The following is a 115,343-nucleotide window of genomic DNA, read 5'->3' on the forward strand; positions in this document are numbered from 1 at the left end:
TACCGATCTGGAAATGGAGATGGTTGCGCGCGTGGCGCTGTCTCATCCCCATGAGCAGGGTGCGACCACTGTACCTGCCCGGAAGTTTTTTGATATCTGGCGTGGTTTGCCGGAAGGTGCAGAAATTACCGTCGCACTCGATGGTGACCGTCTGCTGGTGCGCTCTGGCCGCAGTCGCTTCTCGCTATCTACCTTGCCAGCGGCAGATTTCCCGAATTTGGATGATTGGCAAAGTGAAGTCGAATTCACCTTACCGCAAGCCACATTGAAGCGTCTGATTGAGTCCACACAGTTCTCGATGGCTCATCAGGATGTGCGCTATTACTTGAACGGTATGCTGTTTGAGACTGAAGGCGAAGAGCTGCGCACCGTCGCAACTGATGGTCACCGTCTGGCTGTTTGCGCTATGCCAATTGGCCAGACATTACCGTCACATTCGGTGATCGTGCCGCGTAAAGGCGTGATGGAGTTGGTCAGATTACTGGATGGTGGTGATACGCCGTTGCGCCTGCAAATTGGTAGCAACAATATCCGTGCGCATGTGGGTGATTTTATTTTCACCTCTAAGCTGGTTGATGGGCGCTTCCCAGACTATCGTCGCGTATTGCCAAAAAATCCGGATAAGACACTGAAAGCAAGCTGTGATTTGCTGAAACAAGCCTTTGCTCGTGCAGCTATTTTGTCCAACGAAAAGTTTCGTGGCGTTCGGCTCTATGTAAGCCAAAATCAGCTTAAGATCACCGCTAACAACCCGGAACAGGAAGAAGCGGAAGAGATCCTCGATGTTAGCTACGATGGGGCGGAAATGGAGATCGGTTTCAACGTCAGCTATGTGCTTGATGTGCTGAATGCGCTCAAGTGCGAAGATGTTAGCCTATTACTTACCGACTCGGTCTCCAGTGTGCAGATTGAAGATGGTGCCAGCCAGGCTGCGGCTTATGTTGTCATGCCAATGCGTTTGTAAAGCATGGCTCTGACGCGTTTATTAATTAAAGATTTTCGCAATATCGAATCGGCAGACTTGGCACTGGCGTCGGGGTTTAATTTTTTAGTTGGCCCCAACGGCAGCGGTAAAACCAGTGTGTTGGAGGCGATTTATACCCTGGGTCATGGCCGCGCTTTTCGTAGTTTGCAGGCAGGCCGCGTGATTCGTCACGAATGTGCCGAATTTGTGCTGCATGGTCGGGTTGATGCGAATGAGCGTGAATCATCCGTAGGGCTGAGTAAAAGCCGGCAAGGTGATACCAAAGTGCGTATTGATGGCACTGATGGTCATAAAGTGGCTGAATTGGCACAACTGCTACCGATGCAGCTGATTACTCCCGAAGGGTTTACCTTATTGAATGGTGGGCCAAAATTTCGGCGTGCCTTTTTAGACTGGGGTTGCTTTCATAATGAACCCGGTTTTTTTATGGCCTGGAGCAATCTGAAAAGATTACTTAAGCAGCGCAACGCCGCGCTGCGCCAGGTGAGTCGCTATGCGCAAATCCGGGCCTGGGATCAGGAAATTATCCCGCTGGCTGAGCGCATTAGTGAGTGGCGGGCGGCATACAGTGACGCAATTGCGGCAGATATCTCAGCCACATGCGCCCTGTTCCTGCCAGAGTTCGCCCTGAGTTTCTCTTTTCAGCGCGGTTGGGATAAAGAGAGTGACTATGGTGAGTTGTTGGAACGCCAGTTTGAGCGTGACAGAGCGCTAACTTATACCGCCGTCGGGCCACATAAAGCGGATTTTCGCATTCGGGCCGATGGTACGCCGGTAGAAGATTTGCTATCGCGTGGTCAGCTAAAATTGCTGATGTGCGCACTGCGGTTAGCGCAGGGTGAGTTTCTCACCCGACAGAGCGGGCGGCGTTGCCTGTATCTGCTTGACGATTTTGCTTCCGAATTAGACACCGGCCGTCGTCGTTTATTGGCCGAGCGTTTAAAAGCTACCCAGGCACAGGTTTTTGTCAGCGCAGTGAGTGCTGAACAAGTGGCTGACATGGTAGGCGAAAAGGGCAAGATGTTCCGCGTGGAACATGGCAAAATAGAGGTTCAACCACAGGATTAAAAATGAGCGAGAAACGTTGATGTCGAATACTTATGACTCCTCAAGTATCAAGGTATTAAAAGGGCTGGATGCGGTTCGTAAGCGTCCGGGCATGTATATCGGTGATACTGATGACGGTACCGGTCTGCACCACATGGTATTCGAGGTTGTGGACAACGCTATCGACGAAGCCCTCGCTGGCCACTGTAAAGAAATTATCGTCACCATCCACTCGGATAACTCTGTTTCTGTACAGGATGATGGCCGTGGTATCCCAACCGGTATGCATGACGAGGAAGGGGTATCAGCCGCAGAGGTCATCATGACCGTGTTGCATGCTGGCGGTAAGTTTGACGATAACTCGTACAAAGTTTCCGGTGGCTTGCATGGCGTAGGTGTATCCGTTGTTAACGCCCTGTCTGAAAAACTGGAGCTGGTGATTCGCCGTGAAGGTAAAGTTCACGAGCAAACTTACAAGATGGGTGTGCCGCAGGCACCATTGAAAGTGGTGGGCGAAACCGATCAGACCGGGACAACCGTGCGTTTCTGGCCAAGTTTCCAGACGTTCACCAATAACACCGAATTCCAATATGAAATCCTGGCAAAACGTCTGCGTGAGCTGTCGTTCCTGAACTCCGGGGTTTCCATCAAGCTGAGAGATAAACGTAACGACAAAGAAGACCACTTCCATTATGAAGGTGGTATCAAAGCGTTTGTTGAGTATCTGAACAAAAACAAAAACCCGATCCACCCGAAAGTGTTCTATTTCTCCACCATGAAAGATGATATCGGTGTGGAAGTGGCATTGCAGTGGAACGATGGTTTCCAGGAAAATATTTACTGTTTCACCAACAACATTCCACAGCGCGATGGGGGGACTCACTTAGTCGGGTTCCGTACGGCGATGACTCGTACCCTGAACAGCTACATGGATAAAGAAGGTTACAGTAAAAAAGCGAAAATCAGTGCGACCGGTGATGATGCCCGTGAAGGCTTGATTGCTGTGGTTTCCGTGAAAGTGCCAGACCCTAAATTCTCCTCACAGACCAAAGATAAACTGGTCTCTTCTGAGGTAAAAACTGCGGTCGAAACGCTGATGAACGAGAAGCTGGTTGAGTATTTGCTGGAAAACCCAACTGACGCCAAAATCGTGGTTGGCAAAATTATTGACGCGGCCCGTGCTCGTGAAGCTGCGCGTAAAGCCCGTGAAATGACGCGCCGTAAAGGTGCGCTGGATTTGGCTGGCTTACCAGGCAAACTGGCTGACTGTCAGGAACGTGACCCAGCATTGTCCGAACTCTACTTAGTGGAAGGGGACTCAGCAGGCGGCTCTGCGAAACAAGGCCGTAACCGTAAAAATCAGGCTATTTTGCCGCTGAAAGGTAAAATTCTGAACGTCGAGAAAGCGCGCTTTGACAAAATGCTTTCTTCGCAGGAAGTGGCAACACTGATCACCGCATTGGGTTGTGGTATTGGACGGGATGAATATAACCCGGATAAATTGCGTTATCACAATATCATTATCATGACCGATGCCGACGTGGATGGTTCTCACATCCGTACGTTATTGTTGACCTTCTTCTACCGTCAGATGCCGGAAATTATTGAGCGTGGTCATGTGTTTATCGCTCAGCCGCCACTGTATAAAGTGAAAAAAGGGAAACAAGAGCAATACATCAAAGATGATGACGCGATGGAGCAGTATCAGATGACTCTGGCACTGGATGGCGCGGCTCTGCATATCAATGCCGATGCACCACCGCTGGTGGGCGAACATCTGGAGAAACTGGTTGCCGAGCACTACAGCGTCCAGAAAACTATTGCTCGTATGGAACGTCGTTATCCGCGTGCTTTACTGAATAACCTGATTTATCAGCCAACCCTGAAAGAAGAGGATTTGAGCGATAAAGAGGCGGTAACGCAATGGATTGATTCGCTGGTGGTCATGCTAAATGAGAAAGAACAGCATGGCAGTAGCTACAGTTCAGTGGTGCGCGAAAACCGTGAACGCCAGTTGTTTGAGCCGGTATTGCGTATTCGTACCCACGGGGTTGATACCGATTATGATCTGGACTTCGATTTCATCCACGGTGGTGAATATCGCAAGATCTGTCTGTTGGGCGACAAGTTGCGCGGCTTAATCGAAGAAGGTGCTTTTGTTGAACGTGGTGAGCGCCGTGTGCCGGTTTCCAGCTTCGAAGATGCACTTGACTGGTTGGTTAAAGAGTCGCGTCGTGGCCTGGCAATCCAGCGCTATAAAGGTCTGGGTGAAATGAACCCAGAGCAACTGTGGGAAACCACTATGGATCCAACCAGCCGCCGTATGTTGCGGGTGATGGTGAAAGATGCGATTGCGGCAGACCAGTTGTTTACCACTTTGATGGGCGATGCGGTTGAACCTCGTCGTGCCTTTATCGAAGAGAATGCGTTGCGAGCAGCAAATATCGATATCTAATCAGGTATCTTATTGATTAGATAGAAAAGCCCAGAGCGGGAAACTGCTACTGGGCTTTTTTTTGTCTTATCATGGCTGATGGCACTTGTGCAGTACACGGACTTACTAGCATTTGAGCGCTGAATCGCGTTAGCATTAGCCATTCGCTATATAAATGTGAGGACCTATGGCTATTGAATTAATTGCTATCGATATGGACGGCACGTTGCTGAATGCGCAGCATGAAATTACCCCACGAGTAAAGCAGGCTATTGATGCTGCCCGGGCGAAAGGGGTCTGCGTGGTATTGGCCACGGGGCGGCCTTATATCGGGGTCCAGCGTTATTTACGTGAACTGAATATGGAAAACAGTGGCGATTATTGCATCAGTAATAACGGTGCATTAGTACAAAAAGCGGCCACGGGTGAGTGTATTTTGCAAGAAACCCTCAGTTTTGAGGATTATCTTTATTTCGAAGCCTTGTCGCGAGAAATGGGGGTCAGTTTTCAGGCTTTTGATTTTGATACTCTATATACCGCTAATAAAGACATCAGCAAGTATACGCTGCATGAAGTGATGCTGACCGGTATTCCATTGAAATACCGTGCGGTAGAAGAGATGGATCCCACCTTGCGCTTCCCGAAAGTGATGATGATTGATGAGCCAGAAAAACTGGATCACGCCTTAGCACTGATGCCAGCGGAAGCCTTTGAACGTTTCACTATCATGAAAAGTGCCCCTTTCTACCTGGAAATTTTGAGTAAACGGGTTGATAAGGGGACTGGGGTGAAAATGCTGGCTGACCATTTAGGTATCGCACAGGAAAATATCATGGCCCTGGGCGATCAGGGTAATGATATCGCGATGGTTAATTACGCCGGTGTTGGTGTTGCGATGGGCAATGCCATTCCTGAACTGAAAGAGATCGCGCAGTTTGTAACGGGCACCAATGGTGAAGACGGTGTGGCAATGGCTATTGAAAAGTATGTGCTCTGAGTTTTGACGGTAGTCAGTTTCGTTGTAACAGCCAATTTAAAGCCACATATTGTGGACCTTAAATTGGCTAGTCCGATCTGTAAACCAATATTCTTAATGGCGACTAGTCAATATTATGGGGCTTTGTGAGTTTGATGAAAATGATACACAGCGCCTAATATTCCTGAGTTATTCTTATGAGTTGTCGTATCAATAACAGTATCCTTGATATCAAACCAATTCAGCTGGCTATTTAATTCATCCAGGAATGTCTCTCTTTCGGTAATTCCGCCACCAATAAAAATGTGTGTTGGATCAAAAAGATAAACCAAGTTATATATGCCCGCACAAATATCATTATAAAAAGCATCTACCAGACGTCGGCAAATGGAGCAGCCATTATCATAGCCACTGAATATCTCTTCGCCAGTGACTGATTCAACCGGGCGATTTATTTTTTCGGCATAACGTTTACGTAATACCAGTAAGGTAGAGGTTTCGTTCATTGTATAGCTGCCAGGGCGTTCCGCTTCAGGCCGTGAGCTAAACATATAACCAAATTCACCAGCGCGGAAATGTCCGCCACGAACCAGGCTACCATTAGAGAAAATTCCACCGCCAATACCGGTGCCGATGGTCAAACAGAGAAAGTCATTTAACTGACGCGCTTTTCCCAACCATTTTTCTGCCAGTAATGCACAATTAGCATCATTTTCGATGCTTACAGGTAAGTTATACTGCTGTTCTAGCCAAACCTTCAGGTTAAAGTGATCAAATCTGCGAATTGACCCGCCATTGGTAATCAAACCAGTGAATGGATTGACGTACCCAGGGACGCTGATGGCAATGCCTTCGTAACCGTGTTGCAGGTCGAGCCAGCGTAGTATTTCGGCCAGTATTTGGTCACCATCACTATTCTGTATTGCCGCTTTATCCTGCACCAGAATTTTACCTTCGGATGAAACAATGCCCATTTTCAGCGAAGTTCCGCCAATATCGAATGCAGCTATTTTCATTATGCTTTCTCCTGATATTTTCGCGACCATGCATTCTCTGCGTTTTTCATCGGCTCTGACGTAATATCACCAGGCTATTCCAGAATCCCTTTCACTATTTGCACATCCTGAATCCCTAATCCGGTTAAATCCGCTAAGGTAATCTGCTGATCATTGTCTCTGAAAGATACGCCCTGAGCTAAAACTGTACCCATTTCGGTTAAGGTATGATGCGCTAATAGTCGTTGTTGAAATGCGGATGAAATTTCACCAAATTCAGTGCATTGCGCCCATGAATCTACCAAGATTTTATCAGCTTTTGCCACCAGCTCCGGTGTCAGTTCATGTTTACCTGCGCCATCAGCTCCGACGGCGGTAATGTGTGTTCCGGGCTGGATATCAGCAGCATGCAAAATAGCTTCCCGGCTAGGGGTGGTGGTGACAATAAACTGGCAGTGGTGGCCTAACTCCGCAGCATCCAAGGTGGTATTGACTTCAAAACCTTCCGTCTGGGCGTATTGGCGGTACTCTTCTAATGCAGTTTCACTGCGACCCCAAACCCATAGCTGACGACACGAAATCACGCTTTTCAGATACATAAGGTGCAACCGCGCTTGCATACCCGTACCGACGATACCGATAGCGCGGATATGCTGTGGTGCACACAGCTCGGCCACAATGCGCCCGGCCAATGCGGTGCGCAGCGCAGTTAACCAGCCCTCATCGAGTAATAATGCCTGTGGCTCACCGGTCTGGGCAGAAAATGCCATCATTAGCCCCTGATTACTGGCCAGTCCTTGAGCCGGGTTATGATAAAAACCACTTGAGACCTTCACTACAAATTGGCTATCGCCCTGCAAATAGCCACTTTTAATACAACAATCGCCCTCTGCTTGTTCAAATACTAAATGCTGCACCGGTGGCATCTGTACCTGTTTTTGACTAAACGCGATAAACCCTGCTTTAAGCAGTAACGTGACGGTATCAGCATCGAATTTGTCGAGAATCTGCTGCTTATTAAGAATAATCATGCACTAACTGCTCCCAGGTACTTTTCCAGCACAATATTCTTGCCGCATAGCACCACGGCTACCTTTTTGCCTTGCCAGCGCGGTGCCAGCTTTAGTGCTGCGGCCAGGGCTACACCGGCAGCACCTTCAATCATCCAGCGGTCGGTGCGGGCAATGAGCCGCATGGCATCTTTGATTTCCTGTTCACTCACCAGCACTTTCTGGTCAATTAATTGCTGGCAAAGTGCAAAGGTTATTGCTCCCGGTTCTACACCACCGGCAGTACCATCGGACAGAGTCTCTTGCTCTGCGACTTCTTGAATTTGGCCATTTTCCAGGCTGGTATACATACTGGTGGCGTTGGCTGGCCAACACCCAATAATCTGAGTTTTATCCGAGAGTTTCTTCAGCACAGTGGCGATACCGGAAATCAATCCACCGCCGCCGACCGCCACAAATACCGCATCCAGATCGGGCTGTTGTTCAACCATTTCCATGCCACAAGTCCCTTGTCCGGCAATAATCTGCCGGTCGTTATAAGGGGAGATATAGATTTTACCTTGTTGTTGCGCGGCACTATCCGCTGCCAGTTCTGCATTTAAGGCATCCCCCGGAATCAGAACCACATCTCCTCCCAGCGCGCGAATAGCTTCTAATTTGATGGCAGCTGCCTGCTCTGGCGCATAAATGGTGGCCTTCACTCCTGCCAATTTTCCCGCCAGCGCCATGGCCTGGCCGTGATTGCCGGTAGATGCGGTGATCACGCCGCGTTGGCGTTGCTCGTCAGTTAATAAACGCAGTTTGTTACTGGCTCCGCGAAATTTAAAGGAACCGGTGTGTTGTAGATGCTCACATTTGAGATAGATCTCGCAACCACTATGCTGGGACAGCAGTGGGCTATATTCCAGTGGTGTTACCCTCACCTGTGGGCGTAATGTCTGGTGGGCCTCTTTGATAGCATCGAATAAGGTGTTCATATCGGTTCCTTTATATTTTTATTTTTCAATAGATTACTTACAACAAACTGCGGGCAGCCCTCAGACAATCTGTATGCCATAATGACATACAGATTTAGCAAAAAAACGTTATTTGCAACCTAACATAAAAGAGTTGATAGCATGAACATGCAAAAATGCGATTCCACACCGGAACAGCAACTCACCTTTGATCCCAGAGGTCATCAGCTCACCAACATCAATGTTTGGACGCCCGATAGTCAATGGCTGGCATATGATGTGCGGCCTAATGGCAGTACGTTTAGTGGTTTAACCATTGAGCGGGTTAATTGCATCACCGGTGAGATTGAAGTTATTTATCGCGCTCAGCATGGTGCCTATGTCGGTGTGGTGACCGTGAGTCCTGATAATCCAGCACGCTATGTGTTTATTCATGGCCCGGAACACCCAGATAGTCACTGGCATTATGATTTCCATCACCGGCGAGGGGTGATTGTCACTGAGCCAGACAGAGAGCTGGCGGTCACATTGGATGCCATGGATATCACGCCGCCCTTTACTCCCGGCGCGTTGCGCGGAGGCAGCCATGTGCATGTTTTCAGTCCTGATGGCAGTCGCCTGAGTTTTACCTATAACGACCATGTGTTGCACGAACAAGACCCCGCACTGGATTGCCGCAACGTGGGCGTAGCCTTGCCTCTGCATGGTGTTAATCCGCCAAAGCAACATCCGCGTGAATATGATGGCAGTCATTTCTGTGTGTTAGTGACTCGAACGACCCCTACGCCCCTGGCGGGTAGTGACCAAATAAACCGTGCTTATGAAGAGGGTTGGATTGGCTCGCTGGGTTATCTGAAAACCGACGGTACTCGCCAGCGCTGGGCATTGGTATTTATTGGCGATACGCTTTCGGCGCAGGGCGAAAAAATTCCGGAAATCTTTATTGCTGATTTACCAGAGCATGACCGGGATTATGCTCGTGCTGGCGAAGATCCATTGGAGGGAACTCAAACCACCATGCCAGCCCCACCCGCAGGCGTCAGGCAACGGCGGTTAACCTTTACGGCTGAGCGGCGTTTCCCAGGGCTGGCGACCAGCCCGCGGCATTGGCTGCGAACCTCACCCGACGGCAGTGCCATTGCTTGTTTAATGAAAGATGATGAGGGTGTGGCGCAGTTGTGGCTGGTTTCACCCAATGGTGGTGAACCACGGCAACTGACATTCACGGAGGGGGGGATTCAGTCGGCATTCAGTTGGCACCCACAAGGGCACAGCCTGGCATTTGTGTGTGATAACAGTGTGATGCAGTGTGATAGTACAACCGGTCAATTGCGGCAATTGACCGCGCGGAGTGCTGTTGCACCCATGTCAGACGCGGTGGTATTTTCGCCCGATGGCACCAAAGTGGCCTTTATGCGGGAAATTGACGGATTAGCGCAAATCTTTACCGTCAATGTAGGCTAAATCATTGTACTGGTGTGTCTGTGGGGTGAGCTGCTGACTGATTCTGCGCTTCGGACTGGCGGATGCGCTCGCGTGGGGAGTTAGCCATTTTGTCTTCGTTGTCGGAACGCAAGTAATCATAGGGCAGGAGCAGAGTATCCATCACCGCTGAAAACGGTAAATCCACCGCGAGCAGTGGCCGCAGCGCCCAACCAGTATTATCGTCTTTGAGCATCGCCACATTGGCTTCAGTGCCGGAGTAATAGCCCTGACTGCTGCTAGTGTGCGTCATAATACTGGAGCAGCCGCCGGACAAAAGCAGCGAACAGCCGGTAACAAAAGGGATAACTGTATTTTTCATTGTTTTTTTCAGCTCTCATTATACCGGGGAGTTACAGGTTACAAGGTTCAACCCACTACCAATGCCAGAATTTGACATAAATTTTTACACCACCTTACAGACAGTTCCTATGGTGAAAGATTCAGTCTTGTGACGTGAATTTATCTAAGTGTAAGTTATAGCAGCGCATTTATCGAATAATGAGATTAATAAACTTCCGATTAAGATTTTTCTTGTGAAGTTTTTTTTGATTTTGCTCTTGAAAAGAAGATTACCGACCTCATTTTATTATCAGGTCAGAGAGAATACGCCGACAGGGTATTCAGACCAACAGCCTGTCCAGAGTGGAAGGCTTAATAAAAAATATGACAACATCCTTGCTAATATATTTAGGAGGCAGTTTTTATGCGTAATTCCGAGCTTGCACCACTGTATCGTTCAGCTATCGGTTTCGACCGGTTATTTAATCTATTAGAATCCGGCCAGAATCAAAGTAATGGCGGTTATCCTCCTTATAACGTCGAATTGGTCGATGAAAATAACTATCGCATCGCGATCGCGGTAGCAGGCTTTGCAGAACAGGAACTGGAAATTGTAACTCAGGATAACCTGTTGATTGTTCGTGGTTCTCATGCCAATGAGCCTGCGCAACGAACTTATTTATATCAAGGTATCGCTGAACGCAACTTTGAACGTAAATTCCAGTTGGCTGAGCACATTAAAATTAAAGGTGCCAATTTAGTCAATGGCTTGTTGTATATCGATCTGGAACGTTTAGTACCAGAAAGTTTAAAACCACGTCGTATTGAAATTAAGTGATAGGGTTATTAAATAGTTTTTCAATAATGTGACTAATTCACATTATTCATAACTGAGCCAAGTCTGCCGTAATCGGGGACTGATCGGCTTTCTATTATCTCGCTTCAAAGAAGGAGTTATATATATGCGTAATTATGATTTGTCACCTTTACTTCGTCAGTGGATTGGTTTTGATAAATTAGCCAGTTCAATGCAGGGCGGTCAGGATTCTCAGGGGTTCCCTCCATATAATATTGAGAAAACTGACGATAACCACTATCGCATCTCACTGGCATTGGCCGGTTTTAAACAGAGCGAACTGGATATTGAAGTAGAAGGCCCGCGTTTGACTGTGCGCGGTAAGCCAACACCGGCTGAAAAACAGGTTGAATACCTGCATCAAGGCCTGGTGCGTAAAGAGTTCTCATTGACCTTTACTTTGGCAGAGCATCTGAATGTTGATAATGCTCAATTTGAAAATGGTCTGCTGCACATTGATCTGTTGCGCCAAGTACCAGAAGCACTGCAACCACAGCGTATCAGCATTGGCAGTGCCGCTCCTCAAGAGCATCAGGTATTAGATAATCCGGTTGCAACTGAGCAATCAGAACAGCAGTAATTATGATGACCGGCACCTCCGCCCGAGGTGCCGGTGACGAATACCCCTCTCCTTGTTTTGTCCTTTTAGTATTAAACTTTTCCGTGTTTGTTTTTTCACCGGAGAGATTCCCCGCTCTCCGGTGCATTTTGTGGTGCATCCCACATTCACTAGTCCCCCCTTCTGACAGAATCCTTACTAACTATAAGAATTTAAGGCCATGTATGACCAAAGAACATTCCACGTGGCCGACCGGTTTTTAAACTTAGGCAAGGAAGTGATTTATGAGTGCTATCGCCCTTACCGTCAGTATGTTGGCGCTGGTCGCCGTATTGGGGTTATGGATCGGTAATTGGAAAGTCTATGGTGTGGGGTTAGGTATCGGTGGGGTGCTATTTGGCGGCATTATCGTGGGCCATTTTGCACAAACTTACGAACTGGTTCTAAATGGAGACATGCTGCATTTCATTCAGGAATTTGGCCTGATTCTGTTTGTTTATACCATCGGTATTCAGGTGGGGCCGGGGTTCTTCTCCTCACTGCGAGTCTCGGGGTTGCGGCTTAATTGCTTTGCCATCCTGATGGTTGTTGTCGGTGGGTTAGTGACCGCAATTATCCATAAATTGTTTGCGGTGCCACTGCCTATTATTCTGGGCGTATTTTCAGGTGCGGTGACTAACACCCCGGCTCTTGGGGCAGCACAACAAATCCTCACTGATTTAGGCTCGCCACCCCAATTGGTCAGCCAAATGGGGATGGGTTATGCCATGGCCTATCCATTCGGTATTTGCGGTATTTTGTTGGTGATGTGGCTGATCCGTTTATTCTTTAAAATCAACGTTGATCGTGAAGCTAAAGAGTTTGATAGCAGCCACGGGCAGAACCGTGAATTGCTGCAAACCATGAACGTGGCGGTACGAAACCCCAATCTGCATGGTCTATCAATGCAGGATGTGCCATTACTGAACAGCGATGAGGTGGTCTGTTCTCGCTTGAAGCGCGGTGATTTATTGATGGTTCCGTTGTCAGGCACCGTCATTGAGCTGGGTGACTATCTGCATTTGGTTGGGCAGCGCGAGGCTTTGGAAAAAGTGCGACTGGTGGTCGGGGAAGAGGTTGATGTCACCTTGTCTACGGCCAGCACGGTGTTGCAGACCGCTCGCGTGGTGGTGACCAATGAGGCTGTTTTGGGTAAAAAAATTCGCGACTTAAACCTGAAACAGAAATATGACGTGGCAATTACTCGATTAAACCGTGCCGGGATTGAGTTAGTTGCCAGTAACAATGCCAGCCTGCAATTTGGTGATATTCTTAATTTGGTAGGGCGTCCGGAATCTATTGAAGCTGTTTCTGCGGTTGTGGGGAACGCGCAACAGAAACTGCAACAAGTTCAAATGCTTCCTGTCTTTATTGGTGTCGGTCTTGGGGTGTTGTTAGGGTCAATCCCTCTGTTTATTCCGGGTTTTCCGGCAGCGCTACGTTTGGGATTGGCGGGTGGCCCGCTAGTGGTCGCACTTATCCTTGGGCGTATTGGTAGCATCGGCAAGCTATATTGGTTTATGCCGCCGAGTGCCAACCTGGCCTTGCGTGAACTGGGGATTGTGCTGTTCTTGTCGGTGGTTGGGCTGAAGTCTGGCGGTGATTTCATCAATACGCTGGTCAATGGTGATGGGCTGGCGTGGATTGGCTACGGGGCGATGATCACCGGGATACCGCTACTGACCGTGGGCATTCTGGCGCGCATGTTAGCCAAAATGAATTATCTGACACTGTGCGGCATGTTAGCCGGTTCAATGACTGATCCACCGGCACTGGCCTTTGCCAATGGTTTGCACCCCACCAGCGGCGCAGCGGCACTGTCTTATGCAACTGTTTATCCATTGGCGATGTTCTTACGAATCATGTCGCCGCAGATACTTGCCGTGCTGTTTTGGACACTATAGCTACCCTTCGTCCTTGAAGTTGCAGGGGTGTTAGCTGCACGCACCCACCCGAATCACTTACTTGTGTAAGCTCATCGGGATGTGTTTGCTGGCTGCCTACCTGCAACTCCAATGCCTTTGGGTATGGTTTTATTTCGTTAGAAAATTACTGCGCTTCCTGATACGCCAACTCAATTTCTTCGGCCAGAATCGCCACACCCTTTTCGATATCTTCCGGTGCCGGGACATAATTCATCCGCATGCACTGATGAGTATGCGGCCAGTCATATTCCAGACCGGGGAAGAAGTAGTGGCCCGGCACCATCAACACACCGCGTTTTTTCAGGCGTTGATACAATAACTCGGTGCTGATCGGCAAATCTTTGAACCACAGCCAGAGGAATATCGCCCCTTCCGGTTTATGGATCAGGCAGCGTTCCGGCGGTAAGTATTTGCGCAGGATAGCAATAGTTTGCTGCACCCGTTCGAAATAGAATGGCCGGATGACCTCGTTGGATAAACGCAACAGATCACCACGCTCAATCATTTCGGCGGCAATCGCTGGCCCTAAACTTCCCGGTGACAAACTGATAATGCCATTCATGTTAGCGATGGCTGAAATGACTTTCTCATCGGCAATCACTATCCCGCAGCGCGAACCGGGTAGGCCCAGTTTCGACAAGCTCATGCACAGAATGATATTCGGGTTCCACAGCGGTGTGGCATCAGTAAAGATAATGCCAGGGAAGGGCACGCCATAAGCATTATCAATCAATAACGGAATACCACGTTGCTGGGCAATAGCATCCAGGCGAATCAATTCTTCGTCAGTAATCACATTGCCAGTCGGGTTGGTGGGCCGTGAGACGCAAATCAGGCCTATATCATCGGTAATATTGAGGTGTTCAAAATCGACGTGATATTTGAATTGCCCTTCTGGCAATAGCTCAATATTGGGTTTGGCAGAGACAAACAAATCTTCGTCGAGGCCCGCATCGGCATAACCGAGATACTCCGGTGCCAGCGGGAATAATACCCGCCGACGGTTGCCATCGGCATAGCGGCCAGCGAATAAATTAAATAAGTAGAAAAACGCGCTTTGACTGCCATTTGTTAGTGCAATATTCTGTGGCTCAATTTGCCAACCCAACTCATCGCGCAGCATTTTTGCCAGTGCTTTTAGCAGCAGGTCTTTCCCTTGTGGCCCGTCATAATTGCACAACGCCTCGGTCAATTGCCCGCGTTCCAGCATTTCCTGACAAAGTTGTTGGAAATAAGCATCCATCTCGGGAATATGAGCCGGATTACCCCCGCCAAGCATGATAGAACCCGGAGTTCTCAGGCCGTCATTGAGGTCGTCCATCAGTCTGGTGATACCCGCGTAGCGGGTGAATTTGTCGCCGAAAAGTGAAAACTTCATAAATGAAAATTTATTGTTATCCGTAAGTGAACAACTACCATACTCGCAGATAAAAGCGGACGCAATGCGGAAAGAATTCTTCCTGCCGCGCGAAAATATCGACAGGAAGTGTTATTGCAAAATAATAAACTGGTTTACTCTTTTTTGTCTCCAACCCAAACCACCAATACTTTATCGCCCTGGTGTTGGCGACTAAAAGCATAGTAATCAGCGGCTTGTTGTGACTGCTGCACGCCTGCACCAATCGCTGGGTGACGGGCGCGGAACTGACTGACTTTTTGCCAGTGCGCCAACAGCGCGCCTTTTTCTCCGGCCAGTTCATTCCAGTTCATATCCGAGCGGGTCCCTTGCAATGGGTCTGACCCGGTAGGGCCGAACTCTCGCCCACTTTCATCGCCATAGAAGATTTGCACTGCCCCCGGAGCCAGCAGCAGCAGATCACCCGCACGTTGCTGTTTCACCAAGGATTGTTGTGCGTCATCTTTAAAAAACAGCCGGGTATCATGGGATGAAATGTAGCTTAACACATTGAAACCTTGCAGTTTATCCGCCATTTGTTGATAAGTGCTGTCAATGGATGAGAAACAGGCCAGTGCTTGTTTGGCTTGATCCTGAAAATCAAAATTAATCATGGCATCAAAGCCGTTTTGGTAATAATCGCTCTTCATCACGCCGTGACCCCAGGCTTCCCCGGTCATCCAGAAGGGTAAGTTATCCAGCGCCTGATCCGGGTGAGCTGCTTTCCACTCAGCCAGAGCCGCAGTGCTTTGCTGCTTAAGTTGTTGCCAGGCGGGTTTCTCGACATGCTTGGCGGTATCAACACGAAAACCGTCGATACCATAATCGCGAACCCATTGACTCAACCAATGCGTGAGGTAATCACGCGGAGTGGCTCCGGCTATTTCTCGTGCTGCGGTATCGGGTTTATGGCGATAAAACACCGGCAAACCGCTGGGTTGGGTAGATTCGGTTTTGATGTCCGGCAGGAAAGCCAGCGACATGGTCAGATCGTCATAGCCGGGGGAGTCATAATCACCAATATCGGTGCGGATCCATTTCTTACCCCACCAATTATCCCATGCGGCTTTATCACTAAAGTTGATGTAATCATTAAAACTATGCCAGGTTTGCCCTTTGCCAGGTGTCCAGTCTGTCCAGTTTTTACCCAATGTTTTTTCCAGCTGATCGCGTTGTAAATACAGCGCGCCGAACTGGTAGCTCTGCATATCTGCCAGAGTGGCATATCCCACATGATTCATAACTACATCAAATAGAATGCGGATACCGCGCTTATGGGCTTGCTCAACCAGTTTATGCAAATCCTGTTCGGTGCCCATGTTGGCATCCAGCCGAGACCAATCCAGGCCGTAATAGCCATGATAGGCGTAATGCGGGAAGTCACCTTTGGCGCCACCACCCACCCAGCCGTGAATTTGCTCAAGTGGAGAAGTTATCCACAACGCATTGACCCCAAGCTGTTGCAGATAATCAAGTTTTTCGGTTAGGCCAGCCAGGTCACCACCGTGGAAAGTACCGATTTCCTGCATGCCATCGCTGTGGCGGCCGTAGCTGTGATCATTGTCTGGGTTGCCGTTTTTAAAACGATCCGTCAGCGCAAAATAAACCGTGGCGTTTTGCCAGTTAAAAGGAGCTGCATGCTCGGTTTGTGCTGACTCTAGCAGCAATAATCCGCCACTCTCAGGGCTGGGTTGCAGTGTGATTTTACCGAGAGAAACTTTTGTTGTTTGACCAGAGTAGAAATCCCGCACCATCTCACCTTCAGTGAAGGTCTTGCTGACATCAATCGTCACCGGTTTTCCATCCCAGCGCTGACAACTGTGAGCCACGACTTTGACGGTTTCCGCCACCGGTTCTTTGATACTCAAGGTGAGTGTTGGCGTGCCGCTGCGGGTATCAATACGCACCTGATACTGGCCATCGCGGAACAGCTTCCACTGGATATCAGCCTGATTCTGGCAGGGTTGCAGCGAAAATGTCTGATTCAGCTTTACCGGCCCGGTTGGCTGCCAGCATTGCTTATCTTGATAAAATTTAAGGAGATACTCACCTTTGGTGAGCGCGCCACTGCTCAGGAAGACGCCGCTATCTTGTTCAGTAAACGCCGGGAAATGCTGAAGTGACCAGTTCGCCATGGCTGCTGGCGACAAAACCAGTAGCAAAGGGAGCGTGAGATGTTTCATAACGCGTCTTCCTTGGGTCTGAGAAACGTATAAAGTTTTATGAATATCAGAGTGCCAGACGGCGAAGAAATAGCCTCATCCCTAAGCAGTTTTTATAGGGAGGAGGGCAGCGGATGAGGGGGATTTGGCACTTTTTATTGTTTGTTTTGTAGTCTAGATTACAATGTATACATTGTAATTCTCTAGGTGGAGAGAAAAAATGAGTGTTATGTCAGTAAGAATATCGGATGAGCTTGCGAACCAACTGTCGTTACTGGCAGAGGCTACCGGGCGTACTAAGTCTTATTTGGCCGGACAGGCAATTCAGGATTTTCTGGATCGTGAGGCATGGCAAATTACAGAGATAAAACAAGCCATTATCGAAGCTGATCAGCAAGATTTCATCTCTGAACATGAGATGAATACACTTTTTCAAAAAATGGGTGTGGCCGTTCAGGATAAGGATAAATAATGAATGTGAAATGGCTAAGGACAGCGGCTGTAAACTTACAAAGCGAGTATCAGTGGTTATATGAGAGAAACCCTACCGCGGCGCAAAATTTTGCCAATGAAGTCCATCAATTAACTTCATTATTAGCTACCAATCCCTCAATGGGACGGGCAGGAAGAGTGATGGGCGCACGGGAGTTAGTACTGCAAAACTTCCCTTATTTACTGCCTTATCGAGTCAAAAGCGGGGAGATTCAAATTCTCCGTGTATTTCATACTTATCGAGAACCTCCCAAAGTTAGAAGGTAGAAGGTAGAAGTTAGTTGTCACTGGCCTGCTAACAGGCCAGTAGCATAAATTATGCTTGCTGCAATACCTGCGGGTTGACGCAGTTTTCTGTGACGGTGCCTGTCAGTGCCGCAATCAGGTTATCTACCGCGCAGGCCGCCATGTTGTAGCGGGTTTCATGAGTGGCGGAACCAATATGTGGCACAGCAACCACATTTGGTAATTTGAGCAATGGCGAATCCACTGGTAGTGGTTCTTGTTCAAATACATCCAACCCGGCGGCATGAATAGTGCCATCTTGCAGCGCAGCAATCAGTGCCTGCTCATCCACCACCGGCCCACGACCTGCATTGATCAAGATAGCGCTGGATTTCATTTTAGCCAGTTGCTCACGGCCAATCATATGGTAAGTCTGTTCGGTCATCGGCAAAGTGATGCAGAGGAAATCCACCTCAGCCAGCAAGGTATCGAGTGAACAGCGGCGAGCACCAAAGCGCTTTTCAGCTTCTTCATGTGGGCGGCGGCTGGTGTACAGCACCGGCATGCTAAAACCAAAGTGTGCTCGTTGAGCCAGCGCCATACCAATTCGGCCCATGCCGAGAATACCGATGGTTTTGTGGTGGACATCGACACCAAACCAGTCATCACCGATGCTGTCTTGCCACTCTCCGGCTTTCACGCGCTCTGCCAGTTCTACCACCCGCCGCGCACTGGATAGCACCAATGCCATCATAGTATCTGCCACGGTTTCGGTCAGAACGGTAGGGGTGTGCATTAAGGCTATTCCGCGCTGGCTCAGCGCATCGACATCAAAATTATCATAACCAACAGAAATGGTTGAAGCGGCTCGCAGTTTCGGTGCACGTTCCAGGAACGCCTGATCAATTTTACCGCCAGAACCGATAAGCCCTTCAGCTTGTTGCAGAGCAGATAATAGTTCGGGCTGATTATCCGAAGATAAACCATCAAAACTGTTCACAGTAAAATATTGCTCTAAACGCTGATGCAGATCGGCAGGAATACTTTTGTACAGCACGATAGATGGCTTCATCACAACCTCAATGACTTTGGGTAAATAGAATTAAGGATAAGATTTAAAGCCAGAATAACAGCAACTACCGGTGCGGGATCAAGTGCTAATCAGCCTCATAATGTTACGGCTAATGAAAAGGCCAACCCGAGTGAGCAGGTTGGCATATCTGATTTTATAAAACTTCGTGGCTGGCAACGCTGTTAACCGGCTGAGGCTGGGAGCGAATGGCCGCGCAACGTAGCGCAGTAATGATCGCCAGTGCCGGAGCAATGGTATACAGAGTAAATAGCCAGTGAGCGGTGTTTTCGGCACCCGCGACACCGCCGGGAGCATTAAGGCCGGAAAGATTCGCCACCATACCGGCTATCGCAGCCCCGACGGCGGTGGCAAACATCTGTACCGTGGTAATCGAGGCTCCGGCGATATCTTTATCTTCTTCCGCCGCTACTTGCAGAATGCGGGTCAGCAAGTGTGGCCAGCCAAAGCCGATACCGAAACCCACTAATGTTAGCGCAATGGCGATGGGGGCCATTTGCTGCCAACTGCCCAGTGAACTTACTGGCATCAGGATGGCGAGCGCAATGATTCCCACCAGCACAATAATTGGGCCGCTAATAATAGCCCAACGAATACCTGACTTTTTCCAGCCAGCACTCATTACCTCAGAGATTGTCCAACCCGCAGCCATAGTGGCGGCGATATAGCCAGAAATCAGCGGCGACTGCCCGTGTATGGTTTGTAGGAAGTAAGGGACAAAAATCTCACAAGTAATGCCGATCGCCAGTAAAGAGATGGTGATGTAGAGTGCGGCCAAGGGGGAGTTAAGGCGCAGCGCTCCTTTTGGCAGTAAACGCGAGGTGGCTCGGGATTCTATCCGCAATAGCAGCACCAACAGCAATACGGCTAACACGATACCCACCAGATTCGTCAGGCCACTGCTGGCAATACTGCTGGCGGAAATGGTCAAAACAATCGCGGTTAACAGCACCAGTTGGATGACCGGTAATGCCGAGGTGACTGCAGTGCTGGATCTTCCTTTCGGCAGGATGCGCCAGGTAAAAATGGCATAAATCAGTGTCACCGGCAGTAACGTCCAGAAAGCAAAACGCCAGGCGTTCATTTCTGCAAATATCCCGCCAATTGCCGGGCCAATCAGTGTTGCCACCCCCCACATTCCTGAAATGAGCGCCATTGCCCTTGGCCATAATGATTGCGAAAACACAAGATTAATCATGGCGTAAGAGAGTGCGAACAGAAAGCCGCCCCCCAAACCTTGCACGGTTCGACCAACCAGCATCAGCGGCATATTCGCTGCCATTGCGCATAAGGCACTGCCTAGCATAAAGGTCAGTGAGGCAAACAAATAGGCGCTGCGCGCACCATAACCACTGAGCAAACGGGCAGATAATGCGGAACCGAGGATCGACGCGGTGACAAACAGGGTGGTATTCCAGGCGTATAAATTCAGGCCATTAATCTCCAGCACCACCGACGGTAAAATAGTGGTGGCGATATAGATATTGATGGCATGTAACACCACCCCACCCGACAGCGCTATGGCAAAAGCCGCATTTTTGCCAGAGAACAAATCACTCCATCGGCTTGCATCATTCATTATCACGTTATTCATCCTGCCAGAAATCTGGTTATTGAGTTGGGCGAGTTGTTACGTTAAAGTTAAACAAGTAAACACTTGGAATAAGGTAGGCCAGTGGCCAACAATAAGTCAAGCATATGCTTGTAAAATGTTATGCTGATAATCATCAGAATTAAAAATGCATCAACAATACTGGGATAGATATGAATATCGACTATTCGACCAGTCAGCCGCAGTCTGTTGCTGAGCGCCTGCTGCTGTTGCTGAAGACGCGCGGCCCCTTGCAAGCGGCAGATGCGGGAAAAATACTCGGCACGACAGGGGAAGCCGCCCGCCAACAATTCGTAAAATTAGCCAAAGAGGGTTTGGTTGTGGCGGCGGCACAGACAAAAGGTGTCGGGCGGCCAATCCAGTTTTGGCAACTTACCGAGGCAGGAAATGCCCGTTTTCCTGATGCTCACAGCGAGCTAACGGTTCAATTATTACGAATGGTACGCACAAAATTAGGCGAAGAAGCCCTCAATTTACTGATTGAGGCTCGTGAACAAGAAACTCGTGAGCAATATTGTCAGGCAATGGAAGGCGCGCATAATATTGATGAACGGATAGAGCGGCTGGTGGCCATTCGCTCTCAGGAAGGGTACATGGCGGAATGCCAGACTCAAGCCGATGGCTCAATATTGCTGATTGAAAATCATTGCCCGATTTGTGCTGCAGCCACCAGTTGTCAGGGGTTTTGTCGGGCAGAATTGTCGGTATTTCAGCAAGCTCTGGGAGTGCCGGTTGAGCGGATTGAACATATTTTATCTGGCTCCCGGCGCTGTACTTATCGTATCAGGCTGGAATAATTATGATGACCGGATGACTCCGGCAGAGAAAGCGCGGATAAAGCGCCAGGCGTTATCCGCAGTAAAATTATAATAATTACAGTGGGCTTAAGGTAATTTCAACCCGACGGTTCTGCGCCTTACCTGCGGCGGTGCTGTTGCTTGCTACCGGATTATCCGGCCCTGCACCGCTGGTACGAATACGGTTCGCCGCTACGCCCTGCACGATCAGTGCGCTTCCCACACTGTCGGCACGTTGTTGTGAAAGCGTCATGTTATGTGCTCTGGCACCGGTGCTGTCGGTATAACCAGTCACATTGACGGCAGTTTTATCATACTCTTTCAATACCATAGCCACACCGGTCAAGGTATTGGCTCCAGCCGGTTTCAGGTTGCTACTATCCGTATCAAAAGTGACATTATTGGGCATATTCAACACGATATTGTCACCCTGACGGGTCACGCTAACACCCGTCCCATTCATTTTTTCGCGTAGTTTGGCTTCCTGCACATCCATGTAGTAGCCCGCACCGCCACCCAACGCGGCCCCTGCGGCGGCACCAATCAACGCCCCTTTACCACGGTCATGTTTGGATGATGACAACATACCGATCCCTGCACCTAATGCGGCACCAATACCTGCACCGTAACCGGATTTTCCGGCCTGTGATTCGCCGGTATAGGGATTGGTGGTACAGGCGGAAAGTGTCAGTGCGACAGAAACGGCGGCCACCGTGGCCAGAATGCGTTTTTTCATTGAATTTCCCTTAAATGGCATTCTATTTCGGCGAAAAATAGATAACGTCGCCCAATAGCTGATTTAACAAGTCATCTGCCAGCATTCAATCAAGTTGCTGGCATTTATCTGCCATCGTTATCCGGTAATTTATGGGGGAATACCATTGAGAAAACTCTCATAGTGTTATGTGGTTAGCGTGAATGCTGTGTTTATCGACGAAAAAAGCACAGAACAGCGCTATCAGCGCTATCTGCTGGCACTTAAAATTCATCATGATGAAAGCCGAGTTTTGTGCTGACTCGGGCGGCGGGCTGTGAAACAACACGAGCACGTATAACTTTCACCCCACGTTGTTGTAGGTAACTGGCCAGACCCAGAAGTGCTGCGCTACCAGCCCCACGAACACTCTCCTCATCCTCTGGAACCAACACATAATTCGGGTCAGTGACAAAAAATTCAACATAGTAGTTTTCATAGCTGTTCTCGAAGGACTCATCTCTTCTGGCTGCCAAAAGGCTGACAATATCCCCTCTTAGCCGTACCGCAACGTAGATATAGTCATTCTCAGGAGCGAGCATTTCACTATACAGTGAGTAACTGTGTGCCCGACCAGCTTCGATAGTGCGGTCATGTTCCGACCAATATTCGTTAGTGATGTGGTAGTTGACGGGCACCGCATTGTAAATATCGGACCAGGCGGCGAGTGCTGCTCGGGCATCGTCCATCAAAGAGTCATCAATTCTTGGCTGCTCCGGGATAGTGGTATCCAGGATATCGACATCAAAATATAAATCGGGGTGGGTCACCCACTCGCCATTTTCACGAACCCGTGCAACGGGCCGGTCAGTGGGGTAATGATAAGAAGCCAATGAGAGTGAATAGGTTCCTAATGGTAAACGTTGGGCAGCGGCGGGAGATGCTGTTGCGCTGGGATTGTGCGCCAGATAGCGGGCGTAATTTAAGCGTGTATAATCAAATGCCTGAGAAATTTGACTGATGGCCTCGTCCTGCCCCAGATTACGTATCACTTCCCTAACTTCATTCACCAAACGGCTTTCTGCCGCCGGATCGCTAGTTGCAAAGCCTGTCGTATCACTCTCATGGATTTGTATTAATACTCGGCGTAAAACATCCAGAGTCCAGTCGCGTATTGAATCACCGAATAGCAGAGTAAAGTCTGCCAATACACGGGATACCCACAGTGAACAGTGCATATTTGTATCACGGGGATAACGGGCTGCGAGGATGTTATTCATTGATGTTTTACAAAACTGAGCGGTGGCCGGCAGCGTGAGTGCCAGATTATGGAGCTGAGTTTCAATTTTAGTTAAGGCCAGTAGGGGATGACGGCTATTTTCAGTCGGTTGTGGATGCGGTTTGAGTAATGAATTTTGCGCGGTAATGAGCATCGATTGGTCTTTATTATCACTGGAAAACCAGTGCTGCATTTTGTCCCATAATTTATCTCCCTGATTACACCAACTGTGAGTGATGTAATTATAAATCGCCAGCGCGGGAATAAATGTGCAACCTAATGTTCCGGCAGTATCTCTTTCGTTTCTGTGGTGTACCGACTGAATATCTTCAGCACTGGCAGCCATCACTATTTGGTCGATAACCAGCGGATACTCGCTAGTGTTATTAATAATAATATTTGAGGTTTCTACCGGCCTATCAAAAGGAGCATGAGAAACCGTTATGGTAGGTGACAAGGCTATCTGCTCAGTATCACGGCTTTCCATATAATCTACAGCAATACTGTTGCTATTGAGGTGAAATAGCAGGGAGAACCTATTTGTCTCGGGTTGAATACCAAATACCAGCGGTTCATTACTATATGAATTAAAAATAAAGACATTTCTTTTAGAAAACCAAACTACGGAGCCTAATGTTAATTCCACCATAAAATCACTTTTTTCGTTAATATCAAAGCTCAGTAAAACCTGTTTATTGGGATAATTGGGATCAGCCCAGTTTTGAGCAAAAATATCAGATAAGAGTAGTTGCATCCGCTTTAGAATAACACAACGCTCATTGCAGCCGTTGATAGGAGAATAAGAAACTCTTACGCTACTAATTTGGTTATCCATGCCCAAATCAGCCAGGTCGTGCTGCCCAATAGATTCCATTAAATTTAAATAAGGAGAATTATAATTGTCATTTTTATATATAGTGGCAAACATTCCATCAGGAATAGAGATGGAAGAAATACTATCATTTTCTATTACTTCATCATCTCTATCGAGGAAATCAATATCTTCTCCCGGGATGAAACACATCGATCTACCAGATAGTTTATCATCATTATATAAGCATACTTCTTTATTGTTTATGGGTGTTAAATATTCTTTATTAGTCTGTGGGATAGTTTTATATTTAGTGCAATCCCTGTCAATTTCATTGGGAAAAACTATTTTAGATAACGTTGTTAATGAAAGAAATATGACAATATTAAATGTGGTTTTTGATTTCATAATGTACTCCTATTACTTTTCTTTAGAAAATAGAAAGGTTAAATATCAAAGTTCATCATGTTTGAATCCGAGTTTGTTTTTTACTCTGGCTGAGGGGTGAGAAATAACATTAGAGCGTAATTTTTTTACACCTTTTTGTTTCAAATAACGGGCTAACTCATGTACTGCCGCGGTGCCCGCTCCGCGTATATTTCCTTCCATATTTGGCGTCAGAACATTGCGTGGTTCGCTCACAGAAACATCAATATAGTACTCTTTTCTCTCCTGATTACCCTCTGATGCACCCAATACACTGACTATTTTTCCATTCAATCTAACCACTACAAACAGACAGCCGCTGCTACTGCTTTCTAATTCAAGTAATAACGACGTGCTGGTTGTTCGCGCGGCGCTAATGGTGCGATCAAGGTCAGTAAGAGGGTTACCGCGTTGGTCTATTTTTAAAGGAGCGAACAGGTAAGTATTAAACCAATGGCTCATGACGGTATGAGTCAGGGTGATAAGAGCCCGCTCTGTTGTACTGCTCTCAATGATTTCTACCTCAAAATATAAATCGGGTCTTATCACCCACTCATTATTTTCACGAATACGTACCGCATGCGGTTCGGTGGGGTATTGATAAGATTCTAAAGAGAGCGAGTATTCTCCTAGAGGCAGACTTTGTGCAGCTATAGGGGAGGCCGAGGCTCCAGGGTTATGCTCAAGATAATTAGCATAATTCAAGCGGGAATAAATTAATGCGTGGGTGATTTTTCGGATAGTTTCAGCTAATCCCAACTGCTGGATAATCGTGCGGACTCCATTAACCAGACGATCCTCAGTGGCAACATCGCTACCTGCATAACCAGTCACATGTTGCGCATCAATTCTGGTGATGACATCCTGGAATTGCTCGGGTGTCCAGTCACGTACTGAATGGCCGAATAACGTCGTAAAGTCGGCCAATATACGTGATACCCATTGGGGGCAGTTATCATCGGGGCTGCGTGGATAGCGGGCCGCGATGATATTATCTATTGAGGTTTTACAAAATCGTGCCGTGGCTGGTATGGTCAGCGCCTGATGATGTAATTGCATATTAATTTTACTTAATGTCAATGTGAGCGGGGTGGCCTGGTTATTTCTATGTTCAGGGAGTGCTGGCCGTGGTTTAAGTAATGGGGTGTTACCAACGAGTAATATCACCTTATCTTTATTATCATCTGAAAACCAATGTGATAGCTGTTGCCATAATATATCCGTCTGATCACACTGACTATGAGTAATATAATTATAAATTGCTAATGCAGGGATGAACGAACAACTTAATATTCTTGAAGCATCACTCCGTTCAATTCTTCCGTGATAGGTATGCTCAATATCGTAGGTTGCCTCTATTTCACTTTTATATTTATCTTCAGTACAGAAGGAAATACTTTTAATTTCATTAGAGAAACTAATCGGAGATAAAACAATGACTAAAATAAGTAGTGATTTTTTATTTATAAATATCCTTATCATAATGCCCCCTTACTTATACCAGTAGATAAATTGGTATTGGGATAGGGTAATACTATTGCTCGCTCGATACGGTTATTAAAATTTATCAGATGATGGGGGAATAAAATAAAGAGCTAGTGAAATGGGCGTTGCCAATGCAAAGTTAAAATAGTGTTATCGGTCTCGGCATTATACGCTTTCCCTATCTGGGTAAAACCTTGTTTACGGTAGAAGTGGCAGGCGCGTTGGTTTTGCTGATAGACCTCCAGCGTCAGGGCGCGGTAGTGTTGCTGAACATGTTCCATCAATGCCTTAGCGATACCCTGCCCGTGAAAAGGTTGGGCGACAAACAATGCTCCCACCAGTTGTTCTTCCAGAATACTGATAAATCCTGCAATCGGATTCCCACCGCCAATGGTTTTTGGGTGTAAATAGACCCAAGTGCGGGCTGCTGGCAGGTAAGTGTTTCGTACCAACGGGGCGCTCTCATGCCAATATTGTTCGGCAATAAAAGGATGCGCCGTAATCGTGCTGGCGAGCCACAATTGCATCACGGCATCGATATCGTCCGGTTGATACGCTCTAATCATTTTGCTGCGTTATCCGGATGGCAGAAGCAACTCGCCAGATGATCGTTCACCAGGCCACTGGCCTGCATAAAGGCATAGCAAATAGTGGAGCCGATAAACTTAAAACCACGTTTTTTGAGTGCCTTAGACATCGCATCTGAAATGGGGGTTGTTGCCGGGCATTCTGCCAAACACCACCAATGGTTAACTTTTGGCTCACCATCGACGAAACTCCAGATAAAACGCGAAAAATCTTCGCCGTTGGCTTCCATTGTCAGGTAGGCCTGCGCATTAGTAATAATCGCCTGAATTTTACCGCGATGGCGGATGATGCCGCTGTCCAATACCAGCTTTTCAACCTCTTCCGACCCCATTTTTGCCACACGCACCGGATCAAAATTATGGAAACATTTGCGATAATGTTCGCGTTTTTTCAGCACGGTTATCCATGAAAGCCCAGCTTGTTGACCTTCGAGACACAGCATTTCGAATAATGCCTGGCTGTCGGTACGTGGAATTCCCCATTCAGTATCGTGATAAGCGAGATACAGAGGATCAGTGGTCACCCAACCGCAGCGTTGTAGGCTCATAACTCGTCTTCCTGTTTGTTATCTGTCTCAGCCGTGGATGATCGCTGTTCATTGACTGATTAGCAACCTATCGACAGATTCTTTACCTTGGCGGGAATTACGCAGAATTAGCCGCTGGAATCCAATTAAAGGCTCATTTTATCGACAAATCTGCTTTGATTGTTGCATCTTACCGGATTCTGGCTGTATATCTTACGGTCAACGGGTATACTGACCCATTCCATTTTAATCCACTTGTATCGCGTGCGAATCCAACATGCAAAAGTTTGATACCAAGACCTTTCAGGGCCTGATCCTGACGTTACAGGACTATTGGGCGCGCCAAGGCTGCACCATTGTTCAACCACTGGACATGGAAGTCGGCGCGGGTACTTCCCACCCAATGACCTGTCTGCGCGCACTTGGCCCAGAGCCAATCGCTGCCGCTTATGTACAACCTTCACGCCGCCCGACCGATGGTCGTTACGGTGAGAACCCAAATCGCCTGCAACACTATTACCAGTTCCAGGTCATTATCAAACCTTCACCAGACAACATTCAGGAACTCTATTTAGGTTCATTGAAAGAGCTGGGTCTGGACCCGTTGATTCACGACATTCGCTTTGTCGAAGATAACTGGGAGAACCCAACGCTGGGTGCCTGGGGTCTGGGTTGGGAAGTGTGGCTAAACGGCATGGAAGTGACTCAGTTCACTTACTTCCAGCAAGTGGGCGGTTTGGAATGTAAACCGGTCACCGGCGAAATAACATATGGTCTGGAACGTTTGGCAATGTACATCCAGGGCGTAGATAGCGTTTATGACCTGATTTGGTGTGACGGCCCACTGGGTACAACCACCTACGGCGATATTTATCATCAAAATGAAGTGGAGCAATCCACCTATAACTTTGAATACGCCGATGTGGACTTCCTGTTCTCCTGCTTCGAGCAATATGAGAAAGAAGCCCAGTCACTGCTGGCGCTGGAAGTCCCGCTGCCACTGCCGGCTTATGAACGTATTCTCAAAGCTGGCCACACGTTTAACCTGCTCGACGCCCGTAAAGCCATCTCGGTAACTGAGCGTCAGCGCTATATTCTGCGCATTCGTACGCTGACCAAAGCTGTCGCCGAGGCTTATTATGCTTCCCGCGAGGCATTGGGCTTCCCTATGTGCAAAAAGAATCAGAACTAAGAGGCTGTCATGACTCAACAGACTTTCCTGGTGGAAATCGGCACGGAAGAGTTGCCGCCGAAGGCTCTTCGTTCTCTGGCCGAATCTTTTGCCGCCAATTTTACGGCTGAACTTGATAACGCCAATTTGCCTTACGGTGAGGTTATTTGGTATGCCGCACCGCGCCGTTTGGCGTTAAAAGTCATTAACTTAAGCGCTGCTCAGGCTGATCGTGAAGTCGAAAAACGTGGCCCGGCAATCGCGCAAGCATTTGATGCCGAAGGCAAACCAAGCAAAGCGGCTGAAGGTTGGGCGCGTGGCTGTGGTATTACTGTCGACCAAGCAGAGCGTCTGGTTACCGATAAAGGCGAATGGCTGCTGTATCGCGCGCATGTCAAAGGTCAATCTGCGCAGTTGTTGCTGGCGGGGATGGTCAATACCGCTCTGAGCAAACTGCCTATTCCTAAGCTGATGCGTTGGGGTGATAAAGATACCCAATTCGTTCGCCCGGTTCATACCGTGACCATGCTGTTAGGTTCCGAAGTTATTCCAGGTACGGTATTAGGCATTGATTCAGATCGTGTTATTCGTGGTCACCGCTTTATGGGTGAACCTGAGTTTACGCTCGATAATGCCGATCAATACCCGCAAGTCTTGCAGGAACGCGGTAAAGTTATCGCTGATTATGAATTACGCAAAGCTATCATTAAGCGTGATGCAGAATTAGCCGCACAGAAGATTGGCGGTGTTGCTGATCTGAGTGAAAGTTTGCTGGAAGAAGTGGCGTCGCTGGTTGAATGGCCGGTGGTGTTGACCGCCAAATTTGAAGAGAAATTCCTGGCAGTACCTGCGGAAGCACTGGTGTACACCATGAAAGGTGACCAGAAGTATTTCCCAGTTTACGACACTGCGGGTAACTTGCTGCCAAACTTCATTTTTGTTGCTAACATTGAATCGAAAGATCCTCAACAGATTATCTCGGGTAACGAGAAAGTGGTGCGTCCACGTCTTGCTGATGCCGAGTTCTTCTTTAATACTGACCGTAAAAAACGTCTGGAAGATAATCTACCGCGTCTGGAAACCGTGCTGTTCCAACAGCAATTGGGCACCCTGCGCGATAAGACTGATCGTATTCAGGCGCTGGCCGGTTGGGTTGCCGCACAGATTGGTGCTGATGTTAACCACGCTACTCGCGCCGGTTTGCTGTCCAAGTGCGATCTGATGACCAATATGGTATTCGAATTCACTGATACCCAAGGTGTGATGGGGATGCACTATGCTCGTCACGATGGTGAAGCTGAAGACGTTGCGGTCGCACTGAATGAGCAGTATCAGCCACGTTTTGCCGGTGATGATTTACCGTCAAATCCGGTGGCTTGCGCATTGGCTATTGCCGACAAAATGGACACGCTGGCGGGTATTTTCGGTATCGGTCAACATCCAAAAGGCGATAAAGACCCATTTGCTCTGCGCCGCGCTGCACTAGGTGTGTTGCGTATTATCGTTGAGAAGAATTTGCCGCTGGATCTGCAAACGCTGACCGAAGAAGCGGTGCGTCTGTATGGCAGCAAGCTGACCAACACCAAAGTGGTCGACGAAGTGATTGAATTCATGCTGGGCCGCTTCCGCGCCTGGTATCAGGATGAAGGTCATAGCGTTGATACCATTCAGGCGGTATTGGCTCGTCGCCCAACCCGTCCGGCTGATTTTGATGCTCGGGTAAAAGCGGTAACTTATTTCCGCACACTGGACGCGGCTGCGGCACTGGCTGCGGCGAACAAACGTGTGTCGAACATTCTGGCGAAATCTACTGATACCCTGAATGACCATGTGCGTGCTTCTGTGTTAAAAGAACCGGCAGAGTTGAAGCTGGCTACACATCTGGTGGTGTTGCGCGATAAGCTCGAACCAGTGTTTGCGGCAGGTCAATACCAGGAAGCACTGGTTGAACTGGCGGCGCTGCGGGAAACGGTTGATGAGTTCTTTGAAAGCGTAATGGTTATGGCCGAAGATGATGCCGTGCGGGTTAACCGACTGACATTGTTGAGTAAGCTGCGTGAGCTGTTCTTGCAGGTTGCTGATATTTCTCTGTTGCAGTAATCCTGTTCTTGCCTGGCAATAGGGGAGCGCATATCGCTCCCCTTATCTATTCTTAATACTGGAGTTGGGTGATAAGAATAGGATGTTGTGAAAATAAGTACTTATCATAGGAGTAGTTTCACATGACTTTTGCACTGAATACGGCCCGATATTCACGTTGGTTAGCGCCATTGTTGGCGTTATTGGTAGTGTTCCAATTAACTGCCTGCGGGGATAAAGAACCAGAACAACGTAAGGCTTTTATTGATTATCTGCAAAATACGGTGATGCGCAGTGGGATGAAACTGCCAACGCTGAGTGAAGATCAAAAGCAGAAGTTTGGCCCTTATGTCAGCGATTATGCGATTTTAGTCACTTTTTCCCAGCAACTCAGTAAGTCTGTGGATGCCAGCCTGACGCCCGCTATCGCACAAATCAATGAGATTCGTGTCGCGCAGGATTACCTCAATAAACGTGATGCATTACAGCAGTCAGCGGGTGCTTTAAATCTGTTAGTGCAGCAAATTCGCACAGCTAAAACACAGGCGGATAGCGCTGTGGCAGCATTGAAGCAGCCAGATGACCTGAAAGTGGTGTTTAATAAAGTCTTCGATAATGTGGTCACTCAGCCGACCAATGTGTTGATTCCGGCGGTTCCAGTGGTTTCTGCCTTTGTGCAGGACCTGGCACAGGTTGGGGATTTCCTGCAACAGCAGGGGGCTCAAGTCACTTTCAATAATGGTGGCGTTCAATTCCAAACTGCACAACAAGCGGCACAATATAACGCGATGATGGCTAATCTGGTCGCCAAGTATCCGGCGATGATGGCAGCACAGAAGAGTGTAATGAGTGTCATGCAGTGATTTGATGGGTTCGGTTGTTATGGCTTCATGCTTCACCTAACCTCCGTTGAACCAACCGCCAAAGGGGTTACAAGCGCGTAACCCCCTTGGATCCCCTGCGCTAGCGCACGTATCGCTAGCCTGCTTCGCAGGTACCCTCGATTCATCTTTTCGCTGGCGGGACGGCTTTACGCGGGTCCCTCCGCGTGACGCCTAAATCCGCCGTCCATGGCGGATTTCCCTTGCTCCACTCTTCACTCGGCTGCTCAAATGTGCTTTTAAACATCAAAACCTAAAAACCATGGTTTTGATTTTCTCTTTTGACGTTGAGCGCAATCAGGAATATTACCGACAAAGGCGATGGCCCGAGTGAGCCGCCATGGACGGCGGCGAAAAGCGCGCTGGAGCAGGAAGCGACTCGCGCTGGCTCGATAAGGCCAACGGCTGCCGGAGGGGACTGCGAATAGCAGTAATATTTCGCGCAAGCCGCAGGTGCAGGAGGGCCGGCCTGCCCTCCTGCTCGGTTGAGGCGGCAAAGCCAGCAATGAAAACAAATCGAATATCAACCGAAATCAGATCCGGCCGTGAGCAATGATGAACTCATATCAACCAAAACCTGATCCAATCGTGTGCCCCTTTCCCCCTGTTGTTTTATTACACATTTACCAGTCAGTGGTTCAATATCGATATATTGGGTGGACGAATGTCTCATCCTGCTTCCGCGAGCAAAAATAACTTGTGATTAACATCACATTTTCAAAACAAATGGTCACCATAAAAGTGTGACATAAGTCACTTTAATGATCGTTTTTAGCTTAAAAATTATCCCCCGTGGCTTTCTTACACCCTAATAGTGTGATCTTGATCACCAAATTAACCCCTGTAGTGGGTGCTTTCGTGTGATTTATGTCACATAAAATAGGTGAGCTACGCGTGAGTAAAAGAGCATGCTAGAGTTTGTTTTGCATACAGCGTGTTTGTATTCGATAACACCGGCGGGTTTTGCAGAACTGCCTCAACAAAACAATTATATCGCGCTCTTATTGTTAGCGCGTACCAATAGGGGTGTTTTATGTTTTCACCAGACGCAAAGGTCAGAATTCAAAATTTTGGCCGATTCCTCAGTAATATGGTTATGCCCAACATCGGCGCATTTATCGCCTGGGGTATTATCACCGCACTGTTTATTCCAACGGGTTGGTTGCCGAATGAGACGCTAGCCAAACTGGTTGGCCCGATGATCACCTACCTGCTGCCATTGCTGATCGGTTTTACCGGCGGCCGTTTGGTCGGGGGAGATCGTGGTGGTGTGGTCGGCGCTATCACTACTATGGGGGTTATCGTTGGTGCGGATATGCCAATGTTCCTCGGTGCAATGATTGTCGGCCCACTGGGTGGCTGGGCAATCAAACACTTTGACCGCTGGGTTGAAGGTAAAATCAAAAGCGGCTTTGAGATGCTGGTTAACAACTTCTCAGCCGGTATCATCGGTATGCTGTTGGCTATCTTGGCCTTTATGGCAATTGGCCCATTGGTAGAAGTGTTATCTCAAGTGTTGGCGAAAGGCGTGCATATCATGGTGCAGCTTAACCTGCTGCCACTAACGTCTATCTTCGTCGAACCGGCCAAAATCCTGTTCCTGAATAATGCGATTAACCACGGTATCTTCTCTCCTTTGGGTATCCAACAGGCGACTGAAACCGGTAAGTCTATCTTCTTCCTGATCGAAGCTAACCCAGGCCCAGGTATGGGTGTGTTGATGGCGTACATGTTCTTCGGCAGAGGTAACGCCAAGCAATCTGCTGGCGGTGCGGCTATCATCCACTTCTTCGGTGGTATTCACGAAATCTATTTCCCATACGTTCTGATGAACCCACGCTTATTGCTGGCGGTAATTCTGGGCGGTATGACAGGTGTGTTCACTCTGACTGTGTTGAACGGCGGTCTGGTATCACCTGCTTCTCCTGGTTCTATCCTGGCGGTATTGGCAATGACACCTAAAGGTGCTTACTTTGCCAACATTGCAGCGGTTGCTGCTGCATTTGCCGTGTCCTTCGTGGTCTCCGCCATCTTGCTGAAAACCTCTAAAGTCAAAGACGATGAAGAAGACAGCCTGGAAGATGCCACTCGTCGTATGCAAGACATGAAAGCACAATCTAAAGGCGCACAAGCAGCCAATGCAGCCGCAGCTGCGGGCGACTTGAGCACAGTGCGTAAAATCATCGTTGCTTGTGATGCCGGTATGGGTTCCAGTGCGATGGGTGCCGGTGTATTGCGTAAGAAAGTATTGGATGCTGGTTTGAAGCACATCTCTGTGACCAACTGTGCCATTAACAATTTGCCGGAAGATGTTGATTTGGTTATCACTCACCGTGATTTGACCGAGCGCGCCATGCGTCATGCGCCGCAGGCACAGCATATTTCGTTGACCAACTTCCTCGACAGTCAGTTGTATACCAACCTGACGGCTCGTCTGGTCGAGGCCAGCAGCAGTGCAGAAACTGTCCAGAAAGTGATTGAAAAACTGGATGATAGCTTTGAGCCATCAGAGGCCAATCTATTCAAACTGGGTGCGGAGAATATTTTCCTGAACCAACATGCGACAACCAAAGAACAGGCTATCCGCTTTGCCGGTGAGCAGTTGGTGAAAGGCGGTTATGTTGAGCCTGAATATGTTGAAGCGATGCTGGAACGTGAGAAACTGACTTCCACTTATCTGGGCGAATCTATCGCCGTGCCACATGGCACCATTGAAGCTAAAGATCGTGTACTGAAGACGGGTGTGGTGTTCTGTCAATATCCTGAAGGTGTACGCTTTGGCGATGAAGAAGATGAAGTGGCTCGCTTGGTGATTGGTATTGCTGCCCGTAACAATGAGCACATTCATGTCATTACCAGCCTGACCAACGCGCTGGACGATGACTCTGTCATTGAGCGCTTAAGCAAAACGACCAGCGTACAAGAAGTGTTGGATTTATTGGGCGGTAAAAAGTAACCGCAACTCAATGAAGTATGACGAGCATAGGGCCGTTGGGAGAAAACGGCCCTATACAGCAAAAGGTAAAAAACATGAAAGCATTACATTTTGGCGCAGGTAATATTGGCCGGGGCTTCATTGGTAAACTGCTTGCTGATGCCGGTGCACAACTCACTTTCGCAGATGTTAATCAGCCGCTATTGGATGAGCTGAATCAGCGTAAGAGTTATCAGGTTAATGTGGTGGGCGAGCAAGCGCGTGTTGAAGAAGTGAAAAATGTTAGCGCAGTGAACAGTGGTAGCCCGGAAGTGGTGGAACTGATAGCACAAGCGGATATTGTCACTACTGCGGTTGGCCCACAAATTTTGGCCCGCATCGCAGGCACCGTGGCGCAAGGGTTGGTCGCCCGTCATCAACAAGGTAATACCCGCCCACTGAATATTATTGCTTGTGAGAATATGGTGCGTGGCACCAGCCAGTTGAAACAGCATGTTTTTGCTGCCTTGCCAGAAAGTGAGCAGGCATGGGTTGAGCAACATGTTGGGTTTGTTGATTCTGCGGTAGACCGTATTGTGCCGCCATCAGAAGCAGGCAGTACCGATATTCTGGCCGTGACAGTAGAAACATTCAGCGAGTGGATTGTTGATGGCACCCAGTTTAAAGGGCAGCCACCGCAAATCGCGGGTATGGAATTGACTGACAATCTGATGGCCTTTGTGGAGCGTAAACTCTTCACTTTGAACACCGGGCACGCTATTACCGCTTATTTGGGCCAGCTTGCCGGTCACCAAACCATTCGTGATGCCATTCTTGATCCCGCAGTACGTCAGACAGTTAAAGGTGCGATGGAAGAGAGCGGTGCGGTGCTGATTAAGCGCTATGCGTTTGATCCACAGAAACACGCTGCTTATATCGAAAAAATTCTCTCCCGTTTTGAAAACCCTTATCTGCACGATGATGTTGAGCGTGTTGGCCGTCAGCCACTGCGTAAACTGAGTGCCGGTGACCGTTTGATCAAACCGCTGTTGGGGACTTTGGAATATCAGTTACCACATAATAATCTGGTGACCGGCATTGCTGCCGCGATGAGTTATCGCAGTGAACAAGACCCGCAAGCGCAGGAACTGGTTGAATTACTGGCTAAATTAGGGCCGAAAGCCACGCTTGCTCAAATTTCCGGACTGCCAGCTGATAGCGAGGTTGTGGAACAGGCGGTGAGTGTGTATAACGCCATGCAGGGTAAGCTGACACACTGATGCTCAGTGCTCAGATGAGCCGGTTGTTGTATTGGCCGGCTATCCAAACCCGTTGGACGGATACTCATTAACCACCCCAGTGACCAGCGATGATTGAAAAAACACAGGCATTTGAGAATCGGGTACTTGAACATCTGAACGCGGGGAAGACCGTTCGGAGTTTCTTGATGGCTGCTGTCGAATTATTGGCAGAAGCGTTAAATATTCTCGTGGTGCAGGTTTTTCGTAAAGATGACTATGCGGTGAAATATGCCGTGGAGCCATTGCTGGTCGGGGATGGGCCGTTGGGTGAGTTATCAGTACGATTGAAGTTGGTTTATGCTTTGGGCGTCATCACCCGGCATGAATATGAAGATGCTGAGCTGTTAATGGCGCTGCGTGAAGAGCTAAACCATGATGGCACCGAGTATCGCTTTACCGATGACGAAATCCTCGGGCCATTTGGTGAATTGCATTGTGTTGCTGAGCTGCCACCAGTACCAACATTCTTACGCCCAGATGAAGCTGATGCTTCGCTGATTGCCATGCAACGCCAGCGTTATCAGCAAATGGTGCGTTCCACTATGGTGCTATCAATTACTGAATTACTCTCCCGCATCAGTCAAAAACAAGTCTCCAAACTCTCACCGCTTGGTCATGTTTAATGATTCAAAACACTGAGCCATTCTTCGACCAACAGCCATAATGCTGTTATTGCCATCAAACCACCCATCACACCATTAAATAACCGCAGCTTCCAATTGACGCGCAGCGCATGGCGCAATTGATCCCCCATCACTGCCCAAACAGCGACGCAGGGCAGATTTAACAATGCAAAGCCGGTCATAATCAGCAGGGTATGGTTGAGCGTCGCCCCTTCGCGAGGGGTGAATAAGATGGCGACATTCATTGCCATCAACCAGGCTTTTGGATTTATGGCCTGAAATAATGCCCCCTGAATAAAGCCCATAGGTTGCTCACTATCCCTGGCATTGGGGGTGCCGGAATTAAAAATCTTCCACGAGAGCCACAGTAAATAGCCACCGCCTAATGTCACCAAAGGCAGACGGACAACCCCCACCCAACTAAGGATAAATGCCAATAGCGTGGTCATTAATGCGCATTGCAGCGCGCAACCAAAGGTAATCCCCAACATCATCGGGAAAGTTCGGCGTAAGCCAAAATTAACGCCAGAAGCGGCTAACAATAGGTTATTCGGGCCTGGAGTTATCGACATCACGGTGACGTAACTGATGAAAGCACTGTCCAACATGGGGGGAGATCCTATTAAGGTTATCAAGAGATTCAGCATAAAGATCAATCCGTGATGGCGTCAGACGCAGAAGTTATCTATTGTTATGGGTACAGTTTGAATGATACTAAACTGTACCCATTGATCCTGTGGAGAACTGTCACCATGTCCCTTGTTATGAACGAAATTCGCTACTTACAAGTGGCTGACAATCTGGCGCAAGCCATTAAAAATGGCAGTCTCCTGGCCGGTAGCCGACTGCCCTCGGTGCGGGGCTACGCGCAGAGCCATCAGGTCAGTATCAATACGGTAGTGGCTGCGTATCGCACGTTGGAAGACCGCGGCCTGATTGAAGCGCGCCCGCAGTCGGGTTTTTATGTCTGTAGCCCGTCAACCGCAGTGGTGCCAACGGCCACGGTCGGGAAACCGGTGGACGAAGTGCTGGATTTGATTGATACCGTCTTTGCCGCCCAGCAAAATCCGCGCTTTACCAATATCTCACTGGCCTGCCCGCAGACAGGTGATTTCTATCCCAGCGCCAGGTTGGGTCGCATCATGGCTTCTTTGTTACGCCGCGAGCCGCAATTAATCAGTCAATATTCTTTGCCACCCGGCAGCCAGCGCCTGCGACAGCAAATCGCTCGCCGCGCCATGACCTTGGGAATGTTGGCTGATCCGGCTGATATCACCATTACGCATGGGTGCATGGAGGCGCTGCAATTGGCGCTACGGGTGACCACCAAAACCGGGGATTGTGTCGGGCTGGAATCACCGACCTATTTCTATCTGATGCCATTGCTGGCAAGCCTCGGGTTGAAAGCGGTGGAGATTCCAACTGATCCGCAACAAGGTATCTCATTGGATGTACTCGAGTTATTGCTTGAAGAAGGGCGACTGAATGCATTAATTGCTATGCCGACGGTGCAGAACCCTTTGGGTTATACCATGCCACTCGCCGCCAAAAAACGATTGGCACAGCTGATGAACGATCACCAGGTGCCATTAATTGAAGATGGTTTGTATGCTGAAATTCAATTTGGCTCGACGTTATCTCCGGCAGTTAAAGCCTTTGATCGTGATGGCTGGGTGCTGTTTTGCTCCAGTTTTACCAAAACGCTGGCACCGGATTTCCGTATCGGTTGGATTGATGGCGGGCGCTTCGCCGAAGCATTGCACAAACTAAAAGCGGTATCGTCGATGGCGGAGCCGATGCTGTTGTCGGAGACTCTGGCATTGTTCCTTGAGTCTGGCGGCTATGACCACCATCTGCGTAGCTTGCGCCGCCGTTATGCGCAGCAAGTACAGCAAGCCCAACAACTGATAACCCGCAACTTCCCGCGTGGAACCACAGTGACACAACCCGCTGGCGGATTTGTTTTTTGGGTCGAATTCCCTGATAGCATCGATACCGTGGCGCTGTTCCATCAATTGCTGCAAGAGCAGATTTGCCTGACGCCGGGGACACTTTATTCACCCAGTGGCCGCTATCGTCATGCATTTCGCCTATCCTGCTGTTATCCATTTAATAGCCGTTATACCGGGGCGTTGGAGCGATTGGGGGCGGTCGCATGTGAAATGAGTGGTTTGCCGGCCGGAATGCAGTGGCAGCCGGTTCAGGAGGCTGCTGCCGAAAGAGATGCATCCTGATACACTATCCATCTTGATGCACAATCAGTGCTATCCTATCTCCAACTTTAGCGAAATATCGTGCCCATTAGCGGCATGTACGGGCCAATACTATGAAAGAACATGCAGAAATCAAACGTCTAAGCGATATGCTGGATGCGCTGAATCACAAAGATCCAACTGTTATTCAGCAGGGTAATGTGGATTTAATCGCACAGCATATGAAAGAAAAAGAGAAACTGGCGGCTGAAATTCAACGCTTGAAAGAAGTCAGGGTTAAAAACCTGAGTGCTGAAGCCCAGAAGCTGGCTAAACTGCCCTTCAGTCGTGCCATCACCAAAAAAGAACAGGCTGATATGGGCACTTTGAAGAAAGCAGTGCGCGGTATTGTGGTGGTTCACCCAATGACCGCATTAGGCCGCGAGATGGGCCTGAAAGAAGTGACTGGTTACGCCAAAAAAGCGTTCTGATTGCGACTTTCGAAATAACCGAGTGGGTGGCATGGCTGCCGCTCGGTTTGTTTCTAACTTTGATGTTACCCTTGACATATGCTTAGCATATGCTAGTGTTTTTAATGACACAAGCATCTGGAGCAAAAATATGAGAACTGTATCTATTTTCAAAAATGGGCAGAATCGAGCAATTCGTTTGCCAAAAGATATGGACTTTGAGGGTGCCACCGAGCTGGAAATACTTAAAGACGGTGATAGTATTATTTTACGCCCCATACGCCCGACATGGGTATCATTCATGGATGAAGATAAAGCAGATGATGATTTTCTTGTCGAAAGACAGGATGTTATCGAAGAAGGACGCTTCGAGTTATGATCAAAAAAGTATATATGCTTGATACGAATATCTGTTCTTTTATTATGCGGGAACGGCCAGCGGAATTAATTATAAAATTACAACAGTGTATTGAGCGTCAGAATAAAATAGTTGTTTCAGCAATTACATACTCAGAAATGCGTTTTGGTGCTATAGGTAAAAAAGCATCGCCAAAGCATAATTATTTAGTTGATGAATTTGTAAAAAGGTTAGATGCTATTTTGCCGTGGGATGCTGCAGCTGTTGATGCTACGACTAATATTAAAGTTGAGCTGGCAAAGCAAGGGACACCAATTGGCGGAAATGATGCCGCAATAGCCGGGCATGCAGTTTCTGCTGGAGCAATATTAGTAACTAATAATATTAGAGAGTTTGAACGAGTCAAAAAACTACGAATTGAAGATTGGACTCAATAGCCACTATTTCTAATACAAACAGTTTAATACTATGGAGTCATATATTCAGGGGGCTAATTTCAATAGCCAATTTAATTAATTCTTTTTAGTAAGGTCTTTCAGATAATTTGCCATCCTTGGCAATAGCATATTTTTATCGTTTGATAATTAATCGATCAAGAGCCGCGTAACCGCCGATTAAAGTCTTCTATCTTTCCCTGCGAAATACGGGTCAGCATGGTTTTGCTCCAACTGGCGGATAATCCAGATACTGACAACAAGCGGCGATACTGTTCTTCGTCAAACGGCATATGCCAGGCAATAGCAATGGCCTCCGATACACTGATATCACTGGTGCGCGCTAATAGCTCCAGTGGATGACCGTCGCTGACTTTTCCGGGTGAAATTACACGATACAACCAACCGCAGTAGCCGGTTTGCTGCATCAGCGCCGACATATCTTCGATAGAAAAATGGAAGTTGAGTTTGTAGCAAGGTGAGCGCGGTTGTGTCACCTGAATGAGTGTTTCACCCCAGCGGTAAATATCCCCCATATAGACATTTTGTTCAGTCATGCCGAGGGTCGATATGTTCTCGCCGTAAGCTGGAGCGGAAAAAAACTCAGCCTGTTCAGGGAATTGTTGTCTCCAGTGAGCGTAATGCTCGCGTGGGTAGTGGCATAACGCCCGATCCGGGCCGCCGTGAAAGCGAGTTTCGGCTTGTTCATCCCCTTCCAGACCCAGAGAGGTGAGCATAATGCTGCCCTGCACCTGACGTTTGCCAATGGCACTTGGGGAACTGCCGCTGTAAGGCTCGATTTTACCGATATAAACCTGTGGATATTTCATCTGCTCTCCTTGTCTGCGTTCAGAAGGGAGACTCAGAATACCCTGCCTGACGGCAGGGCTCCATGGTTTAACGCAGAATCAGAAGGTTTCCCAGTTATCCTGCTGCTGGCTGCGGTTTGTCTCTGGCGCTGGGCGTGGAGTGGTTGCCCGTGGCGTGGTGGTTTCGCTTTGAACAGATTCAGTTTCTGCTCCGGACAGGCGGAACACGGCAACAGCTTGTGCCAGCAAGATCGCTTGTTCTGCCAGTGAATCAGCGGCAGCGGCAGACTCCTCCACCAATGCGGCGTTCTGTTGAGTCGTGCTGTCCATTTCCGAGATAGCCTGACTGACCTGGGTGATGCCCCGGCTTTGTTCATCTGAGGCAGAGGCAATTTCTGCCATGATATCGCGCACATGGGTTACTGAGCGGACAATATCTTCCATAGTTTGACCCGCATTTTGTACTAACGATGTACCGGCATTGACTTGAGACACCGACTCTCCAATCAACCCTTCAATTTCTTTTGCTGCCTGTGCACTGCGTTGTGCCAGATTACGCACTTCGCTCGCGACCACAGCAAAACCACGACCTTGCTCACCGGCGCGCGCTGCTTCAACGGCGGCATTCAGCGCCAGAATATTGGTTTGGAAAGCAATACTGTTAATTACCGAGGTGATTTCAGAAATGCGTTTAGAACTGCCAGAAATATCGTTCATGGTGCGCACGACATCGTTAACCAGCTTGCCACCTTGTTGCGCGGTTTGCGATGCTTCCGTCGCTAGCTGATTAGCATGGTGGGCATTGTCAGCATTCTGTTTAACCGTGGCATTCAACTGCTCCATACTGGCGGCAGTTTCTTCTACCGCAGCGGCTTGTTGCTCTGTTCGGGATGATAAGTCAGTATTGCCAGCGGCAATCTCGCCTGAGGCATGAGACACCTGGCTGACGCCAATGCGAATTTCGTCAATCATGGCACGCAGGTTTTCATTCATTCGGGCGACGGCATTCATCAGCAGGCCCAGTTCATCAGTACGATTAGAGGTGGTCGCTGCGGTTAAATCACCGGTGGCAATGCGCTCGGCCATCGCCAACGTGGTGCGCAGTGGCACAGTAATCTGGCGAGTCATGCGCCATGAAATCAGTAAACCCAATATCAGGGCCGCAATAGCTGCTATAGCTAGCTGCAATTGCGCATTATTGATTTCATCATGAGTGCCTTGCAGTTCTTGAGTGAACAAATGCGTTGCCAACTTATTTAATTCATTGGCATTCTCTTCCATCACTTTACCCACTTCCAGCTCTTGCTGATATGCAGGTAAATAGGCTAATACGTTTTCTTTATAGGCACTGAGACTGGAAATGACCGGAGCTAATAGTTTTTGCTGATCGGCTGATAGCACTGGCATAAAAGCATTCGCCGCGCTGTTGGCAATATTGATTGAGGTAATCAATGAAGACTCTGCATCCTGGTTGCGATCCAGTAATAAACCTCGCGCGTTATAGCGCACGGTCATTAACTTTTGGTTCATTTCCGCCAGCAGAATCTGGGTGTTGGTATCAGCACCCTCATTAAGAAAACTTTGCTGTAACTCATTGAGGTTCTTCTGAGTTTCAGAGATATTCCAACTTTTGCGTACATCGTCCTTATGAGCCACCGCATTAACAAAATTGCTTTGTTGTTGCAGATATTCGTCTACCACATCGGCAATGCTACTGATTGTTTTGCGGTTATCTTCCGACCAGCTAAGACTTTCACTTTGAGTTAATAGGTTTTTTATATTATTGATATGTTGAGAGTTTTCTTTAATATATTTCAGATCATAGGTACGTTCATATAACGCACGGTTATATTTGGCCTGATTAGCCTCATCATTAATTTTGTAACTCAAATCGACTTTATAAGCATGTTCTTCAATGACGGAGAAATGATATGCGGTAGTACCAGCGATGATCCCAACCAACAACAACATCAGGAAAAAACTTAATCCCAGTTTTTTACCGACTTTCACGTTTTCAAAGTTACCAAAAACTTTGCTAAATGCTGCCATGTTCTTCTCCGTTATGCGGTGTTTTTGCTGCAAATCAATCAGCGTAGGTGAGTTTGGGGAGGTCTAATTATTAGAGGATTTCGGGGAACTGGCGGTATGTGGGGCAGCCTTGGCAAGAGTGCTTTCCCCAAACGTAATGACTTCTACATTCATAGATTTCTTCCATGAATACCAGTGACCTTCTTGTACATTCTATCGGCAGGAATTGGCTAAACTTTAACAATAAAAATGCCAGCAAATAGCAATAAAAAATGCCAGCAAGAGAACCTTGCTGGCATATATCTTTCGAACTTGAAGCTATGTGGTATAGCTGTTTTCGTTACTTAGCCTGAGCGAAACGTGCGGCTGCTTCGTCCCAGTTAACCACGTTCCAGAATGCTTTGATGTAGTCTGGGCGGCGGTTTTGGAATTTCAGGTAGTAAGCATGTTCCCACACATCCAGGCCCACAATCGGGAAACCTGATGCGCCAGAAACAGCTTCACCCATCAGCGGGCTGTCTTGGTTAGCAGTCGAAACAACAGCCAGTTTGCCGTCATCTTTCAATACCAGCCAGGCCCAGCCTGAACCGAAACGCGTTGCCGCAGCTTGTTCAAATTTTTCTTTGAAGCTGTCAACGCTGCCGAAGTCGCGTTCGATAGCGGCTTTCAGGTCACCGGTCAGAGTGGTGCCCAGTTTCAGGCCTTTCCAGAACAGGCTGTGGTTAGCGTGACCGCCGGCGTTATTACGCATAAAGGTGCGTTTTTCAGCAGGAACTTTGTCGAGATCTTTGATCAGATCTTCAACACTGAATTTAGCCAGCTCAGGGAAGCTCTCCAACACCGTGTTTGCATTGTTAACATAGGTTTGGTGGTGTTTGGTGTGATGGATTTCCATCGTCTGCTTATCGAAGTGTGGTTCCAGGGCGTCATAAGCATAAGGCAGGGATGGCAGTGAGTAACTCATAATCATCGTCTCCGTAGGTGTAGGGCGGCACAAAAAAAGTAAGCACCGCGTAAGCATTCGGATCATTATAGTTAATTAAATGATATTGAAAATGATTATCAATGCCGTACTTATTGTGTGGTCTTTCTATTCCTGAATCCGATTTGGGTGGGTATACACTGTTGCCCGGCCGGGTTTACTGAAGCCAACCAAGGTGAGATTACAACGCTCGGCGACTTCAACTGCTAAGGTTGTTGCAGCTGAAACAGCAAATAAAATCTCGGCTCCACACATAGCCGCTTTCTGCACCATCTCATAACTGGCGCGGCTGGAAACCAGCACCGCGCCTTGCTGCCATGGCTGTTTAGCTCGAATCCCAAGCAGCTTATCCAGCGCCACATGACGACCCACATCTTCACAGCCACCTAATAATTCGCCTTGAGGATTAATCCAGGCGGCAGCATGGGTACAACCGGTCAGTTGACCCACTGTTTGCACTTGTTTGAGCTGTGTGAGTGCGCGGTCTAAATGGTTAAGGTCAAAGGTTTGTGTGAATGGTAAGGCGGCGATTGGGCGGAAAATATCGTCCAGTTGTTCGATACCACAAACTCCACACCCAGTGCGGCCAGCCATCGCTCGGCGGCGTTCTTTTAAACCGGCAAAACGGCGGCTGGAGAGTTCAATATTCACCTCTATGCCATTACAGCTGGGCGTGACATCAATGGCATAGATTTCTTGTGGCGCGGTAATAATGCCTTCTGACAACGAAAACCCCAGCGCGAAAGCCTCTAAATCCTTAGGGGTCGCCATCATCACCACATGAGAAATGCCGTTGTATACCAGAGCTACCGGCACTTCTTCTGCCAGCCAATCCAATTGCGGTTCTGCCATTTGATGGCGCTGTAGCACGTTAAGTTGCCTGGCACCGCAAATTTCGGTGGCGAGGTCAATATCTGAAGGTTTGATCTGGCTCACTATGCGGCCCTGAAAGTTATAACCCATAATCACAATGTGGTAACATTCACATTAAGAATGGTATGGGTATAATTCCATTTATATAGGAATGTATCCCACACCGATAAAGGTGATATCGCGTCAGCGATTTTAGCGCTTCTGGTTTTGTTGAGGGAAGCGCGAACTGAATTTTAAATTCATACCCAAAATAATTCGAGTTACAGGAAGGCGGCAAGCGAATGAGTCCCGATGAGCTTACTCAAGTAAGTGATTCGGGTGGGTTAGGGCAGCCAACGCACATGTAGTTCGAAGTATAAAGGGTAAAAACATTGTGACAATCGTGAGATGAAGGAGAGACCCATGCAGGTCAGCAGAAGGCAGTTCTTTAAGATCTGCGCTGGCGGTATGGCAGGAACCACGGTCGCGGCACTCGGCTTTACGCCGTCGGTGGCGCTGGCGGAAACGCGCAATTATAAGTTGCTGCGCGCCCGTGAAACGCGGAATACCTGCACATACTGCTCCGTCGGTTGCGGGCTTTTGATGTATAGCCTCGGCGATGGTGCTAAAAACGCCAAAGAGAGTATTTTCCACATTGAAGGGGACCCGGATCATCCGGTCAACCGTGGTGCGCTGTGCCCTAAAGGTGCGGGGCTGGTGGATTTTATTCACAGCGAAAGCCGCTTGAAATACCCAGAATATCGCGCGCCAGGTTCAGACAAATGGCAGCGAATCACTTGGAATGATGCATTTGACCGCATTGCCAAGCTGATGAAAGAAGACCGGGACGCTAATTTCATTAAGACCAACGATGCGGGCGTGACCGTCAACCGTTGGCTGAGTACCGGTATGCTGTGTGCTTCTGCATCCAGTAATGAGACGGGTTATCTGACCCAGAAATTTAGTCGCGCTCTCGGCATGCTTGCCGTAGACAACCAAGCACGTGTCTGACACGGACCAACGGTAGCAAGTCTTGCTCCAACATTTGGTCGCGGTGCGATGACCAACCACTGGGTTGACATCAAGAACGCAGACTTAATTATCGTCATGGGCGGTAATGCGGCAGAAGCGCATCCGGTGGGGTTCCGCTGGGCGATGGAAGCCAAAATCCACAACAATGCCAAGTTGCTGGTGATAGACCCACGCTTTACCCGTACTGCTTCGGTGGCTGATTTCTACACGCCAATCCGTTCCGGTAGCGATATTGCGTTCCTGTCCGGCGTGTTGTTGTATCTGATGACCAACAACAAAATTAACCGCGAATACGTTGAGGCTTATACCAACGCCAGCTTGCTGGTGCGGGAAGACTATACCTTTGATGAGGGTTTATTCAGTGGTTATGACGCCGAAAACCGTAAATACGATAAGACCACCTGGAACTACCAGTTGGATGAAAACGGCTTTGCCAAACGCGATGTCACATTACAAGACCCGCGCTGTGTGTGGAACTTGCTGAAAGAACACGTCAGCCGTTACACGCCAGAGGTGGTTTCCAACATCTGCGGTACGCCAAAAGAAGATTTCTTGCAGGTTTGCGAATATCTCGCCGAAACCAGTGCGTCCAATAAAACTGCCACGTTCCTGTATGCGTTGGGCTGGACACAGCACTCGGTTGGTGCGCAGAACATCCGTACTATGGCGATGATCCAGTTGCTGCTGGGCAATATGGGGATGGCCGGGGGCGGTATTAACGCCTTGCGTGGTCACTCTAATATTCAGGGCTTAACTGACCTGGGCTTGCTGTCACAAAGTTTGCCTGGCTACCTGAACTTGCCGTCAGAAAAGCAACCGGATATTGATACGTACCTGAAGGCCAATACCCCGAAAACCCTGTTGCCGGGCCAGGTTAACTACTGGAGCAATTACCCGAAATTCTTCGTCAGCCTGATGAAAAGTTTCTACGGTGATAAAGCCCAGAAAGAGAACGGCTGGGGCTACGACTGGTTACCTAAGTGGGATAAAGGCTACGACGTCTTGCAGTATTTCGAGATGATGTCGCAGGGCAAAGTGAATGGCTATATTTGCCAGGGCTTTAACCCGGTCGCCTCGTTCCCGAACAAAAACAAAGTAGTGGCCTCACTGTCGAAACTGAAATTCCTGGTGACTATTGACCCGCTCAATACTGAAACCGCGAATTTCTGGCAAAACCACGGTGAATTTAACGATGTCGATCCATCGAAAATTCAAACCGAGGTATTCCGTTTGCCATCCAGTTGTTTCGCTGAAGAAAACGGTTCTATCGTTAACTCCAGCCGCTGGCTGCAATGGCACTGGAAAGGCGCTGATGCGCCGGGTGAAGCATTGAACGATGGCGCTATTTTGGCCGGTATCTTTAGTCGTCTGCGTGATATGTACCGCCGCGAAGGTGGTGCAGTGCCAGAACAGGTGCTCAATATGACTTGGGATTATCTGACGCCAGATAATCCAGAGCCAGAAGAAGTGGCACAAGAAAGCAATGGTAAAGCGCTGGCCGATATTACCGATGCCGATGGCAAAGTTCTGGTCAAAAAAGGCGAACAGCTCAGCACCTTTGCTCACCTGCGCGATGACGGCACCACCGCCAGTGGCTGTTGGATCTTTGCCGGTAGCTGGACACCAGCTGGTAACCAGATGGCACGGCGCGATAATGCTGATCCATCAGGTCTTGGCAATACGCTGGGCTGGGCATGGGCATGGCCGCTTAACCGCCGCATTCTGTACAACCGCGCATCCGCTGATCCACAGGGTAAACCTTGGGATCCGAAACGCCAGTTACTGGAGTGGGATGGTGCCAAATGGGGCGGTGTCGATATTCCAGATTACAGCGCTGCCGCGCCGGGTAGTGATGTCGGGCCGTTCATTATGCAGCCTGAAGGCATGGGGCGTCTGTTTGCTATCGACAAAATGGCAGAAGGGCCATTCCCGGAACACTATGAGCCATTCGAAACGCCGCTGGGCACCAACCCACTGCATCCGAATGTGATATCCAACCCAGCTGCGCGCGTCTTTAAAGATGACCTGGCTGCAATGGGTTCTCATGAGCAGTTCCCGTATGTCGGCACCACTTATCGTCTGACAGAACATTTCCACTACTGGACTAAGCATGCGCTGCTCAATGCTATCGCTCAGCCAGAACAGTTTGTGGAAATTGGCGAAAAACTGGCGGCGAAAAAGGGCATTAAGCAGGGCGATACCGTGAAAGTCAGCTCCAACCGCGGCTACATCAAAGCCAAGGCAGTGGTGACCAAACGTATTCGTACGCTGAATGTTCATGGGCAGGAAGTTGACACTATTGGTATCCCGATCCACTGGGGTTACGAAGGGGTAGCGAAAAAAGGCTTTATTGCCAATACCCTGACACCGTTTGTCGGTGATGCTAATACGCAAACGCCAGAGTTTAAGGCGTTCCTGGTCAACGTGGAAAAGGTGTAACGGAGAGAACCTATGTCACTGCAAACTCAAGACATTATCCGGCGCTCTGGCACCAATTCCCTTACGCCGCCGCCACAGGATCGTAACCACCAGCAAGAGGTGGCCAAACTTATCGACGTCACCACCTGTATCGGCTGCAAAGCCTGTCAGGTGGCCTGTTCGGAGTGGAACGACATTCGTGATGAAGTGGGCCATAACGTCGGGGTGTACGATAACCCCGCCGATTTGACTGCCAAGTCATGGACGGTAATGCGTTTTTCTGAAGTTGAAGACGAAGAGAGCGGCAAGCTGGAGTGGCTGATCCGTAAGGATGGCTGCATGCATTGTGCTGATCCGGGCTGTTTGAAAGCCTGTCCGTCAGAAGGCGCTATCATTCAGTATGCGAATGGTATTGTCGACTTCCAGTCAGAACACTGTATCGGTTGTGGTTACTGCATCGCTGGTTGCCCGTTTGATGTCCCGCGCATGAACAAAGACGACAATCGGGTATACAAATGTACTCTGTGCGTCGATCGCGTCGGTGTGGGTCAGGAACCTGCCTGTGTGAAAACCTGCCCGACCGGGGCGATTCACTTTGGTACTAAAGAAGCGATGAAAGAAGTGGCCGCAGGCCGGGTTAGCGAGCTGAAAACGCGCGGCTTTGATAACGCCGGGTTATATGACCCAGCGGGTGTTGGGGGCACCCATGTGATGTATGTGCTGCATCATGCGGATAAACCTCAGCTTTATCATGGTTTGCCGGAGAACCCGACCATCAGCCCGACGGTCACTTTCTGGAAAGGCATCTGGAAACCACTGGCCGCGATTGGCTTTGCCGCGACCTTTGCCGCCAGTATCTTCCACTACGTGGGTGTCGGCCCGAATCGGGTTGAAGAAGAAGAGGAGGAAGACGATAAACCGCATTCCGCGCCTTCCGATACCGCATCCAAGGCTCCTGAGCCTACCACCGCTGAACACTCAGACGACGGGGAGACGCGGAAATGAGAAAAGAAAAGCGTATCCAGCGCTACAGTGCGCCGGAACGAATCAACCACTGGATAGTGGCTTTTTGTTTTATATTAGCTGCTATCAGTGGTCTGGGATTCTTCTTCCCATCATTTAATTGGTTGATGAATATTTTTGGTACGCCGCAGTTGGCGCGCATCCTTCATCCCTTCGCCGGGGTGATTATGTTCGCTGCCTTCCTCATCATGTTTTTCCGTTACTGGAAACATAACTTGATCAACAAGGAAGACCTGGAGTGGGCTAAAAATATCCATAAAATTGCCATGAATGAGGAAGTGGGTGACACGGGGCGCTATAATTTTGGTCAGAAATGCGTATTCTGGGCTGCTATTATCAGCCTGGTGTTATTGCTGGCCAGTGGCGTGGTGATTTGGCGGCCTTACTTTGCGCCCTCTTTCCCGATCCCACTGATTCGTCTGGCGCTGTTGGTGCATTCGTTGGCCGCGGTAGGATTGATTATCGTGATTATGGTGCATATTTATGCCGCCCTGTGGGTGAAAGGCACCATTACCGCGATGGTAGAAGGTTGGGTACCCGCAGCATGGGCTAAAAAGCACCATCCGCGTTGGTATCGCGAGGTCAATGCCAAAAGGCAGCTTCAGAACAAACAGGAAGAGAAACCCTGATGAGTATTCGCATTGTCCCTAAAGATCAATTAGGTAAACAGAGCGAAAAAGGTACAACGGCGGGGAATATCCCGCCGTTACTTTTCGCGAATTTAAAAAGCCTGTATACCCGGCGCACCGAACGTTTACAGCAGTTAGCGTTGGATAATCCACTGGCTGACTATCTGGATTTTGCTGCCAAAATTACCCAAGCGCAGCAAAAAGCGCTGCATGATCACCCGCTGGTGTTGGATATGCAGGCTGAGTTGGCACAATCTGCGGCCAGTGGTAAACCGCCGCTAGATTTGAGTGTTTTTCCGCGCACAGATCACTGGCGCAAGCTGTTATCAGCCTTGATTGCCGAGTTACGCCATGATGCCCCCGACCATATCGTGGCGGTGCTGGATAATCTGGATAAGGCATCAGTACATGAGTTGGAATTGTACGCAGATGCACTGTTAAATCGCGAGTTTGCACAGATTGGCAGCGAAAAAGCGCCCTTTATCTGGGCTGCGCTATCCTTGTATTGGGCGCAGATGGCGAGTCAAATTCCTGGCAAAGCGCGGGCCGAATATGGTGAACATCGCCAATTCTGCCCGGTGTGCGGCAGTATTCCGGTTTCCAGTGTGGTACATATCGGTACGCAAAACGGTTTACGTTATTTGCACTGCAACTTGTGTGAAAGCGAGTGGCATGTGGTGCGGATTAAATGCAGTAATTGCGAGCAGACCCGTGATTTGAACTACTGGTCGCTAGACACCGAATTAGCCGCCGTGAAAGCGGAAAGTTGTGGTGATTGTGGCACTTACCTGAAAATCTTATATCAGGAAAAAGATCCGCTGGTAGAAGCGGTGGCAGATGATTTGGCTTCGCTGATTCTTGATGCCAAGATGGAAGGCGAAGGGTTTGCCCGTAGCAGTATTAATCCCTTTTTGTTTCCCGGGGAATAACTTTTCCTTATTACCCTGATTTGAGTGGCTATGAGCGCAGAACCCCATCATCTTTACAGTCAGTTACCCGCCATAGACAGCTTGCTGCGAGCGCCAGAAATGGCTCCTTTGCTGGATGAATATGGCGCAGCCTTGCTAACTGAAAACCTGCGTTTGATGCAGGCTGAAGCCCGTGAATATATCCGTCAGTTCCATACATTGGCTGATTGGTGTGCGGACTGGCCTGCGGCTTTACGTCATCGACTGAACCAACGTCAACCCGCATTAAAACCCGTTTTTAACCTCTCCGGCACCGTTTTACACACCAATCTAGGACGAGCACCTTTAGCGGAATCCGCTATTGCTGCGGTAACTGATGCCATGCGCGGCGCGGTTACTCTCGAATATTCCCTGAGTGGCGCAGGTCGCGGTCATCGTGATCGCGCGGTAGCCGATTTACTCTGCGAACTGACTGGAGCGGAAGATGCCTGCATCGTTAATAATAATGCTGCTGCGGTATTTTTGATGCTGACTGTCATGGCTGCCGGGAAACAGGTGGTAGTTTCTCGGGGTGAATTGGTGGAAATTGGCGGCGCTTTTCGTATCCCGGATGTGATGCGTCAGGCCGGTTGCGAGCTGGTTGAAGTCGGCACCACCAACCGCACTCATCTGAAAGATTACCGTCAGGCCATTAGCGAACATACTGGTTTGCTGATGAAAGTGCATACCAGCAATTACAGTATTGAGGGCTTTACGGCCTCGGTGGCGGAGCAGCAACTGGCTGCGTTGGGGCATGAATTTGCGATTCCGACCGCAACCGATCTGGGCAGTGGTTCGCTGGTGGATATGACCCGCTACGGCTTACCGGCGGAACCGATGCCGCAGCAGTTAATTGCAGCGGGCGTCGATTTGGTGACATTTTCAGGGGATAAGTTGCTCGGCGGCCCGCAGGCAGGGATCATTCTCGGCAAAAAACAGTGGATTGACCAATTGCAGCAACATCCGCTCAAACGGGCGCTTCGGGCCGATAAAATGACTCTGGCTGCACTGGATGCGACCTTGCGCCTCTATCAGCAACCCGATCGTTTGACCGAATTGTTACCGACAATGCGGCTGCTAACGCGTCCGGCGCAAGATATTGCCGAGAGTGCGCAGCGGGTGCTGGCCGCCTTAAATAGCTGCTATGGCGCTGAGTTTACGCTGGCGGTAGAGCCATGCTGGTCGCAGATTGGCAGTGGCTCATTACCGGTCGATCGGTTACCCAGTTGGGCGGTAACATTTACCCCTAAAGATGGCAGCGGAAGCGCGTTGGAAGCACTGACGGCGCGCTGGCGTGGATTGGTTAAACCCATCATTGGCCGTGTGGCTGATGGGCGTTTATGGTTGGATTTGCGCTGTTTGGAGGATGAGGCAGCGTTGCTCAGGGAGTTGGCACCATGATTATTGCAACCGCGGGTCATGTCGATCACGGTAAAACCACGCTGTTACAGGCGATTACCGGGGTTAATGCTGACCGCTTGCCGGAAGAAAAGCAGCGCGGGATGACTATTGATTTGGGTTATGCCTACTGGCCGCAATCAGATGGCAGCATTATTGGGTTTATTGATGTCCCCGGACATGAGAAATTTCTTGCCAATATGTTGGCTGGCGTCGGTGGTATCGACCATGCTTTGCTGGTGGTGGCCTGTGATGATGGCGTGATGGCACAAACCCGCGAGCATCTGGCCATCCTGCGGCTGACGGGCCGCCCAACATTGACGGTGGCGCTGACTAAATCCGATAGAGTGGATGATGAACGTATTGCGCAAGTACGCCAGCAAGTGATGGCTGAGTTGTTAGCGCAAGGCTGGGGAATCGAGCAAGTTACTCTGTTTGTCACTGCGGCTACGGCCGATCTGGGCATCAGTGAATTGCGCGAGCATCTGGCGCAATGCCAGCAGCAAGATGAAAATAGTCACCGGCTATCACGGCGGTTTCGTCTGGCTATCGACCGCGCATTCAGTGTGAAAGGCGCAGGTTTAGTGGTTACGGGAACGGCGTTAGCAGGCAAAGTGGCGGTGGGTGATACCTTATGGCTCACGGGCAGCGATTGCTCAGTACGGGTGCGAGGTATACACGCTCAAAACCAGGATACCCAGCATGCACAGGCTGGCCAGCGCATTGCCCTGAATATTTCCGGCGATATTAGTAAGCAACAGATCAATCGTGGTGACTGGCTATTAGCCCAACAGCCAGCGGAACCCGTTGATAGAGTGCTGGTCGTCGTCGATGCAGATGAACCCATACAGCACTGGCAACCGCTGCATTTGCATCATGCCGCCAGTCATATTACCGGGCGCTTTTCACTGCTTAACTCCCCTCAACCGGAGGGCGAACAATCCCAATTGATACTGGCCGAACTACTGTTGGATAACCCCCTGTGGTTGGCTGAGAATGATCGTCTGATTCTGCGAGATATTGCCGCGAAAAAGACATTGGGTGGGGCGCGTGTTATTCATCTGGCGGTGCCAAAACGGGGAAAACGGCAACCGGCATTTTTGGCGTGGTTAACCGCGTTAGCGCAAGCGAAGAGCGATCCTGAGGTGCTGGAGTTGCATTTGGCACAAGGGCCAATTTCTCTGCATAAATTCAGTTGGGCGCGTCAGCTTAGCAGCCATGATATGGCAGCATTGCTGGCAGGTACGGATTGTGTGGTAGCCGGTGATATTGCTCTGTCCAGCCCTCATGCTCAGCAAGCTCAACAAACCTTATTGCATGTTTTATGTCTCTACCATCAGCAGCATAGTGATCAGTTAGGATTAGGGCGGGCGCGCTTGCGCCGCATGGCACTGCCGACATTGGATGAAGCATTGGTGTTTCGTTTGATTGATAATCTGCTGACACAAGGTGCGCTAAAAAATACCCGTGGCTGGCTGCATCTGCCTGATCATGGATTGGGATTTACCGAGCAAGAACAAGCACGATGGCAACAGGTTGCCCCCTATTTCTCTGACGATCCGTGGTGGGTTCGTGATTTAGCAGCGGAATTGGCAATGGATGAAAGTGAAATGCGCAGCTTGCTACGTAAAGCGGCACAACTGGGCTACATCACGGCAATTGTTCCTGACCGCTACTATCTGAGCCAACGTATTGAGCAGTTTGCTGCTTTGATTCGTGAATTGGATGCCAGTCAAGGCAGCGCCAGCGCAGCAGATTTTCGTGACCGGTTAGGTATTGGCCGTAAGCTGGCAATTCAAATCCTTGAATTCTTTGACCGCAGCGGCTTCACTCGCCGTCGGGGTAATGACCATTTATTGCGCGACAGCGGGCTGTTTTCTTCTGCGAATTGAGCATCTGAGCGAGGTGTGTAATAAGTCTGTTTAATAGATATTAAAGTGACACGCCTCTTGCAAATTTACTCCGCAGCCAATGAATCCGGCTGGCGGCGAATAAAAATCATCACCAAGCCCAGCCACAGCAAGCCGCTGATGAGATTGAACAGATTGAAAATACCGCTGTTTCCCCACAGATAGGCTACTTTGGCAAATTCAATCCCCAAGGTGAAGACCATCATACTGATCATCCCCATGGCAGCTGACACTGTCCCTTTACTGATATCGCTGGAGAACAGCGTCAGTCGCACTAAACCGGCATTCGCCAGGCCAATACCAAAGGCATAGAGGCTTAACCCGGCCGTCATCCACAAATAAGCATGGGATGAATAGAGGGTCGAGCCAGCAGCAATCATTAGGCCAATAATCATCGGGCCGGCACCATAGCGGATAAGCTGTGGAACACTGGTTTTACCGCTCAATTTCGCTAATGTCAGGTTGCCGATGATCAGTGCACCGAAAATGGGCACCTGCAAAATGCCATATTCCACGGTTGAGAGTTGCTCACCGCTGATCAGAATCACTGGGGACTGGGCAATCCAGGTCAGTAGAGGCAAGCTGGCGAAGCCTAATGCCAATGAACCACACAGGAAACGGCGATTAGTCAGCACTTGTTTATAATCGTGCCACATCGCCCCTACTGACAGCTTTTCCCCTCGGCGCGAGGCGGTTTCTGGCATCGCGCGCCACAACCCCACAAATGAAATTGCGCCGAGTGCCGCAAATATCACAAACATGAACTGCCACGGGGCGACATGAATCAAGGCGGCACCCGCCAATGGGCCGAGCAACGGGGCAATTAATGCCACATTCGCCATCAGTGCGGTGATTTTGATACAGACCGCTTCTTCAAAGGATTCCTGAATCGTGGCGTAACCGACTGCGCCGATAAAGCACAAACCGATCCCTTGCAGGAAGCGCATGGCGATGAACTGTTCAATCGACGTGACCAATAATATGGCAAGACAGGTCACCACGAAGAATGCGACACCAACCAGCATCACCGGGCGACGGCCACGGCGATCTGATAACGGCCCAAGCAGCCATTGCAGGAACATCCCGCCAGCCAGATAGGCCGTCATTGATGTCGGAACCCACTCAATACTGGCATTAAAATCGGCGACTACCGCCAGCATACCGGGCTGAATCATATCGTTGGCGATATAGGCGGCAAATTCGAATAATACCAGGCACAAGGGAAATAAAAGCGCCCGTCGACCTAAACGCGTCGCGGGTGAGAATGAAGTTTGCATAGGTTAAGTTATTAATAGTAAACATAAAAAACTGGAAGCGCTCAGGCAGGATCTACAGTCAGAGCGCATTAGGACGGCTATTTTGCCGTCAATATAACTTTATGGCAACAATTACCCTTCGTCCTGATGGGGTTTCATTTACTTTGGGTATAAATCAAATTTACGTTATTGTTTGCAGCCTGATTATTGGTGACATAAATAGATAAGCATTTTTATAAATGACGGTGATAGAGAGTATGCATGACCAATAAGATTGGCTGGATTGATAATCTGCGGGCCGTTGCCTGCATTATGGTGGTCATGATCCATGCCACCACCTATTACGTCACCAGCGGGGCGCAAGTAGGGGAAGCGAACTGGGACATCGCCAATTTGCTGAATTCGGCTTCTCGGGCTTGTGTGCCCCTATTCTTTATGATCTCCGGTTATCTGTTTTTTGGTGAAAAAAGCGCACAGCAAAAGCATTTTACCCGCATCGGGCTATGCCTGTTGTTTTACAGCGTGATAGCACTTATCTATATTTCTACCCTGACCCCGATCAATGGTTGGGCGTCGCTGAAAAATATCCTGCAAAAACCGGTGTTTTATCATTTGTGGTTTTTCTACGCCATTATCGTAGTTTACCTGGTCTCACCGCTGATTAATGTCAAACCGGTATCAGGCCGCTATCTGGCGGTCGCTATTTTGTTGCTGGCGGTGGTGGCTAACCCACAGACCAGTAAATATTCAATAGATGGTTTTCAGTTACTGCCGATAAATCTCTATATCTACGGCGATACTTTCTATTACTTGTTGTATGCCCTGCTAGGGCGAGCGATTGGCATGCTTGAGACGCGAGGGCGAGCTATCAGTTGGGGCGCGGCATTATTGTTTATCATGAGCGTGATATTTATTGCCATCTCAACGGAGAAACAGACGCGAATTAATGGCAGCTTTGCTGATACCTTCTATATGTACTGCGGCCCCTTGGTCTTTGTTGCGGCGGTATCACTGCTGGTGTGGTTTAAAAACTGCCTGAATCAGCCCATTGCCTGGTTGAGTTGGCTGGCCGGACATTCGTTGGCTATTTATGGTTTCCATGCACTGATTATTCATTTCATCCGCACCCATCATTATGATTTTACTGACTATCCGGTGCTGGATATTTTCTATGTCTTTGTCTTAGCACTGGCGTTAAGCACTTTATTGTCGATGGGGCTGCAACGCCTTGATCGGCGGCGATTAGTCAGTTAGCTACTGCCTGCCCGCGCTGTTGTGCGCGCCGAAGCTGTCGGCCGGAGGAAAATCCGGCTGCCAGTGCAGCTTTCTCCAGATTAAATCCTTCTTGCAGGCGGACTTCAGCTACCGCGACCCGCAATTGTTCATGATATTCACGCACACTGATCCCGACATGTTCACGGAATAATCGGGTTAAATGGCGGCTGCTGACATGCGCTTTGTGCGCCACCTGAAGCAGTGACCACTCCGCTTGTGGCTCTGCTGACATCACGTCCTGTGCCCGATGTACTGCCGGGTGGAGATGGTTGCGGTAACGTAACCAGGGTGAAAGTTGCGGGTCATCACCTGAGCGGCGAAAATACACCACCATTTCGCGCGCCACCTCCAGTGCAGTTTGCGGGCTGCAATAACGGCTGATCAGATGCAAAGAGAGATCAATACCGGCGGTAATCCCGGCACTGGTATACACTCCGCGATCTTCGACAAAAATACGGTTTTCTTTGGTTTGGGCCGCCGGCGCTTGCTGGCGTAACCGTTCAAGCACATGGTGATGAGTTGTGCATTGATAGCCATCCAATAGCCCGGCTTGCGCTGCCAGCAATGCTCCAGAACAGACACAAACCAATATCGTTTTTTGCTGCGTAATGGCGGCTTTCTGTTGCTGTAACCATCGGCGGGCTATTGCGGCTGTTTCTGTCGCAAAATAGTGACGTGAATCGCTCACCCCTGGCACTACCAGTAAGCTGCCTTCCGGTAAGCTGTCAGGTAACGGCTGCAATTGGCCTAACATCATCTCGGTGGAGGACATCACTTCGGGTAATGGGCTGATATAACAAAGGTTAAATGACCCCGCCAGCCGTAATGTTTCGGCAGGGCCGGTTAAATCCAGCGACAGCACGCCGGGCAGCAAGAGAAAATAGACATTTCGTTGCATGGTTAATCCACAGTTATCGTCAGATAACGATTCATATAAGCCGGAATATCCGGAGTGTGCTGTAGCAAAGTATCAACAAAAGCATCGCGCTCAAAGGCCATTACCTGTAAATCCCAAACACAGAAGGATTCATCGCGCGCCGCGCGCCAAATTCCCTGTTCCTGCACCCAGACTTTCATCCGCAATTCATTTTCGTTATCCCACCAACCAACAATCAGGTAATTCAATGTTTTTCCCTGATGTTCAATCACAAAACCAACACCGGGGCGATCCACTGTTTCAGCATCATAGGGTAACCACTGGCTGACGAGTTGATAAGCAGGGACATAATCGGGCGCAGCACCTTGCGCCTGCGAATAACGAATCACATAGCGTTTCAATTGCCAGCGGTTAAGATTCTTGATTCCCGCAGGTGTGATAGCCCGAGGAAAATAAGGCTGTGGCTGCCAATTGACGGTTTTTTCGGTGGCGGCTACTGATGGTGGTGAATCCAGTGCTGCCAGTGCTTGCGCGACGGTATGGATAGTCGCAAACCGGTCGACGAGCACCGTTTCCGTGCGTAATTTTAATTCCTCACTGCTCAGAACAATGCCGTTGGACTGGGTCATTGGAAAGGTCAATGTGGCTTCCGTGACAAAAGTGACCTGATAGCCCAGATCCGATGCCACGCGTGCGGTGGTTTCACAGCATTGTTCGGTGCGCATACCGGCAATAATCAGGTGGCTTATTTGATGCTCCTTCAGCCATTGATCCAGCCCTGAATCAGTTAGTGCATTATGCACTCGCTTTTGCACTGTCACATCGGCGTGATGGGAAACCAATGACATGGGCTTCACATAACCAGAAGCCAGCGAAAACGGGCCTTCCGGCGCGACATGAAATACGTCTACCAGTGCTACTCCGCGTTGTTTACAGCCCGCAATGAGTTGGTTCAGTGCCGTAGAGAAGGCTGGGAGATCCTGTTGTTGCCAAAAAGATTTATGTTCGAATGATTGTTGGACATCAATTATCAGTAATGCGCTGTTAGTCATATCCGGCCCTCCGCCGTTTCGGTAGAGTTCCATCATCTGCGGGTTTCGAGCTAAGTGGAATGCCAAATCCGGCCATCATAGGGAGTAAAAGGGACCAGATTTTTACTCCCATATATTTATGGCTTGTGCTTTAGCTTACTCACATTCACACAATGGCAGTAATTGTTGATATAGCTTTTTAAAGATAACGCGACGGGCAGCGTAATCCTGATGGCGCTGTGCATGAGGTAAGTGGGTTTGTTCCAGTGGTAATGCAGGCAGTAATTCAGCTAACGGAATATCTGGGTTGAGGGCAATTTGGGCCAGCCTGGCCGCGCCGAGTGCGGGGCCGACATCACCGCCAGTCCGATACTCTAAAGTCTGGCCGCTGATATCTGCCAGCATTTGCCGCCAATAAGGGCTGCGCGCGCCACCACCAATTAGCGTGACTGATTTGGGCTGTAACCCACTGGCGTGCAGGGCATCCATTCCGTCAGCTAAAGCAAATCCTACTCCTTCCAATACCGCACGAGCTAAATCTGCCCGGCCGTGTTGGTGGGTAAATCCCCAAAAAGCCCCTTTAGCATTAGGGTTGTTATGGGGGGTTCGTTCGCCGGAAAGGTAAGGCAGGAACCACACGGGCGTGGCGGCTGGTGGTGTATTTTCCACTTCATTAATCAGCGCAGGGACACTCTCGACGCCGGTGAGTTGGCATGCCCAATCAAGGCAGGACGCGGCGCTCAGCATCACTGACATCAGGTGCCAGGTATTGGGTAAAGCATGGCAAAAACTGTGCACGGCGCTGGTCGGGTTACTCAGAAAGCCATCACTGACGGCAAAATAGACGCCGGATGTCCCCAGCGATAACATTGCCTGCCCAGTTTGATACAGGCCCACCCCGATGGCACCGGCGGCATTATCACCCCCGCCAGCCACGACCGGAACAGGGTTGATGCCCCAGCGACGCGCAATATTGGCACTGACATGGCCGGTAATCTGGCTGCCTTCGAAGAGAGCGGGCATATGCTGGCGATTTAGGCCGCAGGCCGCCAACATCTCATCACTCCAGTCGCGCTTTGACACATCAAGCCACATTGTTCCGGCAGCATCTGACATATCACTGGCAAAGTCACCACTGATCAGAAAACGTAGGTAATCTTTGGGTAACAATACCTTATCGATGCGATTGAAAATCTCTGGCTCATGTTCTGCCAGCCATTTCAGTTTCGGTGCGGTAAAACCCGGCATCATCAGGTTGCCGGTAATCTGGCGGGATTCTGGTACTGCTTTTTCCAGCATCTGACATTGGGCAAAGCTGCGGCCATCATTCCATAAAATGGCCGGTCGCAGCACCTGATGTTGTTTATCCAGCAAGGTTGCGCCGTGCATCTGGCCAGTCAATCCCAGCGCTTTTACCTGTGTTAAATCATGCCCTGCGGCCAAACCCTGCATAGCTTGATCAGTGGCTTGCCACCAGTCAGCAGGATTTTGCTCAGACCATAAAGGGTGTGGGCGGGAGACGGATAATGTTGCACCTTGGCTGGCAATGACTTGCCCGTTTTCGGCCAGGAGAATGGCTTTAACGCCGGAGGTGCCCAGATCGATGCCAAGGTACATACATACTCCTCATATTTATCGTCCAGAGAGTGAAGGGTTGACCGTGCCTAGGGGCACTTCGGTGGCTTACGCACTTGTATTTGAAACTAAGAGCGACCCCAACGGCACGTTTCCCCTTCATTTGGCTTTCGGGGTTTATCAGCCGAAGATATAGCGGTTAACCCTATTTTCCAGCAGTTCTTGATGCCCGCTTTGATGGTGTGGGTTCAGATTATGTTGCTCGGCATAGCGCGCTAAATCTTCCAGCGACATTTTACCTTTTAGGATTTGTTGCCCCAATTCGGTATTCCAACCGGCATAACGTTTAGCAACCAACTGATCCAACTGGCCATCTTCAATCATTTTTGCTGCAATCTTCAGTGCTAAAGCCATGGTGTCCATCGCCCCAATATGACCATAGAACAGGTCATATTTGTCTGTGCTTTGGCGACGAACTTTGGCATCAAAATTCAGTCCACCGGTAGTAAAACCACCCGCTTTGAGGATTTCAAACATCACCAACGCATTTTCTTCCACACTGTTCGGGAACTGGTCGGTATCCCACCCCAGTTGTGGGTCGCCACGGTTAGCATCCACCGAACCGAAAATACCTAATGCAATTGCACTGGCAATCTCATGATGGAAAGAGTGCCCAGCCAAAGTGGCATGGTTAGCTTCAATGTTAACTTTAATCTCTTTTTCCAGACCAAACTGTTTGAGGAAGCCATAAACTGTAGCCACATCATAATCATACTGATGCTTAGTCGGCTCTTGGGGTTTTGGCTCGATCAACAATGTGCCCTGGAAGCCAGTCTTGTGTTTATGTTCGACGACCATCTGCATAAAGCGGCCAATTTGCTCACGTTCTTGCCGTAAATCTGTATTTAACAGTGTTTCATAACCTTCGCGCCCGCCCCACAATACATAGTTTTCACCTCCGAGTTTTTGGGTGGCATTCATGGCGGTAAAAACTTGGGTTGCCGCCCAGCTAAAGACTTCTGGGTCTGGATTAGTTGCGGCACCAGCACCGTAGCGCGGATGGGTGAAGCAGTTGGCGGTGCCCCATAATAATTTTACGCCGCTATTTTCTTGCTTCTCAGCTAATACATCAGTCATGACGGCAAAATTATTTAAATATTCTTTTAATGACGCGCCTTCTGGAGAAACATCCACATCGTGGAAGCAGTAATAAGGCACATTCAGTTTATGAAAGAATTCAAAAGCCACATCAGCTTTACGTTTTGCCAAAGCCAATGCATCTCCCGATTGTTGCCATGGGCGCTCAAAAGCATTGCTGCCGAACATATCCGCTCCGCCCCAGCAGAAGGTATGCCAGTAACAGGCAGCGAACCTTAGGTGGTCGGCCATTCGCTTACCAAGGATAATTTCATCCGGATTGTAGTGATGAAATGCCAGTGGGTTAGAGCTCTGGCTGCCTTCGTAACGCACTTGTTCTAATTTATCAAAATAAGATGACATGCAATACTCCTTGGAAGCTGACCCGCATTATCGGGCTGGTGAGCTTTTATCTTCGGAGTTGTTTGTTATTCTCTCAATTACGTTATTTCACACTTAAATTCAGAGAATTATTAATTGTGGTGTAGATCTCATAAATACACGATTAATTATAGAGGATCTCTAATATTCATTGTCGGGATAACATCTCTTACTGGAATTATGCATTTTGTAGGAAAGAAAACATGATCGTTATCATAAAATTAACATTAAACCAAAAAACATAATTAGCGGATAAAAATCTGTAATTGCCGATGTGCAAATAAGCGACAACAATCCCTATTGTAGTTGATGTTTACCGTTTCTCTTACCCTGCTTGCACAATAAGAAAGGTACTGAAAGATGAAATTTAAGAACATTTTACTCTCCGCATGTGCCGCTCTGGTCATGTTTAGCCAGCCCGGATTCAGTAAAGAAATTAAAATTGGTATGGCAATAGACGATCTTCGCCTTGAACGTTGGCAGAAAGACCGCGATATTTTTGTTAACAAGGCTGAGTCTCTCGGCGCTAAAGTATTTGTTCAATCAGCGAATGGTAATGAAGAAACTCAAATGTCGCAGATTGAGAATATGATTAACCGTGGTGTCGATGTCTTGGTTATTATTCCTTATAACGGGCAAGTATTAAGTAATGTCATCGCCGAAGCAAAACGGGAAGGAATAAAAGTATTAGCTTATGACCGTATGATAAATAATGCTGATATTGACTTTTATATCTCTTTCGATAATGAAAAAGTAGGTGAATTACAAGCTAAAAGTCTGGTTGAACGCGTGCCACAAGGTAATTATTTCCTGATGGGCGGTTCGCCGGTAGACAATAATGCCAAGTTGTTCCGTCAGGGGCAGATGACAGTACTCAATCCATTGATAAAAGAAGGAAAAATAAAAATTGTCGGTGATCAGTGGGTTGATGCCTGGTTACCTGAAAATGCCTTAAAAATCATGGAGAATGCGCTAACAGCTAACAATAACAAGATTGATGCTGTCGTGGCGTCTAATGATGCCACCGCTGGTGGGGCTATTCAGGCGTTAGCAGCACAAGGTTTGGCGGGTAAAGTAGCTATTTCTGGACAGGATGCTGATTTAGCGGCGATAAAGCGTATTGTTGCTGGCACCCAAACTATGACGGTATATAAACCGATCAGTAAATTAGCCAACGATGCGGCGGAAATTGCGGTAAGTTTGGGTAAAGGCGAAGAACCAAAAGCAAACAGTAAATTAAATAATGGTATCAAAGATGTCCCCGCCTATTTGTTAACGCCGATTCAGGTAGATAAAAATAATATCGATAGCACAATTATCGCAGATGGCTTCCACAAGAAATCAGACATTTACTAATTATTTTTTCGTTGTTGAATATATCCGAAGTCATTGGGGTTGTAGCTAATCATGCTGCAACCCCTGGCATAAAAGATATATGGAGGGAATTATGCCCTACCTGCTAGAAATGAAAGAAATTACCAAGCAGTTCGGTGTCGTTAAGGCGGTAGATAATATCAGCCTGACATTGGAAGCCGGGCAAGTATTATCTTTATGTGGCGAAAATGGCTCTGGAAAGTCCACATTAATGAAAGTGTTATGTGGTATTTACCCCGTAGGTTCCTATCAGGGGGAAATCATTTTCTCAGGGGAAACACTTCAGGCCAAAAATATTCGTGAAACCGAACAAAAAGGCATCGCGATAATTCATCAGGAATTAGCATTGGTGAAGCAAATGTCTGTGCTGGAAAATATGTTTCTCGGCTCCGAATGGGGGCGTTTTGGCATTATGGATTACGACGCCATGTACCTGCGCTGCCAACGGATGTTGGCACAGGTCAAACTGGTGGTAGACCCTCATACCCCGGTAGGTGAATTGGGGCTTGGGCAGCAGCAATTGGTTGAAATTGCCAAAGCGCTGAACAAACAAGTTCGGTTGCTGGTACTGGATGAACCGACCGCTTCTTTAACCGAAAGTGAAACGGCTATTTTGCTGGATATTATCCGTGATCTACGCAATCACGGTATTGCCTGCATCTATATCTCGCACAAATTGAATGAAGTGAAAGCGATATCAGATCATATCTGTGTGATCCGCGATGGCCGCCATATAGGCACTCGCTCTGCGGCGACCATGAGTGAAGATGACATCATCGCCATGATGGTGGGCCGTGAACTGAAAGAACTCTATCCACACGAAGCCCACCACATTGGTGAGGAAATTCTGCGCGTAGAAAATATCTGTGCCTGGCACCCGGTAAACCGCCATATCCGGCGAGTGGATGATGTCTCTTTCTCTTTAAAACGCGGGGAGATATTAGGTGTCGCTGGGCTAGTGGGGTCTGGCCGAACAGAAACAGTACAATGCTTATTCGGTGTTTATCCTGGCCGCTGGCAAGGCGAGATATTTATTGATGGTAAAGCTGTGACCATCAGTAATTGCCAACAAGCCATGAAACTTGGAATTGCCATGGTGCCAGAAGATCGTAAGAAAGACGGCATCGTACCGGTTATGGGGGTGGGGGCTAATATCACACTGGCTGCGCTAGATGACTTCACCGGCTCTTTCAGTGTGTTGGATGATGCAAAAGAACAATCAACTATTGAGCAGTCCCTGGCTCGATTAAAGGTGAAAACCTCCTCTTCTGAGCTGGCCATTGCCCGACTCAGTGGGGGTAATCAGCAAAAAGCTATTCTTGCCAAATGCTTGCTACTGAACCCACGAATTTTGATTCTCGATGAACCGACGCGCGGTATCGATATTGGTGCAAAATATGAAATATATAAACTTATCAATCAATTAGTTCAGCAGGGGATTGCGGTCATTGTGATTTCCTCTGAACTACCGGAGGTCTTGGGATTAAGTGATCGGGTGCTGGTCATGCATCAAGGGCGCATCAAAGCCGATCTCATTAACCATAATCTGACGCAAGAGAAGGTCATGGAAGCCGCACTCAGGAGTGAAACCCATGTCGCAAGCTAATCAAACTGAAGTGAACACACCCGAAAATGGCGATAAAAAGCCATTATTCCGACTAAAATCGGTTAATTTACAAGTTTTTGTCATGTTGGCGGCTATTGCCGTGATTATGCTGTTTTTCACTTTTACCACCGAAGGGGCCTATCTCAGCGCCAGGAATATCTCGAATTTACTGCGACAAACGGCGATCACCGGCATTTTGGCGGTGGGGATGGTATTTGTCATTATTTCGGCCGAAATTGATTTGTCTGTAGGCTCGATGATGGGGTTATTGGGCGGTGCGGCAGCCATTTTTGATGTGTGGCTCGGTTGGCCGCTCCCTCTGACCATTGTGGTTACTCTGGGATTGGGGCTGGTGCTTGGCGCATGGAATGGTTGGTGGGTTGCTTATCGCAAAGTGCCTTCGTTTATTGTCACATTGGCGGGAATGCTGGCTTTCCGTGGCATTTTAATCGGCATCACCAACGGCACGACCGTTTCACCTACCAGTAATGCCATGTCGCAGATTGGGCAAAGTTATCTGCCAAACGGCCTTGGTTTTGGCATTGGCGCAATTGGCCTGATGTTATTTGTTGCCTGGCAGTGGCGTCGACGTAGCCATCGTATCCGGCTGGGCTTGCCTGTTGCCGCGCCACAAGGTGATGTTACTCGCCAAACTATTACCGCAGTTATCGTTCTTGGTGCCATATATTTACTGAATGATTATCGGGGCGTTCCTACGCCGGTATTGATCCTCACGGCATTGATGTTGGCGGGTATTTTTCTGGCCACCCGCACCGCATTTGGCCGCCGGATCTATGCTATTGGCGGCAATATCGATGCCGCGCGCTTGTCTGGGGTGAATGTGGAACGCACCAAACTGGCGGTATTTGCTATCAACGGGTTGATGGTTGCCATGGCAGGTTTGATTCTCAGTTCACGCCTTGGGGCTGGCTCACCTTCAGCCGGTAATATTGCTGAACTGGATGCGATTGCCGCTTGTGTCATTGGTGGCACCAGCCTGGCGGGTGGGATTGGGAGTGTGGCGGGTGCAGTTATGGGGGCATTTATCATGGCTTCTCTCGACAATGGGATGAGCATGCTAGATGTACCGACATTCTGGCAGTACATTGTCAAAGGTGCAATTTTGCTGTTGGCAGTGTGGATGGATTCTGCCACCAAACGCCGAGTGTGATCCCATCTTCAAAAAGAGATCAATGCCATACTGCATTGATCTCTGAGGTTAATGACAAAGTGTCTGTAGTGGTGAAAACAGGCAGATCGTAAAGACGCCGTAAACCCATCCCTGGGGCTCGAGCCGCGCCTTCCCTGGCGCGAACCCTGCTTTCACCTTGCAAGTCCTTAGGGTTTGTCTGTTACCCCTCCCCCTATTTCAGGAGCTATTCCCATGTTTGAGAAACGCTACCGGATAACCTTGTTATTTAATGCTAACAAAGTATACGACCGGCAAGTGGTGGAAGGTGTCGGTGAGTATTTGCAGGCCTCACAGTGCGACTGGGATATCTTTATAGAAGAGGATTTTCGCTGCCGCATTGAGAATATCAGGGATTGGTTAGGCGATGGTGTTATTGCCGATTTTGATGATCGGCAGATAGAGCAACTGCTGGTGAATGTTGATGTTCCGATTATCGGCGTAGGGGGATCTTATCATCAGCCAGAGGATTATCCGGCAGTAGATTATATTGCAACGGATAACTCTGCTCTGGTTGAGGCGGCATTTATGCATCTGAAAGAGAAGGGTTTAAACCGTTTTGCTTTTTATGGTTTGCCAGCCAGTAGTGATAAACGTTGGGCGCAGGAGCGAGAGTATGCCTTCCGGCAATTAGTCGCAGCAGAACAATATCAAGGAGTGGTCTATCAGGGGATGGCCACTGCGCCCGCCAACTGGCAATACACGCAAAATCGGTTGGCGGACTGGGTGCAAACTCTGCCACATCAGACAGGAATTATTGCTGTCACTGACGCGCGGGCGCGCCATTTATTGCAAGTGTGCGAGCATCTGGATATTGCAGTGCCAGAGAAATTGAGTGTGATTGGTATTGATAATGAAGAACTAACCCGCTATTTATCGCGAGTGGCACTTTCGTCGGTGGTGCAGGGGACGCGGCAGATGGGCTATCGTGCGGCTAAGTTATTGCATCAGCGTCTTAATCAGCGCCAGAAACAACAAGAAGCTGCGCCGTTGCAGCGTATTCTGGTGCCACCGGTGAAAGTGATGGCGCGGCGTTCGACAGATTTTCGCTCATTACGCGATCCGGCCGTGATTCAGGCGATGCACTATATCCGCCATCATGCCTGCAAGGGGATTAAGGTTGAACAGGTGCTGGATGCAGTAGGGATGTCGCGCTCAAACCTGGAAAAGCGCTTCAAAGATGATATTGGGCAGACTATTCATGGTGTTATTCATGAAGAAAAGCTCGATCGGGCGCGCAATTTGTTGTCTGCAACTTCATTACCCATCAATGAAATCTCTCAAATGTGCGGTTATCCATCGCTGCAATACTTCTATTCGGTCTTCAAAAAAGGCTATTCAATCACGCCAAAAGAGCATCGTGATAAGTATGGCGAGGTCAGTTATTAGTCGTTTTTAAACCACAGATGATGACGTTAGATTCCGCATGACGAGGGAATTTATTCATCATGCCTATTGAATGAATAGCACCATATAATAAACACGCTATAATCACCGCCTTACACTCGTATCTTCTCTGGAAGATCATCGTCCCCGGTGGGGCGGCTGGACTTCAAATCCAGATGGGGCCGCCAGCGGTCCCTGGCAGGTTCGACTCCTGTGATCTTCCGCCAAAACTCTTCCGTATTACTCCCCAAAAGTCCTAAAAACCCCAGTAAAACCAATAGATATAGCATTTTATTGTCCGTAGGTGTCCGAGCTTATCTCTCTAAATCCGTAACAATTGTGTATAGTAAAGGGTATAGAATTACCCTATACTTTTTTGAGCTATACACATGCCACTTTCCGATATCCAGATTCGCCGTGCTAAACCACAAGAAAAAGCCTATACCCTGAGTGACGGGCAAGGGCTATCACTCTTAATTGAACCTAACGGCAGCAAAGGGTGGCGCTTTCGCTATCGTTTTGCCGGTAAAGCCCGATTAATGTCATTAGGGACTTATGACTTGATATCCCTTGCTGAGGCTCGCTCTAAGCGAGATATGGCACGTAAACTGGTTGCAGATGGAACAGATCCCGCAGAGGTGAAAAAGGCTGAGAAGTTAGCGCAGCGGCTTTCATCGGAAAACTCTTTTGAGGCCATTAGCCGTGAGTGGCATAAAGCTAAAGCGGATCGTTGGTCTTTGGGATATAGGGAAGAAATCATGAGTACCTTTGAGGCGGATATATTTCCGTATATTGGTAAACGGCCAATTGCAGAAATCACACCGCTGGAGTTACTTGATGTGCTTCAACGTATCGAAAAGCGTGGAGCGTTAGAAAAAACGCGCAAAGTACGTCAGCGCTGCGGGGAAGTATTTCGTTATGCCATTATTACCGGTCGGGCTGCATATAATCCCGCCCCTGACCTTGCCAGCGCATTAAGTACGCCAAAGAAACAGCATTACCCGTTCTTGTCTGCCGAAGAGATGCCATATTTTATTCGTGATCTAGAGGGTTATACCGGCAGCATTATAACCAAGAACGCCGCGAAGATACTTATGTTAACGGGTGTACGAACTAAGGAAATGCGTTTTGCTACTTGGCAGGAAATCGATCTTGAGAGCGGCTTGTGGGAGATTCCAGCAGAACGAATGAAGATGCGTCGCCCTCATATCGTGCCGTTGTCTACGCAGGTTATAGCGCTATTTAAACAGCTCTTACCTATCACCGGACATTATCCTTATATTTTTATTGGACGAAATGACCGTAAAAAGCCTATAAGTAAAGAAACCGTAAATCAGGTCATTGAATTACTGGGTTATAAAGGCCGTGCGACGGGTCACGGATTTAGACATACCATGTCAACGATTTTGCATGAGCAAGGCTATGATAGTGCATGGATAGAGCTACAATTGGCTCACGTTGATAAGAATAGTATTCGCGGTACTTATAATCATGCGCAGTATCTTGAAAAACGTAGGGATATGTTGCAGTGGTATGCTGATATGTTAAATAACGTATAAAATTTTAAAAGCCCCTTGGTGGGGCTTTATTCGTTATTTTTTTTGATTTGTAGATGGTTGAAGTTTTGCTATATTTATAGGGTTCAATGTTTTTACTGAAAAGTCCGCTTCTTCAAGTAAATTTCGTTTCCACTTAGGCCATTGAGAAACGATTTTTCTAGTCTCAACTATATGTTTAATAAAGCTATTTTCCTCAATCATTTTAAACTCCTATAATATTTCCGAATAAGTTAACAGAAATTTCTTCTCTTTCCAAGTAAGATACAGGTAAAAGAGAAATTCTTAGTGATGTATTCTTTTCATCCCATTCTACGACAGTACCATCTTTATTCTTTCTTTTTATTCTATTACCATTCCCATTAACTAAAGAAAACAAATTAAAGAAAACTCTAGGACCAATTCCAATAAAAGGCTCAAATATTACTTTTTCAGTTGAAATATTATCAGTAGATATTGATTCAGCATGAAATTCATAAGCTTTACTTTTAGGATATGGCTCAATATAAATAACTCTTTTTATTCCAGATGCAATAATATGTTTAGCACAATTATGGCATGGGAAAGTTGTACAATAGATAGATGAATCATAAGTGCTTATATTTGATCTGGCACATGCTAGTATTGCTTCCATTTCAGCATGTACAACTCGACCATACTCAGTAATATCTTGAATTAAACTGTTATTAAGTATTTTTTTTATTTTTTCTTTGGAGCTTTTAGGAATGTTTTTTAAAATATCCTCTACAATTTGTTTTTTCTGCATAGCATTTGAATCAAACCCTCTGACATAATCTCTTCCGTCTGGGAAATCTTCAAATTTTTCTTTTTCTTGATCAAAGTTAGGCCAATATAATCCTCCCCCAAACCTTGGAACATCATTCGCACCTGTTGATATTATAGTATGGTTTTTCGCAAGAACCGCACCTACCTGTCTTGATAAATCAGCAGATCTTAGAGCGGAAGAAAATGCCATATACATAGCAAATTCGTCAAAGGTGGGCGTGATGAATGGGTTACCAAATAATAAATCAAATATTCTTTTTATATCATTATTTAACTTGTCATCTCGCCCATCTTGATTTAAGAAAAAATCAGCCAAATGGAATGTGTCACGAGTATGCTGTCCATGTCCTGAATCTTCCTCCTCATCTCTCTCAATTAATTTTTCAGCATCCTCTTGTTCGATTCCTTTATTTAAAGTTAGATTGTCTAATCTTCTTTTTTTATCAGAGAAAACACCAAATAGTAGAAATCCGGAACCGTAGACTTTTCGTAGTTCATGAACTTCCTCTGGGTGTTTAATAGAGTTAATCACATAAGCAATCCCTTTTTTACTGTAGGGTAAAGTCGTCTTTTTTCTTATTTCATTTATTTTAGATATAGCACCTAAAGCCAATATATAATTACATTCACTTTCCTGTCTTAATTTGTTTCCTTTCGACATCAACTTATCTATTCTTTGATAGTTATTCTTATAATCATCAGCGCCAGTTATATTATCAATTATGTCAGTAGATATGCGAATTTCAGAAAAGTCGAAATCATATAAGGATAATCGTTCTTTAATTTTTGAAGTGATGTTTTCTAAATTTGTCCCAACTGAGCAAACCAGCCCAATTATAAGTTCAGTTGGAGGTGGGGTGTTATTTTCATATAAAGATTGGTGTGTTACTCCCTTTATTAATATGGAATTATTATTCTTGATTATTTCTGTTATTTTATTTATTTTCATTATTACCCCACATACATGCAACCATATGAAATTTTTGTTCGCTTCTCAGTTATAAGTACTTTTCCATTTTTTTTCCACTTAGTTAGTTAGATTTTGTTATGTATCATTAATTTTAAATATATTTAAACGCGCGCAATGCTACCCCCGCCTCGCCTGCCCGCTTTATAGGTCGTTTTTCATGCAGGTGCATTATGGCTCTCAGGGCGCGCCAGAACTGGGAATGCGCATGAATACTTCGCTCTATTTTTGCATGCAAAATCATGCACCCTAAGCATGCATGCCCAGATTGTGCGTTTGAACAGCCGCATTAGGGTGTTTGCTAGCCAGAAAAGGAATATGTATCAGTGATGGGGTAAACCCCGCAGGCAGGCGGGGATGTTGGTGTGAGTAAAGGGAGATTTTGAGCAGAGAATCAGGTTTCAGTTTAAGCCGAGTTTTTTGCGCTTTTCCTTAACGGAAAGCGCTAACCGTGTCCGTTTTATTGGGCTGTTATATAATTCGTCATCAACACCCTCTAAAGCAGGTTGATGTAATTTTAGTTCTGATAATACGGGTTCTTTTTCCATATCTAATTCAAATTTAGAGGCTATGTCTATCAGGTGATCTTTTACTCCATTTAATATCTCTGTTGCTGGACGTGAACCATACATTTTGTAGGCAGTTATTTTTATCTTAGCGGCACGGATGATTTCTTGTGACAGATTTTCAAGTGCGGTTTTCATTTCCATATCAGCATAAGCAAGGATCGCCTCTTTATGGGCTTGTTGATATTCTTTAGCGGAGGAACAGCAATATAATTTTGCTAATGACTCATCCAGTTTTATTTCTTCAATCAACCCGGCAAATTCTTTTGCTAGCTCTCGTTTTGCAATACGTGCCGCATGTTGAGATTGTAATTCTTCAGTCATTTCTCCACGCAGTTTACGGAATAGTTTTCGCCAGCTATTTTCAGCTTGTTGGCTGTCATTTTCCGCCTCTTGCTGCTGCTGTTGGCATCGAGTAATTGAGGCCTGTAATTCATTTAATTTCTTAACATTTTCCAAATGGGTGGCTTTAGCCGCTATAAAAGTATTAAGAAGTGGGTTAATTGGATGCGATTCGTTCAGTTTCATGACTTGATCCCATTTTGGCTAATACCCAAGCATTGTGCTGGCTGGCGATCACGGTCTCAAGCAAAGCACTCTCTACAGTAGGAGAAACAACATGAATTTTTGTCGCGATGGTTGGTTAGTAAGCAGGGTAGCAATTGGTATTTTTAATAAAACTATTCACCACTCTTCACTGTTAAGAAAATTATGTCATCTCAATAAATTATGAGGTGTATAGTTTAAAATAACTCATCACTGAGTGTTCATCAGTATCCACCTTATTAAACGCCACCTTTTTCTTTGGCTAGCCAGAGTTAAATGTTTATTCCTATTTTTATCAGAGGATCGATTTGCGTTATCAATCAATATTTCTCTGTGAAACAGATATTCAATAACAATCGTTTTCTATCGTACCAATAAAGATAAATTGGTGATTATTTGTCCGACAATAGACTTATTTATAACAAGTTCAGCTTGTTGTCATCAGTAAAAAAATTCTCATAATGACTTGCTACCAACAGAAATCAGCCGGAAACGGTAAGAGCTAAATGAACAAAGAAAGAGGTAGCAACATGCTTTCTATTGCACAAAATACGCCTTCTGCATCACAGCCTTATCCTAATGATCGCTTTATGCGTTTACCCGAAGTTATCCATACTACCGGCCTGCCTCGTTCAACGATTTACGAGCTTATTGGTCGTAAACAGTTTCCCGCTCAGTTCTCGATTGGGGGAAAAAATGTCGCGTGGTTAGCTTCCGAAATAACGGCATGGATGAATGAGCGTATCGCTGCCCGAAATGAAGGCGTGTCATCTTAACCGGACTTTTTGGCAGCTGATTTTAAGCTGCCAAATATATCGCAATGAGTTTAAACAACTCCGCTTCTCTCCGATCATATCCTGAGCAGTTAAGTTAAATGCGACAAAAAATACTTTTCTCACCCAGTTTACTGATTTATAGTTTTTGGGCTGTCGCAAAATCGACAGCCGGGCGTGGAAACCCGAGTGACTTATTGGCGACACAACACGCGCCAGGCGTGTTTTTTTATGTCGTAGCCTTGGTGCACCTATTTTTAGTGCGATGGTTTATCAATCGTCTCGCATACCTAGCAATGGTGGCTCAGGCGGGGCTGACTTCGGTCAGGCCGGTTTCCAATAAGGCCGGTATTTCCACCCCCGTCTGGGCTACCACCCATAAGCGTGGAAACTTCGGTGGTAGCAATGACCAATACTTATTGGAGGCTGCCATTATGGCTACAACCCTCATCACATCACGTCAAAAAATTGTCTTTCTGTTTGCGGCTATTCGCCGAAATGATCCTCATGCCCAAATCCACATGTTACGTACGCTTGCCTGCAATGAATATGCGGCACGTCGTCAGTTAGCTCACGAATATATCCTCTCCTTTGCTGGCCGCTTGCCTGCCACCGGAGGCTGTTATGAAAAATAAGTCTGTTTATCAAATTACCCTCAAAGAATTCGAACAATTGCAGCATGTGAGAAATGTCGGCCAGCTTTTCCTTTCTCTGTTGGAGTCTCAGCGCTGCCTTGATATGCAGTTAACGGCGATACAGTGTGAATCCATCATGTCGATGGTGGCTGTGCTGACTGACAATATGAGCCAAGTGATCGCGGCTTGTGAAGATCGCGTATTTATCCTCGAAGAGCAGGAGGCCGGTGTCCTATGAATACACCCAATCAATCCTCTTATCCTGTGGACGTACGTATTGCGGTTTATTGCCGAGCAGTGGCACAGACCTATCTTGCGGCTTGCGCGGCTGATGGTATGGAAAACCTGTGCACCCTTGATTCTTTGCAACATGAGATTACTCAGCAAATAGAGACCTTCTTTGTCCATGAGTTTGGTCCGGAGGTCGGGACGGAAATCGCCTGTTCTGCCTTACGCGATATGGTGAGCTCTGATGTACTTACCCACATTCCCCGGCTCACTCTGTTGGGTGAAGTTATTATGGACAGTATTTGCTGTACTCAAAATACAGCAACGCAATCGCTGACAACTTACTATTGAGGAGCCACACGGTGACGATTTACTCCGTTTCTAAGGCTGTGCAGGCCGCTCAAGGTCAGTGGAAAAGTTTACTGCCGCGTTTAGGCATTCCGGTTGCTGTCAGTGGGCAACATACTGCCTGTCCGATATGCGGCGGCAAGGATCGGTTCCGATTTGATGATCTCAATGGGCGTGGTACATGGATTTGTAATCGGTGCGGTGCAGGAGATGGGTTGTCTCTGGTTGAAAAAGCATTGGCTATCACGGCAAAACAGGCTGCCGGGCAGGTAACAGCCCTAATCGGCCATCAGGAGCCTTTAGCAACTCACATCACCGATCATGATGATAAGCACCAGCAACGGCAGCGCGCGACCCAACTGGCGTGCTCACTGGTTAACCAAGCCTGTCGGAGTGCCAATAATTCTTATCTCGCTAATAAGGGGTGGCCTGAATATCAATGCCTGACCTTGCAAGAGAATGAACGCCAGATTGCAGGGGTGACTTATTGTCGTGGCGACCTGATCGTGCCCTTGAGCACGTTATCAGGGGAACTGGTGAATATTCAGCTGATTAATGCCAACGGTGATAAGCGAACCTTGCCCGGAGGACAGGTAAAAGGGGCATTTCACTTATTTTCCGCCGCCACATCAGTATCTGGGATGATTTGGTTAGCTGAGGGTTATGCAACCGGACTCACGGTACATCAACTTACCGGTGATGATGTCTATGTGGCACTGAGCGCGAATAATCTCCCTTTACTGGCGGCGCAGTTGCGTGAACAGTATCCGGCGAAGCCGCTATTAATCGCTGCGGATCGGGATGATAACGGAACTGGACAAATTAAAGCCGAAGAAGCGGCTAAAGTTAGTAATGGTGTTGCTGCTTTACCTCCCATCAATGGTGACTGGAATGACATTTATCAGGCCCGGGGTGCCGTGGAAACGGCAAATTTGTTGCACGCATTTTGTCAACGGGGAGAAACCAGCCCTTTTGATAGCCTGAGTGAAGCCGATTTTAAGGCGATGAGTGCCAGCGAAAAAGCGGCGTTAATTGCTGAGCATTATAATGATCGACTGGCCATCGATGCTTTTGGGGAAACCTTTTATCAGTATGAAAACGGTGCATGGAAGATATTACCTTTTAGGATCTTAAGTCGTGAAGTGGCCGCGCTCTTCCAGAAAATACGCGCGCCATTCTCGGCAGCGGGTATTAGTGGCGTTCTGGATACACTTAAGCTGATTATTCCCGTTCAGAAAGAACCCGCTCGCCACCTGATAGGTTTTCGTAATGGGGTTTTTAATACGGTCACAGGGCAATTCTCTCCACATAGAAAAGAATACTGGTTACGCACGGTCAATAATGTGGATTATACGACGTATAAAGAAGGTGAGAATTTACCGGAGCATGCGCCGTATTTCTGGCAGTGGTTGGATCGCGCAGCCAGTGGTCGTGAAGAGAAACGTCAGCGAATATTAGCGGCTTTCTTTATGGTCTTGGCCAACCGCTATGACTGGCAACTTTTTCTTGAAGTCACTGGCCCCGGAGGTAGCGGTAAAAGTGTGATGGCGGAAATTGCGACTTTGCTCGCAGGGAAAGACAACACCACTGCTGCCACTATTAGCACCATTGAATCCTCACGCGAACGCTCCGCTATTGTGGGTTACTCTCTGATTATCTTACCAGATCAGGAGAAATGGAGTGGTGATGGGGCGGGGATAAAAGCCATTACTGGCGGGGACGCTGTGATGGTTGACCCGAAATATAAAGATGCCTACTCCACCAGTATCCCTGCGGTAATTTTGGCGGTAAACAATAACCCCATACGTTTTAGCGATCGCAGCGGAGGTGTATCTCGCCGTCGGGTGATCCTTTCTTTTCCTGAGGTTATTCCGGTAAATGAGCGAGATCCTCAGATGAAAAGCAAAATCGAGAGCGAACTGTCAGTGATAGTCCGGTATCTGATGCAGCGATTTGCTAACCCTGGAGATGCCAGAAAGCTACTACAGGAACAGCAAAACTCAGATGAAGCATTGGAGGTTAAGCGCAACTCTGACCCATTAGTCGATTTTTGCGGGTATTTGCTGGCCAGTGCGGAAGCTAATGGTCTCTATATGGGGAATGGCAACATTATCCCGCGTAACCCACGTAAATACCTGTATCACGCATACCTGTCGTTTATGGAGGCACGTGGGCACTTAAAACCGATGACTCTCACTGCCTTTGGATTGGCGTTGCCACAGATACTACGGGAATATGGATTAGCGCTGTTAAAAAGAAAAACCAAACAAGGGATGCAAACTAACCTCGAACTCAGTGAGGACTGCGAGACAGACTGGTTACCGAAGTGTGATTCTGTCCACTAACCATAGAAACCGGCTCTGGCCGGTTTTGTTTGTTATGATAAAGTCAGATATATCGTGGTATGAATATTTCAAATTTTTGAGTGACTATGCATTAAAGTTATTTTGATGGGGACGGTAAATATGAAATTATTAACTTCAAGCGATTTATTGGAGTCAGCTATTTCTGAAGTAGAGAGAAATTTGAGAAATCCCAAGAAAACACACACCTCAGTACAGGATATTTTGAATTAGATGAAAAAACAGGTGGATTTGGTACTGGTCTCCATATTATTGCCCGTCGTCCTGCTATGGGGAAGTCTACTTTACTACGAAATATAGCAGAGAATATATCATTACTTAATGATGGAATAGTTTTGTATATCGATTTATCTCAAACTGAATCTGAGTTCATAAGTAAAATGCTTGCTTCTGTAAGTTGCGTTAATTTTGATAGACTTGAGTCAGGTCAATTAGATGAACAAGGCTGGATAAATCTTAGCTCTAGTATTGAATAATAGGAATAATATCTTATGGGTCAGCATTTAAACTCAACGTTGAAGGATATTGAGGGGTTAATATCGAATAGCTTTACATCGGAGCATAAAATATCTTCTATTTTATTGATTATATTCAACTAATTCGCGTTATTAAATATGATGAAACAGATGCAATGAGATGACTGAGGTCTCTCGATCATTAAATATATTGTCAAGAATTTATAATGTTTCTATTTTCTCATGTTCACTATTAAATAGAAATCTTGAAGGGTGAGCAGATAAGAGACCTGTTCTAACAGATCTAGGATACTCATGTAAAATATAAGATGACGCGGACTCTGTTGTTTTTTATATATAAATGATTATTACTATGAGTATAGTCATATGAAAGGGATACCTTCCGTTTTTATTGGAAAGCATAGAAGTAAATCATTGTCTTTTGTTAGATTAACTCATCATGTTCAAGATTCGATTCATATATAGAGAGTGATGATGAGTAAATATCTGATTTGCATTGTTGCACTATTGAGTTAGTTTCTATAAAAATATATCTTTGGCTGCTTGCCCTATACTTACCACAAGTTGGTGCACCATATTTAACTATTATTTATGGAAGTAAGTGAGCGTTAGTGTTCACTCAGACTAATACTCTTCATTTAGGCTAACCATGCGTCAGACGTTCAACTAACATGTGGGAGCGCAGCTTAAAATCAGGTACGTTATGGTACATAGCGAGAAGTTAGATGACGGTTTATCTATATGTAGAGACTAATTCGCAAGCTGATTAATTTTAGAAATTAGCAAGATAATAATCCTTCAGAGTGACTATGATTTCTGCATTCTATTTCGAAAGTAAATGATAACTTTATGAGCTTAAATATTTCATGTGTTTCTTATTATAGGTAATCATTAGGAAAGTTTTCCTTTCTACTTAGATTCGTAAATGTTAACTTATATTTGTCCTTAGTTAGAAAGTGCCTATGCATTTTCTTGTGGTTGGTGTATAGCCGACCCGGTATTGTTGTGTGGTTTCTCGCCACAAGATCGCGAGGCGTCACGAGGCGCCCTCGCCTCGAGCCACCTCGCGAGCCTGTGTCTCGTAACCTGTGTAAGGGCATATCTCGATGTGGTCAAAGCATCCCAAGTATCTAAATGCAAAAAAAGATTTTGTTAAAAACTTTTCGGCAAGTGAACTAAATCAGCTTAGCTACTCACTACCTAAGATATTGTTCATATGTGGTGGTGAAGAAAACGCATGCAAAAATAGAGGTCTACTTGAAAAGTATATTCAAAAATACCATAAAGAGTACCTGACATTTAGGGCGGAATTCGCCTGGGAAGTTATTAGCCATTCAGACAGTGCAAAAAGTGTGAATGCACTTGCACTTGAAGAGTGGTTGGCAGACTTTTCTGACATTGTGATCATTTTAGTTGAAAGTTTTGGCACAGTGGCAGAGTTAGGAGCTTTCTCATTGAGCCCTAGTTTGCGAAAAAAGTTGCTTCCTATCCTTGATAAAAAGTTCGAGAAACATAATTCATTCATAAATACTGGCCCAGTAATGTGGGTTAATAATGATTCAAAATATAAACCTGCAATATATACTGATTTTTCAACTATCTTAACCTGTATCCCAGAAATAAATGATAGACTTGGTAGAAAGTTACGCTCATCTGTAGCCCATGGTAATTTATATGGATTATATAAATATTCACCAAAAGTGTTACTTTTTTTTCTATTGTATGTTATCGCATCCTTGGGTCCGATAAGGTCTGATGATATCTTTGGGTTGGCTCATGAAATTATAAATTATAAGGATAGGAAAAGTAAAAGTACTATCAATTTTATGTTGTCTTTAGGAATTGCTTTGGGACTTTTTAAGAAAAATCAGCGTAATAATAATGTTTACTATTCGTGTGTTGATTTCGATAAATTTTTTAACCACGACTCAACAAAAAAAATGTTAGTAAATATACTTAAGAGCCGCGCACGAGCACTTTCCGATCTTATTCGAATTCCAGAATTTAAGGAAGAATTGAGTCAGGTAATGAAAAATGTTAATTAAATATCTTTCAGATAACTTAGTTTTGACTACTGATTTCATTCAAGAACTTGCCAATACGGCAGATGATAGATATAATAAATTTAGTGTTCCTAAAAAAAATGGTGGAACCCGAGTTATTTATCAGCCACAAAAAGAGCTTAAATTAATACAGCGTGTATTACATGATGATTTTTTAAAAAAAATCATTGCGCATCCAGCTTGCTCAGCTTACTGCGATGGTTCTTCTGTGAAGAAGAATGCAGAAAGGCACAAAAGTAATAAATATCTTTTACGGCTGGACTTTGTTGATTTTTTTAAATCTATAACATCTAATGATGTATTACATTTCTTGGCTGATAATAAGCTACACAATGATTGGACTACACATGATACCGAGTTATTTTTAAAACTTGTTTGTTTTAAGGGGAGATTAACTATGGGAGGAGTTACATCACCTATTCTTTCTAATTTGGTTTGTAATAATTTAGATGTTGCTATTAATGATATTTCTATTTCTTTAGGTATTACCTATAGTCGATATGCGGATGATATATATCTTTCAACTAACAACCCAAACATACTTTTTTGTATGCCGGGTAAGGTTATTAGTTTATTGCGTAGTATTGAATATCCTAATTATTTAATCCTAAATACAAAGAAAACAAATCACTCATCTAAAAAAAATAAAATGATGATTACTGGATTAATACTTACCAATGATGGTGAAGTTTCACTTGGGCGAAAAAAGAAAAGAGAGATTAAAACATTAGTATATATATGGGAGACTCTTTCGATAGAAAGACGAAAATATTTACAAGGATATCTATCATATTGTGCTAGTGTAGAGCCATTATTTATAAATTCTTTGTGTGAAAAATTTAGTGCAAAAAAAATAAAGGATATACAATCCTACAAATTTCAGAGCTCTAATAGTTCGGTTCCTTCTAAGATTTTAACAAAATGATATTTTGATAAGAAGTCAATATTTTTAAAAAATAAACCAATAGGATGTTATCTTAATTATTATCTTGAAAAGATAACTGTATATTCTTTATGAGTGTCAAAAAATGATTGTCTAGTTGTATACAACATCTGGTGAACCTGAAAGATAAATTAGTTTAAATCGATTATTTTTATACCTGATAACAACCAAATGTGATCACTATGAATGGTTAGTTCAGGTGAGCTCATCACTGACTTAACACTAGCTAATTTATTGTTTTTAAATCACTAAATTGAAAGATGAACAGGGTGACTACTTTTCTATAAAATCTTTTTCTTCTACAGTAACGCAGCTATATGAGCATCCCAATACTCTCTCTCGAGATATGTTCATCACTATGCTCATTTTTTAGTCATTCAACTTTATATGTATAGAAAAGTGTATAGAAATGCACTTTCAATTTTAATTTATCTTTATTTTTCAAATGATAAGTTCATGTTTTGTATTCCTGTGATCTCCGCCAAAGCCTATCTCCCGCTTTCTCTCTTCTTCTATAAATCCTTTTATAATCCAATGGTTACAATGAAAACAGTCTGTCTGAATCTACCGTGGTTTACTGGTTTCTACCCTGTGCTGGGGGCATAATTGGGGGCATAAAAATACTGCCATGTACTTTGGTTTGGATCACTTCAGCCAGTTAGCTTGTTGGAAGAGATAATCACCTCAGATATATTCATCTTCTTACCGGGTTAAGCTGATATGCATTAAGGCTGGCGAAGGGCAGTAGTCAGATCAATAATTATATTTTTAGGAAAAATAAATGAGTAGCAATAAGTCCTTAATATTTATATTTATGGTTATATTTCTAGTTTGGTTGTCGGCATATCCTCTTTCGAGATATATTTCTAGTTCTGCCTTTATGGAGCCGACCACCTCTATATACAATGCCATCAATGTGCTCTTTACTGCTCTGGCTTTTACGGGCGTCATTATTACTTTTCATTTTCAATCATTAGAAAGTGAACGAGCCAGTAAAGAATTGGTTGAGCGTTCGATTTTTGAGCTATTTTTGGCTTTTACCTCAGAGTCGTTCCAGAAAGTGAAAGATGATGCTTTTTTAAGCCTACTGGTAGCGGTAAAAGATAAGGAATATGCGGTTTATATTGCCAGCAGGCTTTTCCCTATAGAACGTAAGAGTTTTCCAGAGTCTGCTCTCTTAATTTATCAAACGTTGCGTCCCGAGCTTAACGATAAAAGCCCTCATGATATGATGGATATAGAACGTAGTGCCCGCCTTCATCTCGACAATATCCTTAATTTTTTCTCCATGCTTTCACATCGGCAAACCGCAGCATCAGTGATAAAACATGTGGATTTTGCATATGACTGGTGGCGCCCAACATTATGGATCATTGCACAGCTACAAAAAGAGATGAAAGACGATTCAAAACAAATCTCTAACTATTGTCGTAATCCGATGTTGCACATAACTCTTGAAAAACTTGATAAAATTTATGGATATCCACCGATAGAACCTGGAGAGAGTGTTTATCAGTATTTGCAGGAGCATCCGTGGTTGCAAGAACAGCATATTGATGCTGCTTTTTTTAAGGCAGCTTAGTTCACGAATTTACATTTAATCAAAAAAATTCTGAGCTGACTTTAGGTAATTACTGATGACATGAGTTTCTGATTATGAGCGATTTTTACTAATCTAAATCAATAAATCGCCATAAAAATTTCAATAGTACTGATAATAAAAGCATGTGCTTAAAAACAGTATTGACATCTGATATAGAACACGTAGATTGGAATTCAACACCGGTGCAATTAGTAACGAACTTTTTATTTAGCCGGTGTCCATGTAGCAGATTTAAAATAATGCGATAAAGGTCACGAAATATTTTTTTATGTGAGATTCGTTATGGGTTTACTTATAATTTACTCATGCGATGATGCTTTAAGGTCACGCAGTAAATCTTCATAATCGCATTTTGTGGACGATACGCGATGAGTTAAGGCTTTGTTGTTAATAGTAATGTTCGCGATTTGTGTACTTCAGTATGAGATCGAGAATATCGCGACGAAAGTAAAGCCACGTAACAAAGAGTATATCGCGAGGGTGATGTACTAATTTAGTCAGACTTATCAAAAGCATGGCTAAATTTAATAAGTTGGGAATGTTACCATTCAGTTAATATATTGGAGGGCAGAGTTAGTTCTAAACGAAAATATTCCTGTAAAACATGTACATCTTTATAAACAGTACCAAGATAAGTATTACGTTATTAAGTTGATTAATGTTTAATTCTAAATGTGTAGTACCTTAAAAGCCCTGGCTATTTGTAGTCGGGGCTTTTATCATTTTGAAGTCGGGCCACTGTTATATCGAATAAAAACAGGAGGATGCATGGAGGTCAGGTTAGCGTTACTTGAGGAAGCAGAACAGTTATGGCTAGTAAGGAATAACGCCATAAGGCATGGCTGTCGAAATGTGTATGATAAAAAAACATTGATAGCGTGGACTCCGGATCAGATGCCAGAGGGATATCCTCAGGCTATAACACATAATCCATTTTTTGTTATCGATGACCCAGTTAGCCAGCTCGCTGTTGCCACTGGATTTTTAGATATCTCATCAGGTAGCGTCGAAGCTATTTTCACCTTACCTGAATTTGAAGGCCAGGGTATGGCGTCTTTGATTCTGGCCGCCATCAAGCATGAAGCAAAGCGACGGGGTTTTGCAAAGTTAACACTGGCCTCGACACCTAATGCATCGGAATTTTATGAAAGAAATGGATTTACACTCATTGGCGAGAGCTTATATCCATCTCAGTTGGCACAGGCCAATCTGAGATGTGTGGATATGGTTTGTTATTTATAGAGTTGTGAATCTGCTTTGACTTAATAAGCAATCTCAAGAAATATCAGCAACAGAGGCTCTGGCAATTAACCTACCGGTTACGGCATGCCCTTCAGGAACATAAATGGGGTGCTGTTCAATTAGGCTGCGTATGCGTTGCAGGCAATTTTCCAATAACTGTTCTGTAGGATAAGAAATACAGGTTAGCGGTGGATAAAGCAGTGAGGCCAGTGGAGAGTCTTCCAGACTTAGTAACGAAACCTCCTGTGGCACGACAATGTTAAATTCACGCATCAGGCGCATAGCTTCAGCAGCATAACTATCGCGTTTTACAATAATGACTGAATAACGGGTAAAGCTGTTAATCAGAGTCAGTAAGGCTTGCTCTACGTTATTTTTTGCAGCTAACAATAACTGCCGGTTAAAAGGCAGTGAGAAGTTTTGCAGTACGTTACGATAACCCTCGACCATCTGGCGACTGGCATCATCATCTTCATTATCAATGAGTAACGCGATATTGCGATGACCTTTACCAATTACGTATCGGCAGGCACTTTCTGTCGCAAACGCATAATCATAGCCGCGACTTTCTGCTCCGGTAACAGCAAACTGATCGAATGCAATGACGTTCTGCGGCGCGTTAGCGCTGAGTTTCCCCAATACGACGACAGCCACGCATTGATGTTGGAGTTCCTCGATAAAAATTTGCTGTTCAGTTTCGTCATTAACATACTGAACAATAAGTGTTTTATTGAGATTTTTCATCGCACGAGACAACTGTGGTAACAGGATGGCAGAAAGCTCTGCTTCACAAGTCGGTAGTACAATGCCAACGTAGCTGGAAGTCTGGCTGGCCAGACTTTGGGCGGCAAAGCTCGGACGATAATTGAGTTGCTCGACAGCACGTAATACTGCTTCCCGACTTTCGTCGCGCACGCCACGTGTTCCGGTAAGAACGCGCGATACCGTGGCTCTGGAAACATTGGCTAACTTGGAAACATCATCGATTGTTGGCATTGCGTCTTCTGCGTAACGATTTTCCCATTATAGTAGCATAAATAACCGAGATAATTGTTCACAGTGTTGCCACTCAGGGCCCTGCTATATCTGTTTATTTATCGGCAAGATAGGCAGCCACGCAGCCCCGCGTACACCGCTGGCGTCGCCAAATTTGGCTTTCAGAATGCTTGTACGACAATCACTTGAGAAGATATATTTTTTAATGACACAGGGCAAATCATCATAAAGGCTCGCCACGTTAGATAAACCACCGCCGATGACAATGGCATGAGGGTCTAGCGTATTAATAACAGTCGCAAGACTGCGAGCAAAGGCGTCAATAAAATGGTGGTAGTGTGCCAGTGCACGGGGTTCTTTCTCTCGGGCGGCGACGATAATATCTTCGGCGCTGAGTTGCATGTGCCATTGTTGATTAAAACGCTGTGCAAAACCTGTCCCTGAAATAAAACTTTCAACACAGTTTTTCTGACCACAATAACACTGTTGCGCTATCCCATCCTGCTCTGTCATAAATCCGGGGAGCGGGTTGTGACCCCATTCTCCGGTAATGGAGTTTGGCCCAGAAAGCAGCGTTTTATTCACTACGATACCGCCGCCACAGCCGGTCCCCACTATTACACCAAATACTGTGTTATAACCGGCACCAGAACCATCTACAGCTTCAGAAAGAGTAAAACAATCAGCATCATTTGCGAGAAAAACGGGTTGCTTTAAATGCTGAGTTAAATCCCCGGTTAAATCCTGGCCATTCAGTACCAGGCAATTACAGTTTTTAATTAAGCCACTTACTGGATCGATTGTGCCTGGCAGCCCAATACCGAGTGTAAATTCACTACTAGTTTTATTCTTTATTTCATTAATAAAAAAGAGCAGGTCATCTATAAAACTTTGGTAACTCTCTTTGCGAGTTGGGCGGCGTTCACGTAGTTGTATTTCTCCATGAGAATCTAATAACACCGCTTCAATTTTAGTGCCGCCAATATCCAGTCCGAGATGAAACATATTAACCTCATAGAGAACTTCAAAAAATGGTCAGAGAGGGTATGCCTCTCTGACTTATAACATGAAATTTGAACTATTATTGTCTGGTGCGATAAAGGTCGATCAGTTCAGTCACTAATTCTTTTGCCAGGATTGAAGTCATTAAATGATCCTGAGCATGAACCATTACCAGTGTCATTTTGGTTTTTCCTTCACCTTCATCAGCTTCAATGAGTTTGGTTTGTACCAAATGGGCCTGTTTAGCGTAATATTCAGCTTCTTTCATTTTTTCATCGGCATCCGCGAAGTTATTTTCTTTAGCGCTACGTAACGCTTCATAACATAGACTTCGTGACTGACCGGCATTAATAATAATGCCCATAACTTGTTCTTCTAATTCCATTAATGACCTCGGTGGTATCGTAATTGTAATTTATGCCGCGTCTGTTTGTGCGGTTGTATTATGTTCTGTGGTTTTGTCTGTTTCCTGTTCCAATAACTGCTTTTCATAAGCCTTGAGGAAAGGGAAATACATAGCAGCAGAGGTTGCCATGCATATCAGGCACAAAATGACCGGGCTAAATGTCCAGTTGGCAGCCCATGAAGCACCGATTGGTGCTGGGGTAGTCCAAGGTGTCATTTGGACTACCCGGGAGACCAAATCAAAATCCAGTGCGAAGTAGGCGAGAGTGGCATTGACCATAGGCACCAGTACAAATGGAATAAAGAACAATGGATTCATAATGATAGGAGCACCGAACAAAATAGGCTCATTGATATTGAACATGCCAGGCACAATACCCATTCGGCCAATAGTGCGTAGATGAACCGCTTTGCTGCGCATGAGTAGCAATGCTAGTGGTAGTGTGGAACCCACGCCGCCAATAAGCAGATAGTGATCCCAGAATCCCTGCACATAGATGTGTGGAATTGCTTGACCAGCCGCCATTGCTGCCTGGTTTACAGACAGATTTGCCATCCAGAATGGGTTCATAATACCCGTGACAATCAGCGCGCCGTGAATACCGGCAAACCATAATACCTGGCAAACCAATACCGAGATTAAAATAGCAGGTAGGGTATCAGAGGCTGCAACCAATGGTTTTACCAGCGACATAATAGCTTCAGGAATAATCATTCCCAATTGCGCTTCAATAAATAAATTAAGTGGATGCAGAGTCAGGATGACCGCCAGAACAGGAATTAAAATCTCAAATGAGCGAGCAACACCAGTTGGAACTTCGGGTGGCAAGCGGATAGTAATATTATGACGCTTGAGAAAGGCATAAAGTTCAGTGGAATAGATAGCGACCAGAATAGCAGTAAAGATCCCCTGACCAGAAAAATAAGCTGTGGATATTTGTCCGTCTTTTAAGGGGGCTGCAACCAATAAGAATGCCATCAGCGATAACATGCCCGAAGTTAAAGGATCGAGATTATGGTGGCGAGCTAAACTCGCGGCGATCCCCACCGAAATAAATAGGGTCATGATCCCCATGCTGAAATTAAAGGGCAGCATTAGGCTGGCACGATGTTCTAATGAGAATTGCAACCAAGCGCGAGCAAACACCCAAGTTGTATCAGGTGAGAAAGGGGGAAATATGAAAACTAACATGAATGAACCGACAATCATAAAAGGGAGTGCGGCAATAAATCCATCACGAATGGATGTAACATATTTCTGTTGACCAATTGCGCCCGCCATTGGCGTGATTTTCTGTTCAATCACGTCGATTAATTTACTGTACAGAGAACCCATGGCTTATCCCTTATTTTTTATTATCAATTAGTGAAAGGGCAAAATCTAAAACCGCAGCACCTTTTTGCATGCCGTAATCCATCATATTGATGGGTTCGACTTTAATGCCGTATGCATTGGCTTTATTCTGTAGATCGCGTTGCATATATTTCACCTGTGGCCCTAATAAAACGACCTGATAATCTCCAACGTTCTGTTCAAACTCCACGACACCGAAAGCCTTAATATCAACTTCAAGATTTCTTTTCTCCGCTTCCTCAACCATTTTCTTCACCAGCATGCTGGTAGACATTCCCGCAGAACAACAAAGCATGATTTTTTTCATGGGTAGCTCCGAAATAAATAACGACAGTGATAACGAGCGGACTATAGCCATGATGGAAATAAACGGAAAGCGCTTTCCGTTTATGGATCATTTAAATGTGAGCCTGATCACCAGATGGAGGCTTTCGCTTTGCTGTGATGTACGCCATCATCCTTCCATAAAACAGCCCCAGAAAGGTTCCACCATGAATATCCAGATCATGAATGTTGCCGTCGCTCTGATTGAGCAGCGCCTGACTCCCTTTGCCAATATGCTTACCCGCAACCATCACATCACGGCTATGCGCGACAGCTTTGCTCTGGCAATGCCCTTTGTGATCGTAGGTAGCTTGATGGTTCCACTGATTTTTCCGCCATTTTCTATCAATATTGATGGTCGCTTCGGGACGTGGTATTTGCTTTTTCGGCCAATACTGATGCCTATCTTTGAACTGACATTAGGTCTGATTTCGTTGATTATTGCCTTTGGTGCCAGTGCCAGCCTGGCTAAGCAATATCGACTACCTGAACGGCTTGCGGGACTCACCGGCTGCCTGGCCTTTCTGATGTTTATTGGGTTCAAAGAGGGCACGGCACCCAATATATTTTTAAGTGGGATGGGGATGTTTACTGCCTTATTCTCAAGTTTTTATTCCATTGAAATAATAAGATTTTTCTATAAAAAAGGCTGGTGCATACGCTTACCTCAAGAAGTCCCTCTGATGACGCGTAATAGCTTTCAGTTATTGGTTCCGCTATTGGTCATTATGTTGTCCATTAGCGTGATGAATACGTTATTGCAGCTTTCGACAGGAATGATGTTACCGAATTTGATCAGTGAAGCACTCCGCCCGTTAATCATTGCCTCTGATACCCTGACAGCTATTTTGATTTCCTTACTTATTTGCCAGTTATTGTGGTTTGTTGGTATTCACGGCGCACTGATTGTCACGGGTATTATGAACCCATTCTGGATGACATATTTAGTTGAAAATCAAGAAGCTCTGGCTAATGGTGTGACCCAGCTACCCCATATTTATCTGCAAGGGTTCTGGGATTTTTACTTATTAATTGGCGGCATTGGCTCAACATTGCCGCTGGTTTTTATGGCGATGCGCAGCCGCTCCAGCCAGCTCAAAAGTGTTGGAAAAATTGGTTTGATCCCCTCGCTGTTTAATATCAATGAACCCATTTTATTTGGTTTTCCAATCATTCTTAACCCTGTGTTTTTATTGCCATTTATTGGAGTTCCGATGATTAATGCCTGCATTGCCTGGTATCTTACTCATCTGGGGGTATTGGATAGAGCGGTTGCTATGTTGCCCTGGTCGATGCCCTCACCCTTGGGTGCGGCATGGGCTGCGAACGGTAGTTGGAAAAACATGTGCATGTGCTTGTTTGCCATCTTCAACTCCTGGATGTTATATCGTCCTTTCTTTTGTGTGTATGAAAAGCAACTTGCTGATTTAGAACGTAAATAACAGATACTATTTTCTCGCCATCAATGTGCTTACCCGCCGTCAGGGGCGGCACTCCCCGCTCTCTATAACTAAAAATGCGACTCCAATCACAATTCTAAGGGGATTACTGGCGAATTTGTGACTTGATCCGGCAAATACGGAAAGCGCTTTCCGTTATTGGATGTACATTTCCGTTTCTATTCCGTAAATTTCCCGACGCGTTATTCAGATGCTATTTCAATCAAAAAAAACACAAGGGAAATTATGAAAAGTCTGAACCAATTAATGCCTCTGTCTTTGCTCATCCTGACGGCCATGAGTCATCAGGCCAGTGCAGAAAAATATGATTTCGCGCTACATGGTTATATTCGCTCTGGCATTTTGGCCAATAGCGATGGTAACCGTGTCGATTCTGTTGGCTTGATGCCTGATGGGAAATGGCGTCTTGGTAACGAAGATGATACGAAAATTGAATTAGTTCCGCGGGTTACGCTGACATCAGACTCTGGTGCCGTGGCCAAAATTCAGGCCAATATCACCCATCAAAGTAAATGTACCTCTGACTGGAACTGTCTGGATGAAGACGGCAAGGCGGTACAATTCCGTGAAGGTTATGTCGAAATGACTAACCTCGACTTTGCTCCTGAAGTGGCTTTTTGGGGCGGAAAACGCTACAGCAGCTCCAATACCTCAAGTCATCAGTTTGACTGGGAATATATTCAATACAACGGGACAGGGGGCGGGTTCGATAACCTGGACTTAGGCTTCGCACGTTTTGATGCCGGTATCTACGCTTTTACCCCAACCGATGAAAGCAAAGCATTCCCGGTGGATAAAAGTGATCAGGGTTACCCCGATGATTATTCCCTGAACCTATGGCTGAAGAAGATTGGCGGGTCACCCATTGACCTGGAAGTGGTCGGTCATCACATGAATAACAGCGAAAAACATGTTGATGCGGCGGAAAAAGGTTATGGCTTCACTGGCATTTATAATTTCGACGGATTTTATGGCATCGCTGGCGGCTATTCAAAATTCGTTGTGCAGTATGGCCGAGGGCTGGCCGCGGGGGATTCTTTGGGTAAGAACGGCTGGGGTTGGGCCAACCTGGAGGATACTCAATCCTGGCGAGTGGTGCTGGATGGGGTGGCCTCACTGGGTGAATGGGATATCGCCACCTTTGCCTACTACCAAAAAGATAAGAACTACCGTTGGTGGAGCAGTGATGAGAAAGGTTGGGGGCGGACAAGCTGGGTTGCCGGAGTTCGTCCTTATCAGCAAATTACCAAACATTTCGCAATGCAATATGAAGTGGGTTACGAGTATCTGGATGATGACAACTACAAAGGTGTTGATGGCAAAGGAAAAGGTGGTTTAACCAAAGTCACTATTGCCCCAACACTGACTTTCGATTCCGGCTTCTGGAGCCGCCCACAACTGCGCGTTTTTGCCACTTATGCCAAATGGGATAAGGGCGTATCTGATGCCCTTGATGGCAATTACAACTGGGACACCAATAGCATCAGCGCTGGAGGTTATAGCCGCAGTGGGAAAACCGACACGCTGAACTTTGGTATTCAAGCTGAAGTGTGGTTCTAAGGGGGAAATGATGAAAATTATCCGAAGAAAAACGCTGCTGCTATCCCTGTTGTCAGCATTGGTGAGCGCCGGTGCAATGGCGGCAGAACAGGCTCATTTTGAGCACTTTATTACCCGTCAGGGCGCGCAGTTAATGGAGGGAGACAAGACCTTCCGTTTTGCCGGGATTCATGCGCCTGAATTACATCGCATTGAAGATGATGCTCGTGGCACCTGTAAAGCAGATCCGCGAGGTTGGGGGCAATATTTTAAATGGCCGACTGCTCAAGAGCAGGAAAATTGGATCAAAGCGATGGTGGCAACTGGTGCGAAAGCCCAGCGCGTCTACGTACTATCAGTTCAGCAGGAGAATGATAAAGACTGCGAACGTGAAACTCATATTCTGGCACCTTCCACACCGGATGGCATGCCACGGCTGAATGAAAAAGCGATGACGGTTTATGACAACATGATAGCCGAAGCTGACAAGCAAGGGCTGCGGCTTATCTTGCCGTTTATTGACCATTGGTGGTGGTGGGGCGGTCGTGAACAATTAGCCGCGTTTTATCACGAAAAACCCGAGGCATTTTACGATACCTCCAGCAAAACCTATCAGGCCTATAAAGACATTATTCGTCAGGTTATTACCCGAACCAATACGGTTACTGGTCGCCCCTATTATGATGAAAAAGCCATTATGGCTTGGGAAACCGGTAATGAGCTGGAGGATACCAACGCGGCCTTTTTGCACGAAACGGCCGCGTGGATTAAAAAGTTGGCTCCGCATCAATTAGTGGTCGACGGCACTTATAAGAAAATTAATGATTTCTCAGTTAATGATCCGAATGTCGATATTGTCAGCAATCACTATTACACCAACGCTGGCAACAATCACCCGGATCAGGTGGCGAAAGACTTAACGGCTATCGGCGGCAAAAAAGTTTATCTGGTGGGCGAATTTGGTCTGTTGGACAGCAGTGAACTGAATAGCATTATGCAGTCTATTGTTCACACCGATGTTAATGGTGCCAGGGCCGCAGGTGGCTTTATTTGGGGCTTCCGTGGGCATCGTCAGGATGGAGGATTTTACTGGCACAAAGAGTACACCGGCCACTACAGCTATCACTTACCAGGCTTCCCTGAAGGAAAGGCCAATCAGGAAATGGATGTGGTGAATCTGGTGCGCACCGCTTCTGCACAGATGTCAGGGCTTGATAAAGCCCCGCCATTGCCAGTACCCGATGCACCAAAGTTACGTGATAGCCAATCACCATTCGCAATTAATTGGATGGGGGCCGCCGTTGGTCGTAGTTATGACGTAGAGCGTGCAGACAGTGAAAATGGCCCATGGAAAGTGGTAGGTCATGACATTTCTGACGGCATTCAGGCGTGGGATCCTGCCAAAATGGATTTGTTCCGCGATGATTATTCTGCTCTGAAATTAGGTAAAACCTACTATTACCGCGTGGTAGCCAAGAACGAATCCGGCAAATCTGCGCCGTCCAACGTTATCAGTATTACCCATCACCAGAAAAATCAGGCTCCGGTTATTGAGCTGAATGATAAGGCGACGACCACACAGGATAAGGGAATCGGCCTTGATGCTCGCTGGCAGGACGATAACTTGCCCGGCCATGGTGTGAGTGTGAAATGGACAAGTAGCGGCAAGCATCAGGCTCATTTTTGTCACGATGATCAGGCCTCCACTCGTGTTTGGTTCCCAGCAGCAGGCAATTATTCACTGACCTTTACGGCGGATGATGGGTTACTGAAAAGCAGCAAAGTGGTTGAGGTTGCGGTGAGTAAAGCAACCGGTAAAGCGCCAGCGGATTATTGCAATTTTGCTGGCCCGAAACTCGGTGTTAAAGATGGCAAAGTGAATGTGGTGAAGAGTGATGAAAACCAGCTTGCCACCGGAGACGATGGGTTCCTTGGCCCGTTTGTCAACGAAGGCGATAAAGTCACCTGGCATATAAATGCGCCATGGGACGGTGCTTACAAACTGCATATTTTCTTTAATGGTAAATGGGGCGGTAAGAAAAACTCGATTCAGGTAAACAGTGATAATCCACTACAAATTGAATTCCCGGAAACCGATGAAAAAGGTCAGGAAATGGTGGTGCCGGTGCAACTAAAACAGGGGGAGAACACCCTTGGTTTTGGTAAGTTTTCCGGTGACTGGGGCTATATGTTCATTAAGTCCATGCAGGTGACAGCAGAGTAGTTTTTTCGCTGCGCCTTCACTGGCGCAGCCTTTTTCAGGTGCCAGGCACCGGAATCCTTAGGAGGTTGTATGACAACATATCAGTTCCCCGCTGGTTTTTTCTGGGGGGCAGCGGCGTCTGGCCCACAGACTGAAGGCACTGACAATAAACCGCACCGATCCATTTGGGACAGTTGGTTTGCCAGTCATCCAGAGCGTTTCTTTCAACAAATCGGCCCGACCAAAGTATGCGAAACACTGCACAAATATAAAGAAGACGTCGCGCTGATGAAAAGCATTGGCTTTAACTCATTTCGCACGTCAATTCAGTGGTCGCGTTTGATTGAGGATTTTGAAACGGGCAAACCGAACGATGACGCGGTGCGCTTTTACCATGACTATTTTGACGAGATGATCCGTAATGGCATTGAACCAATAATTAATCTTTATCATTTTGATATGCCAGAAGAATTACAGAATCGTCATGGTGGGTTTGAATCTCGCCATGTGGCTGAGCTGTTCGCCCGTTTTGCCAAAACAGCTTTTGAGCTGTTTGGTCATAAAATCAAATACTGGACCACTTTCAATGAGCCGATCGTCCCGGTGGAAGGCGGATATCTGTATGACTTCCATTACCCGTGTAAAAAAGATGGCAAACTGGCCGCTCAGGTAGCATTCAATATCATGTTGGCACACGCCAAAGCGGTAAAATGTTATCGCGAACAGCAGCTTACCGGAGAAATTGGTGTGGTGCTCAACCTTACACCTTCCTATACCCGTAGTGATTCACCGGAAGACCAAAAAGCGGCCTGGTATGCCGATTTACTGTTTAACCGCAGCTTCCTCGACCCTTTAGTGAAACATCAGTTCCCCAAAGAACTGTGTGAAATACTGGCTACCCATGATTGCCTACCCGCAGTCAGCAAAGAAGATGTCTGCTTAATTACCGACTCTCGCATAGATTTTTTGGGGGTAAATTACTATGTTCCTCGTCGGGTAAAAGCGCGCGAAAGTGAATATACCCTTGATTATTTTACTCCGGAATATTACTTCGAAAACTACGTTGACCCTGATGGCCGTTTTAACCCCTACCGTGATAATAACGAAATTCTACCGCAGGCTATTTATGATATTGCGGCCAATATTCGTGACAATTACAGCAATATAAAATGGTATCTGGCTGAAATTGGTATCGCCATGGATTTGGAGTCAGAAGGGCCAGTGCAGGCAGATGGCGTGATTGATGACAGCTTTCGTATTGCCCTAATGGAAGAACATTTGGTGCAGTTGCATCGCGCAATCAATGAGGGAGCGAATTGTTTTGGCGTACATCAGTGGACGTTTATTGATAACTGGTCATGGATTAACTCTTTTAAACGGCGTTACGGCTTCTATCGGCTGGATTTGGCTACGGGCGAACGGCAAATAAAGCGCAATGGATTGTGGTTTAAATCTCTTGCTGAAACTAACCAATTTAGCCGACAGGATTAAGCCATTAAAGGAGTAAAGGTTATGAGCAGCAAGCTATCGCGCTGTTTTTATCAGCTTGATAATAGAGTTAAAAATTATGCCTGGGGAAGCCACACTGCGCTAAACCAATTGTTTAATATCCCTAATCCTGATGGGCAACCGCAGGCCGAATTGTGGATGGGCATCCACCCAGCGGGTGTTTCAACTATAAATGAGCAGGGTCAGATTAAAGCATTATCGGATGTGATCGCTGAGGATAAATGCCGAATTCTGGGGGCATCAACGGCGGAGCGTTTCGATGATCTGCCTTTTTTGCTGAAAATACTGTCCGCTGAAAGTGCCCTGTCTATTCAGGTTCATCCCCAAAAAGCGCAGGCTGAAACCGGATTCTGGCAGCAGCAACGGCAACCACATCGCGCCGCATCACCTGATTATAATGATGCTAACCATAAACCGGAGCTGGTTTATGCCATAACGCCTTTTCAGGCCATGAATGGTTTTCGGGAAGTTGACCAGATAATTGCGCATTTTAAAACACTCGATATACCCGCCATTACTACGGCACTTGATGCCTTGATAACTCAGCCGAATGCTGACGGTTTGAAGCTGTTTTTTGTCACGTTGATGCAGTTAACACCGGGGTTGTACCAACAGGCAGTACGACAATTGGTGAGTCAGGCGCAGGTTTGTTTCTCACCAGAACTGGCAACATTGATTTATAATCTCAATCAATCCTATCCAGATGATATCGGCGTTTTTGCTCCCTTATTATTAAATTGCATTACTTTGGCACCAGGGGAGGCGATGTTTCTACAACCGGGCACACTTCATGCCTACGTAAAAGGTACGGCTATTGAAGTCATGGCCAGCTCTGATAACGTGTTGCGTGCAGGGCTTACCAGCAAAAAAGTCAATCTTTCTGAGTTGGTGTTGTGCACGACGTTTACCTCTATAAAGCACAATGATTTGATCCTGAGACCCAGCCAAACTCAAGAATGCTTTGATTACAGCGTTCCGGTAGATGATTTCCGCTTTTGTATTTTTTCCAATGTGGAGAGCCGAGCTATAACGACTAACAGCGCCGAAATTATTCTTGTCATCAGTGGCGTTGCCACACTCCGTCATACCAGTGGTGAAACATTAATATTAAACGCTGGGCAGTCTGTATTTATTCCGGCATTCATCGAGAAATTTACCCTCACTTGTTCTGGCAAAGTTTGCAGAGTGTATTGCTGATAGGATAGTTATTTCTGGTTTATATTTATCTTAATATAAACCAGTCTTTTATTTGTTTTTTTATAAAAACCAAGTCGGTGCTATTTTTATATTTATCTTGAAATTTACAAGTTTCATTCTGTTTAATATTTTTTATCTTGTATTAAGATGCTTATCTTCGATTAATTAATAGTCATGTTTAACCAGAGGTAATTTGTGGTTATTATTCGCTGCTCATCTCTTCTTAATCCGCTATACTGCAATTAAGATATAAAATGAGACACTGAAATTGGATTAAAATCATTTTATGTTCGATGACTGCATATAAAGATAAATGTGCACTATAAAACTTGTTAACCGAAAGAGGATATATGTCAAATCGCAAACATTTGACACCGGCTGAAGTAGACCGGCTATTAGCTGCAACTCATCACGGCACCCATTCTGTTCGAGATTACTGTTTGATTTGGATGTGTTTTATCCATGGCTGTCGCGTCAGTGAAATCAATAGTTGGCGCCTGTGTGATATCGATCTTGATGAAGGTCATATACATATACATCGCTTGAAAAATGGCTTCTCAACCATTCACCCATTATTTAAAAAAGAGCGTAAAGCATTACACGCCTGGTTAAATATACGTGATAAGTATAAAGGCTCAGATAGTGAGTGGTTATTCTTGTCAGAAAAAGGAAATCGCTTATCCCGACAACGTATTTACTGGCTAATTCGTCATTATAGTGAGTTGGCTGATCTTACTATTACCGCGCACCCTCATATGCTAAGACATGGCTGTGGTTTCGCATTGGCAGACCGGGGAATTGATACTCGTTTGATTCAAGATTATCTTGGTCACCGCAATATTCAGAACACGGTAATATATACCGCAAGTAACGCTGGGAGGTTTAAAGAAGTATGGTAATTAGAGTGTAATGATTTATTTCACTCGGTACACTCTGAACTAAACTGGCACCTACTCTAGAGACTTTCGAAAATCATGTCAATATTGTCAGTGTGGGTTTGAATCTGGAGAGGGTTAATTATTTAAATATCAATATAATATAGTTATTTTACCACCTATTTCTACACAACATTTCTGTGATAAACACCTCTTTTGACTCGTCTGATAAATCCAAGCCTCAATAGCACCCCTAAAATTCTTAGGTTTTAATCCTAATGCAGGCTGATTAATTTATAAAATTAAGCCTAATAATCTAAAAATATATAAATATATAGATGAAAAAACCACTCGATACACTTTAGTTCAAAATGAATCGTTTGGCTGTATATGCAATTTTTATATACAGGTTATTTAGCAGGAAAACCTCCGGCTGAATCCATTGAGTATAAATATGTGACAAATAGCTAAATCAGTATTTGTTAACGCAGGTTCTACAGTACCTTCTGCGTATTTAATTCGTGATGACATTACTGTTCGCCATCCCACTTCGTATTGATTGAGCCTGATACCCAGTTGGATATTGCCAGCCCGCACCAAAAAAAGATTACTGGAGTCGTCATCATGAAATTTATGTCAATCACGTTGGTAGCTGTGTTGCTCTTGCTGGTGGGGGCAGCATTGACGGAGGTCGTAGTAGGAAAAAAAGCTCCTGATACCACTTATGTGGATCCGATGAGCACTGAGCATTTCCCTGTAGCTGGTGTTGGTGGTGGTAGTGTGGTTTGGAAAATTATCATTGATTTTGGTGCCATCGGGCTGCCTCATTCCAGTCCATTTTAACCTGGGATATAAGTAAGGGCTGCAAACCAGCATCAACCTTAGCTGTGATTAGCTAAGCAGATTTCTACAGGCCAGCGCCGAGTTTCGTTTTAGTGACCAGCACCATTATAAAGCTGGGGGAACATACTCAAGCGCAGTACAAATAAGTTTGACCTACCAATAATAGTGGGTATAGGAAATGCCAATTACCAATAATAATGTTCTAAAACTGGCTATTATGGATCCCTATCCGCTTAACCGGCTAGGGCTGAAGCATATTACTCTGGCACTGGAGCCTGGTATTTGTATTGAAGCAGAAGGAAGTTGCTTTAAAGAAATAGCCCAAATATTGCAATCTACTCATATTGATATATTGGTGACGGAACTTTACGGAGAACAAGAAGATTTAGCGCAAGGGGTGACAATGCTACAGGCGTTGTGCCTGATCCCTGACTTACGGATTATTATCTATACACAAAGTAAGAATGGTCAGGTGTTGAATATGCTCAATGGGTTCAAGCAAATTAGTTTGATTTCGCATTTTGAGGCACTTGAGCCGACATTGGCAGATCTGGCGCGAGCTCTGGCAAATGAAAAGATATGTAGTTCCCTAATCCAGGGCTATATTGAGGTGTTTAAGCGTCAAGATGCTGCTTGCCTGCGACAGTTGACTCGGTGTGAGAGAAATATACTGATGCTTTTATTTAATGGTTATAGTTTGGTTCAGATCTCTCATCAGATAAACCGTAGCATTAAAACGGTGAGTTGTCATAAATGTAACGCCATGCGTAAACTTGGTGCTAAAAGTGATGCCGACCTTTATTTAGTTATGAGGGATCTATTCAATAGATAATTGATGTTTTTAGCTCAAAGGATTATTCACCGATCAATAAAAGACCCCGGCGCACTGGATAGCACCGAGGTGAGGGACGGTTTTTAATTGGGATATAATAAATCAACCTGGGAGGTTTGCTATTAAATATGAATATTACGAAAACGCTCAACATTACTGGCGGTATAAATAACGGTATTTTGAATATTCTTGTGGCCCAAATAGTCCTGAATTAAACGGGTATCAATCCCTTTATCTGCGAGAGCATAACCACAGGCATGACGCAGCATATGAGGATGCACCGGCACACCTAACCCAGCTAACTGGCCATAATCACGCATCAAACGGTGTAGCTGTTGGCGTGAAAGCTGGCCACCATGCCGTGACAGAAACAGAAAGTCGCTATCAGCCTCCAGATATTGGGCACGCAGTGCCAGCCAGGCGAGTATGGCTGCTCTTTCACGAGGTTGAATGGGATGTTGCACTGAAAAACCGTTCTTTAAGCGTGAGACATTCAGGCGATTCCCAGCTAAATCCACATCCTGCAACCGCAAGCTACGAAGCTCAGTGACGCGTAAACCATGGATAAAACACATCAACAGCATGCATTTGTCGCGGGCTGTATTTTTATTAGCAGGAATTGCGTCAAGCAGACGTTCGACTTCGTTTCTACTTAAGAATTTGCGATTAGCCATGATAAGAATTGCCTCGGTAATATTTTAGATTTATTGCAAGCGGCAGGTCGCTTGCTGAATGACGCTATTTAAAACCAAGGCTGTTTTTTGAGCAATCGACAGGATGGAATTGCTGTTTTCTGAAATTCAGAATATCAGCCCTAGGCTATAATTAAGATGGGAAACGCTAGGATAGTCTGCGCTATGCATAAACAATTTGATTATAATTTGATTAAGTTTCTGGTCGCTGTGGTTGATGCACGGAGTATGTCTGGTGCATCGGAAAAATTGGATCTAGCCCCCTCTGGTATTAGTCATGCGATTGGAAAATTGAGAGAATATTACAATGACCCTATCTTTATTAAGGTCAAAAATGGTGTTCAGCCAACATCGCTTGCCCGTCATTTATATGAACTCTATAAACCAATAATCGAAGAGATGGAGACTGCAATAAATGTCAAAAGTGCTCACGCTAATAACAGTATAAAAAAACGAGCCTACCAGGTTCGGGCTAACAGCATTGTTGAGTATTGGCTGTGCTATTTTATCTTGCAGCAGGGAGATATTTTTAATCACTGTACACTCAATTTTGTTCGCCATTATGCTGATCAAGAAGAGCGGATTACAAAATTAAGAAGTCGGGAGATTGACCTGGATATAGGTGCAGCCATCAGTCACGATACCAATATTTATAGCAAGTATTTGTTTGATATTGATTTTTCTATTATTTGCCGTCAATCGCATCCACGAGTAGGGAGCTATATCAGTCGCGATGATTTTATGAAAGAAAAACACATGGCGTGGTCATCACAAAATTACAGTATTGGACAAACCGAATCTTTAGAGGAAATTCTGGCAGAACGTAATCAGAATGTACTGCTTAGCAGTGAGTCATATTTACCACTTATTTGTTTGGTGGAGCACAGTGATTTATTAATGGTGGTGCCCACTTTCTTCTTACCTTTATTACTGCAAAATTTCCCTTTAAAAGAAGTGCAGTGTGATTTTTTCACCAAAAGAAGCAGCCATATTTATGCTTATATGCATAAAGCACAAAAGCACGATGCAAACTTACTACAACTTATCGCCATCATGCAGAAGAAATTCTGAGTCAATAAGATACCTCCCCCCAAACTTGAAAGAGCGATTTACTGCTTACGAGAGAAGCCGCATTTTGCATGTCGAAATGTAAAATCCGTGTGAAATATATGTGACTCCGTGCGCAAAAACAGACCAATTTTATGCTGGTTTCATAGGTAAAATTACGTCGAAAATCCTCCCATTTTGTCTTAATGTGACGTAGGAATGTATCTAACAAATTAATTTTAAACGTTTTTAATAAAATTCATTTTTAGATATATGGTGACCTATTGCTGTTTTTCTGGTGCTTGATTGTACTTGTCTATACGAGTATATGTTAATAAATACTCAAACTAAGTAATGTCGTCGATACCTGAAAAACTGGTTGAAGGAAATTGCCGTGACTACCAAAAACAGATTCCGTGATACTGAAATTCGTGCTTCGCGTGGCACAAAACTGACCGCTAAAAGTTGGATGACCGAAGCCCCTCTGCGCATGTTGATGAATAATCTCGACCCCGAAGTGGCTGAGAATCCCAAAGAATTAGTAGTTTACGGTGGTATTGGCCGAGCGGCTCGTAACTGGGAATGCTACGACAAGATTGTTGAAAGTCTTACTCAACTGAACGATGACGAGACCTTGCTGGTTCAATCCGGCAAACCAGTGGGTGTCTTCAAAACTCACAGTAATGCGCCTCGGGTATTGATTGCTAACTCAAATCTGGTTCCGCATTGGGCTAATTGGGAACATTTTAATGAGTTGGACGCCAGAGGACTGGCGATGTACGGCCAGATGACCGCGGGCAGTTGGATCTACATTGGTAGTCAGGGCATTGTACAGGGCACTTATGAAACCTTCGTCGAAGCAGGCCGTCAGCACTTTGGCGGGAGCTTGAAAGGGCGTTGGGTGTTAACTGCTGGGCTCGGTGGCATGGGTGGCGCGCAGCCGCTGGCGGCAACGTTGGCTGGGGCTTGCTCTTTGAATATTGAGTGCCAGCAAAGCCGTATCGATTTTCGTCTTAAAACCCGCTATGTCGATGAGCAAGCGACTGATTTGGATGATGCGCTGGCCCGTATTAAAAAATACACTTCTTCTGGAGAAGCGGTTTCAATCGCATTATGCGGTAATGCAGCTGAGATCTTACCTGAGTTGGTACGCCGTGGGGTTCGCCCGGATATGGTGACCGACCAAACCAGTGCCCATGATCCGCTGAATGGCTATTTGCCAAAAGGCTGGAGCTGGGAAGAATATCGCCGCCGCGCCCAAAGTGAGCCGGTACTGGTGGTGAATGCAGCCAAAACTTCAATGGCAGAACATGTTGAAGCTATGCTGGCTTTCCACAATATGGGTATCCCGACCTTTGATTACGGCAACAATATTCGTCAGATGGCACAAGATATGGGTGTCACCCATGCGTTTGATTTCCCAGGATTTGTCCCGGCTTATATTCGCCCATTATTCTGCCGAGGTATTGGCCCATTCCGCTGGGCGGCGCTTTCCGGTGATGCCGAAGATATTTATAAGACGGATGCGAAGGTTAAAGAACTTATCCCGGATGATGAGCATTTACATCACTGGCTGGATATGGCCCGTGAACGTATCAGCTTCCAGGGACTGCCTGCTCGTATCTGCTGGGTTGGTTTGGGCCAGCGCGCTAAATTAGGCTTAGCTTTTAATGAGATGGTACGAATAGGTGAGCTGTCAGCGCCGATTGTGATTGGCCGCGATCATCTTGATTCTGGCTCCGTCGCCAGCCCTAACCGAGAAACTGAAGCGATGCAGGATGGTTCTGATGCTGTCTCTGACTGGCCGCTACTCAATGCATTGCTGAATACCGCCAGTGGCGCGACTTGGGTATCACTGCATCATGGTGGTGGTGTTGGAATGGGCTTCTCGCAACATTCAGGCATGGTAGTGGTATGTGATGGCAGCGACGATGCGGCCGAACGAATCGCCCGAGTATTACATAATGATCCAGCTACTGGCGTAATGCGCCATGCCGATGCCGGTTATGACATCGCGATTAATTGTGCACAAGAGCAGGGGCTTAACCTGCCAATGATTGCCGCAACTCAAGGGAAAAAAGCATGAAAACAACAATGACACTGCGCCCCGGCCAGATGACGCTGGCTGATTTGCGACATATTTATCAACACCCGGTAAAAATAACTTTGGATGAAAGTGCTTATGCACCTATTCAGCAAAGTGTGGATTGCGTACAGAAAATATTGGCAGAGAAGCGTACTGCGTACGGCATCAACACGGGGTTTGGTCTGTTGGCCTCCACGCGTATTGCGACAGAAGATTTGGAAAACCTACAGCGCTCGATTGTCCTTTCCCATGCAGCAGGTGTTGGGGAACCCAATGATGACGCGATTGTGCGCTTGATTATGGTATTGAAAATCAATAGCCTGGCGCGTGGTTTTTCGGGTATCAGGCTTGAGGTTATTCAGGCGTTGATAACATTAGTTAACGCACAAGTTTATCCGCATATTCCCCTAAAAGGCTCTGTGGGTGCTTCTGGTGATCTGGCTCCGTTGGCACACATGAGTTTGCTGCTGCTCGGTGAAGGTAAAGCCCGCTATCAAGGGGAATGGTTGGATGCTCGCGCAGCGCTGGCTAAAGCCGGTTTGCAACCGCTGACATTGGCGGCAAAAGAAGGGTTGGCACTCCTTAATGGTACTCAGGTTTCCACGGCTTATGCTTTGCGCGGTTTGTTTGAAGCGGAAGACCTTTATGCCGCAGCCTCTGTCTTTGGCAGCCTGACGGTTGAAGCGGCATTAGGTTCTCGTAGCCCGTTTGATGCTCGTATTCATGCGGTTAGGGGCCAGCGTGGGCAAATTGATGCCGCCAGCACTTATCGTCATTTGCTTGGCGAACGTAGCGAAGTATCTGAATCCCATCGTAATTGTGACAAAGTTCAAGACCCGTATTCTCTGCGTTGTCAGCCACAGGTCATGGGGGCTTGTCTGACCCAAATGCGCCAGGCTGCTGAAGTTCTGGCGATTGAATCTAATGCGGTGTCAGATAACCCATTGGTATTTGCTGACCAGGGAGATGTATTGTCTGGCGGTAACTTCCATGCCGAACCAGTTGCAATGGCGGCAGATAATCTGGCGCTGGCGCTGGCAGAAATCGGCTCGTTAGCAGAACGCCGTATTTCGCTGTTAATGGATAAACATATGTCGCAACTACCACCATTTCTGGTGGAGAACGGCGGCGTAAACTCAGGTTTTATGATTGCGCAGGTTACGGCGGCGGCACTAACCAGTGAGAATAAAGGGCTGGCATTCCCCTCCAGTGTCGACAGCATCCCAACTTCAGCGAATCAGGAAGACCATGTTTCTATGGCACCCCGTGCAGGTAAGCGCTTATGGGAGATGGTTGAAAACGTGCGCGGCATTCTGGCTGTTGAGTGGTTGGCAGCATGTCAGGGGCTGGATTTACGCAAAGGCCTGAAAACATCAGCTGCTCTGGAACCAGCACGCCAGCTACTGCGTAAGCATGTGGCCTACTACGAAAAAGATCGTTTCTTTGCCCCCGATATTGAAGCTGCCAGCCAGCTCATTGCTCTGCGTCATATGAATGAACTGATGCCTGCGCATCTACTACCAAGTCTTTAATAACGAATAATAAGCATTTAAAAACATTAACCTATAGGTGATCCCGGCTACCGGGCTCACCCTCTCTGAACCCCTGCCTGTAAGGGCACAAATCTTGCGAGAATGTACCATGAAGAATGATTCATCCACGCTCAAACGCGGCCTTAGCGCCCGGCATATCCGGTTCATGGCGTTAGGTTCTGCCATTGGTACCGGCTTGTTTTATGGTTCTGCCGAGGCAATCCGTCTGGCCGGGCCAGCGGTATTACTCGCTTATCTGGTTGGTGGTGCTGCCGTATTCATGGTGATGCGCGCACTTGGCGAAATGGCGGTGCATGATCCAGTTGCGGGTTCATTCGGCCACTACGCCAGCCGTTACCTTGGCCCACTGGCGGGCTTTCTCACCGGTTGGACCTATACCTTTGAGATGATCATTGTGGCGCTGGCCGATGTCACGGCGTTCGGTATTTATATGGGACTATGGTTCCCGGATGCGCCGCAGTGGGTGTGGGTGCTGAGTATTATTTTCTTTATTGGTGCGTTAAATCTGTGTTCGGTCAAAGTGTTTGGTGAAATGGAGTTTTGGCTATCACTGCTAAAAGTAACTGCGATTATTGCAATGATTGCGGCAGGGCTAGGCATTATGATGTTTGGCTTCGGTGCCGGTCATGAGAGTACTGGGGTGAGTAATTTATGGTCTCATCAAGGGTTTATGCCAAACGGTATTACAGGTGTGATTGCTTCATTTGCTGTGGTGATGTTTGCTTTTGGTGGTATTGAAATCATTGGGGTAACGGCCAGTGAAGCAAAAAACCCGGAAAAGGTATTACCACGCGCCATCAATACTGTTCCAGTTCGTATTCTACTGTTCTATGTACTGACCTTATTTGTTTTGATGGCTATTTATCCGTGGAATAGCATTGGGCAAAATGGCAGTCCTTTTGTGGAAATCTTCAGCAGCTTAGGGATCAGTTCTGCTGCAAATATTCTGAATCTGGTGGTGATCACCGCAGCGATTTCGGCGATCAATAGTGATATTTACGGTGCTGGCCGCATGATGTATGGCCTGGCACAAGAGGGGCTGGCACCTAAGTGCTTTAGCCGTTTGACCCGTAATGGCGTGCCGTGGATGACTATTTTAGTGATGGCAATCGCACTGTTATGTGGCGTGGTGTTGAATTACCTGATTCCGAAAAACGTGTTCCTGGTCATTGCCTCGATTGCAACATTTGCCACCGTCTGGGTGTGGCTAATGATCCTTATCTCACAGGTGGCGATGCGTCGCTCAATGAGCAAAGAAAATGTTGCCCACCTCGCCTTCCCAGTGCCTTTCTGGCCGGTAGCCCCTATTCTGACCATTATCTTTATGGCCTTCATTATTGCGGTATTGGGATATTTCCCTGATACCCGCATTGCCATGTATGTTGGTCTGGCTTGGGTAGGTTTAATGACACTGGCTTGGTGGGTTTGGGTTCGTAAAGCACCTGCACCTGTTATTTCAGAGCAGGTGGAAAGCAGCGAAGCATAGCAACCATAATTCTGAATTTGGCCGTAATTAATAACATCTGCGGCCCGATTTACTTTGAGGCGGGGTAGAGTGGCAAAAGATGAAAGCCAAATTCAGAAGAACAAATGGACAAACGTCGAGGTTGACTATACCTATCATATTTAACCCAATCCATACTACGACAATCAAGGTTTGTGCCGCAGGAAAAACCGAAACATGAGAGATCGTGCGAAGACTCTGCTGTTAGCGCGTGAACCAATCATTATCGCGAGGGTTAGGCAATGCATATGAGAGGAGAGTAATCCATTTTTTGCAAGGGTGAGCAGGATGTTTTCGCGTGCCTACACAGTGGTTTTCATCGAGTACTTGCTGATCGGTGGGGGATTTACCATCAGAATAGGATTATTCATATTATTACTTGTAATATTAGTCAATACTTCAATCATAAGGTTTTAGTTACATCCACGTGTAATCACTAAGTAACTATGTTGCCTCTGATGTCATCAACCTCAGCTTTTTTAATCCTAATTTTACTGGATTTTTAAGAATGCTCCTGTCTATTATCAGTGATTATTTTTTCTGACCTCAATAATACAATAGATATGCAAAGATGAAAATCTAGTAAAAGAATGTGCTTACATTATTTTTGTGAATTATAATGCCACAATTATCGACATCGTACGACTAGTACTGATGTACTCAGGCAACTATAAAAGTGGGTATCTTGTGCAGATTATCATCCCAATGTCAGGTTTTGGAGAGCGGTTTCGGCGGGCAGGCTACAACGTTCCAAAGCCACTGATTGAAATAGATGGAAAACCAATAATCGGCCATGTCATAGACATGTTCCCCGGTGAGCAAGACTTTATCTTTATTTGTAATCAAGATCACTTAGATCATCCTGATTATAATATGAGATCGATACTACAGAAATATTGCCCAACAGGTAAAATAGTTGGCATTCCTGCACATAAACTCGGGCCGATCCATGCAGTTCGCCAAATAGAGCATATGCTTGATGCACAAAAACCTGTTGTAGTAAATTATTGCGATTTTACTTGTTATTGGGATTGGCATCACTTTAAACAATTTGTGGGTGTAACTGGCTGTGTTGGTGCTATTCCTGCGTATAAAGGTTTTCATCCTCATACACTAGGTAGTACTAATTATGCCTATATGAAAGAGCATAATGGTTGGGTTAGCGATATTCAAGAAAAGCAGCCTTATACCGATAATCGTATGGAAGAATATGCCTCTAGTGGTACTTACTATTTTTCTTCGGCTCAGATAATGAGCGAAGCATTTCGCCGCACAGTGGACCTGCAACTGAATATTGGTGGTGAGTATTACGTTAGTTTGGCTTATAAACCTTTGCTAGCTGATAAAAAAGCTGTTGCGGTGTACCCAATTCAGCACTTTATGCAATGGGGCACTCCTGCTGATGTTGCTGAATATAATGGCTGGTCTTCGACTTTCAGGAAATTAATCGCATCTGATCAACCAAGTTTAGAACCTGTAGGTTCACTTGTCATTCCTATGGCGGGGTTAGGGCAACGTTTTGTAAACGAAGGCTATAAAACTACCAAACCATTAATTCCAGTATCTGGGAAACCTATGGTTACCCAAGCTATTAATGATTTACCTCCAGGGCTTGAATATGCGTTTGTGCTTCGCTCAGATATGGATGCATGCGATGAATTGGTAAAGAAACTGGGGCAGCTTTATCCTCAGTCTGTGATTGAAACAATCCCTGGCCTTACCGAAGGGCAGGCATGTACCGCTTTAATTGGTTTGGATGCTCTCGAAAAAGTGAGTAGCACTGATTTGGGGCCAATTACATTCGGAGCTTGCGACAACGGCGCCTTGTATGATGTTAATGCATTTAAGGCTTTAGTGGATAACCCAGACATTGATGTCATCGTATGGGGGGCCAGAGGGCACGCTAATGCGGTACGCCACCCAAACATGTTTGGGTGGATCCATGCTGATGAGCAAGGAAAGATAACGAATATCTCTGTAAAAGAGCCACTTGAATCACCTGAAAGCGATCCTATTGTTACTGGGACATTTACTTTTCGCAGGGCAAAGGATTTTCGCAAAGTTGTATCACATTTGATGGATCGAAATGGTCGGGTTAATGGCGAATTCTATATTGACTCTTGTATTAATGATGCGATTGCCCTCGGTTTGCATTGTCAGTTATTTGAATTAGATCACTATATTTCTTGGGGCACTCCCAATGACCTGCGAACCTTTGAATACTGGCAATCATGCTTCCATAAATGGGATTCTCATCCATACCGGCTTCAATTGGATCCTCGGGTATCACAGGAAGCATTGCCTAGCTTAGAGTTTGGAATGAGGGCGATAGTGCCAGAAATTCCTGAGAATGGAATATGATCAAACGCCAGTTAATGATATTTCTGATCGTTGGCTCTTTGACTGTGGTCATTGATTTTTTTTCTTACCGAGGATTGGTTTTATTAAATTTACTTGGCACAGATATGGCAAAGGGTGCTGGTTTTATCCTCGGTACAATTTTCGCCTATCTTGCCAATCGTATGTGGACATTCGGTAGACAAGAGCACGTATCAGGAAGTCTCTGGCGTTTTTTGGTTCTATATTCTGTTACGCTAGGGATCAATATATGGGTGAATTCAATGACGTTAGTTTTGCTTCACACTTCAGGTCTGGCAGTTAAAATTGCTTTTCTGATTGCAACTGGTGTTTCGGCGTTATTGAATTTCATCGGTATGAAGTGGTTCGTTTTCAAGGGCCTACGAACACCGGAGCAGTCATGAAGTATTCTCTCATCATTCCTTGTTATAACGAGGCAGCTAACCTACCTCTTCTTCTTGAACGTTGCAAAGCTATTACATTTAACCCTGATATCGAAGTGATACTAGTTGACAATGGTTCAACTGATACTAGTCCTGAGATTTTACAACAGTTATTACCTCAATATCCTGGATGTCGAAGTGTCCGTGTTGAGAATAATCAAGGCTATGGTTTTGGAATTCTTGCGGGTTTGAAAGCTGCTAAAGGCGATGTTTTAGGTTGGACTCATGCTGATATGCAAACTGATCCACAAGACTTCCTTCGTGGTTTAGCTTTATTTGAGCAAAATGGCATGGATATATTCGTGAAAGGGCAACGCTATGGACGCCCTTTGAGCGATGTTATATTCACTGTGGGAATGAGTGTCTTTGAAACACTACTTCTGGGGAAAGCTATGTGGGATATAAATGCTCAGCCAACACTTTTTTCTCGGTCTTTTTTTGAAACTTGGCAAGACCCTCCTCATGACTTTTCACTTGATCTTTATGTTTATTATCGAGCGAAAATCTCTACTTTAATTACTCATCGTTTTCCTGTGAAATTTGGTGAAAGAGCAAATGGGGTATCTCACTGGAATGTTAATTGGGCTGCGAAGCGAAAGTTCATCCGCAGAACTATAGAGTTTAGTTTGCAATTAAAGAAGACACTTAAAAAATGAAAATTATATTTCATCGCCGTAATACATCGGAACAACTTAGAGCAACACCTGAAGAATATGGTATCGAAGTTGATATTCGCAGTAAAGGTGAACAATTAATTATTCATCATGATCCTTTTATGTCTGGAGAGCCTTTTGAAGATTGGCTTACTCATTACCGGCATGGAACATTAATCCTTAATGTAAAAGAAGAAGGTCTTGAAGCTCGTTTGATTGCTTTAATGCAGGCTAAAGGAATAGATGATTATTTCTTTTTGGATCAATCATTTCCATTTTTAATTAAGTGGTCAAATGCAGGTGTACATCGCTGTGCCGTACGTGTATCGGAGTTTGAGTCTCTTGAAACAGCGCTAACACTGTCTGGAAAAGTAGATTGGGTCTGGGTTGATTGTTTTACAAGATTCCCTCTAAGTCGGGAAGGCGCATTAACTCTTATAAATGCAGGTTTTAAACTTTGTTTGGTCTCTCCCGAGTTACAGGGGCGTGATGCTGACATTGAAATTCCTGCTCTGATAAAGCAGCTTTCAGATTTGAACATTGTTGCAGATGCTGTCTGTACTAAACGACCTGATTTATGGATGAAAAGGGCCAACAATATATGAGAAAACTTCTTCTTAATCCATTATTTATATTTGGGCTAGTGATCAGACTAGGGTTGATCCTCTTGATTCAACCTCAACCGGTTGTTGAATGGTATGTTCCTTTTCTAAATATTAGCACTACAACTTTTAGTCTAGACCCATGGGCTACGTGGTTGGCACAAGGAGGCAATCCAGTCGCGTTTCCTTATGGTTATGTCATGTGGTTAGTATTCTTACCATTAACATTATTATGTAACTTACTGAGTTTACCTCTAATATATGGATATGGTCTTACCCTGGTTCTTGCCGATTTTTCGCTTCTTCAACTATTGCGTAAAATGATTCCGGGTAGAGATAGATTATTGTTGGCTGTTTATTGGTTATCGCCAATTGTAATTGGTGCTAGCTATTTAATGGGCTTTAATGATCTCATTCCTGTGCTATTTTTATCGTTATCACTATATTTTGTTAAAAATAATAAATTATTGATATGTGGAGTCGCATGTATTGCTGCTATATCAGCAAAATTGAGTATGATATTAGCTCTTCCTTTTTTCTTTATTTATCTTATTCATAATAGAAGGTTGCGCCAATTTCTTCCTGAGTTCATTAAAGGTATATCAATAGGTGTTATTTTTTCTCTAGTGCCTTTCCTGTTTTCAAGTTCAGGGCTAAGTATGATTATAAGTAACCCTGAGCTTTTTAAAATTTATAGACTGGCCTTTGACTTGGGTAGTGGGATATATATATATCTTGTACCACTATCCTATTTTATAATGTTATATATAGCGTGGCGGATAAAGCGTTTAAATTTTGAGTTGTTTCATGCGCTGATGGGGCTTGTTTTTTTATTAGTTGTACTAATGACTCCAGCTTCTCCAGGGTGGTTTATATGGGCAATCCCACTATTGGTTAGTTATCAGGCCATAAGTGATCGTATTTCAATTTTACTGACGTCTTTATTTTCTGTCTTATATGTATTAAGTAGTCTTTTAATTTCCCCTAGTAATATCATATTTGCTAACTCAGACAGTTGGAATATATCTAGTTTTTTACATCTTTTCAGTAATAAATTTTCATCGTTAATTTTCACTATAATGGTGGCCACTGGTATTATTCTTGCTGTTCGTATTTATCGTGAAACAGTTGTCAGAAATGATTATTTCCGTCTAAGCCGAAAACCATTTGTTATTGGTATTGCTGGGGATTCAGGCGCAGGAAAAGATACATTTTCTGATTCAATTATGGGCCTTTTTGGCCGTCACTCAGTGACTACATTATCTGGTGACGATTATCATCTGTGGGATCGGCAAAAGCCGATGTGGCAGGTCATGACGCATTTGAATCCTATGGCTAATGACTTAGAGGGTTTTGCAAATGATTTAGTCGCTTTGAGTGACGGAAAAAACATTCAAGCTCGTCATTATGATCACACTTCTGGGCGAATGAGTAAGCCGTTTACAATCAAAAGTAATGACATTGTTATTGCTAGTGGTTTACATGCGTTATATTTACAAATTTTGCGTAAATGTTACAACTTGAGTGTTTATCTTGATATAGATGAAGGTCTGCGACGTCATTTTAAATTACAAAGAGATGTCCATAAAAGAGGACATACAGTTGAACGTGTATTAGCCTCATTCGAAAAACGTGAGCCAGATTCTGAACGATTTATTAGGCCACAAGCAGCTCATGCTGATTTAGTTTTGTCTTTACAGCCGATTAGAGCCGACATGTTAGAAGATAAAAATCATAATATTCCACTTCGTTTTAAACTTGTGGCACGTTCCAGACATGGCCTTAATGAGCTTTCCTTAACGAGAGTTCTTGTAGGCATTTGTGGATTACATGTTGACATAATTAGCAGTAATGATGCTTCAGAGGTTGAATTAACTATTGAAGGTGAGACCTCTGCTCTGGATATTGAGCTAGCTGCGCAGATGATTTGCCCACAAATTTTCGAGTTTCTTGATATAAAACCTCAATGGCAAGATGGGGTTGTTGGGTTGATGCAATTAATTACTTTATCACACATTAATCAGGCGCTTACAAAGCGATTCATATGGTAAAAATCTTTTCTAAAGAGCGTTTTGACAAGCTCCCAGATGCAATTTTATTTGATACAGATAACACTCTCTATCCTTATGATCCAGCACATAAAGCCGCTCAGGCGGCTGTTCGTGATAAGGTTGTAAGTACTTTTTCAATTAAACCTGAAGAGTTTGATAAAGCCTTCAAGGAGGCTCGAGATCAAGTAAAAACACGGCTTAAACACACAGCTTCTTCACATAGCCGGCTTTTATATTTACAGCGAATGCTGGAGATTATGGGCCTTGGTTCTCAAGTATTACTAGCTCTTGATTTCGAGCAGACTTATTGGCGGACTTTCTTAAGTAATGCCATTTTATTCGATGAAGTCAAAGAGTTATTAGACGATTTACGTTTGCTGGGTATCCCAACAGCGATAGTGACTGACCTTACTGCCCAGATTCAGTTCCGTAAAGTGGTTTATTTTGGTTTGGATCATTATTTTGATTTTATAGTCACAAGTGAAGAGGCTGGTTTTGACAAGCCACACGCAGCTCCTTTTGAAATTGCTTTAGAAAAAATGCGGCCTAAAGGAAATTGTATTTGGATGATTGGTGATAATCCAATTAACGATATTCGTGGAGGACGTGAAAAAATTAATGCTGTGACACTGCAAAAAATTCATCCTGGTACTCCAATGGGTCAAGGGGAAAATGCTCCAGATGCAGCATTTAATGAGTTTGGTCACCTGCGGGTACTGCTTGAGCAACTTGGGAAATAATAATGAGCGAAATAGATAACTTAAGAAATTCAGTTACTGCATATTGTGGGAAAATTGGAACAGATCCGTTACTTATTCAAGGTGCTGGCGGAAATGTGTCTTGGAAAGATAATGATACTCTGTGGATAAAAGCCTCAGGAACTTGGTTAGCAGAAGCTCCTGAAAAAGATATCTTTGTACCAGTTGATTTATTACATATGCAAGCAGCACTCAATCAGGGAGATTTTTCCGCATCCCCAATAGTATGTGGAAAAAGTAAACTTAGGCCATCTATTGAAACTCAGTTGCATGCTTTAATGCCCCATAAAGTGGTCGTTCATGTCCATTCTGTCATTGTGCTAGCTCATTTGGTTTGTAATGGTTGGTACGAGGATTTCCAAGCATTACTAGGTGATGCTATTCCATGGGCAGCCGTTGGTTATAAAAAACCTGGTGCGGAGTTAGCTGAGGCTGTTTCTTCTGCATTGGAAATGACAAAGGATGCCAAAGTTGTGTTTCTTCAAAATCATGGTGTAGTTATTGGCGGCTATGATATTGCAGATATTGAACTTACATTAAATATAATAATTCAGTCATTACTTTCATCATTAAAACCTCAGCCTGAACACCTTGTTGAAATTAAATCAATACCAGCAGTTAATGATTCGTCATATACTCCAATATATGATGCCAATATACATGAATTAGTTATAAATCCTGATCTTTTCTCTCATCTTAACCCTTGTTGGGCCTTATATCCAGATCATGTTGTTTTCTTGGGGGCTGGCCCAAGTACATTTGAGAGTACTGAGGAGTTTCATGAGTATTTGTCAGTAAACAAAGTACAACCAGAGCTTGTTTTTATAAAGAATACAGGCGTATACGTTAAAGATAGTTTTAATAAGGCTAAATTAGCCCAATTGCGTTGCTATTACGATGTTATTAGTAGAGTTAATGAATTGAGCAAGGTCAATGTATTAACTCGGTTGCAAATTGGCGAGTTATTAAACTGGGATGCGGAAAAATACCGTATGCACATTGCAAATTAAATGGTGTTAGAATTATCATGGAATTTATCAAAAAAAACAAGATTAAAATATTTATTATTTTTGTTTTTCTAGTATATACCTTATTTTCATTTGGTATTTACCAAGCTCGTACTTTAAATGGCAATATAAATAATCATATATTAGCTGGAGAAATGTTTGGCGTTCCGACCGCTCTTAAAGATAAAGGGTTATCCGCCTTATATACTGGCCCCAAAGGAACCGGATGGGATGGTCAATTTTATTATTATATGTCAAATGATGTGTTGGCATTAAAAGATACACCTAATCATATTGATTCTCCCTCTTATCGATATCAACGTGTTGGTTTATCGTTATATGCAGCAGTTGTCGCTAAAGCTCTAGGTATGGATTGGGTTTCGCCAAGCGTTTATTTTTTGAGTTATTTATTTCTACTTTCAGCTGCGACCTGGGCAGGAGCTAATCTTTTTTCTAAGTTAGGAATTTCTCCTTTATTTATATTACTTTGGTCCCTTAGCGTTGGCACACAGGTTACACTCTTTAATGCTTTACCTGATGCAGCTGCGGATGCTTTTTTAATCCTGGCATTATCGGCAGTTTTATCTAAAAAATATATTCTTTCAGTTATTCCTTTCGCTTTTTCGGCCCTTTCTCGGGAGGTGTACGTTTTATTTCCTTCCTTCATTCTTTTATTTATTTTAATCGAATCTGTGTTATTTAAACATGGAAATTTATATGTAAACTTAAAAAACATACGTAGTAAAATATTTAAATACAATTCTTATTATTTTCTTTTGGTTCCTGGCGTTGTGGCTGTTTGTTGGCATTTTTATGTTGTGCAGCATTTTGGTATCGCTCCATCTCAGCAAGCTATAAATATACTTGGTTATCCATTCGTTGCATGGGAAAAATATTTTTCATCAGGGCTTAATGGTAACCATATATTGGTTGGAGCTAACTGGACCGCTTATGCTGAAGCAATGACATTGTTTTTATTTTTGGTTACATTGATTCTCGCAACTTGCATATCTCTTTCTATTCTTTTTAAGAAGAACTCATTAATCACACCTGAAGTTAGAGGGATTGCGTTAACCTTAATATCTTTCTCAGTTTTATATGCATGCTTTGGCTCAACCGTTATCGCTCACTACACTGGGTATTTCAAAGCTGTTGCATTATTTTTCTTCTTAATTCCACTATTGCTTTCTTTTGTTAATTTCAAAAAGATGGTTAATAATTTCATTTATACTTTATTATTACTATCTGTCTTATTAACTACAATTTATCATTTGAAAGTTAGAATTCTTGCATATCCTGTTAATTTTGATAAATACACTAAAATGTCAACGGTAACTAATGTTGAAACAATTGGTTGCTTTAATGATTTTAATGCAAAAATTAAAGTTAATAATGTGAGCCTTTTCCATGAGGATATAATGAGCCGAATATTTGGCATGGATGATATAATCATTGTTGATGTTGAATTAATTAATAATAGCCCTAATCCCTTTGTTAGTACTAAGGGGAGAGGGAGCGTGTTTATGAGTTATCACTGGGTTAATCAAGAAGGTAAGGTTGTAGCCGATGGCATTAGAACAGCATTATCTAAACCTATTTTACCAGGTGCTTCTGAAAAGATGAGTATTGTATCCCGACTTCCAAAGCACACTGAGAATCTGTCTCTTCGACTGAGTCCTGTTCAAGAAGGATGTGCTTGGTTTTACATGCGAAACCCTGATGTTAGCCAAAACATAAGTATTAATGTTAAAGAAAAACTTTAACTCATATAAAAGAGTATTTTAAATTTGCAGCACGGAAGTATTATTTCGATCAAATAAGCAATATTATCATAACCAGATGGTGATAAAGTGACCTTAATGATGAAAATTATATATCTACGGAGTAACTGCCCATGCCAGCTCTAGCTATTAAGCGGTGGATTAAACGGATTGTACTGGTCTTGGTGGTTATATCTGTAACCATTCTGGCGATAAGAATTTATGACACACAACGTGGCCCGAAACTGGAACTTTGGCATACGTTTGTCCCTCATGATATGCGTGCTGCTGAAATTGATAAAGCCAGTTGGGCGGATTACATAAAAGCAGAGAACAATGTTTTCGATGAAGTTCGCACCAATGTTACCGAGAAACTGGAGCCACGGACTCAGGTTCCTTTAAATCGCTATTATTCTGGTAGTTCGATTTATCCCCCTCATTTTAAAAATGACTGGAACCGCTCTTATGTTTTACAACCCGATGGCAAGCCGAAAGGTGCCGTCGTATTACTGCATGGCCTGACGGATACCCCTTATAGTTTGCGTCATATTGCAGAGAATTATCGCCAGCGTGGCTATGTTGCCATTGGCATTCGTTTACCTGCTCATGGCACTGTACCGGGTGCCTTGACCGATGTTGAATGGCAGGACTGGCTAGCAGCAACTCGCCTGGCTGTACGTGAAGCCAAGGCTCTGAGTGGCCCTGATTTACCGTTGCATGTCGTTGGTTTCTCTAACGGCGGGGCATTGGCAATGAAATATACGTTGGATTCTCTGGATGATCCGAAACTGGCAAAACCTGAGCGCGTTATTCTGATATCGCCAATGATCGGAGTAACTAGTTTTGCCCGTTTTGCCGGCATAGCTGGTTGGCCTGCTATCTTCCCTGCTTTTGCCAAAGCCGCCTGGCTGGGGATCGTGCCAGAGTTTAACCCATTCAAATACAACTCATTCCCGGTTAATGCTGCTCGCCAGTCTTATTTACTGACGTCAGTGCTGCAGCAGCAAATCGCGCGTGATGCCAGAAATAATAAGATGGCGGAATTACCGCCAATTTTGACCTTCCAGTCATTAATGGATTCGACTGTTAGCACCCGTGCAGTCGTTACCGCACTCTATAATCACTTACCGAAGAATGGCAGTGAAGTGGTTCTGTTCGACTTAAACCGAGCGGCCAGTTTTGGCCCGTTACTCAGAACATCTTCTTATACTGCTTTGGCTCGCTTATTACCGCCACCACCGCGTAATTATAGTGTTACGATCATCAGCAACGTTTCGCCGCAAAGTAATGAAACTGTGGCGTTGACGACACTGGCGGGCCAAACCAACGAGACTTCTGTCCCAACCGGGCTGACTTATCCGCCGGATATTTTCTCGTTGTCCCATGTGGCATTGCCATTCCCAATGAGTGACTCACTGTATGGCCGCTACCCAGAGCCGCGTGACCAATACGGTATCAGCCTGGGGACGTTCGCCGCACGTGGTGAGCGAGCTGTTCTGGTGGTTGGGCTGGATTCATTGATGCGAATCTCATCGAACCCGTTCTATCCGTATATGTTGCAGCGTATTGACGACAAAATCGACGCTCCGGCTAAATGATCTTGTTTTTCTAAATGATAGAACTACTAAAGCCCCCGATTGGGGGCTTTTTCATAATGGGTGCCATACTTTCAAATCGTACATGCTCCTCATATTTATTGACCCTGAAAGGAAAGCACTATGTCTATCGAAAAAGTGGTATATCGTGCCAAAGCTAAAGCAACGGGTGGCCGTGACGGTCGGGCAACCTCCTCGGATGGCGTATTGGATGTAAAATTGGGTGTCCCTAAAGAGATGGGCGGCGCAGGTGGGGCCGTGACAAACCCAGAGCAATTGTTTGCAGCGGGTTATTCTGCCTGTTTCCTCGGGGCACTGAAATTTGTGGCATCAAAAGAAAAGGTGAAAATACCTGATGACGCCAGTATCGAAGGTACAGTCGGGATTGGTGCTATTCCAACGGGATTTGGCATTGAGGTTCAACTGGATATTAGTTTGCCGGGTATTGAGCGCAGTGTGGCAGAGGATTTAGTGAAAAAGGCTCATGTTGTCTGTCCATACTCTAATGCGACTCGCGGCAATATTGATGTCACTTTGAATATCAAATAATTTAATACCCGCACACAAAGCCCATAAAAATTATTTTGTGGGCATATACTCCCCACCAGAATATTTGCCTAATAAATAAACTTACATATCCTTGCCGGACTATGCGTTAACTCGCGGACTGAATAGCCATATCTGGTTAAGATAATTCTTGTAATTGAAATCAATAGCGTGCTTATTGGCTATACACTGAACCTGAGGAGGGGTTCACTGTCTGATTGATTCAAGCCGCAAATAGTGTCTTTGGAGACCTTGCGTTATATGGACAGAGTTAGATCTTTATCGCAGCAAAGTATTTCTTTGTTATTGGCTGTTTATATTGGTATTTTCCTGAATATCTCTGTCTTTTATCGTCGTTTTGACACCTTTAGCCAAGGCATTCAAGGT

General features: G+C 45.9%; 98 protein-coding genes, 1 tRNA gene and 2 pseudogenes (2 of these 101 cut by a window edge). 68 read left to right on the top strand and 33 right to left on the bottom strand.

The window, feature by feature from the left end; all coding sequences use genetic code 11:
- From dnaN to yidA, 4 genes are all read left to right on the top strand, one after another.
- Positions 1 to 964: the 3' portion of a DNA polymerase III subunit beta gene (gene dnaN, locus FTB31_RS12040; RefSeq protein ID WP_005161099.1), read on the top strand. The gene continues 137 nt to the left of window position 1, outside the view; 964 of the gene's 1,101 nt are visible here — the last part of the coding sequence; its start codon lies off the left edge, out of view; the stop codon is at positions 962 to 964.
- Between the two features lie 3 nt (positions 965 to 967).
- The gene (gene recF / locus FTB31_RS12045; RefSeq protein WP_019081463.1) at positions 968 to 2,053 is read left to right on the top strand and encodes a DNA replication/repair protein RecF; all 1,086 of its coding nucleotides are present in this window, start codon (positions 968 to 970) and stop codon (positions 2,051 to 2,053) included.
- Positions 2,054 to 2,072: 19 nt separating this feature from the next.
- Positions 2,073 to 4,487, top strand: a complete 2,415-nt coding sequence (gyrB, locus tag FTB31_RS12050; protein ID WP_050078747.1) for a DNA topoisomerase (ATP-hydrolyzing) subunit B — start codon at positions 2,073 to 2,075, stop codon at positions 4,485 to 4,487.
- A 166-nt stretch (positions 4,488 to 4,653) separates the two neighbouring features.
- Positions 4,654 to 5,463 (top strand): sugar-phosphatase, encoded by an 810-nt coding sequence (yidA, locus tag FTB31_RS12055; RefSeq protein ID WP_227720105.1) that lies wholly within the window; start codon positions 4,654 to 4,656, stop codon positions 5,461 to 5,463.
- 113 nt (positions 5,464 to 5,576) lie between these two features.
- On the opposite strand, the gene FTB31_RS12060 is transcribed toward yidA, so the two are convergent.
- The 3 genes from FTB31_RS12060 to FTB31_RS12070 form a co-directional block, all read right to left on the bottom strand.
- On the bottom strand, positions 5,577 to 6,458 hold the full coding sequence (locus FTB31_RS12060) for an ROK family protein (protein ID WP_050078749.1): 882 nt from the start codon (positions 6,456 to 6,458) through the stop codon (positions 5,577 to 5,579).
- Positions 6,459 to 6,532: 74 nt separating this feature from the next.
- Positions 6,533 to 7,468: an ornithine cyclodeaminase family protein gene (locus FTB31_RS12065; RefSeq protein WP_227720106.1), complete on the bottom strand. Its 936-nt coding sequence runs from the start codon at positions 7,466 to 7,468 to the stop codon at positions 6,533 to 6,535.
- Positions 7,465 to 8,424, bottom strand: coding sequence for a threonine/serine dehydratase (locus tag FTB31_RS12070; protein WP_227720107.1), 960 nt, complete (start codon positions 8,422 to 8,424; stop codon positions 7,465 to 7,467). The genes FTB31_RS12065 and FTB31_RS12070 overlap by 4 nt, the downstream gene beginning before the upstream one ends.
- A 141-nt stretch (positions 8,425 to 8,565) precedes the next feature.
- Between FTB31_RS12070 and FTB31_RS12075 the strand changes: the two genes are divergently transcribed.
- Positions 8,566 to 9,867 carry a DUF3748 domain-containing protein gene (locus FTB31_RS12075; protein ID WP_050078752.1) on the top strand — a complete coding sequence of 434 codons (1,302 nt, stop codon included), beginning with the start codon at positions 8,566 to 8,568 and terminating at the stop codon, positions 9,865 to 9,867.
- Position 9,868: 1 nt separating this feature from the next.
- On the opposite strand, the gene FTB31_RS12080 is transcribed toward FTB31_RS12075, so the two are convergent.
- Positions 9,869 to 10,207 (bottom strand): YceK/YidQ family lipoprotein, encoded by a 339-nt coding sequence (locus FTB31_RS12080; RefSeq protein WP_050078753.1) that lies wholly within the window; start codon positions 10,205 to 10,207, stop codon positions 9,869 to 9,871.
- A 384-nt stretch (positions 10,208 to 10,591) separates the two neighbouring features.
- Here FTB31_RS12080 and ibpA point away from each other — a divergent pair, with 384 nt between their 5' ends.
- The 3 genes from ibpA to FTB31_RS12095 all read left to right on the top strand — a co-directional run bounded on the left by ibpA (position 10,592) and on the right by FTB31_RS12095 (position 13,525).
- Positions 10,592 to 11,005: a small heat shock chaperone IbpA gene (ibpA, locus tag FTB31_RS12085; RefSeq protein ID WP_046694351.1), complete on the top strand. Its 414-nt coding sequence runs from the start codon at positions 10,592 to 10,594 to the stop codon at positions 11,003 to 11,005.
- A 124-nt stretch (positions 11,006 to 11,129) separates the two neighbouring features.
- Positions 11,130 to 11,603 (top strand): small heat shock chaperone IbpB, encoded by a 474-nt coding sequence (ibpB, locus tag FTB31_RS12090; RefSeq protein WP_005161076.1) that lies wholly within the window; start codon positions 11,130 to 11,132, stop codon positions 11,601 to 11,603.
- 263 nt (positions 11,604 to 11,866) lie between these two features.
- Positions 11,867 to 13,525: a putative transporter gene (locus FTB31_RS12095; protein WP_019081455.1), complete on the top strand. Its 1,659-nt coding sequence runs from the start codon at positions 11,867 to 11,869 to the stop codon at positions 13,523 to 13,525.
- 145 nt (positions 13,526 to 13,670) lie between these two features.
- Here the strand turns inward: FTB31_RS12095 and FTB31_RS12100 are convergent, their stop codons facing one another.
- Both FTB31_RS12100 and FTB31_RS12105 read right to left on the bottom strand, forming a co-directional pair.
- Positions 13,671 to 14,924: a valine--pyruvate transaminase gene (locus tag FTB31_RS12100; RefSeq protein ID WP_050078754.1), complete on the bottom strand. Its 1,254-nt coding sequence runs from the start codon at positions 14,922 to 14,924 to the stop codon at positions 13,671 to 13,673.
- A gap of 134 nt (positions 14,925 to 15,058) precedes the next feature.
- Entirely contained in the window at positions 15,059 to 17,125 is a 2,067-nt protein-coding gene (locus FTB31_RS12105; protein ID WP_227731408.1) for an alpha-amylase, read from the bottom strand.
- Between the two features lie 199 nt (positions 17,126 to 17,324).
- On the opposite strand from FTB31_RS12105, the gene FTB31_RS12110 reads away from it, so the two are divergent.
- Positions 17,325 to 17,576 (top strand): CopG family ribbon-helix-helix protein, encoded by a 252-nt coding sequence (locus tag FTB31_RS12110; RefSeq protein WP_227731409.1) that lies wholly within the window; start codon positions 17,325 to 17,327, stop codon positions 17,574 to 17,576.
- Positions 17,576 to 17,863, top strand: coding sequence for a type II toxin-antitoxin system RelE/ParE family toxin (locus tag FTB31_RS12115; protein ID WP_050078757.1), 288 nt, complete (start codon positions 17,576 to 17,578; stop codon positions 17,861 to 17,863). Before FTB31_RS12110 ends, FTB31_RS12115 begins: the two co-directional genes overlap by 1 nt.
- Before the next feature lie 49 nt (positions 17,864 to 17,912).
- Here FTB31_RS12115 and ghrB read toward each other — a convergent pair whose 3' ends face one another.
- Both ghrB and FTB31_RS12125 read right to left on the bottom strand, forming a co-directional pair.
- Positions 17,913 to 18,893 carry a glyoxylate/hydroxypyruvate reductase GhrB gene (ghrB, locus tag FTB31_RS12120; RefSeq protein ID WP_077295004.1) on the bottom strand — a complete coding sequence of 327 codons (981 nt, stop codon included), beginning with the start codon at positions 18,891 to 18,893 and terminating at the stop codon, positions 17,913 to 17,915.
- A gap of 154 nt (positions 18,894 to 19,047) precedes the next feature.
- The gene (locus tag FTB31_RS12125) at positions 19,048 to 20,490 is read right to left on the bottom strand and encodes an MFS transporter (protein ID WP_227731410.1); all 1,443 of its coding nucleotides are present in this window, start codon (positions 20,488 to 20,490) and stop codon (positions 19,048 to 19,050) included.
- A 185-nt stretch (positions 20,491 to 20,675) separates the two neighbouring features.
- On the opposite strand from FTB31_RS12125, the gene FTB31_RS12130 reads away from it, so the two are divergent.
- A complete protein-coding gene (locus FTB31_RS12130) occupies positions 20,676 to 21,320 on the top strand; it encodes a helix-turn-helix transcriptional regulator (RefSeq protein WP_227731411.1) in 645 nt (214 codons plus the stop codon).
- Between the two features lie 76 nt (positions 21,321 to 21,396).
- Here the strand turns inward: FTB31_RS12130 and FTB31_RS12135 are convergent, their stop codons facing one another.
- From FTB31_RS12135 to FTB31_RS12155, 5 genes are all read right to left on the bottom strand, one after another.
- Entirely contained in the window at positions 21,397 to 22,056 is a 660-nt protein-coding gene (locus FTB31_RS12135) for an OmpA family lipoprotein (protein WP_050078761.1), read from the bottom strand.
- A gap of 242 nt (positions 22,057 to 22,298) precedes the next feature.
- Positions 22,299 to 24,512, bottom strand: a complete 2,214-nt coding sequence (locus tag FTB31_RS12140; RefSeq protein WP_227731412.1) for a GNAT family N-acetyltransferase — start codon at positions 24,510 to 24,512, stop codon at positions 22,299 to 22,301.
- A 45-nt stretch (positions 24,513 to 24,557) separates the two neighbouring features.
- Entirely contained in the window at positions 24,558 to 26,012 is a 1,455-nt protein-coding gene (locus FTB31_RS12145; protein WP_227731413.1) for a GNAT family N-acetyltransferase, read from the bottom strand.
- 113 nt (positions 26,013 to 26,125) lie between these two features.
- A complete protein-coding gene (locus tag FTB31_RS12150) occupies positions 26,126 to 26,581 on the bottom strand; it encodes an N-acetyltransferase (protein ID WP_227720113.1) in 456 nt (151 codons plus the stop codon).
- Complete coding sequence (locus tag FTB31_RS12155; protein WP_050078763.1) at positions 26,578 to 27,150, bottom strand: DNA-3-methyladenine glycosylase I; 573 nt, start codon at positions 27,148 to 27,150, stop codon at positions 26,578 to 26,580. The genes FTB31_RS12150 and FTB31_RS12155 overlap by 4 nt, the downstream gene beginning before the upstream one ends.
- Before the next feature lie 256 nt (positions 27,151 to 27,406).
- Between FTB31_RS12155 and glyQ the strand changes: the two genes are divergently transcribed.
- From glyQ to FTB31_RS12170, 3 genes are all read left to right on the top strand, one after another.
- Positions 27,407 to 28,321, top strand: a complete 915-nt coding sequence (gene glyQ / locus FTB31_RS12160; protein ID WP_005175094.1) for a glycine--tRNA ligase subunit alpha — start codon at positions 27,407 to 27,409, stop codon at positions 28,319 to 28,321.
- Between the two features lie 9 nt (positions 28,322 to 28,330).
- Positions 28,331 to 30,400 carry a glycine--tRNA ligase subunit beta gene (glyS, locus tag FTB31_RS12165; RefSeq protein WP_050078764.1) on the top strand — a complete coding sequence of 690 codons (2,070 nt, stop codon included), beginning with the start codon at positions 28,331 to 28,333 and terminating at the stop codon, positions 30,398 to 30,400.
- Between the two features lie 122 nt (positions 30,401 to 30,522).
- Positions 30,523 to 31,242 carry a DUF3053 domain-containing protein gene (locus FTB31_RS12170; protein ID WP_050078765.1) on the top strand — a complete coding sequence of 240 codons (720 nt, stop codon included), beginning with the start codon at positions 30,523 to 30,525 and terminating at the stop codon, positions 31,240 to 31,242.
- A gap of 257 nt (positions 31,243 to 31,499) precedes the next feature.
- Here the strand turns inward: FTB31_RS12170 and FTB31_RS12175 are convergent, their stop codons facing one another.
- Positions 31,500 to 31,706, bottom strand: coding sequence for a hypothetical protein (locus FTB31_RS12175; RefSeq protein ID WP_227731414.1), 207 nt, complete (start codon positions 31,704 to 31,706; stop codon positions 31,500 to 31,502).
- 587 nt (positions 31,707 to 32,293) lie between these two features.
- Between FTB31_RS12175 and FTB31_RS12180 the strand changes: the two genes are divergently transcribed.
- From FTB31_RS12180 to FTB31_RS12190, 3 genes are all read left to right on the top strand, one after another.
- Complete coding sequence (locus FTB31_RS12180; RefSeq protein ID WP_050076555.1) at positions 32,294 to 34,216, top strand: PTS mannitol transporter subunit IICBA; 1,923 nt, start codon at positions 32,294 to 32,296, stop codon at positions 34,214 to 34,216.
- Positions 34,217 to 34,290: 74 nt separating this feature from the next.
- Positions 34,291 to 35,454, top strand: coding sequence for a mannitol-1-phosphate 5-dehydrogenase (locus tag FTB31_RS12185; RefSeq protein WP_050076556.1), 1,164 nt, complete (start codon positions 34,291 to 34,293; stop codon positions 35,452 to 35,454).
- A gap of 89 nt (positions 35,455 to 35,543) precedes the next feature.
- The gene (locus FTB31_RS12190) at positions 35,544 to 36,098 is read left to right on the top strand and encodes an MltR family transcriptional regulator (RefSeq protein ID WP_005161972.1); all 555 of its coding nucleotides are present in this window, start codon (positions 35,544 to 35,546) and stop codon (positions 36,096 to 36,098) included.
- Here FTB31_RS12190 and FTB31_RS12195 read toward each other — a convergent pair.
- The gene (locus FTB31_RS12195; RefSeq protein WP_050076557.1) at positions 36,095 to 36,706 is read right to left on the bottom strand and encodes a LysE family translocator; all 612 of its coding nucleotides are present in this window, start codon (positions 36,704 to 36,706) and stop codon (positions 36,095 to 36,097) included. The genes FTB31_RS12190 and FTB31_RS12195 overlap by 4 nt on opposite strands.
- A 144-nt stretch (positions 36,707 to 36,850) precedes the next feature.
- Here FTB31_RS12195 and FTB31_RS12200 point away from each other — a divergent pair, with 144 nt between their 5' ends.
- The 4 genes from FTB31_RS12200 to FTB31_RS12215 all read left to right on the top strand — a co-directional run bounded on the left by FTB31_RS12200 (position 36,851) and on the right by FTB31_RS12215 (position 39,555).
- The gene (locus FTB31_RS12200; protein ID WP_227731415.1) at positions 36,851 to 38,332 is read left to right on the top strand and encodes an aminotransferase-like domain-containing protein; all 1,482 of its coding nucleotides are present in this window, start codon (positions 36,851 to 36,853) and stop codon (positions 38,330 to 38,332) included.
- 92 nt (positions 38,333 to 38,424) lie between these two features.
- Positions 38,425 to 38,781, top strand: coding sequence for a YibL family ribosome-associated protein (locus tag FTB31_RS12205; protein WP_005161962.1), 357 nt, complete (start codon positions 38,425 to 38,427; stop codon positions 38,779 to 38,781).
- 130 nt (positions 38,782 to 38,911) lie between these two features.
- Positions 38,912 to 39,139, top strand: coding sequence for a type II toxin-antitoxin system VapB family antitoxin (gene vapB, locus FTB31_RS12210; RefSeq protein WP_077295000.1), 228 nt, complete (start codon positions 38,912 to 38,914; stop codon positions 39,137 to 39,139).
- The gene (locus FTB31_RS12215; RefSeq protein ID WP_227728958.1) at positions 39,136 to 39,555 is read left to right on the top strand and encodes a type II toxin-antitoxin system VapC family toxin; all 420 of its coding nucleotides are present in this window, start codon (positions 39,136 to 39,138) and stop codon (positions 39,553 to 39,555) included. Before vapB ends, FTB31_RS12215 begins: the two co-directional genes overlap by 4 nt.
- A gap of 155 nt (positions 39,556 to 39,710) precedes the next feature.
- On the opposite strand, the gene yiiM is transcribed toward FTB31_RS12215, so the two are convergent.
- The 4 genes from yiiM to fdhD all read right to left on the bottom strand — a co-directional run bounded on the left by yiiM (position 39,711) and on the right by fdhD (position 44,334).
- Positions 39,711 to 40,382 (bottom strand): 6-hydroxyaminopurine reductase, encoded by a 672-nt coding sequence (gene yiiM, locus FTB31_RS12220; protein ID WP_227728959.1) that lies wholly within the window; start codon positions 40,380 to 40,382, stop codon positions 39,711 to 39,713.
- A gap of 78 nt (positions 40,383 to 40,460) precedes the next feature.
- Positions 40,461 to 42,410: a methyl-accepting chemotaxis protein gene (locus tag FTB31_RS12225; protein WP_227720115.1), complete on the bottom strand. Its 1,950-nt coding sequence runs from the start codon at positions 42,408 to 42,410 to the stop codon at positions 40,461 to 40,463.
- Between the two features lie 319 nt (positions 42,411 to 42,729).
- On the bottom strand, positions 42,730 to 43,353 hold the full coding sequence (gene sodA / locus FTB31_RS12230) for a superoxide dismutase [Mn] (protein WP_013650637.1): 624 nt from the start codon (positions 43,351 to 43,353) through the stop codon (positions 42,730 to 42,732).
- Between the two features lie 126 nt (positions 43,354 to 43,479).
- Positions 43,480 to 44,334, bottom strand: coding sequence for a formate dehydrogenase accessory sulfurtransferase FdhD (gene fdhD, locus FTB31_RS12235; protein ID WP_175631721.1), 855 nt, complete (start codon positions 44,332 to 44,334; stop codon positions 43,480 to 43,482).
- Between the two features lie 312 nt (positions 44,335 to 44,646).
- Between fdhD and fdnG the strand changes: the two genes are divergently transcribed.
- The 6 genes from fdnG to selB are packed head-to-tail and all read left to right on the top strand — an operon-like array spanning position 44,647 to position 53,562.
- Complete coding sequence (gene fdnG / locus FTB31_RS12240; protein ID WP_139343706.1) at positions 44,647 to 47,694, top strand: formate dehydrogenase-N subunit alpha; 3,048 nt, start codon at positions 44,647 to 44,649, stop codon at positions 47,692 to 47,694.
- A 12-nt stretch (positions 47,695 to 47,706) separates the two neighbouring features.
- Positions 47,707 to 48,678 carry a formate dehydrogenase subunit beta gene (gene fdxH / locus FTB31_RS12245; protein WP_050076567.1) on the top strand — a complete coding sequence of 324 codons (972 nt, stop codon included), beginning with the start codon at positions 47,707 to 47,709 and terminating at the stop codon, positions 48,676 to 48,678.
- On the top strand, positions 48,675 to 49,325 hold the full coding sequence (gene fdoI / locus FTB31_RS12250) for a formate dehydrogenase cytochrome b556 subunit (RefSeq protein WP_005161937.1): 651 nt from the start codon (positions 48,675 to 48,677) through the stop codon (positions 49,323 to 49,325). The genes fdxH and fdoI overlap by 4 nt, the downstream gene beginning before the upstream one ends.
- On the top strand, positions 49,325 to 50,254 hold the full coding sequence (gene fdhE, locus FTB31_RS12255) for a formate dehydrogenase accessory protein FdhE (RefSeq protein WP_050137816.1): 930 nt from the start codon (positions 49,325 to 49,327) through the stop codon (positions 50,252 to 50,254). The genes fdoI and fdhE overlap by 1 nt, the downstream gene beginning before the upstream one ends.
- Positions 50,255 to 50,284: 30 nt before the next feature.
- Positions 50,285 to 51,673: an L-seryl-tRNA(Sec) selenium transferase gene (gene selA / locus FTB31_RS12260; RefSeq protein ID WP_227726531.1), complete on the top strand. Its 1,389-nt coding sequence runs from the start codon at positions 50,285 to 50,287 to the stop codon at positions 51,671 to 51,673.
- Positions 51,670 to 53,562: a selenocysteine-specific translation elongation factor gene (gene selB, locus FTB31_RS12265; RefSeq protein WP_227731416.1), complete on the top strand. Its 1,893-nt coding sequence runs from the start codon at positions 51,670 to 51,672 to the stop codon at positions 53,560 to 53,562. The genes selA and selB overlap by 4 nt, the downstream gene beginning before the upstream one ends.
- A gap of 65 nt (positions 53,563 to 53,627) precedes the next feature.
- Here the strand turns inward: selB and FTB31_RS12270 are convergent, their stop codons facing one another.
- Entirely contained in the window at positions 53,628 to 54,857 is a 1,230-nt protein-coding gene (locus tag FTB31_RS12270; RefSeq protein WP_050076570.1) for an MFS transporter, read from the bottom strand.
- A gap of 240 nt (positions 54,858 to 55,097) precedes the next feature.
- Between FTB31_RS12270 and FTB31_RS12275 the strand changes: the two genes are divergently transcribed.
- Positions 55,098 to 56,090 carry an acyltransferase gene (locus FTB31_RS12275; RefSeq protein WP_077294989.1) on the top strand — a complete coding sequence of 331 codons (993 nt, stop codon included), beginning with the start codon at positions 55,098 to 55,100 and terminating at the stop codon, positions 56,088 to 56,090.
- On the opposite strand, the gene FTB31_RS12280 is transcribed toward FTB31_RS12275, so the two are convergent.
- The 4 genes from FTB31_RS12280 to xylA form a co-directional block, all read right to left on the bottom strand.
- Positions 56,083 to 57,009, bottom strand: a complete 927-nt coding sequence (locus FTB31_RS12280) for a GlxA family transcriptional regulator (RefSeq protein WP_077294987.1) — start codon at positions 57,007 to 57,009, stop codon at positions 56,083 to 56,085. The genes FTB31_RS12275 and FTB31_RS12280 overlap by 8 nt on opposite strands.
- Before the next feature lie 2 nt (positions 57,010 to 57,011).
- Positions 57,012 to 58,040 (bottom strand): isochorismatase family protein, encoded by a 1,029-nt coding sequence (locus FTB31_RS12285; RefSeq protein WP_227720120.1) that lies wholly within the window; start codon positions 58,038 to 58,040, stop codon positions 57,012 to 57,014.
- Between the two features lie 135 nt (positions 58,041 to 58,175).
- Positions 58,176 to 59,636, bottom strand: a complete 1,461-nt coding sequence (gene xylB, locus FTB31_RS12290; RefSeq protein WP_227726526.1) for a xylulokinase — start codon at positions 59,634 to 59,636, stop codon at positions 58,176 to 58,178.
- A gap of 138 nt (positions 59,637 to 59,774) precedes the next feature.
- Entirely contained in the window at positions 59,775 to 61,094 is a 1,320-nt protein-coding gene (gene xylA, locus FTB31_RS12295) for a xylose isomerase (protein ID WP_077294984.1), read from the bottom strand.
- A 378-nt stretch (positions 61,095 to 61,472) separates the two neighbouring features.
- On the opposite strand from xylA, the gene xylF reads away from it, so the two are divergent.
- The 6 genes from xylF (at position 61,473) to FTB31_RS12325 (ending at position 68,226) form a co-directional block, all read left to right on the top strand.
- A complete protein-coding gene (gene xylF / locus FTB31_RS12300) occupies positions 61,473 to 62,468 on the top strand; it encodes a D-xylose ABC transporter substrate-binding protein (protein WP_005175009.1) in 996 nt (331 codons plus the stop codon).
- 91 nt (positions 62,469 to 62,559) lie between these two features.
- Entirely contained in the window at positions 62,560 to 64,092 is a 1,533-nt protein-coding gene (locus tag FTB31_RS12305) for a xylose ABC transporter ATP-binding protein (RefSeq protein WP_227720122.1), read from the top strand.
- Positions 64,079 to 65,263 (top strand): xylose ABC transporter permease XylH, encoded by a 1,185-nt coding sequence (xylH, locus tag FTB31_RS12310; protein WP_077175046.1) that lies wholly within the window; start codon positions 64,079 to 64,081, stop codon positions 65,261 to 65,263. Before FTB31_RS12305 ends, xylH begins: the two co-directional genes overlap by 14 nt.
- A 213-nt stretch (positions 65,264 to 65,476) precedes the next feature.
- Positions 65,477 to 66,670: a D-xylose utilization transcriptional activator XylR gene (gene xylR / locus FTB31_RS12315; RefSeq protein ID WP_077175045.1), complete on the top strand. Its 1,194-nt coding sequence runs from the start codon at positions 65,477 to 65,479 to the stop codon at positions 66,668 to 66,670.
- A gap of 129 nt (positions 66,671 to 66,799) precedes the next feature.
- Positions 66,800 to 66,894, top strand: a tRNA-Sec gene (locus FTB31_RS12320).
- Between the two features lie 162 nt (positions 66,895 to 67,056).
- Positions 67,057 to 68,226, top strand: coding sequence for a tyrosine-type recombinase/integrase (locus FTB31_RS12325; protein WP_227731417.1), 1,170 nt, complete (start codon positions 67,057 to 67,059; stop codon positions 68,224 to 68,226).
- Positions 68,227 to 68,259: 33 nt separating this feature from the next.
- Here the strand turns inward: FTB31_RS12325 and FTB31_RS12330 are convergent, their stop codons facing one another.
- The 3 genes from FTB31_RS12330 to FTB31_RS12340 all read right to left on the bottom strand — a co-directional run bounded on the left by FTB31_RS12330 (position 68,260) and on the right by FTB31_RS12340 (position 71,070).
- Positions 68,260 to 68,427 (bottom strand): hypothetical protein, encoded by a 168-nt coding sequence (locus FTB31_RS12330; protein ID WP_227731418.1) that lies wholly within the window; start codon positions 68,425 to 68,427, stop codon positions 68,260 to 68,262.
- Between the two features lies 1 nt (position 68,428).
- Positions 68,429 to 69,958: an anti-phage dCTP deaminase gene (locus FTB31_RS12335; RefSeq protein WP_227731419.1), complete on the bottom strand. Its 1,530-nt coding sequence runs from the start codon at positions 69,956 to 69,958 to the stop codon at positions 68,429 to 68,431.
- A gap of 419 nt (positions 69,959 to 70,377) precedes the next feature.
- Positions 70,378 to 71,070 (bottom strand): aldehyde dehydrogenase, encoded by a 693-nt coding sequence (locus FTB31_RS12340; protein ID WP_227731420.1) that lies wholly within the window; start codon positions 71,068 to 71,070, stop codon positions 70,378 to 70,380.
- 548 nt (positions 71,071 to 71,618) lie between these two features.
- On the opposite strand from FTB31_RS12340, the gene FTB31_RS12345 reads away from it, so the two are divergent.
- From FTB31_RS12345 to FTB31_RS12390, 11 genes and pseudogenes are all read left to right on the top strand, one after another.
- On the top strand, positions 71,619 to 71,864 hold the full coding sequence (locus FTB31_RS12345) for a helix-turn-helix transcriptional regulator (RefSeq protein ID WP_098057410.1): 246 nt from the start codon (positions 71,619 to 71,621) through the stop codon (positions 71,862 to 71,864).
- Positions 71,865 to 71,962: 98 nt separating this feature from the next.
- Positions 71,963 to 72,265: pseudogene (locus FTB31_RS21575) on the top strand (ash family protein); the annotation flags it as partial.
- Between the two features lie 30 nt (positions 72,266 to 72,295).
- Entirely contained in the window at positions 72,296 to 72,496 is a 201-nt protein-coding gene (locus FTB31_RS21580; protein ID WP_407084059.1) for a host cell division inhibitor Icd-like protein, read from the top strand.
- Positions 72,486 to 72,734 (top strand): hypothetical protein, encoded by a 249-nt coding sequence (locus FTB31_RS12355; protein ID WP_227731422.1) that lies wholly within the window; start codon positions 72,486 to 72,488, stop codon positions 72,732 to 72,734. Before FTB31_RS21580 ends, FTB31_RS12355 begins: the two co-directional genes overlap by 11 nt.
- On the top strand, positions 72,731 to 73,075 hold the full coding sequence (locus tag FTB31_RS12360) for a DUF5375 family protein (RefSeq protein WP_227731423.1): 345 nt from the start codon (positions 72,731 to 72,733) through the stop codon (positions 73,073 to 73,075). The genes FTB31_RS12355 and FTB31_RS12360 overlap by 4 nt, the downstream gene beginning before the upstream one ends.
- A gap of 11 nt (positions 73,076 to 73,086) precedes the next feature.
- Positions 73,087 to 75,417, top strand: a complete 2,331-nt coding sequence (locus FTB31_RS12365; protein ID WP_227731424.1) for a phage/plasmid primase, P4 family — start codon at positions 73,087 to 73,089, stop codon at positions 75,415 to 75,417.
- 218 nt (positions 75,418 to 75,635) lie between these two features.
- Positions 75,636 to 75,911, top strand: a pseudogene (locus tag FTB31_RS21585) (DnaB-like helicase C-terminal domain-containing protein); the annotation flags it as partial.
- 1,106 nt (positions 75,912 to 77,017) lie between these two features.
- Positions 77,018 to 77,956 carry a retron St85 family effector protein gene (locus tag FTB31_RS12375; RefSeq protein WP_227731425.1) on the top strand — a complete coding sequence of 313 codons (939 nt, stop codon included), beginning with the start codon at positions 77,018 to 77,020 and terminating at the stop codon, positions 77,954 to 77,956.
- Entirely contained in the window at positions 77,946 to 78,899 is a 954-nt protein-coding gene (locus tag FTB31_RS12380; protein ID WP_227731426.1) for a retron St85 family RNA-directed DNA polymerase, read from the top strand. Before FTB31_RS12375 ends, FTB31_RS12380 begins: the two co-directional genes overlap by 11 nt.
- Positions 78,900 to 79,698: 799 nt before the next feature.
- On the top strand, positions 79,699 to 80,499 hold the full coding sequence (locus FTB31_RS12385) for a hypothetical protein (protein WP_050076589.1): 801 nt from the start codon (positions 79,699 to 79,701) through the stop codon (positions 80,497 to 80,499).
- Positions 80,500 to 81,288: 789 nt separating this feature from the next.
- Positions 81,289 to 81,762: a GNAT family N-acetyltransferase gene (locus tag FTB31_RS12390; RefSeq protein WP_077175037.1), complete on the top strand. Its 474-nt coding sequence runs from the start codon at positions 81,289 to 81,291 to the stop codon at positions 81,760 to 81,762.
- 33 nt (positions 81,763 to 81,795) lie between these two features.
- On the opposite strand, the gene FTB31_RS12395 is transcribed toward FTB31_RS12390, so the two are convergent.
- The 5 genes from FTB31_RS12395 to FTB31_RS12415 all read right to left on the bottom strand — a co-directional run bounded on the left by FTB31_RS12395 (position 81,796) and on the right by FTB31_RS12415 (position 85,826).
- Positions 81,796 to 82,758: a LacI family DNA-binding transcriptional regulator gene (locus FTB31_RS12395; RefSeq protein WP_050076593.1), complete on the bottom strand. Its 963-nt coding sequence runs from the start codon at positions 82,756 to 82,758 to the stop codon at positions 81,796 to 81,798.
- A gap of 84 nt (positions 82,759 to 82,842) precedes the next feature.
- Positions 82,843 to 83,763 (bottom strand): ROK family protein, encoded by a 921-nt coding sequence (locus FTB31_RS12400; protein ID WP_077294970.1) that lies wholly within the window; start codon positions 83,761 to 83,763, stop codon positions 82,843 to 82,845.
- A gap of 76 nt (positions 83,764 to 83,839) precedes the next feature.
- Complete coding sequence (locus tag FTB31_RS12405; RefSeq protein ID WP_005165284.1) at positions 83,840 to 84,145, bottom strand: PTS lactose/cellobiose transporter subunit IIA; 306 nt, start codon at positions 84,143 to 84,145, stop codon at positions 83,840 to 83,842.
- A 30-nt stretch (positions 84,146 to 84,175) separates the two neighbouring features.
- The gene (locus FTB31_RS12410; protein ID WP_050076600.1) at positions 84,176 to 85,501 is read right to left on the bottom strand and encodes a PTS sugar transporter subunit IIC; all 1,326 of its coding nucleotides are present in this window, start codon (positions 85,499 to 85,501) and stop codon (positions 84,176 to 84,178) included.
- 10 nt (positions 85,502 to 85,511) lie between these two features.
- Positions 85,512 to 85,826, bottom strand: coding sequence for a PTS sugar transporter subunit IIB (locus FTB31_RS12415; RefSeq protein WP_050076602.1), 315 nt, complete (start codon positions 85,824 to 85,826; stop codon positions 85,512 to 85,514).
- 184 nt (positions 85,827 to 86,010) lie between these two features.
- On the opposite strand from FTB31_RS12415, the gene FTB31_RS12420 reads away from it, so the two are divergent.
- From FTB31_RS12420 to FTB31_RS12455, 8 genes are all read left to right on the top strand, one after another.
- Positions 86,011 to 87,285: a PTS sugar transporter subunit IIC gene (locus FTB31_RS12420; protein ID WP_050076604.1), complete on the top strand. Its 1,275-nt coding sequence runs from the start codon at positions 86,011 to 86,013 to the stop codon at positions 87,283 to 87,285.
- A 243-nt stretch (positions 87,286 to 87,528) separates the two neighbouring features.
- On the top strand, positions 87,529 to 88,863 hold the full coding sequence (locus FTB31_RS12425) for a maltoporin (RefSeq protein ID WP_227719581.1): 1,335 nt from the start codon (positions 87,529 to 87,531) through the stop codon (positions 88,861 to 88,863).
- Positions 88,864 to 88,873: 10 nt separating this feature from the next.
- A complete protein-coding gene (locus FTB31_RS12430) occupies positions 88,874 to 91,066 on the top strand; it encodes a CBM35 domain-containing protein (RefSeq protein ID WP_227729134.1) in 2,193 nt (730 codons plus the stop codon).
- 69 nt (positions 91,067 to 91,135) lie between these two features.
- Positions 91,136 to 92,536, top strand: a complete 1,401-nt coding sequence (locus FTB31_RS12435) for a glycoside hydrolase family 1 protein (protein ID WP_077175033.1) — start codon at positions 91,136 to 91,138, stop codon at positions 92,534 to 92,536.
- A 21-nt stretch (positions 92,537 to 92,557) separates the two neighbouring features.
- Entirely contained in the window at positions 92,558 to 93,751 is a 1,194-nt protein-coding gene (manA, locus tag FTB31_RS12440; RefSeq protein WP_227719580.1) for a mannose-6-phosphate isomerase, class I, read from the top strand.
- A 350-nt stretch (positions 93,752 to 94,101) separates the two neighbouring features.
- Positions 94,102 to 94,650, top strand: a complete 549-nt coding sequence (locus FTB31_RS12445) for a tyrosine-type DNA invertase (RefSeq protein WP_050076614.1) — start codon at positions 94,102 to 94,104, stop codon at positions 94,648 to 94,650.
- 600 nt (positions 94,651 to 95,250) lie between these two features.
- Positions 95,251 to 95,469, top strand: a complete 219-nt coding sequence (locus tag FTB31_RS12450) for a hypothetical protein (protein ID WP_050076615.1) — start codon at positions 95,251 to 95,253, stop codon at positions 95,467 to 95,469.
- Between the two features lie 178 nt (positions 95,470 to 95,647).
- The gene (locus FTB31_RS12455) at positions 95,648 to 96,301 is read left to right on the top strand and encodes a LuxR C-terminal-related transcriptional regulator (protein ID WP_227731427.1); all 654 of its coding nucleotides are present in this window, start codon (positions 95,648 to 95,650) and stop codon (positions 96,299 to 96,301) included.
- A 122-nt stretch (positions 96,302 to 96,423) separates the two neighbouring features.
- Here FTB31_RS12455 and FTB31_RS12460 read toward each other — a convergent pair whose 3' ends face one another.
- Positions 96,424 to 96,975 carry a tyrosine-type DNA invertase gene (locus tag FTB31_RS12460; protein ID WP_050076617.1) on the bottom strand — a complete coding sequence of 184 codons (552 nt, stop codon included), beginning with the start codon at positions 96,973 to 96,975 and terminating at the stop codon, positions 96,424 to 96,426.
- 183 nt (positions 96,976 to 97,158) lie between these two features.
- Between FTB31_RS12460 and FTB31_RS12465 the strand changes: the two genes are divergently transcribed.
- The 15 genes from FTB31_RS12465 to eptB form a co-directional block, all read left to right on the top strand.
- The gene (locus FTB31_RS12465) at positions 97,159 to 98,064 is read left to right on the top strand and encodes a LysR family transcriptional regulator (protein WP_175628082.1); all 906 of its coding nucleotides are present in this window, start codon (positions 97,159 to 97,161) and stop codon (positions 98,062 to 98,064) included.
- Positions 98,065 to 98,434: 370 nt separating this feature from the next.
- Complete coding sequence (gene hutU, locus FTB31_RS12470) at positions 98,435 to 100,126, top strand: urocanate hydratase (protein WP_227731428.1); 1,692 nt, start codon at positions 98,435 to 98,437, stop codon at positions 100,124 to 100,126.
- Entirely contained in the window at positions 100,123 to 101,658 is a 1,536-nt protein-coding gene (gene hutH, locus FTB31_RS12475) for a histidine ammonia-lyase (RefSeq protein WP_227731429.1), read from the top strand. Before hutU ends, hutH begins: the two co-directional genes overlap by 4 nt.
- 109 nt (positions 101,659 to 101,767) lie before the next feature.
- On the top strand, positions 101,768 to 103,165 hold the full coding sequence (locus FTB31_RS12480; RefSeq protein ID WP_227731430.1) for an amino acid permease: 1,398 nt from the start codon (positions 101,768 to 101,770) through the stop codon (positions 103,163 to 103,165).
- Positions 103,166 to 103,870: 705 nt separating this feature from the next.
- Positions 103,871 to 105,544 (top strand): sugar phosphate nucleotidyltransferase, encoded by a 1,674-nt coding sequence (locus FTB31_RS12485; RefSeq protein ID WP_227719662.1) that lies wholly within the window; start codon positions 103,871 to 103,873, stop codon positions 105,542 to 105,544.
- Positions 105,541 to 105,945, top strand: a complete 405-nt coding sequence (locus tag FTB31_RS12490) for a GtrA family protein (protein ID WP_050076624.1) — start codon at positions 105,541 to 105,543, stop codon at positions 105,943 to 105,945. The genes FTB31_RS12485 and FTB31_RS12490 overlap by 4 nt, the downstream gene beginning before the upstream one ends.
- Positions 105,942 to 106,640: a glycosyltransferase family 2 protein gene (locus tag FTB31_RS12495; protein WP_050076625.1), complete on the top strand. Its 699-nt coding sequence runs from the start codon at positions 105,942 to 105,944 to the stop codon at positions 106,638 to 106,640. The genes FTB31_RS12490 and FTB31_RS12495 overlap by 4 nt, the downstream gene beginning before the upstream one ends.
- Complete coding sequence (locus FTB31_RS12500) at positions 106,637 to 107,242, top strand: phosphatidylinositol-specific phospholipase C/glycerophosphodiester phosphodiesterase family protein (RefSeq protein ID WP_050076626.1); 606 nt, start codon at positions 106,637 to 106,639, stop codon at positions 107,240 to 107,242. The genes FTB31_RS12495 and FTB31_RS12500 overlap by 4 nt, the downstream gene beginning before the upstream one ends.
- The gene (locus FTB31_RS12505; RefSeq protein ID WP_072081747.1) at positions 107,239 to 109,290 is read left to right on the top strand and encodes a uridine kinase; all 2,052 of its coding nucleotides are present in this window, start codon (positions 107,239 to 107,241) and stop codon (positions 109,288 to 109,290) included. Before FTB31_RS12500 ends, FTB31_RS12505 begins: the two co-directional genes overlap by 4 nt.
- Positions 109,284 to 110,030 carry an HAD family hydrolase gene (locus FTB31_RS12510; RefSeq protein WP_050076627.1) on the top strand — a complete coding sequence of 249 codons (747 nt, stop codon included), beginning with the start codon at positions 109,284 to 109,286 and terminating at the stop codon, positions 110,028 to 110,030. Before FTB31_RS12505 ends, FTB31_RS12510 begins: the two co-directional genes overlap by 7 nt.
- A gap of 2 nt (positions 110,031 to 110,032) precedes the next feature.
- Complete coding sequence (locus FTB31_RS12515) at positions 110,033 to 111,058, top strand: class II aldolase/adducin family protein (RefSeq protein WP_050076628.1); 1,026 nt, start codon at positions 110,033 to 110,035, stop codon at positions 111,056 to 111,058.
- A 17-nt stretch (positions 111,059 to 111,075) separates the two neighbouring features.
- Positions 111,076 to 112,818 (top strand): hypothetical protein, encoded by a 1,743-nt coding sequence (locus tag FTB31_RS12520; RefSeq protein ID WP_077294963.1) that lies wholly within the window; start codon positions 111,076 to 111,078, stop codon positions 112,816 to 112,818.
- Between the two features lie 131 nt (positions 112,819 to 112,949).
- Positions 112,950 to 114,413, top strand: coding sequence for an alpha/beta hydrolase (locus FTB31_RS12525; protein WP_050076631.1), 1,464 nt, complete (start codon positions 112,950 to 112,952; stop codon positions 114,411 to 114,413).
- 120 nt (positions 114,414 to 114,533) lie between these two features.
- Entirely contained in the window at positions 114,534 to 114,959 is a 426-nt protein-coding gene (locus FTB31_RS12530; protein ID WP_004875517.1) for an organic hydroperoxide resistance protein, read from the top strand.
- 258 nt (positions 114,960 to 115,217) lie between these two features.
- Positions 115,218 to 115,343, top strand: the start of a protein-coding gene (gene eptB, locus FTB31_RS12535) for a kdo(2)-lipid A phosphoethanolamine 7''-transferase (protein ID WP_050076794.1). It continues 1,566 nt past the right edge of the window; 126 of the gene's 1,692 nt are visible here — the first part of the coding sequence; the start codon lies at positions 115,218 to 115,220; its stop codon lies off the right edge, out of view.

The sequence above is a fragment of the Yersinia proxima genome, assembly GCF_902170785.1.
Classification (GTDB): domain Bacteria; phylum Pseudomonadota; class Gammaproteobacteria; order Enterobacterales; family Enterobacteriaceae; genus Yersinia; species Yersinia proxima.

Bases quoted from the DNA above. Each gene is read 5' to 3' on its own strand.
- FTB31_RS12450 (WP_050076615.1), top strand. From the start codon at position 95,251: ATGAAATTTATGTCAATCACGTTGGTAGCTGTGTTGCTCTTGCTGGTG.
- FTB31_RS12500 (WP_050076626.1), top strand. From the start codon at position 106,637: ATGAAAATTATATTTCATCGCCGTAATACATCGGAACAACTTAGAGCA.
- FTB31_RS12425 (WP_227719581.1), top strand. From the start codon at position 87,529: ATGAAAAGTCTGAACCAATTAATGCCTCTGTCTTTGCTCATCCTGACG.
- FTB31_RS12330 (WP_227731418.1), bottom strand. From the start codon at position 68,427: ATGATTGAGGAAAATAGCTTTATTAAACATATAGTTGAGACTAGAAAA.
- FTB31_RS12460 (WP_050076617.1), bottom strand. From the start codon at position 96,975: ATGGCTAATCGCAAATTCTTAAGTAGAAACGAAGTCGAACGTCTGCTT.
- FTB31_RS12515 (WP_050076628.1), top strand. From the start codon at position 110,033: ATGAGCGAAATAGATAACTTAAGAAATTCAGTTACTGCATATTGTGGG.
- FTB31_RS12145 (WP_227731413.1), bottom strand. From the start codon at position 26,012: ATGATAAGGATATTTATAAATAAAAAATCACTACTTATTTTAGTCATT.
- FTB31_RS12275 (WP_077294989.1), top strand. From the start codon at position 55,098: ATGACCAATAAGATTGGCTGGATTGATAATCTGCGGGCCGTTGCCTGC.
- FTB31_RS12190 (WP_005161972.1), top strand. From the start codon at position 35,544: ATGATTGAAAAAACACAGGCATTTGAGAATCGGGTACTTGAACATCTG.
- ibpB (WP_005161076.1), top strand. From the start codon at position 11,130: ATGCGTAATTATGATTTGTCACCTTTACTTCGTCAGTGGATTGGTTTT.
- FTB31_RS12455 (WP_227731427.1), top strand. From the start codon at position 95,648: ATGCCAATTACCAATAATAATGTTCTAAAACTGGCTATTATGGATCCC.
- FTB31_RS12520 (WP_077294963.1), top strand. From the start codon at position 111,076: ATGGAATTTATCAAAAAAAACAAGATTAAAATATTTATTATTTTTGTT.
- ghrB (WP_077295004.1), bottom strand. From the start codon at position 18,893: ATGAAGCCATCTATCGTGCTGTACAAAAGTATTCCTGCCGATCTGCAT.
- FTB31_RS12060 (WP_050078749.1), bottom strand. From the start codon at position 6,458: ATGAAAATAGCTGCATTCGATATTGGCGGAACTTCGCTGAAAATGGGC.
- FTB31_RS12410 (WP_050076600.1), bottom strand. From the start codon at position 85,501: ATGGGTTCTCTGTACAGTAAATTAATCGACGTGATTGAACAGAAAATC.
- FTB31_RS12510 (WP_050076627.1), top strand. From the start codon at position 109,284: ATGGTAAAAATCTTTTCTAAAGAGCGTTTTGACAAGCTCCCAGATGCA.
- FTB31_RS12360 (WP_227731423.1), top strand. From the start codon at position 72,731: ATGAATACACCCAATCAATCCTCTTATCCTGTGGACGTACGTATTGCG.
- FTB31_RS12405 (WP_005165284.1), bottom strand. From the start codon at position 84,145: ATGGAATTAGAAGAACAAGTTATGGGCATTATTATTAATGCCGGTCAG.
- selA (WP_227726531.1), top strand. From the start codon at position 50,285: ATGAGCGCAGAACCCCATCATCTTTACAGTCAGTTACCCGCCATAGAC.
- FTB31_RS12495 (WP_050076625.1), top strand. From the start codon at position 105,942: ATGAAGTATTCTCTCATCATTCCTTGTTATAACGAGGCAGCTAACCTA.
- sodA (WP_013650637.1), bottom strand. From the start codon at position 43,353: ATGAGTTACTCACTGCCATCCCTGCCTTATGCTTATGACGCCCTGGAA.
- xylF (WP_005175009.1), top strand. From the start codon at position 61,473: ATGAAATTTAAGAACATTTTACTCTCCGCATGTGCCGCTCTGGTCATG.
- manA (WP_227719580.1), top strand. From the start codon at position 92,558: ATGAGCAGCAAGCTATCGCGCTGTTTTTATCAGCTTGATAATAGAGTT.
- FTB31_RS12525 (WP_050076631.1), top strand. From the start codon at position 112,950: ATGCCAGCTCTAGCTATTAAGCGGTGGATTAAACGGATTGTACTGGTC.
- FTB31_RS12430 (WP_227729134.1), top strand. From the start codon at position 88,874: ATGAAAATTATCCGAAGAAAAACGCTGCTGCTATCCCTGTTGTCAGCA.
- FTB31_RS12215 (WP_227728958.1), top strand. From the start codon at position 39,136: ATGATCAAAAAAGTATATATGCTTGATACGAATATCTGTTCTTTTATT.
- FTB31_RS12345 (WP_098057410.1), top strand. From the start codon at position 71,619: ATGCTTTCTATTGCACAAAATACGCCTTCTGCATCACAGCCTTATCCT.
- FTB31_RS12205 (WP_005161962.1), top strand. From the start codon at position 38,425: ATGAAAGAACATGCAGAAATCAAACGTCTAAGCGATATGCTGGATGCG.
- FTB31_RS12070 (WP_227720107.1), bottom strand. From the start codon at position 8,424: ATGAACACCTTATTCGATGCTATCAAAGAGGCCCACCAGACATTACGC.
- FTB31_RS12110 (WP_227731409.1), top strand. From the start codon at position 17,325: ATGAGTGTTATGTCAGTAAGAATATCGGATGAGCTTGCGAACCAACTG.
- yidA (WP_227720105.1), top strand. From the start codon at position 4,654: ATGGCTATTGAATTAATTGCTATCGATATGGACGGCACGTTGCTGAAT.
- glyQ (WP_005175094.1), top strand. From the start codon at position 27,407: ATGCAAAAGTTTGATACCAAGACCTTTCAGGGCCTGATCCTGACGTTA.
- fdoI (WP_005161937.1), top strand. From the start codon at position 48,675: ATGAGAAAAGAAAAGCGTATCCAGCGCTACAGTGCGCCGGAACGAATC.
- FTB31_RS12355 (WP_227731422.1), top strand. From the start codon at position 72,486: ATGAAAAATAAGTCTGTTTATCAAATTACCCTCAAAGAATTCGAACAA.
- FTB31_RS12445 (WP_050076614.1), top strand. From the start codon at position 94,102: ATGTCAAATCGCAAACATTTGACACCGGCTGAAGTAGACCGGCTATTA.
- FTB31_RS12270 (WP_050076570.1), bottom strand. From the start codon at position 54,857: ATGCAAACTTCATTCTCACCCGCGACGCGTTTAGGTCGACGGGCGCTT.
- FTB31_RS12480 (WP_227731430.1), top strand. From the start codon at position 101,768: ATGAAGAATGATTCATCCACGCTCAAACGCGGCCTTAGCGCCCGGCAT.
- FTB31_RS12325 (WP_227731417.1), top strand. From the start codon at position 67,057: ATGCCACTTTCCGATATCCAGATTCGCCGTGCTAAACCACAAGAAAAA.
- FTB31_RS12415 (WP_050076602.1), bottom strand. From the start codon at position 85,826: ATGAAAAAAATCATGCTTTGTTGTTCTGCGGGAATGTCTACCAGCATG.
- FTB31_RS12435 (WP_077175033.1), top strand. From the start codon at position 91,136: ATGACAACATATCAGTTCCCCGCTGGTTTTTTCTGGGGGGCAGCGGCG.
- FTB31_RS12075 (WP_050078752.1), top strand. From the start codon at position 8,566: ATGAACATGCAAAAATGCGATTCCACACCGGAACAGCAACTCACCTTT.
- FTB31_RS12135 (WP_050078761.1), bottom strand. From the start codon at position 22,056: ATGAAAAAACGCATTCTGGCCACGGTGGCCGCCGTTTCTGTCGCACTG.
- FTB31_RS12065 (WP_227720106.1), bottom strand. From the start codon at position 7,468: ATGATTATTCTTAATAAGCAGCAGATTCTCGACAAATTCGATGCTGAT.
- xylB (WP_227726526.1), bottom strand. From the start codon at position 59,636: ATGTACCTTGGCATCGATCTGGGCACCTCCGGCGTTAAAGCCATTCTC.
- FTB31_RS12080 (WP_050078753.1), bottom strand. From the start codon at position 10,207: ATGAAAAATACAGTTATCCCTTTTGTTACCGGCTGTTCGCTGCTTTTG.
- yiiM (WP_227728959.1), bottom strand. From the start codon at position 40,382: ATGAAATATCCACAGGTTTATATCGGTAAAATCGAGCCTTACAGCGGC.
- glyS (WP_050078764.1), top strand. From the start codon at position 28,331: ATGACTCAACAGACTTTCCTGGTGGAAATCGGCACGGAAGAGTTGCCG.
- fdxH (WP_050076567.1), top strand. From the start codon at position 47,707: ATGTCACTGCAAACTCAAGACATTATCCGGCGCTCTGGCACCAATTCC.
- FTB31_RS12505 (WP_072081747.1), top strand. From the start codon at position 107,239: ATGAGAAAACTTCTTCTTAATCCATTATTTATATTTGGGCTAGTGATC.
- fdhD (WP_175631721.1), bottom strand. From the start codon at position 44,334: ATGGGTTATAACTTTCAGGGCCGCATAGTGAGCCAGATCAAACCTTCA.
- FTB31_RS12200 (WP_227731415.1), top strand. From the start codon at position 36,851: ATGTCCCTTGTTATGAACGAAATTCGCTACTTACAAGTGGCTGACAAT.
- FTB31_RS12130 (WP_227731411.1), top strand. From the start codon at position 20,676: ATGAATATCGACTATTCGACCAGTCAGCCGCAGTCTGTTGCTGAGCGC.
- FTB31_RS12305 (WP_227720122.1), top strand. From the start codon at position 62,560: ATGCCCTACCTGCTAGAAATGAAAGAAATTACCAAGCAGTTCGGTGTC.
- xylR (WP_077175045.1), top strand. From the start codon at position 65,477: ATGTTTGAGAAACGCTACCGGATAACCTTGTTATTTAATGCTAACAAA.
- xylA (WP_077294984.1), bottom strand. From the start codon at position 61,094: ATGTCATCTTATTTTGATAAATTAGAACAAGTGCGTTACGAAGGCAGC.
- FTB31_RS12195 (WP_050076557.1), bottom strand. From the start codon at position 36,706: ATGTTGGACAGTGCTTTCATCAGTTACGTCACCGTGATGTCGATAACT.
- FTB31_RS12420 (WP_050076604.1), top strand. From the start codon at position 86,011: ATGAATATCCAGATCATGAATGTTGCCGTCGCTCTGATTGAGCAGCGC.
- FTB31_RS12180 (WP_050076555.1), top strand. From the start codon at position 32,294: ATGTTTTCACCAGACGCAAAGGTCAGAATTCAAAATTTTGGCCGATTC.
- FTB31_RS12185 (WP_050076556.1), top strand. From the start codon at position 34,291: ATGAAAGCATTACATTTTGGCGCAGGTAATATTGGCCGGGGCTTCATT.
- fdhE (WP_050137816.1), top strand. From the start codon at position 49,325: ATGAGTATTCGCATTGTCCCTAAAGATCAATTAGGTAAACAGAGCGAA.
- FTB31_RS12285 (WP_227720120.1), bottom strand. From the start codon at position 58,040: ATGACTAACAGCGCATTACTGATAATTGATGTCCAACAATCATTCGAA.
- selB (WP_227731416.1), top strand. From the start codon at position 51,670: ATGATTATTGCAACCGCGGGTCATGTCGATCACGGTAAAACCACGCTG.
- FTB31_RS12530 (WP_004875517.1), top strand. From the start codon at position 114,534: ATGTCTATCGAAAAAGTGGTATATCGTGCCAAAGCTAAAGCAACGGGT.
- FTB31_RS12490 (WP_050076624.1), top strand. From the start codon at position 105,541: ATGATCAAACGCCAGTTAATGATATTTCTGATCGTTGGCTCTTTGACT.
- FTB31_RS12340 (WP_227731420.1), bottom strand. From the start codon at position 71,070: ATGAAACTGAACGAATCGCATCCAATTAACCCACTTCTTAATACTTTT.
- FTB31_RS12155 (WP_050078763.1), bottom strand. From the start codon at position 27,150: ATGAGCCTACAACGCTGCGGTTGGGTGACCACTGATCCTCTGTATCTC.
- FTB31_RS12380 (WP_227731426.1), top strand. From the start codon at position 77,946: ATGTTAATTAAATATCTTTCAGATAACTTAGTTTTGACTACTGATTTC.
- FTB31_RS12105 (WP_227731408.1), bottom strand. From the start codon at position 17,125: ATGAAACATCTCACGCTCCCTTTGCTACTGGTTTTGTCGCCAGCAGCC.
- hutH (WP_227731429.1), top strand. From the start codon at position 100,123: ATGAAAACAACAATGACACTGCGCCCCGGCCAGATGACGCTGGCTGAT.
- FTB31_RS12140 (WP_227731412.1), bottom strand. From the start codon at position 24,512: ATGAAATCAAAAACCACATTTAATATTGTCATATTTCTTTCATTAACA.
- FTB31_RS12225 (WP_227720115.1), bottom strand. From the start codon at position 42,410: ATGGCAGCATTTAGCAAAGTTTTTGGTAACTTTGAAAACGTGAAAGTC.
- recF (WP_019081463.1), top strand. From the start codon at position 968: ATGGCTCTGACGCGTTTATTAATTAAAGATTTTCGCAATATCGAATCG.
- FTB31_RS12395 (WP_050076593.1), bottom strand. From the start codon at position 82,758: ATGCCAACAATCGATGATGTTTCCAAGTTAGCCAATGTTTCCAGAGCC.
- FTB31_RS21580 (WP_407084059.1), top strand. From the start codon at position 72,296: ATGGCTACAACCCTCATCACATCACGTCAAAAAATTGTCTTTCTGTTT.
- FTB31_RS12280 (WP_077294987.1), bottom strand. From the start codon at position 57,009: ATGCAACGAAATGTCTATTTTCTCTTGCTGCCCGGCGTGCTGTCGCTG.
- FTB31_RS12095 (WP_019081455.1), top strand. From the start codon at position 11,867: ATGAGTGCTATCGCCCTTACCGTCAGTATGTTGGCGCTGGTCGCCGTA.
- gyrB (WP_050078747.1), top strand. From the start codon at position 2,073: ATGTCGAATACTTATGACTCCTCAAGTATCAAGGTATTAAAAGGGCTG.
- FTB31_RS12125 (WP_227731410.1), bottom strand. From the start codon at position 20,490: ATGAATGATGCAAGCCGATGGAGTGATTTGTTCTCTGGCAAAAATGCG.
- FTB31_RS12390 (WP_077175037.1), top strand. From the start codon at position 81,289: ATGGAGGTCAGGTTAGCGTTACTTGAGGAAGCAGAACAGTTATGGCTA.
- FTB31_RS12170 (WP_050078765.1), top strand. From the start codon at position 30,523: ATGACTTTTGCACTGAATACGGCCCGATATTCACGTTGGTTAGCGCCA.
- FTB31_RS12400 (WP_077294970.1), bottom strand. From the start codon at position 83,763: ATGTTTCATCTCGGACTGGATATTGGCGGCACTAAAATTGAAGCGGTG.
- FTB31_RS12115 (WP_050078757.1), top strand. From the start codon at position 17,576: ATGAATGTGAAATGGCTAAGGACAGCGGCTGTAAACTTACAAAGCGAG.
- FTB31_RS12465 (WP_175628082.1), top strand. From the start codon at position 97,159: ATGCATAAACAATTTGATTATAATTTGATTAAGTTTCTGGTCGCTGTG.
- ibpA (WP_046694351.1), top strand. From the start codon at position 10,592: ATGCGTAATTCCGAGCTTGCACCACTGTATCGTTCAGCTATCGGTTTC.
- FTB31_RS12335 (WP_227731419.1), bottom strand. From the start codon at position 69,958: ATGAAAATAAATAAAATAACAGAAATAATCAAGAATAATAATTCCATA.
- FTB31_RS12385 (WP_050076589.1), top strand. From the start codon at position 79,699: ATGAGTAGCAATAAGTCCTTAATATTTATATTTATGGTTATATTTCTA.
- xylH (WP_077175046.1), top strand. From the start codon at position 64,079: ATGTCGCAAGCTAATCAAACTGAAGTGAACACACCCGAAAATGGCGAT.
- vapB (WP_077295000.1), top strand. From the start codon at position 38,912: ATGAGAACTGTATCTATTTTCAAAAATGGGCAGAATCGAGCAATTCGT.
- FTB31_RS12375 (WP_227731425.1), top strand. From the start codon at position 77,018: ATGTGGTCAAAGCATCCCAAGTATCTAAATGCAAAAAAAGATTTTGTT.
- FTB31_RS12100 (WP_050078754.1), bottom strand. From the start codon at position 14,924: ATGAAGTTTTCACTTTTCGGCGACAAATTCACCCGCTACGCGGGTATC.
- FTB31_RS12150 (WP_227720113.1), bottom strand. From the start codon at position 26,581: ATGATTAGAGCGTATCAACCGGACGATATCGATGCCGTGATGCAATTG.